75 protein-coding genes, 2 CRISPR repeat arrays and 2 riboswitches are annotated in these 92,324 nt (G+C 72.5%); of the genes, 29 read left to right on the forward strand and 46 right to left on the reverse strand.

What is annotated here, in order from left to right; all coding sequences use genetic code 11:
• The first annotated feature begins 135 nt into the window (after positions 1 to 135).
• Positions 136 to 1,341 carry a PucR family transcriptional regulator gene (locus tag ACZ5FU_RS01000; RefSeq protein WP_451526232.1) on the forward strand — a complete coding sequence of 402 codons (1,206 nt, stop codon included), beginning with the start codon at positions 136 to 138 and terminating at the stop codon, positions 1,339 to 1,341.
• A 118-nt stretch (positions 1,342 to 1,459) separates the two neighbouring features.
• Here the strand turns inward: ACZ5FU_RS01000 and ACZ5FU_RS01005 are convergent, their stop codons facing one another.
• Complete coding sequence (locus tag ACZ5FU_RS01005; RefSeq protein ID WP_451777414.1) at positions 1,460 to 2,044, reverse strand: TetR/AcrR family transcriptional regulator; 585 nt, start codon at positions 2,042 to 2,044, stop codon at positions 1,460 to 1,462.
• Between the two features lie 97 nt (positions 2,045 to 2,141).
• Between ACZ5FU_RS01005 and ACZ5FU_RS01010 the strand changes: the two genes are divergently transcribed.
• Positions 2,142 to 3,689, forward strand: a complete 1,548-nt coding sequence (locus ACZ5FU_RS01010; RefSeq protein ID WP_469044054.1) for an MFS transporter — start codon at positions 2,142 to 2,144, stop codon at positions 3,687 to 3,689.
• A gap of 53 nt (positions 3,690 to 3,742) precedes the next feature.
• Here ACZ5FU_RS01010 and serA read toward each other — a convergent pair whose 3' ends face one another.
• The 6 genes from serA to ACZ5FU_RS01040 form a co-directional block, all read right to left on the reverse strand.
• Positions 3,743 to 5,332, reverse strand: coding sequence for a phosphoglycerate dehydrogenase (serA, locus tag ACZ5FU_RS01015; protein ID WP_451777419.1), 1,590 nt, complete (start codon positions 5,330 to 5,332; stop codon positions 3,743 to 3,745).
• A 298-nt stretch (positions 5,333 to 5,630) separates the two neighbouring features.
• Positions 5,631 to 6,629 (reverse strand): ketol-acid reductoisomerase, encoded by a 999-nt coding sequence (ilvC, locus tag ACZ5FU_RS01020; RefSeq protein ID WP_451526228.1) that lies wholly within the window; start codon positions 6,627 to 6,629, stop codon positions 5,631 to 5,633.
• Positions 6,630 to 6,745: 116 nt separating this feature from the next.
• Positions 6,746 to 7,273: an acetolactate synthase small subunit gene (gene ilvN, locus ACZ5FU_RS01025; RefSeq protein ID WP_356562102.1), complete on the reverse strand. Its 528-nt coding sequence runs from the start codon at positions 7,271 to 7,273 to the stop codon at positions 6,746 to 6,748.
• A 20-nt stretch (positions 7,274 to 7,293) separates the two neighbouring features.
• The gene (locus ACZ5FU_RS01030) at positions 7,294 to 9,150 is read right to left on the reverse strand and encodes an acetolactate synthase large subunit (protein WP_451777422.1); all 1,857 of its coding nucleotides are present in this window, start codon (positions 9,148 to 9,150) and stop codon (positions 7,294 to 7,296) included.
• 243 nt (positions 9,151 to 9,393) lie between these two features.
• Positions 9,394 to 12,453 carry a putative bifunctional diguanylate cyclase/phosphodiesterase gene (locus ACZ5FU_RS01035; protein WP_451777424.1) on the reverse strand — a complete coding sequence of 1,020 codons (3,060 nt, stop codon included), beginning with the start codon at positions 12,451 to 12,453 and terminating at the stop codon, positions 9,394 to 9,396.
• Positions 12,454 to 12,869: 416 nt separating this feature from the next.
• Positions 12,870 to 13,835 carry a 2-hydroxyacid dehydrogenase gene (locus ACZ5FU_RS01040; protein ID WP_469044057.1) on the reverse strand — a complete coding sequence of 322 codons (966 nt, stop codon included), beginning with the start codon at positions 13,833 to 13,835 and terminating at the stop codon, positions 12,870 to 12,872.
• A 76-nt stretch (positions 13,836 to 13,911) separates the two neighbouring features.
• Here ACZ5FU_RS01040 and ACZ5FU_RS01045 point away from each other — a divergent pair, with 76 nt between their 5' ends.
• Positions 13,912 to 14,910, forward strand: coding sequence for an aldo/keto reductase (locus tag ACZ5FU_RS01045; protein ID WP_451526224.1), 999 nt, complete (start codon positions 13,912 to 13,914; stop codon positions 14,908 to 14,910).
• Positions 14,911 to 15,103: 193 nt separating this feature from the next.
• Entirely contained in the window at positions 15,104 to 16,243 is a 1,140-nt protein-coding gene (locus tag ACZ5FU_RS01050; RefSeq protein WP_468646233.1) for a PQQ-dependent sugar dehydrogenase, read from the forward strand.
• Positions 16,244 to 16,376: 133 nt separating this feature from the next.
• Here the strand turns inward: ACZ5FU_RS01050 and ACZ5FU_RS01055 are convergent, their stop codons facing one another.
• The 13 genes from ACZ5FU_RS01055 to ACZ5FU_RS01115 form a co-directional block, all read right to left on the reverse strand.
• Positions 16,377 to 19,421, reverse strand: coding sequence for a helix-turn-helix transcriptional regulator (locus ACZ5FU_RS01055; protein ID WP_468646195.1), 3,045 nt, complete (start codon positions 19,419 to 19,421; stop codon positions 16,377 to 16,379).
• 212 nt (positions 19,422 to 19,633) lie between these two features.
• On the reverse strand, positions 19,634 to 19,924 hold the full coding sequence (locus ACZ5FU_RS01060) for a hypothetical protein (RefSeq protein ID WP_469044059.1): 291 nt from the start codon (positions 19,922 to 19,924) through the stop codon (positions 19,634 to 19,636).
• Between the two features lie 116 nt (positions 19,925 to 20,040).
• Positions 20,041 to 20,712 carry a hypothetical protein gene (locus ACZ5FU_RS01065; protein WP_469044061.1) on the reverse strand — a complete coding sequence of 224 codons (672 nt, stop codon included), beginning with the start codon at positions 20,710 to 20,712 and terminating at the stop codon, positions 20,041 to 20,043.
• A gap of 35 nt (positions 20,713 to 20,747) precedes the next feature.
• The gene (locus tag ACZ5FU_RS01070) at positions 20,748 to 21,320 is read right to left on the reverse strand and encodes a GNAT family N-acetyltransferase (RefSeq protein ID WP_451526220.1); all 573 of its coding nucleotides are present in this window, start codon (positions 21,318 to 21,320) and stop codon (positions 20,748 to 20,750) included.
• Positions 21,298 to 23,526, reverse strand: a complete 2,229-nt coding sequence (locus ACZ5FU_RS01075) for an MMPL family transporter (RefSeq protein ID WP_469044063.1) — start codon at positions 23,524 to 23,526, stop codon at positions 21,298 to 21,300. Before ACZ5FU_RS01075 ends, ACZ5FU_RS01070 begins: the two co-directional genes overlap by 23 nt.
• 240 nt (positions 23,527 to 23,766) lie before the next feature.
• Entirely contained in the window at positions 23,767 to 24,165 is a 399-nt protein-coding gene (locus ACZ5FU_RS01080; protein ID WP_469044711.1) for a hypothetical protein, read from the reverse strand.
• Between the two features lie 208 nt (positions 24,166 to 24,373).
• Positions 24,374 to 25,885, reverse strand: a complete 1,512-nt coding sequence (gene gatB / locus ACZ5FU_RS01085; protein ID WP_451526217.1) for an Asp-tRNA(Asn)/Glu-tRNA(Gln) amidotransferase subunit GatB — start codon at positions 25,883 to 25,885, stop codon at positions 24,374 to 24,376.
• Positions 25,882 to 26,487, reverse strand: coding sequence for a DUF4276 family protein (locus ACZ5FU_RS01090; protein ID WP_469044064.1), 606 nt, complete (start codon positions 26,485 to 26,487; stop codon positions 25,882 to 25,884). The genes gatB and ACZ5FU_RS01090 overlap by 4 nt, the downstream gene beginning before the upstream one ends.
• Positions 26,484 to 27,713: an AAA family ATPase gene (locus tag ACZ5FU_RS01095; protein WP_451526215.1), complete on the reverse strand. Its 1,230-nt coding sequence runs from the start codon at positions 27,711 to 27,713 to the stop codon at positions 26,484 to 26,486. The genes ACZ5FU_RS01090 and ACZ5FU_RS01095 overlap by 4 nt, the downstream gene beginning before the upstream one ends.
• Before the next feature lie 109 nt (positions 27,714 to 27,822).
• Positions 27,823 to 28,065, reverse strand: coding sequence for a hypothetical protein (locus ACZ5FU_RS01100; RefSeq protein WP_382793859.1), 243 nt, complete (start codon positions 28,063 to 28,065; stop codon positions 27,823 to 27,825).
• Positions 28,062 to 29,570, reverse strand: a complete 1,509-nt coding sequence (gene gatA / locus ACZ5FU_RS01105; protein ID WP_469044066.1) for an Asp-tRNA(Asn)/Glu-tRNA(Gln) amidotransferase subunit GatA — start codon at positions 29,568 to 29,570, stop codon at positions 28,062 to 28,064. Before gatA ends, ACZ5FU_RS01100 begins: the two co-directional genes overlap by 4 nt.
• Before the next feature lie 5 nt (positions 29,571 to 29,575).
• Positions 29,576 to 29,872 (reverse strand): Asp-tRNA(Asn)/Glu-tRNA(Gln) amidotransferase subunit GatC, encoded by a 297-nt coding sequence (gatC, locus tag ACZ5FU_RS01110; RefSeq protein WP_018531282.1) that lies wholly within the window; start codon positions 29,870 to 29,872, stop codon positions 29,576 to 29,578.
• A gap of 359 nt (positions 29,873 to 30,231) precedes the next feature.
• Positions 30,232 to 30,603: a DUF4267 domain-containing protein gene (locus ACZ5FU_RS01115; protein WP_451526213.1), complete on the reverse strand. Its 372-nt coding sequence runs from the start codon at positions 30,601 to 30,603 to the stop codon at positions 30,232 to 30,234.
• Positions 30,604 to 30,697: 94 nt separating this feature from the next.
• Between ACZ5FU_RS01115 and ACZ5FU_RS01120 the strand changes: the two genes are divergently transcribed.
• Entirely contained in the window at positions 30,698 to 31,282 is a 585-nt protein-coding gene (locus tag ACZ5FU_RS01120) for a TetR/AcrR family transcriptional regulator (RefSeq protein ID WP_451526212.1), read from the forward strand.
• Between the two features lie 316 nt (positions 31,283 to 31,598).
• On the opposite strand, the gene ACZ5FU_RS01125 is transcribed toward ACZ5FU_RS01120, so the two are convergent.
• From ACZ5FU_RS01125 to ACZ5FU_RS01145, 5 genes are all read right to left on the reverse strand, one after another.
• The gene (locus tag ACZ5FU_RS01125; protein WP_469044067.1) at positions 31,599 to 33,851 is read right to left on the reverse strand and encodes a putative bifunctional diguanylate cyclase/phosphodiesterase; all 2,253 of its coding nucleotides are present in this window, start codon (positions 33,849 to 33,851) and stop codon (positions 31,599 to 31,601) included.
• 268 nt (positions 33,852 to 34,119) lie between these two features.
• The gene (gene ligA, locus ACZ5FU_RS01130) at positions 34,120 to 36,315 is read right to left on the reverse strand and encodes an NAD-dependent DNA ligase LigA (RefSeq protein WP_451526210.1); all 2,196 of its coding nucleotides are present in this window, start codon (positions 36,313 to 36,315) and stop codon (positions 34,120 to 34,122) included.
• A gap of 15 nt (positions 36,316 to 36,330) precedes the next feature.
• On the reverse strand, positions 36,331 to 37,371 hold the full coding sequence (locus ACZ5FU_RS01135; RefSeq protein ID WP_451526209.1) for a methionine synthase: 1,041 nt from the start codon (positions 37,369 to 37,371) through the stop codon (positions 36,331 to 36,333).
• Positions 37,372 to 37,404: 33 nt separating this feature from the next.
• Entirely contained in the window at positions 37,405 to 38,103 is a 699-nt protein-coding gene (locus ACZ5FU_RS01140; protein ID WP_451526208.1) for an SDR family oxidoreductase, read from the reverse strand.
• A gap of 64 nt (positions 38,104 to 38,167) precedes the next feature.
• On the reverse strand, positions 38,168 to 38,707 hold the full coding sequence (locus ACZ5FU_RS01145; protein WP_451526207.1) for an LOG family protein: 540 nt from the start codon (positions 38,705 to 38,707) through the stop codon (positions 38,168 to 38,170).
• 51 nt (positions 38,708 to 38,758) lie between these two features.
• On the opposite strand from ACZ5FU_RS01145, the gene ACZ5FU_RS01150 reads away from it, so the two are divergent.
• The 10 genes from ACZ5FU_RS01150 (at position 38,759) to cas2e (ending at position 52,856) form a co-directional block, all read left to right on the forward strand.
• The gene (locus tag ACZ5FU_RS01150) at positions 38,759 to 39,082 is read left to right on the forward strand and encodes a DUF427 domain-containing protein (RefSeq protein WP_451526206.1); all 324 of its coding nucleotides are present in this window, start codon (positions 38,759 to 38,761) and stop codon (positions 39,080 to 39,082) included.
• Between the two features lie 38 nt (positions 39,083 to 39,120).
• Positions 39,121 to 39,903 (forward strand): alpha/beta fold hydrolase, encoded by a 783-nt coding sequence (locus ACZ5FU_RS01155; RefSeq protein ID WP_469044069.1) that lies wholly within the window; start codon positions 39,121 to 39,123, stop codon positions 39,901 to 39,903.
• A gap of 89 nt (positions 39,904 to 39,992) precedes the next feature.
• A CRISPR array of direct repeats spans positions 39,993 to 43,257; the repeat unit is 29 nt; unit sequence GGGACCATCCCCGCGGGTGCGGGGAGCAG.
• 349 nt (positions 43,258 to 43,606) lie between these two features.
• The gene (gene cas3 / locus ACZ5FU_RS01160) at positions 43,607 to 46,402 is read left to right on the forward strand and encodes a CRISPR-associated helicase Cas3' (RefSeq protein WP_469044070.1); all 2,796 of its coding nucleotides are present in this window, start codon (positions 43,607 to 43,609) and stop codon (positions 46,400 to 46,402) included.
• Positions 46,403 to 46,472: 70 nt separating this feature from the next.
• Positions 46,473 to 48,131 (forward strand): type I-E CRISPR-associated protein Cse1/CasA, encoded by a 1,659-nt coding sequence (gene casA / locus ACZ5FU_RS01165; RefSeq protein WP_451777442.1) that lies wholly within the window; start codon positions 46,473 to 46,475, stop codon positions 48,129 to 48,131.
• Positions 48,128 to 48,814, forward strand: coding sequence for a type I-E CRISPR-associated protein Cse2/CasB (gene casB / locus ACZ5FU_RS01170; RefSeq protein ID WP_451777445.1), 687 nt, complete (start codon positions 48,128 to 48,130; stop codon positions 48,812 to 48,814). The genes casA and casB overlap by 4 nt, the downstream gene beginning before the upstream one ends.
• Positions 48,811 to 50,004, forward strand: coding sequence for a type I-E CRISPR-associated protein Cas7/Cse4/CasC (cas7e, locus tag ACZ5FU_RS01175; RefSeq protein ID WP_451526201.1), 1,194 nt, complete (start codon positions 48,811 to 48,813; stop codon positions 50,002 to 50,004). The genes casB and cas7e overlap by 4 nt, the downstream gene beginning before the upstream one ends.
• Positions 50,001 to 50,732, forward strand: a complete 732-nt coding sequence (gene cas5e, locus ACZ5FU_RS01180) for a type I-E CRISPR-associated protein Cas5/CasD (protein WP_451526200.1) — start codon at positions 50,001 to 50,003, stop codon at positions 50,730 to 50,732. Before cas7e ends, cas5e begins: the two co-directional genes overlap by 4 nt.
• Positions 50,732 to 51,520, forward strand: coding sequence for a type I-E CRISPR-associated protein Cas6/Cse3/CasE (gene cas6e, locus ACZ5FU_RS01185; RefSeq protein WP_451777448.1), 789 nt, complete (start codon positions 50,732 to 50,734; stop codon positions 51,518 to 51,520). Before cas5e ends, cas6e begins: the two co-directional genes overlap by 1 nt.
• Positions 51,517 to 52,497 carry a type I-E CRISPR-associated endonuclease Cas1e gene (cas1e, locus tag ACZ5FU_RS01190; protein WP_451526198.1) on the forward strand — a complete coding sequence of 327 codons (981 nt, stop codon included), beginning with the start codon at positions 51,517 to 51,519 and terminating at the stop codon, positions 52,495 to 52,497. The genes cas6e and cas1e overlap by 4 nt, the downstream gene beginning before the upstream one ends.
• Positions 52,494 to 52,856, forward strand: a complete 363-nt coding sequence (gene cas2e, locus ACZ5FU_RS01195) for a type I-E CRISPR-associated endoribonuclease Cas2e (protein ID WP_451526197.1) — start codon at positions 52,494 to 52,496, stop codon at positions 52,854 to 52,856. The genes cas1e and cas2e overlap by 4 nt, the downstream gene beginning before the upstream one ends.
• A gap of 89 nt (positions 52,857 to 52,945) precedes the next feature.
• Positions 52,946 to 57,063: direct repeats of the CRISPR family, unit length 29 nt; unit sequence CTGCTCCCCGCACCCGCGGGGATGGTCCC.
• 81 nt (positions 57,064 to 57,144) lie between these two features.
• Here the strand turns inward: cas2e and ACZ5FU_RS01200 are convergent.
• On the reverse strand, positions 57,145 to 57,420 hold the full coding sequence (locus ACZ5FU_RS01200) for a hypothetical protein (RefSeq protein ID WP_451777451.1): 276 nt from the start codon (positions 57,418 to 57,420) through the stop codon (positions 57,145 to 57,147).
• 98 nt (positions 57,421 to 57,518) lie between these two features.
• On the reverse strand, positions 57,519 to 58,046 hold the full coding sequence (locus ACZ5FU_RS01205) for an ATP-binding protein (protein ID WP_451777453.1): 528 nt from the start codon (positions 58,044 to 58,046) through the stop codon (positions 57,519 to 57,521).
• Between the two features lie 297 nt (positions 58,047 to 58,343).
• Between ACZ5FU_RS01205 and ACZ5FU_RS01210 the strand changes: the two genes are divergently transcribed.
• Together ACZ5FU_RS01210 and ACZ5FU_RS01215 are read left to right on the forward strand one after the other, a co-directional pair.
• A complete protein-coding gene (locus ACZ5FU_RS01210; protein ID WP_451777456.1) occupies positions 58,344 to 59,192 on the forward strand; it encodes a helix-turn-helix domain-containing protein in 849 nt (282 codons plus the stop codon).
• 12 nt (positions 59,193 to 59,204) lie between these two features.
• Positions 59,205 to 59,393, forward strand: coding sequence for a DUF397 domain-containing protein (locus ACZ5FU_RS01215; RefSeq protein ID WP_451777459.1), 189 nt, complete (start codon positions 59,205 to 59,207; stop codon positions 59,391 to 59,393).
• A gap of 55 nt (positions 59,394 to 59,448) precedes the next feature.
• Here the strand turns inward: ACZ5FU_RS01215 and mnmA are convergent, their stop codons facing one another.
• Entirely contained in the window at positions 59,449 to 60,579 is a 1,131-nt protein-coding gene (gene mnmA / locus ACZ5FU_RS01220; RefSeq protein WP_451777460.1) for a tRNA 2-thiouridine(34) synthase MnmA, read from the reverse strand.
• Positions 60,580 to 60,764: 185 nt separating this feature from the next.
• On the opposite strand from mnmA, the gene ACZ5FU_RS01225 reads away from it, so the two are divergent.
• Positions 60,765 to 61,430 carry an N-acetylmuramoyl-L-alanine amidase gene (locus tag ACZ5FU_RS01225; protein ID WP_469044074.1) on the forward strand — a complete coding sequence of 222 codons (666 nt, stop codon included), beginning with the start codon at positions 60,765 to 60,767 and terminating at the stop codon, positions 61,428 to 61,430.
• A gap of 130 nt (positions 61,431 to 61,560) precedes the next feature.
• On the opposite strand, the gene ACZ5FU_RS01230 is transcribed toward ACZ5FU_RS01225, so the two are convergent.
• Positions 61,561 to 62,730, reverse strand: a complete 1,170-nt coding sequence (locus tag ACZ5FU_RS01230; protein ID WP_469044075.1) for a cysteine desulfurase family protein — start codon at positions 62,728 to 62,730, stop codon at positions 61,561 to 61,563.
• Positions 62,731 to 63,207: 477 nt separating this feature from the next.
• On the opposite strand from ACZ5FU_RS01230, the gene ACZ5FU_RS01235 reads away from it, so the two are divergent.
• Entirely contained in the window at positions 63,208 to 64,956 is a 1,749-nt protein-coding gene (locus tag ACZ5FU_RS01235) for an alpha/beta hydrolase (protein ID WP_469044712.1), read from the forward strand.
• A gap of 130 nt (positions 64,957 to 65,086) precedes the next feature.
• Here the strand turns inward: ACZ5FU_RS01235 and ACZ5FU_RS01240 are convergent, their stop codons facing one another.
• Both ACZ5FU_RS01240 and ACZ5FU_RS01245 read right to left on the reverse strand, forming a co-directional pair.
• Positions 65,087 to 65,353 (reverse strand): DUF4190 domain-containing protein, encoded by a 267-nt coding sequence (locus tag ACZ5FU_RS01240; protein ID WP_451526190.1) that lies wholly within the window; start codon positions 65,351 to 65,353, stop codon positions 65,087 to 65,089.
• Positions 65,354 to 65,370: 17 nt separating this feature from the next.
• Positions 65,371 to 65,535, reverse strand: a complete 165-nt coding sequence (locus tag ACZ5FU_RS01245; RefSeq protein ID WP_451526189.1) for a hypothetical protein — start codon at positions 65,533 to 65,535, stop codon at positions 65,371 to 65,373.
• Positions 65,536 to 65,680: 145 nt separating this feature from the next.
• Between ACZ5FU_RS01245 and ACZ5FU_RS01250 the strand changes: the two genes are divergently transcribed.
• Positions 65,681 to 66,328 (forward strand): TetR family transcriptional regulator, encoded by a 648-nt coding sequence (locus ACZ5FU_RS01250; RefSeq protein WP_469044076.1) that lies wholly within the window; start codon positions 65,681 to 65,683, stop codon positions 66,326 to 66,328.
• Between the two features lie 138 nt (positions 66,329 to 66,466).
• Here the strand turns inward: ACZ5FU_RS01250 and ACZ5FU_RS01255 are convergent, their stop codons facing one another.
• The 11 genes from ACZ5FU_RS01255 to ACZ5FU_RS01305 form a co-directional block, all read right to left on the reverse strand.
• The gene (locus ACZ5FU_RS01255) at positions 66,467 to 66,910 is read right to left on the reverse strand and encodes a hypothetical protein (RefSeq protein ID WP_469044078.1); all 444 of its coding nucleotides are present in this window, start codon (positions 66,908 to 66,910) and stop codon (positions 66,467 to 66,469) included.
• Positions 66,911 to 67,080: 170 nt separating this feature from the next.
• On the reverse strand, positions 67,081 to 67,938 hold the full coding sequence (locus tag ACZ5FU_RS01260) for a thioesterase family protein (RefSeq protein WP_469044079.1): 858 nt from the start codon (positions 67,936 to 67,938) through the stop codon (positions 67,081 to 67,083).
• Positions 67,939 to 68,000: 62 nt separating this feature from the next.
• A complete protein-coding gene (locus ACZ5FU_RS01265; RefSeq protein WP_451526186.1) occupies positions 68,001 to 68,657 on the reverse strand; it encodes a trimeric intracellular cation channel family protein in 657 nt (218 codons plus the stop codon).
• A 63-nt stretch (positions 68,658 to 68,720) separates the two neighbouring features.
• Positions 68,721 to 70,181, reverse strand: a complete 1,461-nt coding sequence (locus ACZ5FU_RS01270) for an ABC transporter ATP-binding protein (RefSeq protein WP_469044713.1) — start codon at positions 70,179 to 70,181, stop codon at positions 68,721 to 68,723.
• Between the two features lie 14 nt (positions 70,182 to 70,195).
• Positions 70,196 to 71,293: an ABC transporter ATP-binding protein gene (locus ACZ5FU_RS01275; protein ID WP_366058177.1), complete on the reverse strand. Its 1,098-nt coding sequence runs from the start codon at positions 71,291 to 71,293 to the stop codon at positions 70,196 to 70,198.
• Positions 71,290 to 72,288 (reverse strand): ABC transporter permease, encoded by a 999-nt coding sequence (locus tag ACZ5FU_RS01280; protein ID WP_451526185.1) that lies wholly within the window; start codon positions 72,286 to 72,288, stop codon positions 71,290 to 71,292. Before ACZ5FU_RS01280 ends, ACZ5FU_RS01275 begins: the two co-directional genes overlap by 4 nt.
• A gap of 110 nt (positions 72,289 to 72,398) precedes the next feature.
• Positions 72,399 to 74,198 (reverse strand): ABC transporter substrate-binding protein, encoded by a 1,800-nt coding sequence (locus tag ACZ5FU_RS01285; RefSeq protein ID WP_451526184.1) that lies wholly within the window; start codon positions 74,196 to 74,198, stop codon positions 72,399 to 72,401.
• A 65-nt stretch (positions 74,199 to 74,263) separates the two neighbouring features.
• A complete protein-coding gene (locus ACZ5FU_RS01290) occupies positions 74,264 to 75,271 on the reverse strand; it encodes an ABC transporter permease (RefSeq protein WP_451526183.1) in 1,008 nt (335 codons plus the stop codon).
• A gap of 328 nt (positions 75,272 to 75,599) precedes the next feature.
• Complete coding sequence (locus ACZ5FU_RS01295) at positions 75,600 to 76,400, reverse strand: enhanced serine sensitivity protein SseB C-terminal domain-containing protein (RefSeq protein WP_469044081.1); 801 nt, start codon at positions 76,398 to 76,400, stop codon at positions 75,600 to 75,602.
• Positions 76,401 to 76,581: 181 nt separating this feature from the next.
• Positions 76,582 to 77,376 carry an enhanced serine sensitivity protein SseB gene (locus tag ACZ5FU_RS01300; RefSeq protein WP_451526181.1) on the reverse strand — a complete coding sequence of 265 codons (795 nt, stop codon included), beginning with the start codon at positions 77,374 to 77,376 and terminating at the stop codon, positions 76,582 to 76,584.
• Positions 77,377 to 77,905: 529 nt separating this feature from the next.
• The gene (locus tag ACZ5FU_RS01305) at positions 77,906 to 78,574 is read right to left on the reverse strand and encodes an AAA family ATPase (RefSeq protein WP_451526180.1); all 669 of its coding nucleotides are present in this window, start codon (positions 78,572 to 78,574) and stop codon (positions 77,906 to 77,908) included.
• Between the two features lie 176 nt (positions 78,575 to 78,750).
• Positions 78,751 to 78,850, forward strand: a riboswitch (glycine riboswitch).
• Positions 78,851 to 78,966: riboswitch (glycine riboswitch) on the forward strand.
• Positions 78,967 to 79,039: 73 nt separating this feature from the next.
• Between ACZ5FU_RS01305 and gcvT the strand changes: the two genes are divergently transcribed.
• The 4 genes from gcvT to ACZ5FU_RS01325 all read left to right on the forward strand — a co-directional run bounded on the left by gcvT (position 79,040) and on the right by ACZ5FU_RS01325 (position 83,425).
• On the forward strand, positions 79,040 to 80,158 hold the full coding sequence (gcvT, locus tag ACZ5FU_RS01310; protein WP_469044084.1) for a glycine cleavage system aminomethyltransferase GcvT: 1,119 nt from the start codon (positions 79,040 to 79,042) through the stop codon (positions 80,156 to 80,158).
• Between the two features lie 136 nt (positions 80,159 to 80,294).
• Complete coding sequence (gcvH, locus tag ACZ5FU_RS01315; RefSeq protein ID WP_451526178.1) at positions 80,295 to 80,672, forward strand: glycine cleavage system protein GcvH; 378 nt, start codon at positions 80,295 to 80,297, stop codon at positions 80,670 to 80,672.
• A gap of 15 nt (positions 80,673 to 80,687) precedes the next feature.
• A complete protein-coding gene (glyA, locus tag ACZ5FU_RS01320) occupies positions 80,688 to 81,950 on the forward strand; it encodes a serine hydroxymethyltransferase (RefSeq protein WP_468835623.1) in 1,263 nt (420 codons plus the stop codon).
• A 107-nt stretch (positions 81,951 to 82,057) separates the two neighbouring features.
• Positions 82,058 to 83,425 (forward strand): L-serine ammonia-lyase, encoded by a 1,368-nt coding sequence (locus ACZ5FU_RS01325; protein ID WP_468646227.1) that lies wholly within the window; start codon positions 82,058 to 82,060, stop codon positions 83,423 to 83,425.
• 76 nt (positions 83,426 to 83,501) lie between these two features.
• Here ACZ5FU_RS01325 and ACZ5FU_RS01330 read toward each other — a convergent pair whose 3' ends face one another.
• The gene (locus tag ACZ5FU_RS01330) at positions 83,502 to 84,053 is read right to left on the reverse strand and encodes a GNAT family N-acetyltransferase (RefSeq protein WP_468835619.1); all 552 of its coding nucleotides are present in this window, start codon (positions 84,051 to 84,053) and stop codon (positions 83,502 to 83,504) included.
• A gap of 238 nt (positions 84,054 to 84,291) precedes the next feature.
• Here ACZ5FU_RS01330 and ACZ5FU_RS01335 point away from each other — a divergent pair, with 238 nt between their 5' ends.
• The 3 genes from ACZ5FU_RS01335 (at position 84,292) to ACZ5FU_RS01345 (ending at position 85,674) form a co-directional block, all read left to right on the forward strand.
• Entirely contained in the window at positions 84,292 to 84,546 is a 255-nt protein-coding gene (locus ACZ5FU_RS01335) for a type II toxin-antitoxin system VapB family antitoxin (RefSeq protein ID WP_451526173.1), read from the forward strand.
• Positions 84,546 to 84,965, forward strand: coding sequence for a PIN domain-containing protein (locus ACZ5FU_RS01340; RefSeq protein WP_469044086.1), 420 nt, complete (start codon positions 84,546 to 84,548; stop codon positions 84,963 to 84,965). Before ACZ5FU_RS01335 ends, ACZ5FU_RS01340 begins: the two co-directional genes overlap by 1 nt.
• Positions 84,966 to 85,116: 151 nt before the next feature.
• Positions 85,117 to 85,674: a glycoside hydrolase family 25 protein gene (locus tag ACZ5FU_RS01345; protein ID WP_451526171.1), complete on the forward strand. Its 558-nt coding sequence runs from the start codon at positions 85,117 to 85,119 to the stop codon at positions 85,672 to 85,674.
• A gap of 6 nt (positions 85,675 to 85,680) precedes the next feature.
• Here the strand turns inward: ACZ5FU_RS01345 and ACZ5FU_RS01350 are convergent, their stop codons facing one another.
• The 3 genes from ACZ5FU_RS01350 to glgX form a co-directional block, all read right to left on the reverse strand.
• Entirely contained in the window at positions 85,681 to 86,364 is a 684-nt protein-coding gene (locus ACZ5FU_RS01350) for an NADPH-dependent F420 reductase (RefSeq protein ID WP_469044715.1), read from the reverse strand.
• Between the two features lie 156 nt (positions 86,365 to 86,520).
• Positions 86,521 to 86,733, reverse strand: a complete 213-nt coding sequence (locus ACZ5FU_RS01355) for an EF-hand domain-containing protein (protein ID WP_398099886.1) — start codon at positions 86,731 to 86,733, stop codon at positions 86,521 to 86,523.
• A 404-nt stretch (positions 86,734 to 87,137) separates the two neighbouring features.
• Positions 87,138 to 89,387 (reverse strand): glycogen debranching protein GlgX, encoded by a 2,250-nt coding sequence (glgX, locus tag ACZ5FU_RS01360; protein WP_451526170.1) that lies wholly within the window; start codon positions 89,385 to 89,387, stop codon positions 87,138 to 87,140.
• Positions 89,388 to 89,540: 153 nt separating this feature from the next.
• Between glgX and ACZ5FU_RS01365 the strand changes: the two genes are divergently transcribed.
• Together ACZ5FU_RS01365 and ACZ5FU_RS01370 are read left to right on the forward strand one after the other, a co-directional pair.
• Positions 89,541 to 90,785: a L,D-transpeptidase gene (locus tag ACZ5FU_RS01365; protein ID WP_451526169.1), complete on the forward strand. Its 1,245-nt coding sequence runs from the start codon at positions 89,541 to 89,543 to the stop codon at positions 90,783 to 90,785.
• A 167-nt stretch (positions 90,786 to 90,952) separates the two neighbouring features.
• Positions 90,953 to 92,194: a L,D-transpeptidase gene (locus tag ACZ5FU_RS01370; protein ID WP_451526168.1), complete on the forward strand. Its 1,242-nt coding sequence runs from the start codon at positions 90,953 to 90,955 to the stop codon at positions 92,192 to 92,194.
• Positions 92,195 to 92,324 lie beyond the last annotated feature (130 nt).

The following is a 92,324-nucleotide window of genomic DNA, read 5'->3' on the forward strand; positions in this document are numbered from 1 at the left end:
TCCACTTGCCAACCCATACGAGGCCGCTTCCCGACGATTCGGGAACGGCACGGAGAACCACCGTGAAACCTAAGGATCCCTCCGATCGTCGGCCATCGACAGCTGTCACGCATCCGTGCCGCAGATCTCAGACAGATGTACGAAGCGGGCGTGCGGATACGGGAGAATGACCGGGTGACGGCGGATTTCAAGGGTGAGTACCAGGAGCTGGTCGACGAGATCTCCGAGCTGCTCGGCGCCCCGGCGACCCTGGAGAACCGCGACTTCGAGCTGATCGCCTTCGGGGCCTACGACAGCGAGGACGAGCTGGACGCCGCCGCCCTGGACCCGGTGCGCACCCGTTCGATCCTCACCCGGCGGTCCACCGCGGCGGTGCGGTCCTGGTTCGAGGGTTTCGGCATCACCCGCGCCACGGCCCCGGTCCGCATCCCGCCGGCCCCGGAGGCCGGCGTCCACCGGGGCCGCGTCTGCCTCCCGGTGCGCCACCGGGGGGTCGTCCTCGGCTACGTCTGGCTGCTGGACGGCGACCCGGGCCCCTCGGACGACCAGCTGGCGGGCGCGATGGAGGTGACGGGGCGCATCGGCGCGCTGCTGGCCGACGAGGCCCGGTACGGCGCCGGTCTCACCCGTGAGCTGCGGGCGGTCCTGGCCGCCGACCGGGACTGGCAGCGGGACATGGCGGTGGCGGAACTGCGCGCCGCGCTCGGCGCCCGGGCGGACGGCCCGCACGCGCTGGTGTGCGTGGCGCCCTGGCCGTCGGCCGACCCCGACGACGCGCCGTCCCTGCGCACCCTGCCCGGCGCGGAGGCCGTGTGCACCGTGCCGTGGGGGGTGGGCGGCCGGTGCCTGGCGGTGCTGGTCCGGCTGCGCTCGGCGGAGGCCCCGGGCCCGGCGGTCTCGGTGGCGGGACGGCTGCTGGAGCGGGCCGGCGGGGCGGCCGCCGGGGTCGCGGCGGGGCGGGCGGGCCTCGCCGAGCTGGGGACGGCCTGGCGGGAGGCGTCGGCCTCGGCGCGGGCGGCGCTGGCGGAGCCGCGCCTGGGCCCGACCGCCGCGTGGGCGTCGATCGGCCCCTACCGGCTGCTGGCCGCGCTGCCGCCCGGCTCCGCCCAGGACCCCGCCGTACGGGCCCTGTTGACCCCGGCCCATCGTGAACTGGCCCGCACCGCCGAGGCCTACCTGGACCGCGCGGGTCAGGCGGGCCGCACGGCCGCCGAGTTGGGGATCCACCGGCAGACGCTGTACTACCGGCTGTCGCGGGTGGAGCAGCTGACGGGACTGGACCTGGACGACGGCGAGGACCGGCTGCTGCTGCACATGGCCCTCAAGGCGCGACGGCTCTGACGTCCCGCCCGCCGGGGCGGCCCTCGCCCCCTCCCCCGTTCGTCCGCCGCGGCCGGGCCGGGGCACGGCACTTCGCGGACCGTGGACCGCGGGGCGCGGACGCGCGAGGGCCGGGTGGTCAGCCCCGCGTCGCCGCCTCGACGATCCGGCGCAGCCCATCGGCGAGCCGGTCCGCCTCGGGCCCGTTCTTCGGGTCGAAGGTCCACTGCGCGATGAGGCCGGTCATCAGGGTCACGTAGAACAGCCCGACGGTGTCCGCGGTCTCGTCGGACACGTCCTCCTCGCGGCCGCCCATGAGCAGCGGGACGAGGCCCCGTCCGGCCTCCCGCTGGGCCCGCGCGAGGTGGTCGCGCACCTCGGGGAGCCGGTCGCCCATGACGGCGATCTCCATGCTGAGCCGCCACACCGAGCCGGGCTCGCGCATGGTGCCGATGATGTTCGCCCACACGGAGCGGAAGCGTTCCAGCGAGCCGGGCTCCCCGGCCGGTCCCGCCCCGTCGCCCCCCTCGAAGGCGTCGCCCATCCCCTCGACCAGCGCCACGTAGGCCTGCGCCAGGAGCGCGTCCTTCGAGCCGTAGTGGTAGCCGATCGAGGCCAGGTTGGTCCCCGACTCCTTGACGATGTCCCGCGCGGTGGTGCGCGCGAACCCCTTCTGGAGCAGGCAGCGCTTGGCGCCCTCCAGCAGATCCTCACGGTGTCCCATGCGGGCAGCCTACTCCGGCGTCCATACGGACGTCCTAGACGCATGTTTTATACATTCGTTCTATACAAACGTTTATGACGGCCGTACAGTCGCCGGCATGACGAACTCGACGAGCACCTCCCCGGGCGTCCGCGCCGGGCGCCGCGAATGGACCGCCCTCGGCGTGCTGATGCTTCCGCTGCTCCTGGTCTCGATGGACGTCTCCGTCCTCTACTTCGCCGTCCCGGCGATCGGCGCCGACCTGGAGCCGACCGGCACCCAGCAACTGTGGATCTTCGACATCTACGCGTTCGTCCTGGCGGGCCTGCTCATGACGATGGGCTCGCTCGGCGACCGCGTCGGCCACCGCAGGCTGCTGCTGATCGGCGCCGCGGCCTTCGGGACCGCCTCACTGGCGGCGGCGTACGCGAACAGCGCCGAGACCCTGATCGCGGCCCGCGCGGTCCTCGGTGTCGGGGGCGCGACCCTGATGCCGTCGACGATGGCCATGCTCCGCACGATGTTCACCGACCCGGGCCAGCGCGCGAAGGCGATCGGTCTGTGGTCCGGCGTGATGACGGCCGGCATCGCGCTCGGTTCGGTGATGAGCGGGGTGCTCGTCGAGCACTTCTGGTGGGGCTCGGTCTTCCTGGTCAACCTGCCCGCCATGGCCCTGCTGCTGGTCCTCGGCCCGCTGCTGCTCCCCGCGTCCGGGAACCCCCGGCCCGGCCGCTTCGACCTGCCGAGCGTCCCGCTGTCCCTGGCCGCCGTACTGCCCGTGGTCTACGGCCTGAAGGAGATCCCCTCCGAGGGCTGGAACGTCCGCTACGTCGTCGCGGTCACCGTCGGCCTGCTGTTCGCGGCGCTCTTCGTCCACCGCCAGCGCACCTGCGCGTCACCGATGATCTCCCCGGAGCTGTTCCGGGGCCGGGGCTTCGCCCCCGCGGTCGTCCTGAACCTCGTCTCGGCGTTCGGCGTCATGGGCTCGGCGTACTTCACCACGCAGTACCTGCAGTCCGTGCTCGACAAGAGCGCCCTGGAGGCCGCCCTGTGGGCACTGCTGCCCTCGGTGCCGATCGGTGTGGCGGCACCGGTGGCCACCGCGCTGGTGCACCGGGGCGTCGACCGCGCCCACGTCGTGACCGCGGGCTTCGCGATCGCCGCGTCCGGCTTCGGCCTGCTGTCCCTCGCCGGTACGGACGCGATGTGGCTGGTGCTGACCTCCTGCGCGGTGCTCGCGGTCGGCAGCGTGGTGGTGATGTCCCAGATCATGGACCTCGCGATGGGCGCCGCCCCGGTCGAGCGGGCCGGCGCCGCGTCCTCCCTGATGGAGACCGGCTCGGAGTTCGGCGGCGCGCTCGGCATGGCGGTCCTCGGCTCCGTCGGCACCGCGATCTACCGCCACGGCGTCCCGGCCTCGGCACCGGAGCCGGCGCGCGAGACCCTGGGCGGCGCGCTGGCGGTGGCCGACCGGGTGCCGGGCCTCGCCGGAGCCGCCCGGGAGGCGTTCACCAACGGGATGCAGGGGGCGGCGGTCACGGGAGCCGTGCTGCTGGCGGGCGCCGCGGTGCTGGCGGCGGTCACCCTGCGGCGGACCGGGGCCCACGGGCGGACACGCGAAACCCCGGACCGGCCGAGCGCGCTCAGCCGGTCCGGGGAAGCCTGAGGACGAGGGCCCGGTCCGGGGCCGGTGCGGGGTCCTGGGACCCCGCACCCGGGTCAGACCAGGTTCACCGCACGCGCGGACGTCGCGCCGATCTCCGCCGCGACCTCGCCGAGCACCCCGGCGGGCACCGCGTCGTCCACGGTGAGGACGGCCAGCGCCTCGCCGCCGACGGCCGCGCGGGCGACCTGCATGCCGGCGATGTTGATGCCCGCCTCGCCGAAGACGCGCCCGACGGTGCCGACGACGCCCGGACGGTCCTCGTAGCGCAGCACCACCATGTGGTCGGCGAGCGCGAGGTCCACGTCGTACTCGCCGACCCCGACGATCTTCTGCAGGTGCTTGGGGCCGGCCAGCGTGCCGGACACCGAGACCTCCTCGCCGCCCGCGAGCGTGCCGCGCACGGTGACGACGTTGCGGTGGTCGGCCGACTCCGAGCTGGTCGTCAGCCGCACCTCGACGCCGCGCTCCTGGGCGAACAGCGGGGCGTTGACGTAGGACACCGTCTCGTCGACGACGTCCTCGAAGACGCCCTTGAGGGCGGACAGCTCCAGCACCTTCACGTCGTGCTGGGTGATCTCGCCGTAGACCTCGACGTCCAGGCGGACGGCGACCTCGCCGGCGAGAGCGGTGAAGATGCGGCCGAGGCGCTCCGCGAGGGGCAGACCCGGCTTGACGTCCTCGGCGATGACGCCGCCCTGGACGTTGACCGCGTCCGGGACCAGCTCGCCGGCGAGGGCGAGACGCACCGAGCGGGCGACGGCGATGCCGGCCTTCTCCTGCGCCTCGTCGGTGGAGGCGCCCAGGTGCGGGGTGGCGACGACCTGGTCGAACTCGAACAGCGGGGAGTCCGTGCAGGGCTCCTTCGCGTACACGTCGAGGCCGGCGCCGGCGACCCGGCCCTCCTTCAGCGCCGAGTACAGCGCCTCCTCGTCGACGATGCCGCCCCGGGCCGCGTTGACGATCCGCACGCTCGGCTTGACCTTGCGCAGCGCCTCGTCGCCGATCAGGCCGACCGTCTCGGGGGTCTTGGGCAAGTGGACGGTGATGAAGTCGGAGACCTCGAGCAGCTCGTCCAGCGACAGGACCTTGACGCCCATCTGCGCGGCGCGCGCGGGCTGCACGTAGGGGTCGTAGGCGACGACCTTCATGCCGAAGCCGGACATCCGCTGGGCGACGAGCGCGCCGATGCGGCCGAGGCCCACGACGCCGAGGGTCTTCTCGGCCAGCTCCACGCCGGTGTACTTGCTCCGCTTCCACTCGCCGTTCTTCAGCGCGGCGTTGGCCTGCGGGATGTGGCGCGCGGTGGCGAGCAGGAGACCGCAGGCCAGCTCGGCGGCGGTCACGATGTTGGAGGTCGGGGCGTTGACGACCATCACGCCGGCCTTGGTGGCGGCGGAGACGTCCACGTTGTCCAGGCCGACGCCGGCTCGTGCGACGACCCTCAGCTTGTTCGCGGCGGCGATCGCCTCGGCGTCCACCTTGGTGGCGGAGCGGATCAGGATCGCGTCGACGTCGGCGATGGCCGGGAGCAGTTCGGCTCGGTCCGCTCCGTTGCAGTGCCGGATCTCGAAGTCCGGGCCGAGCGCGTCCACGGTCGCGGGCGACAGCTCTTCAGCGATGAGTACGACGGGTTTCGAGCTCACGTGAGTCCTCACAAGTCAGGGTGCACCTCCCATCCCTCAACGGCTATGGGGGCGCGTGCGGACGGCCGTCCCGACGGCCGCAGGCGGAGGAGGGGCTAGCCGCGTGGAAGACGCACGACGCTGTGGGCCTGACGCGTATGTGTGCAGCAGTGTAGTGCCGCGGCGAGAAACGTCTTGCGCCTCTGCGGAAGGATCACCCGTCCGTGGCTGGACGGGGTGGACAACACCGTGACGCACGGTGGTGGCCGGGGTTCGCCAAGGGGGCCGGAGCGCGCCGCTCCGGCCCCCGGCGTGAGGCTTACGCCTCCTCGTCGACCCAGCTCATCAGCTTGCGGAGCTGCTTGCCGGTGGTCTCCAGCAGGTGCTCGGAGTCGGCCGTCTTGTACTCGTCGTACTTCTTCAGGCCGCCGTGGTACTCGTCCATCCACTGCTGCGCGAAGGTGCCGTCCTGGATCTCGGCGAGGACCTTCTTCATCTCGGCCTTGGTGGCGTCGGTGATGATGCGCGGGCCGGTGACGTAGTCGCCCCACTCGGCGGTCTCGGAGACCGACCAGCGCATCTTCTCCAGGCCGCCCTCGTACATGAGGTCCACGATCAGCTTCAGCTCGTGCAGGCACTCGAAGTAGGCGATCTCCGGCTGGTAGCCGGCCTCGACCAGGGTCTCGAAACCGGCCTTGACCAGCGCCGAGGTGCCGCCGCACAGCACGGCCTGCTCACCGAACAGGTCGGTCTCGGTCTCCTCGGTGAAGGTGGTCTTGATGACACCCGCGCGGGTGCCGCCGATCGCCTTGGCGTACGACAGAGCCAGCGCGAAGGCGCCTCCCGTGGCGTCCTGCTCGACGGCCGCGATCGCGGGGACGCCGCGGCCCTCCTCGTACTGGCGGCGGACCAGGTGACCGGGGCCCTTCGGGGCGACCAGGGCGACGTCCACGCCGGCCGGCGCCTTGATGAAGCCGAAGCGCACGTTGAAGCCGTGCGCGAAGAACAGGGCGTCGCCGTCCTTCAGGTTCGGGGCGATGGACTCCTCGTAGACCTGGGCCTGGATCGGGTCCGGGATCAGGATCATGATGAGGTCGGCCTCGGCGGCGGCCTCCGCCGGGCTCACCACGCGCAGGCCCTGCTCCTCGGCCTTGGCCTTGGACTTGGAGCCCTCGTGCAGACCGACCCGCACGTCCACACCGGAGTCGCGCAGCGACAGGGCGTGGGCGTGGCCCTGGCTGCCGTAACCGATGACCGCGACCTTGCGGCCCTGGATGATGGACAGGTCGGCGTCGGCGTCGTAGAACAGCTCGGCCACTTTGGGTTCTCTCCTTGGTGTGCAGGTGTTGCGTCCCACCGTATGACGGCGGGCGGAAGGAAGGTCTCGGGGTCTCGGTATACGGGCGGCCGGTGTCGGCCGCCCGTGTCCCGTGGTTACGCCGACCGGTCGAGCGCGCGCAGGGAGCGGTCGGTGATCGAGCGGGAGCCGCGGCCGATCGCGATCGTGCCGGACTGGACCAGCTCCTTGATGCCGTACGGTTCCAGCATCTTGAGCATGGCGGAGAGCTTGTCGCTGCCGCCGGTGGCCTCGATGGTCACGGCCTCCGGGGAGACGTCGACGGTCTTGGCGCGGAACAGCTGGACGATCTCGACGATCTGCGAGCGCGTCTCGTTGTCGGCGCGCACCTTCACCAGGACGAGTTCGCGCTGGACGGCCGACCCGGGTTCCAGCTCGACGATCTTCAGCACGTTGACGAGCTTGTTGAGCTGCTTGGTGACCTGTTCGAGCGGGAGTTCCTCGATCACGTTCACCACGATGGTGATGCGCGAGATCTCGGGGTGCTCGGTGACGCCGACCGCGAGCGAGTCGATGTTGAAGCCGCGGCGGGAGAACAGGGCGGCGATCCGGGCGAGGATGCCGGGCGTGTTCTCCACCAGGACGGAGAGCGTGTGCTTGGACATGTCTCTTGGGTCTTCCTCGCTCAGTCGTCTTCGTTGTCGCCGAAGTCGGGGCGGACGTCCCGGGCGGCCATGATCTCGTCGTTGGAGGTGCCGGCGGCGACCATCGGCCACACCATCGCGTCCTCGTGGACGATGAAGTCCACGACGACCGGGCGGTCGTTGATCGAGTTCGCCTCCTCGATGACCTTGTCCAGGTCGTCCAGAGACTCGCAGCGGATCGCGTGGCAGCCCATGGCCTCCGACAGCTTCACGAAGTCGGGGACGCGGGTGCCGGCGTTCGGCACCGCGGCGCCGTCCGTGTCCGGGCCCCTGTGCAGCACGGTGTTGGAGTAGCGCTGGTTGTAGAAGAGGGTCTGCCACTGGCGGACCATCCCGAGGGCGCCGTTGTTGATGACGGCGACCTTGATCGGGATGTTGTTCAGGGCGCAGGTGGTCAGTTCCTGGTTGGTCATCTGGAAGCAGCCGTCGCCGTCGATCGCCCAGACGGTCTTCGAGGGGACGCCCGCCTTGGCGCCCATCGCGGCCGGGACCGCGTAGCCCATCGTCCCGGCGCCGCCGGAGTTCAGCCAGGTGGCGGGCTTGTCGTACTTGATGAAGTGCGCGGCCCACATCTGGTGCTGGCCGACGCCCGCCGCGAACACCGTGCCCTCGGGCGCGAGCTGCCCGATGCGCTCGATGACCTGCTGGGGGGAGAGCGAGCCGTCCGTGGGCTGGTCGTAGCCCAGCGGGTAGGTCTCGCGCCAGCGGCTCAGGTCCTTCCACCAGGCGCTGTAGTCGCCCGGCCCGCTCTCGCCGTGTTCCTTCTGCACGGCCTGGATCAGGTCGGCGAGGACCTCGCGGGCGTCGCCCACGATCGGCACGTCGGCGGCGCGGTTCTTGCCGATCTCGGCCGGGTCGATGTCCGCGTGGACGATCTTGGCGTACGGCGCGAAGCTGTCGAGCCTGCCGGTGACGCGGTCATCGAAGCGGGCTCCGAGGGCGACGATCAGGTCGGCCTTCTGCAGTCCGGTGACGGCGGCCACGGAGCCGTGCATGCCGGGCATGCCCAGGTGCTGCGGGTGGGTGTCGGGGAACGCCCCCAGCGCCATCAGGGTGGTGGTGACGGGCGCGCCGGTCAGCTCGGCGAGGACCTTCAGCTCGGCGGTCGCGCCGGCCTTGAGGACCCCGCCACCGACGTAGAGGATCGGACGCCTGGCGGTGGTGATCAGCTTGGCGGCCTCGCGGATCTGCTTGGCGTGCGGCTTGGTCACCGGGCGGTAGCCGGGCAGGTCCATGGTGGGCGGCCAGGAGAAGGTGGTCTTCGCCTGGAGGGCGTCCTTGGCGATGTCGACCAGGACCGGGCCGGGGCGGCCGGTGGAGGCGATGTGGAACGCCTGCGCGATGACCCGTGGGATGTCCTCGGCCTTGGTGACGAGGAAGTTGTGCTTGGTGATCGGCATGGTGATGCCGACGATGTCCGCCTCCTGGAAGGCGTCCGTGCCGATCGCCTTGGACGCCACCTGGCCGGTGATCGCGACCAGCGGCACCGAGTCCATGTGCGCGTCGGCGATCGGGGTGACCAGGTTGGTGGCGCCGGGGCCGGAGGTCGCCATGCAGACGCCGACCTTGCCGGTGGCCTGCGCGTAGCCGGTGGCGGCGTGGCCCGCGCCCTGCTCGTGACGGACCAGGACGTGGCGGACCCGGGTCGAGTCCATCAGCGGGTCGTAGGCGGGAAGGATCGCACCGCCGGGAATGCCGAATACCGTGTCGGCGCCGACCTCCTCGAGAGAACGGATGAGGGACTGCGCACCCGTCACGTGCTCGACGGGAGCGGAGTGCTGTCCTCCGGATCGGGGCCGCGGCTGCGGGTGATGGGCCCCGGTGGCCTGCTCGGTCATCGGCATTCTCTTCTCGATGCTGAGGGTTTTTGCGAGGTTCGTGCGGTGTCGTGCTGCGGGACGGCAGGTGCTGGTGCAACAAAAAACCCCTCGTGCCAAAAGGCAAGCGAGGGGAGCGCGCCGGTGTGGTCGCTGGGGATTCCGGATCGTCCTCCGGTGGGTCCCAGCTCAGCCGACGCGCTGTCCAAGTACGAGAATTCGGGTGCGCATGGCATTGACCCTCTCCCCGACACGCATCGACTGTCAAGTGGGTGGGACGGCGGTCTCATCATGTGAACGCAGGGCCGTCCCGCCACCGAGGCCGCCGCCTCCCAGGACCGCCGGCACGCTCCCGCTGTACGCCCCCGCGCCGCCCCCGGCGAACGCGGGCTCGGCGGGCCCGTGCGGCAGCGGGCAGCTGCCCCGGCCGAGCACCCTGCGCAGCCGGTACTCGTCGAGCGGGCCGATGAACGCCATGCCCTGCCCGTGCGTGCACCCCATCGCGCGCAGGGCGACGACCTGCTCGGGCAGGTCCACGCCCTCGGCCACGGACGGGAGTCCCAGGTCGCCGGCGATCCGCAGCAGCCCACTGGTGATCTTGTGCAGCCGCGCGGACTGCACCACTCCCTCGACCAGCCCGCGGTCGAGTTTCAGTATGTCCACGGGGAGCCGCCGCAGGGCCGTTATGGCCACACCGCCGCCGAAGCCGTCCAGCGCGATCCGGACGCCGAGGCGCCTGAGCGCGGCGAGCCGGCGCTCCAGTTCCTCCAGCGCCACCCCGGCATCGATGTCGGAGAGCTCTATCACCAGCGAGCCGGACGACAGCCCGTGCCGGGTGAGCAGCGCCTCGACGGAGCCCGGCGGCAGCGAGCGGTCCAGCAGCCGCCGGGCGCCCATCTGGACCACCACCGGCACGTTCGGCCCGCTCGCGGTGCGGTCGGCGGCCTGTTCGACGGCCTGCTCCAGCACCCAGCGGCCCAGTTCGGCGGTCCGGTCGCCCTCGTCGGCCACCCGGAGGAACTCGGCGGGGGTGAACAGCACCCCTTGGGAGGACCGCCATCGGGGCAGCGCCGCGACCGACGAGATCCGGCCGTCCTCCAGCCGCACCACGGGCTGGTGCAGCAGCGCGAACTCGCCGTCGTGCAGGGCGGCCCGCAACCGCGTCGCCAGCGCCGCCTTCCGTACGACGTCCTGCTGCATCTGCGGCTTGTACAGCTCGACCCGGTCCTTGCCGGCCGCCTTGGCCCGGTACATCGCGAGATCGGCGTTGCGCAGCAGTTCGCCGGCGCCGAGCCCGGCCTCGGCGAAGGCCACCCCGATGGAGGCGGCGACCCGCACCTCGTTGCCGTCGATCAGATAGGGCTGGGAGAGCGTGATCCTCAGCCGGTCGGCGAGTTCCAGTATGTGGCCCTCGCGGGCGCCGCGGTCGCGGGTGCCGTCGCCGACGATCAGCGCGGCGAACTCGTCACCGCCGAGCCGGGAGGCGGTGTCCCCCTGCCGGACGGCGTCCTGGAGCCTGCGGGCGGCCTGGACGAGGAGTTCGTCGCCGGCCTGGTGGCCGATGGTGTCGTTGACGGCCTTGAAGCCGTCGAGGTCGATGAAGAGGATCGCGGTGTTGCGCAGGGCGGTGCCCCGGTCGGAGCTGCGGCGGCCGGAGAGCGCCTGCTGCACGCGCCGGGTGAACAGGGCGCGGTTGGGCAGGTCGGTGAGCGGGTCGTGCTCGGCGTTGTGCTGGAGCTGGGCCTGGAGGCGGACCCGCTCGGTCACGTCCCGGCTGTTGAAGATCAGGCCGCCGTGGTGCCGGTTGACGGTGGACTCGACGTTCAGCCAGCCTCCCCCGCTCTCGGCTCCGCCCGGGCGGGAGGTGCTCCCGTCGCCGGAGCGGAAGCGGCACTCGATGCGGGTGGTGGGTTCCTCCTGGGGGCTGGCGGCCAGGAAGCGGCGCACCTCGTGCACCACGCACCCCAGGTCCTCCGGGTGGATGAGGTCGGCCAGTTCGGTGCCCACCAGGTCCTCGGCGGACCGCCCGTAGACACCGGCGGCGGCCGGGGAGACGTAGCGCAGCACGCCGCTGGGGGCGGCGATCATGATGACGTCGCTGGAGCTCTGCACCAGGGAGCGGAAGTGGTTCTCCTTCTGGGCCAGTTCCTGGGTGAGGGTGATGTTGTCGAGCAGCATGATGCCCTGGCGCACCACGAGGGCCAGCACCACGGCGCCGCCGGTGAGGAGGACGACCCGGTCGACGCTGCGGCCGTTGAGGACGTTGTAGAGGATGCCCAGGGTGCAGACGGCGGCGGCGAGGTAGGGCGTGAGGGCGGCGAGGGAGCCGGTGATGGGGCGGGCGCCCGGGAAGCGGCCCGGGTCGGCTCCCCGCTCGGGCGGCCGCACGGGCGGCCGGGCCGGACGGCCTGTCGTGCGCTGTGCGGGCAGGTGCCCGTGCACCACGCGGGTGCGCCCCGCGGCGCTCGCCCGGCGGTGCCGGCCGGCGGCCCAGGGGGCGTAGGCCAGGAGCAGGGAGCCGGCGAACCAGCCGGCGTCGAGGAGCTGGCCCGAGCGGTAGTTGTGGTGCATCAGCGGCGAGGTGAACAGGGCGTCACACATCACGGTCAGCGCGAGGGCGCTGACGGCGGTGTTGACCGGCGTGCGGTTCACGGGCGAGCGCCGGAAGTGCAGCACCAGCACCATGCTGACCAGGGCGATGTCGAGCAGCGGATACGCCAGGGTGAGCGCCGCGTGCGCCACGCTGGGTCCGTCGAGTTCCGCGGTCTGGGCGAGCGCCAGGCTCCAGGAGAGGGTCAGCAGCGAGCCGGCGATGAGCCAGGCGTCGAGCGCGAGGCAGACCCAGCCGGCCCTGGTCACGGGCCGGGCGGCGAGCACCAGCAGGCCCACGATCGCGGGCGGCGCGAAGCAGAGGAAGAACACGTCGGCGTAGCTGGGACTGGGCACGGGACGCTCCAGGACGACCTCGTACCATCCCCAGACCAGGTTGCCCAGGGCCGCCATCGCCGAGGAGAACGAGAAGAGCAGCCAGGCCGGGCGCAGGCGGACGCGGCGGGTGCGCGCGTAGAGGAAGCAGGACACGGAGGCGGCGCCCGCCGCCGCGGCCAGCCCGAAGTCGCCCATGACGAGCGCGACCCGGTCGGACCCCCAGCCGAGCGCGGAGCCGACGGCGTATCCCGCGCAGATCAGGGCCAGCAGGAGTTGGTGGACCGTGTTCGATCCGGGGCCGCCGGGGGCCGGCGGCGCGGCGGGCGGCGGCCCCTTCGGGACCTGGGTGCGCGGCGCTCCGTCGAGGAGGGTCGTGGAGGTCGGCGGCGCACTCACCGGGGCCTCCCGGTCCGTGTCGCTCCGGCGTCCCGCACGCCCCGGTGCGCCGGGTGCGCGTGACCGCGGCGGCCGCCGTGCCCGCGGTGGTGACGGCCGCCGTGCCGGCTTCGCCGGCCGGTGGGGCCGTCGCCCACGCGCCCGGCCGTGCAACAGGGTCGTCGGCGGCGGCTCCGCCGCGTCGGGTCGTTCGTCCATAGGCCGTGCATCGCCCGTCGCCCCCCTCACAGTCTGAGATGTCCAACCCCGGCGCCGAACGGTCCACGGCGCAGCCCCTGTCGGGACGATACACCAGGATCGTCACTCAGGGACATAGCTTCTCTACGCTCAGTGACGACCAGCGACTATGCCCGCACGGAACGCGTCCGGGGGACTGCGGAGGGTGTCCGGAACGCGTCGCGCGCGTGCCGTGGTCCTCACACCCCGTCGGCGGCACCCGTCGTGAGGATCACGTTGCGCAGGGGCTCCTGGTTCACGAACCGGCCCAACTGGTCGGCCAGCAGCCGCTTGGCGCGCGGCAGGAAGGCGGACGTGGGGCCGCCGACGTGCGGGCTGATCAGCACGCCGGGTGCCCGCCACAACGGGTGGGCCGGGGGCAGGGGTTCGGGGTCGGTGACGTCCAGGGCGGCGGTGAGCCGGCCGCTCTCCACCTCGGTGAGCAGGGCCTCGGTGTCGACGACCGCCCCGCGGGCGACGTTGACGAGCAGCGCGCCGTCCTTCATCCGGGCGAGGAAGCCGGCGTCGACCAGGCCGCGCGTGGCCTCGGTCAGGGGCGTGGAGAGGATGACGACGTCCGCCTCGGGCAGCAGTGCGGGCAGTTCGGTGAACGGGTGCACGGGGCCGCGCTCCGTGGTGCGCGCGGAGCGTGCGACGCGCGCCACCCGCGCGACCTCGAACGGCACGAGCCGGTCCTCGATCGCCGAGCCGATCGCGCCGTACCCGACGACGAGGACGTTCCGGTCGGCGAGCGCGGGGTGGAACTCGCCCTGCCAGTGGCCGCGTTCCTGGGCGCGCACGAACTTCGGGATGCCGCGCAGGGAGGCCAGCGTGAGGGTCAGCGCCAGTTCGGCGGTGCTCGCCTCGTGCACCCCGCGCGCGTTGCACAGCCGTACCCCGGGCGGGAGGTCGTCCAGGTGCGCGGTGACGTCGTCGACGCCGGCGGTGAGGGTCTGGACGACGCGGACCCGGCGCAGCTCCGCCAGCGGGCGCACCTTCACGGGCTGCCGCTTCATGTAGGGCACCACGTAGAAGACGCAGTCGGCGGGGTCGCCGGGGAACTCCTGCTCCCCGTCGGGGCCGCCGTCCCAGAAGAGGGGGTTGAGGCCCTCGGGGAGCCCCTCGATCTCGTCCGGCGGGATGGGCAGCCACACGTCAGCAGTCATGGTCAGGAGGCTATGTCAGGCACCCGCGCGTGCAGAGGTTAGGTTGGTGGGCCGGGCGAGGAAGGATCACGAGCAGGTGGAGCGCAGGACGATCGGCGCGGCGGCGCTCGCGGTGGGGGCCGTCGGACTCGGGTGCATGCCGATGAGCTGGGGGTACAGCGCGTCGCGGCAGCGGGGCGACGAGTCGCTGCGGGCGTTGCACCGGGCGCTGGATCTGGGCGTCTCCCTGCTGGACACCGCCGACATGTACGGACCGTTCACCAACGAGCTGTTGCTGGGGCGGGTGTTGAAGGGGCGGCGCGGGGACGCGTTCGTGTCGACGAAGGTGGGGCTGCTGGTCGGCGACCAGCACGTCGTGGCCAACGGCCGTCCCGGGTACGTGAGACGGGCGTGCGACGCGTCCCTGCGGCGGCTCCAGACGGATGTCATCGACCTCTACCAGTTGCACCGCGCCGATCCCGAGGTCCCGGTCGAGGAGACCTGGGGCGCGATGGCCGACCTGGTCCGGGCGGGCAAGGTGCGGGCGTTGGGGATGTGCGCGGTGGGCGCGCGCGGCGGGCGCCGTGCGGGGGGCCGGCTGTACGACGCCACGATCCGGCAGCTGCTGCGGGTGCAGCAGGTCTTCCCGGTGAGCGCGGTGGAGGCGGAGCTGTCGGTGTGGTCGCCGGAGGCGCTGGAGGCGCTGCTGCCATGGTGCGAGGCGCGCGGCGTCGGCTTCCTGGCGGCCATGCCCCTGGGGAACGGTTTCCTCACCGGCACGTTGACCCCCGGCGAGGGCTTCGAACGCGACGACTTGCGGGCCCGGCACCCCCGGTTCACCGCCGAGATGATGGCCGCGAACCAGCCGGTCGTCGCCGGTCTGCGCCGGGTGGCGGCCCGGCACGGCGAGGACGTGACGGCCGCGCAGGTGGCGCTGGCCTGGGTGCTGGCGCAGGGGCGGCACGTGGTGCCGGTACCGGGGGCCAAGCAGGAGCGGTGGGTAGCGCAGAACGCGGGCTCGGCCCGGCTGCGGCTGACCGGGCGGGACCTGGCCGAGGTGGCCGCGCTGCCGGCGGCCCGGGGCTCGTGGGACTGAGGAGCGGGGCCGCCGGCCGCGACGGGGCGGGCCGGGGGGCGGGGTCCCGGGGGCCTTCACCGCGCGGAAGGCGGGCCGTCTCTGCGTCGGGTTGCGGGGATCGGGAACTCGTGGGGTGCGGGCGGTGTATGACAAGGAGAGCCTGCCGCTGGACCGCCGCGTCGAAGGGACCGAGATCGTGCAACGTCGCGCAGTGACGGCCGTACTGGCCGCGAGTGTGCTCCTGCTGACGGCGGGCTGCTCCTCGGACGGCGGAGGGCCGCCGGGGGCCGCCCCGAGCCCGTCCGCGAGCCCCTCGGCCGCCGTCTCCCCGCCGGCCGCGGAGGAGACCCCGCCCGCGAAGGGCACGGTCGAGGTGGTGCGTACCGTCGCCGAGGGACTCGACACCCCCTGGGGTCTCGCGCCGCTCCCCGAGGGCGGCCTGCTGGTGGCCTCCCGCGACGAGGGGACGATCACCCTGGTCGACACGGAGAGCGGGAAGAAGACCGAGCTGGGCGAGGTGCCGGGCGTCTCGGCGGCCGGCGAGGGCGGCCTGCTCGGCATCGCGCTCTCCCCCGGCTACGCCTCGGACCGCATGGTCTACGCCTACTTCACCTCGGCCTCCGACAACCGCGTCGTGCGCATGCTGTACGACGCCGAGCGGCCCGCCGGCGAGCAGCTGGGCGCGCCGGACACGGTCTTCCGCGGCATCCCCAAGGGCATGATCCACAACGGCGGGCGCATCGCCTTCGGCCCGGACCGGATGCTGTACGTGGGCACCGGCGAGAGCGGACAGCAGGGTCTGTCCCAGGACAAGGAGTCGCTGGGCGGCAAGATCCTGCGGCTGACCCCGGAGGGCGAGCCGGCCGCGGGCAACCCCTTCCCCGACTCCCCCGTGTACTCGTACGGCCACCGCAACGTGCAGGGCCTCGCCTGGGACGCGAAGCAGCGCCTGTTCGCCGCCGAGTTCGGCCAGAACACCTGGGACGAGCTGAACGCGATCGTGCCGGGCGGCAACTACGGCTGGCCGGAGGCCGAGGGCAGGTCCGGCGACGCGAAGTACCGCGATCCGGTCGCGCAGTGGCACACCGACGAGGCCTCGCCCAGCGGGCTGGCCCACGCCGGGGGCTCGATGTGGCTGGCGGGTCTGCGGGGGCAGCGCCTGTGGCGCGTCCCGCTGAAGGGCACGGCGGCGTCGGCCGAGCCGCAGGCCTTCCTGGAGGGCGAGTACGGCAGGCTGCGGACCGTGGTGGCGGCGGGCGGCGACAAGCTGTGGGTGACGACCAGCAACACCGACGGCCGGGGCACGCCGAAGAAGGGCGACGACCGGATCCTGGAGCTGAAGGTGAGCTGAGGGCCCGTCCCCGCGCCCGGGGCCCCGCCCTCGGGCGCGGGGCTCTCACCGGGGCACGTCCCTCGGCCGCCGCCCGCCTCCCTCACCGGCGCACTCCCCCGGCCGGTGCACGCCTCCCCCGCGGGCGGATGCCTCACCCCGCGGGCGGTGTCCGCAGGGCGTCGGGCGGGAAGAGGTCCAGCCGGTGGGCCACCGCCGCGGCCTCGCCCCGTCCGGAGACGCCGAGCTTGGCCAGGATGTTGGAGACGTGCACGCTCGCCGTCTTCGGGGAGATGAAGAGTTCCTCGGCGATCTGCCGGTTGGTGCGGCCGGCCGAGACCAGGCGCAGGACGTCGCGCTCCCGGCCGGTGAGGCCGAGGGCTTCGACGGGGTCGGTGGTGGCCGGGGTCCGGCGGGGACCGGGTGCGAGGGGCAGCCGGGCGCGCTGGGCCAGCCGGGCGACGGCGTCACCGAGCGGACGGGCGCCGAGGCGGGCGGCGACGGCGTGGGCGAGGCGGAGCAGCTCGGCGGCGCGGTGGCGTTCGTCGTCGCCGCCCTCGGCCAGCAGGGCCTCGGCCAGGCGGTACCGGGTGCGGGCGAGGTCGTGGGGGCGCTCCATCGCCTCGAAGGCGGCGACCGCCGGCGCCCAGTCCCGCGGGCCGTCGCGGCCCTCGGCGCGCAGCAGTTCGGCGCGCAGCCAGAGTTCGTGGGCCTGCCAGACGGGGACGACGGCGACGATCTTCCTGGCGGCCGCCCGGACGCGTTCGAGGAGTGCGGCGCGGCCCGGTCCGGCGGCGGGCAGGCCGCGGGCGTCGCCCTCGACGGCTGCGGCGGTGACGAGCAGGGGCCAGGCGTACCGCTGGGCACCGGGCGGGAAGCCCTGGTCGAGGACGCGGGTGAGGTGGGCGCGGGCGTCGGGGAGGCGGCCCTCGACCGCGGCGTGGGCGAGGGTCAGGCGGACGAGGGGGAGGTCGTGCTGGGGTGCCCGGTCGTGGGCCCCGAAGTAATCGTGTGCCGCGGTCAGTTGACGTCTCGCTTCGGCGTGGTCGCCGCGGTACAGGGCGAGTTCGGCCCGCAGGCAGGCGTGGCCGCCCCTGATGCCCACGCCCTGGCCGATGCGGCCTACGGCGGCGCAGGCGCGGTCCGCCTCGTCCCAGCGGCCCAGTGACAGCAGGGACTCGGCGAGGTTGCACCAGACCCAGGCCTCCGTCTCGGACAGTCCGTGCCGTCGCGCGTGAGTGATGCCCTCCTCCAGGATCGGCAGGGCCTCGTCGGAGCGGCCGACCGCTTCGAGTTCGGAGGGGAGGTTGACGTAGGCGTTCAGCGCGACGGACGGGATGTCCTCCGCGAGGGCCTGGTCCTTGACGTCGTACAGCTCCGTGAGGCCGGGCTCGACGTGGCCGGCGTCGACCATGAGGACGCCGAGGATCTGGCGGGCGTCGAGTTCGATCTCGCGGACGCCGACCATGCGGGCGTACTCCACGGCGTGCTCGGCGGCGGCGTAGGCGTCGGGTCCGGGGGCGTGCAGCATGGTCCAGTTGGCGACGTGGGTGAGCACCTCGGCGTGCACCTCGCTGGGCGGCAGGCCGCGCAGCAGGTCCTGGGCGGCGGTCAGCTCCTCCCGGCCGCTGCCCCGGCCCAGCGAGCGCGTCAGCCGGGAGCGCTGCACCCAGAACCAGGCCGTGCGCAGCGGGTCGTCCTCGTCCTCCAGGAGCCGCAGCGCCCGCTTGGTGATCTTCAGGGCGCGTTCGCGTTCCCCGCACAGGCGGCCGGCGACGGCGGCCTCGGCCATGAGGTCGAGGTAGCGCAGCGGGGCGGTGGCCGGGTCGCAGCCGCAGGCGGGGTAGGCCTCGGCGTAGTCGAGGGGGCGCAGCCGGTGCCGTACGTCCTCGGGGGCGGCGTCCCAGAGTTCCATCGCGCGTTCCAGGAGCCGCAGTTGCTCGCTGTAGGCGTGGCGGGAGCGGGCGGTGACGGAGGCGTCGAGGACGGCGGGGAGGGCCTTGGCCGGGTCGTGGGCGTGGTACCAGTAGCTGGCCAGGCGGGTCGCGCGCTCGTCGGCGGGGACCAGCGTCGGGTCGGCCTCCAGGGCCTCGGCGTAGCGGCGGTTGAGGCGGGAGCGTTCGCCGGGCAGCAGGTCGTCGCCGACGGCCTCGCGGACCAGGGAGTGGCGGAAGCGGTAGCCGTCGCCGCCGGGTGCGGCGAGCAGGAGGTTGGCTCCGACGGCGGCGCGCAGGGCCTCGATGAGGTCGTCCTCGGTGAGCCGGGCGACGGCGGCGAGCAGCCGGTACTCGACGGTGGAGCCGCCCTCGGCGACGATCCGGGCGACCTTCTGGGCACGGTCGGGCAGTGCCTCGACGCGGACGAGGAGCAGGTCGCGCAGGGTGTCGGTGAGGCCGGTGGGGCAGCCCTCGTGGGCGGCGACGGCGAGTTCCTCGACGAAGAAGGCGTTGCCGTCGGAGCGCTCGAAGATGTCGTCGACCTGGGCGGGATCGGGTTCGGCGGCGAGGATGCCGGCGATCTGGCGGCCGACCTCCTCGCGGGTGAGGCGGGCGAGTTCGAGGCGGCGGACGGTGCGCAGCCGGTCGAGTTCGGCGAGCAGGGGGCGCAGCGGGTGGCGGCGGTGGATGTCGTCGGAGCGGTAGGTGGCGAGGACGACGAGGCGGCCGGTGCGCAGGGTGCGCAGCAGGTAGGAGAGGAGGTGGCGGGTGGAGGCGTCGGCCCAGTGCAGGTCCTCCAGGGCCACCACGACGGTGCGGCCGGCGGCGACGCGTTCCAGGAGGCGGGCGGTGAGTTCGAAGAGGCGGGCCACGCTCTCCTCGTCGTGCCGGCCCCCGCCGGTCTCCCCCATCTCGGGCAGCAGCCGGGCGAGTTCCCCCTCCTGGCCGGCCGCGGCGGCGGCCAGCTCGTCCGGCAGGGCCCGGCGCAGGGCGCGCAGCGCGGTGGAGAAGGGGGCGAAGGGCAGTCCGTCGGCGCCGATCTCGACACAGCCGCCGAGCGCGACGACGGCTCCCCGGCGGTCGGCGACGGTGGCGAACTCCTCGACGAGCCGGGTCTTGCCGACCCCGGCCTCGCCGCCGATCAGCAGGGCCTGCGGCTCCCCCGCGGCGGCGCGGTCGAGCGCGTCGTCGAGGGTGTCCAACTCGTCGGTGCGGCCGACGAAGACGGGGCTGACGGACCTGTTCTCCACGGGGGCGAGCATCGCACGGCGGTACGACGGCGGCCCAGTCGTTATCGCCGGCGTGGGCGTCGACGCGGGCGCGGTGGCCGGAGCCGGGCCGATGACCGGAGCCGGGCCGATCGCCGGAGCCGGGCGGATGACCGGAGCCGGGCCGATGGCCCGTGCCACCGGCCCGGTCGTGGGCGCGGGAGGGCGGCCGACCCCCGTGCGGCCGCCCCGCCCCGCCCCGGGGCTCACGTGGTGCGGACGGACCGCGGCCGACGGGGGCGGTGGGTATGCGGTTCGTTCTCGGGGGGTGCGGCGCGGACGGCCCGCTCCGCCTCCCGGCGGGCGGCGCGGCGGCCGCGGACGACGTCGCGGGCCAGCTGCTCCGCGGCGGCGCGGCGGAGGAGTTCGGCGGAGCGGGCCTGCTGGGGCTCGTACTCGTACACGGCGGATGTCCCCTTGAGGTCGGTGGAACCGGCGCCGCGCGCTGCGACGCCCTCGATGCCCCGACCTTCCTCGCCCAGGGGGGTCCGCCGCATCGGGAGAGTTCCGCATCTTCGGGGCCGTGCGGGGCCTCAGACGCGCGAAAGGGGCCCCGGGTACGGCCGTAAGGTGCTTACGGCCGTACCCGGAGCCCCTCGTGGACCGCGGCCGCTCAACCCGCGGACGGCAGTCCGAGCAGGGCGCCGGTGTACTTCAGGACGGCCAGGAGCAGGCCGATCACGCCCAGCGTGACACCCGCCCAGGCGACGGACTTGATCCAGGGGGCCTGCACCCTGCCGGGGGCGCCGAAGGCGGGCCGGGCCAGCACCACGACGCCGGTGACGAGCGCGGCCAGCGCGAACAGGCCGGCCCACAGGGCGGTGGTCTGCCAGGCGTCGCCGTAGACGGCCTGGATCTGCTGGGCGACGCTCGCGGTCGACGACGTCTCCAGCTGGCCGACCAAAGTCTCGCGCGCGGAGGCGACGGTCCCGATCCAGCCGCCGCTGAGCGACACCAGGCCCAGCGCGGCGGAGACGACGGCACCGGCGCCCAGGCCGACGGCCGGGCGGCTCTCCGCGGCGGCGTCGCCGTCCTCGCCGTCCTCGGCCTGCCGGCCCTCCTCACGGGTCCCGCCGTCGTCGGCGGCGTCCTCCGGGCCGGTGGCGTCGTCGGCGCCGTCCCGCGCCTCGTCGGCGGGCGCGGAGGCCGGCGCCGCACCGGCCTTCGCGTCCGTCCCGGCCTTCACGTCCGTCCCGGTGGCATCCACCGTCTCCTGGTCGCGCTTCGTCCCGGTGGCCCCGGTGCCCGTCCCGGCACCGGCTTCGTCAACTGTCCTGGTTCCCATGCACCGCACCGTACGGACGCTCTCTGAGAGGCTCCTTAATGATCGCTGTGGGCGGCACGCCCGCGCGCGGCACGCCACTCGTGGGCCAGGACGGACCACACCTCCAGGTCGTGGCGCACCCCGCGGTAGGGGTGGGCCTCGCGGTGCACGCCGTCGCGGGTGAATCCGAGCCGCCGGGCGACGGCGAGGCTGGGCACGTTGCCCGCGGCGGCGACCCACTCGACGCGGTGGATGCCGCGCTGCTCGACGGCGTGGTCGATGAGCACCCGCATGGCACGCGTGACGAGACCGCGCCCGGTCCCGGCGGGCTCGAGCCAGCAGCCGACCTCGCAGTTCGCCCGGGCGGCGTCGAAGTTCAGGAGGAGCACGCCGCCGACCAGCTCGCCCGCCAGCCAGATGCCGTGCAGCGAACCGGTGTCGGCGGCGCGCATGTCGGCGTACCGCTGGAGGACCTCGCGCGCTCCGGGTACGTCGGTGGCCGTGGCGGCGAACGGGATGTACTGGTTGATGAACTCCCGTCCGCGCTCCAGGTGCGTCAGGAACTCCTCGTCGTGCCAGGGCTCCAGGGGGCGCAGTTCGGCCCCGTCACCCAGTGGTGTCACGTACATCCGGCTGCCGCTCCCTCTCCCGTTCCGCCACGACCTCGGTGAGCCTCTCATGGGCGGCCCGGGACTCGGGAGGTTCGATGCTGATCCGCGGCAGCCTCCGGTCGAGCCAGCGGGGCAGCCACCAGTTCGCGCCGCCGAGCAGGTGCATCAGCGCGGGCACGAGGAGGGTGCGCAGGACGAACGCGTCGAGGGCGACGGCGGCGGCCAGCGCGATGCCGAACATGGCGATCACCCGGTCGCCGCTGAGGACGAAGGCGAGGAAGACGGAGATCATGATGACCGCGGCCGAGTTGATCACCCGGCTGGTCTCGGCGAGCCCCACGCGCACCGCCCGCCGGTTGTCGCCGGTCTCCAGCCACTCCTCGTACATCCGGCTGACCAGGAAGACCTGGTAGTCCATGGAGAGTCCGAAGAGGACCGAGACCATGATCACGGGGAGGAAGGGCTCGATCGGCCCGGCCCGGCCCAGGCCCAGCGCCTCGCTCCCCCAGCCCCACTGGAAGACCATGACGACGACCCCGAAGGCGGCGGCGACGGCGGCCACGTTCATCACGGCGGCCTTGACCGGGATGCCGAGGGAGCGGAAGGCGAGCAGGAGCAGCAGGCAGCCGAGGGCGACGACGGCGCCGACGAACAGCGGCAGCTTGCCGACGATGACCTCGGCGAAGTCGTCGTAGCCGGCGGTCACCCCGCCCACCTGCACGTCGAGGGAGGTGCCGGCCTCGGCCCGCGGCAGCACCTCGCCGCGCAGCAGGTCGACGAGCTCGCTGGTCCGTGCCGACTGCGGCGCGGACTCCGGTACGACGGTGAGGTACGCGGTGTCCCCGCCCGCGCCGTAGGTCACCGGGGCCACCGCGGCCACGCCCTCGGTGCCGCGCAGGGTGGCGTCGAGGTTGTCCAGGGCGAGCCGGTCCTCGGCGCCGCCGACGCGGGTGACCAGGGTCAGCGGGCCGTTGACGCCGGGGCCGAAGCCCTCGGAGAGGAGGTCGTAGGCCTGGCGGGTGGTGGTGGACTCGGGGCGGTTCCCCTGGTCGGAGGTGCCGAGGCGGAGGGAGGACGCGGGCAGGGCGAGGCCGGCGATCACGGTGAGGGCCAGCGCCCCGAGCAGCTTGGGCCGGCGTTCCACGAAGGCCGACCAGCGGGCGGCGAAGCCGGCCGGCAACTCGGGTCCGGGCCCGTGGACGGCGAGGCGGCGCCGTTCGCGGCGGCTGAGGGCGCGCGGGCCGATGAAGGACAGCAGGGCGGGCAGCAGGGTGACGGAGGCGACGACCGTCAGGACCACGGTCAGGGAGGCGGCGATCGCCACGCCGTCGAGGAAGTCCAGGCGCAGGATCAGCATGCCGAGCAGCGCGATGCACACGGTCGCACCCGCGAAGACGACGGCCCGTCCGGTGGTGGCGACGGCGTTCACAGCTGCCTCGGCGACCGGTAGTCCGCGCTTGAGGCCGCGCCGGTGCCGGGTGACGATGAACAGCGCGTAGTCGATGCCGACGCCGAGGCCGACGAGCATGCCCAGCATGGGCGCGAAGTCGGCGACGGTCATGGCGTGCCCCAGCAGCACGATCCCCGCGTAGGCGGTGCCGACGCCGACCAGGGCGGTGGCGATGGGCAGCAGCGAGGCGGCGAGCGAGCCGAAGGCGAGGAACAGCACGACGGCGGCGACGGCCACGCCGACGACCTCGGCGAGGTGCCCGCCGGAGGACTCGGTGAGCGCGACGGCGCTGCCGCCCAGCTCCACCCGGAGCCCGTCCGTCCGCGCGGCCGCGGCGGCCTCGACGACGGCCCGCGCCTCGCCTTGGTCGATGTTCTCGGCGCTGTCCTCGAAGGTGACGGTGGCGTACGCCGTGCGGCCGTCGCCGCTGATCCGGTCGGCGCCCCGGTCGTCGTAGGGGCCGACGACGGAGGCGACGCCGGGGAGGTCCGCGATGCCCGCCAGGGTGCGGGTCATGGTCTGTTCGACGGCGGCGGCGCGGACGGTGCCCGCGTCGGTGTGCCAGACGACGGTGTCGCCGTCACCGCCGAGGCCGGGGAAACCCTCCGTGAGCAGCCGGGCGGCCCGGCCGGACTCGGTGCCGGGGACGTCGTAGTCGTTGGAGTACGACGATCCCGCGGTCACGGCGGCGCCGGCCGTCCCGCCGAGGGCGAGGAGCCAGAGCAGGACCGCGGCGAGGCGATGCCGGACACACCATTGCGCAAGGGCTGCCACGAAACGTGCTCCCGGAGACGGAGGGGGTCTTTGGCCGGGAACATCCGCACACGAAAGGAACAGCCCGCAAAGAACGCATGAGCAAACTGCCGCCACTCTTGCAGGCACAGATGATCATTTGTCTGTTTAGTGGTCTTCTTCACAGCGCCGCGGGGAAGACCGCGGGACGGCGACGGCGCGTTCCGTCGGCGTGCGCGCCGTCCGGGGAGGCCGGGACGGCCGGGCCGGTCCCGCGCCCCGTCAGTCCGACTGGTCCCCGACGGCCATCACCATCACGCCGACGATCAGCAGCCACAGCGCGCGCCGGGTGCGGCCGCGGGAGCCCAGCAGCGCGGCGAGCGCGCACACGACGGCGCCCAGGGCGTAGGCGGCGGGCACCAGGGCCGGGGCGGAGCCGGTGAGGCGCAGGAGGGCGGCGGCGCATCCGGCGAGGGTGAGCAGGGCGCCGGTGCCGGCCGCCGTCCAGCGGGCCCGCCGGGCGTCCTCGTCGTCGTCACCGGCGTCGTCACCGGCGTCGTCCTCGTCGTCGTCCTCGTCGTCGTCACCGGCGTCGTGCTCCCCGGCGTCCTCGTCACGGCGCTCCCCGGTGCCGGGGCCGTCCGCGCCGGTGCCCGCGGCGGCCGGGCCGCGGGGAGGCACGTCGTCCGTGCCGCTCGTCCTGTGCGTGTCGTCCGTACTGTCCGTGCCGTCCGTGTCGTGCGCCTCGGTCGCGTCGGTCCGTATGCCGTCCTGGGTGTCGGAGTCGGTACGTGCCCTCATGGCGGGCGAGCGTAGCGCCTCGGTTCCGGAGACGGAGAAGGGGGATGCGCCCAGGTCGGCGCATCCCCCCGGGGACCGGGCTGCGGGCTCAGCCCTCGCTGACGCCCAGCTTCTCCAGGATCAGCTCCTTGACGCGGGCCGCGTCGGCCTGGCCGCGCGTGGCCTTCATGACCGCACCGACCAGGGCACCGGCCGCGGCCACCTTGCCGCCGCGGATCTTGTCGGCGACGCCCGGGTTGCCGGCGATGGCCTCGTCGACGGCCGTGCCGAGCGCCGAGTCGTCGGAGACGACCTTCAGCCCGCGCTTGTCGACGACCTCGTCCGGGGTGCCCTCGCCCGCGAGGACGCCCTCGATGACCTGACGGGCCAGCTTGTCGTTCAGGTCGCCCTTGCTCACCAGTTCGGTGACGCGGGCGACCTGCTCGGGCGTGATGGCCAGTTCGTCCAGTGCCTTGCCGGACTCGTTGGCGCTGCGCGCCAGTTCGCCCATCCACCACTTGCGGGCGGAGGCGGCGTCGGCACCGGCGTCGATGGTGGCGACGATCAGGTCCAGCGCACCGGCGTTGAGGATGGCCTGCATGTCCGTGGCCGAGATGCCCCACTCCGCCACCAGGCGGTTGCGGCGGACCAGCGGCAGTTCGGGCAGGGCGGCGCGGATCTCCTCGACCCACGCGCGCGAGGGGGCCACCGGCACCAGGTCCGGCTCCGGGAAGTACCGGTAGTCCTCGGCCTCCTCCTTCACGCGGCCCGAGGTCGTCGACCCGGTGTCCTCGTGGAAGTGCCGGGTCTCCTGGATGATCGTCCCGCCGTCGTTCAGCACGGCGGCGTGCCGCTGGATCTCGAAGCGGGCCGCGCGCTCCACGGACCGCAGCGAGTTGACGTTCTTCGTCTCCGAACGGGTGCCGAACTTCTCGGTGCCGTGCGGGCGCAGCGACAGGTTCACGTCGCAGCGCATCTGGCCCATCTCCATGCGGGCCTCGGAGACGCCGAGCGCCTTGATGACCTCGCGCAGCTCACGGACGTAGGCCTTGGCGACCTCGGGGGCGCGCTCCCCGGCGCCCTCGATCGGCTTGGTGACGATCTCGATGAGCGGGATGCCGGCGCGGTTGTAGTCCAGCAGGGAGTGCGACGCGCCGTGGATGCGGCCGGTCGCGCCGCCCACGTGGGTCGACTTGCCGGTGTCCTCCTCCATGTGGGCGCGCTCGATCTCCACCCGGAAGGTCTCGCCGTCCTCCAGCTGGACGTCGAGGTAGCCGTTGAAGGCGATCGGCTCGTCGTACTGGGAGGTCTGGAAGTTCTTCGGCATGTCCGGATAGAAGTAGTTCTTCCGGGCGAAACGGCACCACTCGGCGATCTCGCAGTTCAGCGCGAGACCGATCCTGATCGCGGACTCGACGCCGGTCGCGTTGACGACGGGGAGCGCGCCGGGCATGCCGAGGCAGACCGGGCAGGTCTGCGAGTTGGGCTCGGCACCCAGCTCGGTCGAACAGCCGCAGAACATCTTGGTCTTGGTGCCGAGTTCGACATGGACCTCGAGGCCCATGACGGGGTCGTACGACGCCAGCGCGTCCTCGTACGACACGAGGTCGGTCGTGGTCACAGGAAGTGCAACTCCTTCAGTGCGGAGGTCAGCTCGGCGCACCACTGCTGGTACGCGGGAAGGGCTTGAAGACGGTCGAGGTCGATGCGCTGTCCGAGCAGTTCGGCGAGCAGGTGGGTGTCGTGCCCGGGGAGGACGTCGGCCAGCAGGGCCTTGGGGTCGGCCACCCGCTCCACCTGCGCGCCCGAGGGCTCACCGGCCCAGGGCAACGCGGCCGGTACGGCACCGGGCAGCGAGCGCAGCAGCCGGGTGTCGACGAGCAGCCATGCCTCCGTCTCTCGCACGGGGACGATTCCGACGATACGACAGTCGGAGGGCGGGGAGACGTCCCGGCGAAGCTTGCCGATCTTGCCCCTCTCACGGTGGTCGTTGTGGACCAGCAGCAGGTCGCAGGTGGTGGCCAGGTCCTGGGCCTCGGCGCACAGCCGGGGGTGCGCGGTGCGCGCGGTACCGACGGCGCTGGACTGCACCGTGTCCGCCACGTCGAACGGCACCGGCGCCGACGCGGCCAGCCGGGTCAGCTGGCGCACCGCCAGCGCGGAGAGGAACATCTCGTCCTCGGGGCCCTCGGCGAGCAGCCCCATGGTCAGGTAACGGGTCACGCGCCGCTCGCCACCGCGCTCTCCAGGTACCGGCGGGCCTCCCTGGCCGGCACGTAGGTTCCGCGCGGACCGGATTCGGCGAGGGACCGCACCCGGCTGTGCCGGGAGGGTGTGCCGCCCCCGCCGACGCGGCTGACGGTGTCCACGAAGAACACGTCCGAGGGGTGGTCGTCGTACACGGCGGACAGCACCACCGGGGAGTGGGTGGTGACGATCAACTGCTGGGTGCGGCCGTCGCCGGTGCAGCGCCGCAGGCGGTGGACGAGTTCCCGGACCAGGGCCGGGTGCAGGCCGTTCTCCACGTCCTCGATCATCAGGGTGGAGCAGCGGTTGAAGCGGTCGGAGCCGCGTCCCCGGGACGTCGTGTGCCGGTGCGGGTCCACGAGACCGGCGTGGGCGGCGGTCAGCAGGGCCAGTACGTGCAGGGTGCCGTAGGAAGCGAGCCGGACCGGCACTGCCGGAGCGTCCCGGTACACCAGGTCCAGTTCCCACACGCCGCTGTCCGGATCGGGCGTGGGCCGCAGGTCGACCAGGCCCGGGAGTACGGCGGCGGCATCGGCGCGCAGCAGGAGCTCCCGGTGGCGGTCACGGTCCGGGTCGGTGAACAGACGGCCCAGGACGGCCGCGAGGTTGTGCGCGTCGGGGGCGAGCTGTCGATCGTCCACCAGGTCGGCGGGGGTACGCATCCGCGCGGGTTCGGGGACCAGCCAGCGCCAGCGGCCGCCGGGCAGGTTGTGGAAGAGGCTGGGGCCGCGGCGGGCGCTCTCGGCGATCTCCCGGCGCTGGACGGGGGTGAGTTCCCAGTCGGCCGGGGCGTCGGGCAGCAGGGTGATCCGGCCCATGACGCCCGGGGAGCGTCGATCGCCCAGTTCGGCGCGGAGCTCGAGGCGCAGATGACTCAGCCCCTCGCGGTGGGACTGAAGGAAGCACAGGGCCAGCCGGAAGCGGCCGGCAGTGGAGCCGTCGCCGACCCGGTGGAAGAGGTCGAGCACCCGGCCCCGGCGCTCGTCCCCCGGTCGCAGATCGGTGAAGAAGAACAGCGAGTCCTCGTCGCCGCCCCAGGTTCCCTCCGCCGCGTCCCGGCTGATCTGGGCCACGAGGTCGACCGCCTCCAGCAGGTTGGTCTTGCCGGAGCCGTTGGGGCCGACCAGGACGGTGAAGGGCGAGAGGTCGAACGCGGCGTCGCGGAAGGACCGGAACCCTTCGATCTCCATACGGGTGATCACCGTGTGCGCGCCTTCCTCTCTCCTCGTGTCCCGTGCTGCTTGTCGTGTCCGCCGAGTGGGCGGGATGTGGGGGCCGGGGCCGGACCGGAGTCCGGCCCCGACGGGGGCCTCAGCCCAGCAGGACGTCGTCGTCGCCCAGCCGCTTCAGCTCGCGGTAGAGAATGGCCAGGTTGGTGACGACCGCCGCGCCGGTCACGACGGCGTCCAGCAGCCGCAGCGTGTCGCTGTCGGTGCGGGCCTTCCTGATCTGCTTGACGACGCCGATCGCGCCGAAGGCCGACGTGGCCATCGAGACGTAGAGACCGGACTTGGACTTCTTGAAGCCCTTGGCCTTGGACAGTGTCTTGCTCACAGCGACGGAGCCTCCTCGAGCAGCGGGTGGCCCCACTTTTCCACGAAGGCGGCCTCGACGGCGGCGCCGACCTTGTACAGCCTGTCGTCCTTCAGCGCCGGGGCGATGATCTGGAGGCCGACGGGGAGGTTGTCCTCGGGAGCGAGACCGCAGGGCAGCGACATGGCCGCGTTGCCCGCCAGGTTGGTGGGGATGGTGCACAGGTCGGCCAGGTACATCGCCATCGGGTCGTCGGCGCGCTCGCCGATCGGGAAGGCGGTGGTGGGCGTGGTCGGCGAGACGATCACGTCGACCTGCTCGAAGGCCTTCTCGAAGTCGCGCGTGATGAGCGTGCGGACCTTCTGGGCGGAGCCGTAGTAGGCGTCGTAGTAGCCGCTCGACAGGGCGTACGTGCCGAGCATGATGCGGCGCTTGACCTCGGGGCCGAAGCCCGCCTCACGGGTGAGGGAGGTCACGTCCTCGGCGGAGCGCGTGCCGTCGTCGCCGGTGCGGACGCCGTAGCGCAGGCCGTCGAAGCGGGCGAGGTTGGAGGAGCACTCCGAGGGCGCGATCAGGTAGTACGCCGACAGCGCCAGGTCGAAGGACGGGCAGTCCAGCTCGACGATCTCGGCGCCCAGTTCCTTCAGCAGCGCGACGGACTCCTCGAACCGCTGGATGACGCCGGCCTGGTAGCCCTCGCCGCGGAACTGCTTGACGACGCCGACGCGCATGCCCGCCACGCTGCCGTTGCGGGCGGCCTCGACGACCGGCGGGACGGGCGCGTCGATCGACGTCGAGTCCAGCGGGTCGTGCCCGGCGATCACCTCGTGCAGCAGGGCCGCGTCCAGGACCGTGCGGGCGCAGGGGCCGCCCTGGTCGAGGGAGGAGGAGAAGGCGACCATGCCGTAGCGGGACACCGCGCCGTACGTCGGCTTCACGCCGACCGTGCCGGTGACGGCGGCCGGCTGGCGGATGGAGCCGCCGGTGTCGGTGCCGATGGCGAGGGGGGCCTCGTAGGAGGCGAGGGCGGCGGAGGAACCGCCGCCGGAGCCGCCGGGGATGCGGGTGAGGTCCCAGGGGTTGCCGGTGGGGCCGAAGGCGCTGTTCTCCGTCGAGGACCCCATGGCGAACTCGTCCATGTTGGTCTTGCCGAGGATGACGACGTCGGCGGCCTTCAGCCGCTTGGTGAGCGTCGCGTCGTACGGCGGGATCCAGCCCTCGAGGATCTTCGAGCCGACGGTCGTCGGGATGCCCTCGGTGGTGAAGATGTCCTTGAGTGCCAGCGGGACGCCGGCGAGCGGGCCGAGCTTCTCGCCGCGGGCCCGCTTCTCGTCGACGGCACGGGCCTGGGCGAGGGCGCCCTCGCGGTCGACGTGCAGGAAGGCGTGCACCTTCTCGTCGACGGCCTCGATGCGGGCCAGGTGGGCCTCGGTGACCTCGACGGCCGTGAGGTCGCCGGAGGCGATCCTCGCGGCGATCTCGGCCGCGGTGAGCTTGATGCAGTGTTCGATGTTCTTGACCGTCATTGCGGTTAGTCCTCCCCCAGGATCTGCGGCACCTTGAAACGCTGCTGCTCCTGGGCCGGGGCGCCGGAGAGCGCCTGCTCGGGGGTGAGCGACGGACGGACCTCGTCCGCGCGCATGACGTTCGTCAGCGGGAGCGGGTGCGAGGTCGGCGGTACGTCTTGGTCGGCGACCTCGCTGACGCGGGCGACCGCGCCGATGATGTCGTCCAGCTGTCCCGCGAAGTGATCGAGCTCTTCGGGCTTCAGCTCCAGACGCGCCAGCCGGGCGAGGTGGGCGACCTCCTCGCGCGTGATGCCAGGCATGCAGCGTTCCTCTGGGGTGAGTGAGTGTGCTTTGGGGTCCAATCCTATGGGGCGGCGGCGCGTCCCCGTGAAACGGTCGGCCGGGCGGCCCTCTTCGCGCCCCTGCCGCGGCACCCCGCGCGGTCCCGTCGCGGTCCCGTCGCGGTCCCCTTCACGGCGGGCACCGCGGGCCGGTCACGGCGGGCGCCGCGGGCCCCGCCGCGGGGGAACGGTCCGCGCGCGGGTGCCGGACGGCGCGGAGGCCCTCGGGTCCGGCGCCCCCCGCGGGTGCTCCGCGGGCGGGCGCGCCGCGCCGCCGGGCCTCCGCACCCTCTTCACCCTCTTCATCCTCTCCGTCCTCTCCGTTCTCTTCCCGCGCGTCAGACGGCGAACAGCAGACCGGCGCTGATCAGCACGACCACGGCCGTGGCGAAGTGGACCCCGAAGGCCACGGCCCTCGTTCCGCCGTGCCGCAGCACGATCACCGTGTCGGCGAACGGGATGATCGCCGCGCACAGCATGAACCAGGCCTCGGCGCGGGCGCCGACGAAGACCAGCAGGGCGAGCCCGAGAACGCCGAGGGTGCCGTCGCGCAGGCCCTTGACGGTGAGGTAGGCGCCGGCGTCGCCGCCGGGTTCGGCCGGGACGCCGTAACCGGCGGCGGAGGCCCGGGGCTGGAGCAGGAAGCGGGCCCCGATGAACAGGATGAACAGGTCGAGCACGACGGCCAGGGTGTGGGCGGTGACGGTCATGACGGATCTCCTCCCGTTTTGCTAGCGGCGCTAGCAACTGGAGCGAAGCTAGCAGAGCGTCGCAAGAATGGCTAGCGCTGCTAGAATCCAGAGCATGTCGATCCAGACGCGCCGGGAGCGCGAACGAGCGGAGCGCGAACGGCTGATCGTCACGGCCGCGCGCGAACTGGCGGAGGCCGAGGGCTGGGACGCGGTCACCACCCGTCGGCTCGCGGCCGAGATCGAGTACAGCCAGCCGGTCCTCTACAGCCACTTCAAGGGCAAGGACGCGATCATGGCGGCGGTCGCGGTGGAGGGCTGCGCGGAGCTGGCGCGGGACATGCGGGCGGCGCGGTCGGGCGTCACCGGCGCCCGGGAGTCGCTCGCGGCCGTCGGAACGGCGTACACCGACTTCGCGCGCCGGCGTCCCGCGCTCTACGACGCGATGTTCACGCACGCGGTCGGGCTCCCGTTCGCCACCCCCGAGGCCCCGGCGGCGCTGCAGGAGGCCTTCGGCGAACTGCTGGCGGCCGTGAGCCCGGTGGCGGCCCCCGGCGAGGAGCCCGCGCTCCTGACGGAGACCTACTGGGCCGGCCTCCACGGCCTCACCACGCTGATGCGCAGCGGCCGTCTCCCGGAGGCGGCCCACGAGCGGCGGCTCCGGCTGCTGATCGACCACTTCGCGGCGGGCACGGACTGAGACCCCGGCCGGGTGCACCGGCCGCGGCCGGAGGCCCGGATGCGGCCGACGGGACGCGTGTCCGGGACGCGGCCGCGCGGGACACCACCGGGGCTCGGCGGAACGGGACGTGACACGGGCGCGAGCGGGCCGACGGCCGGGCCGGAGAGCCGACGGGGAGACGCCACCACCGGGGAGGGGAATCCCTCGACCAGCCTGACCGACAGGCGGGCGAGGCTCCCCGGACCGGCGCACCCGAACCGCCGCGCGAGGACGCCGACGGCGAGGGACCGCTACCGGGGAGGGCCGTCCCCGCCCGGCCGGACGGGTGGCGGGATCACTCCTCGGAGGCCGCGGGCAACGCCGCCGCCGCGGGCCGCTGCCAGCCCCGCGTCCCGCGGGCGCGCAGCCACGCCGTGGTCTCCTCCGGGGGCATCGCCGCCGCGACCAGCCAGCCCTGCACGGCGTCGCAGCCGAGGTCGCGCAGCCGCTCCCACGTCTCGTCGTCCTCGACGCCCTCCGCGACCACGAGCAGCCCGAGGGAATGCGCGAGGTCGACCGTGCAGCGCACGATCTCCGCGTCCTCGGTGTCCACCGCCAGCCGGGCCACGAAGGACCGGTCGATCTTCAGCTCGCTCACCGGCAGGCGCCGCAGGTGGACCAGCGAGGAGTAGCCGGTGCCGAAGTCGTCGAGGGACATCTTCACGCCGTGTCCGGTGAGCGCGTTGAGGGTGTCGGCGGCGCGCTGGGGGTCCTCCAGGAGGACGTGCTCCGTGATCTCGAGCTGGAGCGCCGCCGCGGGCACCCCGTACCGGGCGAGCCGCGCCGCGACGGAGCCGGCGAATCCGGGGATGTGCACGTCGCGCGGGGAGACGTTGACCGCGACGGGCACGTGCAGGCCCTCGGCCCGCCACCGGGCGACCTGGGCGAGGGCCGTGTCCAGCACGTACTCGGTGAGGTGGGGCATCAGTCCGGAGGACTCGGCGATCGCGATGAACTCGTCCGGCGGTACCTTCCCCCGCTCGGGGTGGACCCACCGCACCAGCGCCTCGAGCCCGGCGACCTGTCCGTCGAAGCGGACCTTGGGCTGGTAGTGGAGCTGGACCTCGTGCGCGTCGAGCGCGCGGCGCAGATCGCCCAGCAGACCGAGCCGGTCGGGCGTGTTGGAGTCGCGCTTGGACTCGTAGACCTCGACGCCCGTACGGTCGCGCTTGGCCTGGTACATCGCCACGTCGGCCCGCCGCAGCAGCCCTTCGGCGTCGAGTGCGTGGTCGGGGAAGACGGCGACCCCGGCGCTGGCCTCCAGGACGAGGGTGAGCCCGTCGAGGTCGAGCGGTGAGCCGAGGCCGGCGACGAGTCCGCGGGCGACGCGGGTCGCGGAGGTCGTGGAGTCGGCCACGGGCAGTAAGACGGCGAACTCGTCGCCGCCGAGCCGGGCGACCTCGGCCCCGCGCGGGAGGGCCAGCCGGAGCCGGTCGGCTATCTGCAGCAGCAGCCGGTCCCCGGCGAGATGGCCGAGGGTGTCGTTGACCGACCGGAACCGGTCGAGGTCGATCAGCATGAGCGCCGCGCGGGCGCCGATCCGTTCGGCGTCGTCGAGGGCGGTCCAGATCCGCTCCCCGAGCCACTGCCGGTTGGGCAGCCCGGTGAGCGGGTCGCGCAACTGCTCCTCGGCGCGGGCGCGGGCCATCCACAGCGTGGAGTCGAGGGCGATGAGCGGGATGGCGAACAACGGCAGCAGGACCGGTTCGGCCACGGCGACGACGCACACCAGCGGGGCGATGCCCAGCAGGGCGACGGCCACCAGGCCCTGTCTGAGCAGGGCCGTGCGGGCGACGGTGGGCAGACTGCCGCCGCGGGGGTTGTGCAGGTACCAGAGCAGGACGCGGGTGACGGCGAGGTAGGCGACGGCGACCAGCACCACCTGGGGCGCGGTGTAGAGCGTCCAGGTGTCGGGGGTCCAGGGCCGCTCCACGGACGGCACCGGCCCGCACACGGCGAGCAGCAGCGCGCCCGTGCCGATGCCGAGGATGTCCACCGCGCCGTGGAGCACTCCCTGCCGCCAGCGGTGGCGGCGGGCTATGCCGACCAGGACGACGACGGTGAGGCTGACCAGTCCGGCGGGCAGCCAGCCGTAGAGCAGCAGGACGGCGAGGGTGAGGGCGGCTCCGGAACCGGTGCCGCCCCACCAGCGGGCCCGGCCGAGCAGGACGAGGTGGCCGACGACGATGCCGGTCAGCACGGCCAGCGACCAGCCGACGGTGCCGGACGGGAACAGCGCGTGGCTGGAGGTGAAGGCCCGGTAGAAGGCGGCGCCGAGGGCGAACCCGGCGGCCGCGACGACGGCCGCCGGGAGCGCGGGCCAGGGCAGGTGCCGTTCCCCGCCGGGGCCGTACGGTCCGAAGGCGTCGGTGCCGGGCGGGAACGGGGCGAGGGCGCGCTGGTCCGTCCGGGTGAGCGGGTCGCCGGCGCGGGCCGGGCCGCCCGGGGGCCGCTCTGACCACGCCACCCACCGGCTGCCCCACCAGGCGTCGGTGACCCGGCGCCGGGGCAGCCCAGTGTCCGGGGCGGCGCTCTCGGTCGGTTCCATTCCCGTCCCTCTCACAGCCGTCGGTGCCCACGCGACGCGGTCCGCCGCCCGACGGCCTTGCGCGGGCGCCGCGTTGGAGGACCCTTGCCCCCGCTCGCCAGGAGCGGGGGGACGCCCCGGCCGTGGCGGGGGCACGGCGGGCGCACTTCTCAACAGTAGGCCGCGGAAGGCTTTCACGGGCAGCGGTCGCCGACGGTTGCCCGAATGCGCCCCCGGCACCCGTAAGCGTCTGGTATGCGCCGATCGGGTGGCCTTCGGCCGCCGGTCCTCACGTCCCGTCGGCCGGCAGGGCGGCCTCGGCAGCCGCCTCCGGCCCCTGTTCGAGCAGGACCGTGAAGCCGTCCTCGTCCAGCACCGGAACCTTGAGCTGCACCGCCTTGTCGTACTTCGATCCGGGGCTGTCGCCCACGACGACGAACGAGGTCTTCTTCGACACCGATCCGGTCACCTTCGCCCCGCGGCTCTGGAGGGCGTCCTTGGCGCCGTCCCGGGTGAAGTGCTCCAGGGTGCCGGTGACCACGACGGTGAGGCCCTCCAGCGGACGCGGCCCCTCGTCCTCGCCGGAACCCTCCTCCTCCATGCGGACGCCGGCGGCCTTCCACTTGCGGAGGATCTCGCGGTGCCAGTCCTCGGCGAACCACTCCTTGAGGGAGGCCGCGATGATCGGGCCCACGCCGTCGGTGCCGGCCAGCTCCTCCTCGGTCGCCTGTTCGATGCGGTCGACGGAGCGGAACTCGCGGGCCAGCGCCTCGGCCGCGACCGGACCCACGTGCCGGATGGACAAGCCGGTGAGGAGCCGGGCCAGCGGCCGCTCCCTGGCGGCCGCGATGGTCTCCAGCATGGCGAGCGCGTTCTTCTTCGGCTCGCCCTGCTGGTTGGCGAAGACGGTGGCGATCTTCTCCTCACCCGTCTTCGGGTCCCGCTTGGGCAGACCGCTGTCCTGGTCGAGGACGTACGCCTTGATCGGCAGCAGCTGCTCGATGGTGAGGTCGAACAGGTCGCCCTCGTCGGTGAGCGGCGGCTCCGCCGGCTCCAGCGGCTTGGTGAGGGCCGCGGCGGCGACGTACCCGAAGTGGTCGATGTCCAGGGCCTTGCGGCCCGCGAGGTAGAAGAGCCGTTCGCGCAACTGGGCGGGGCACGTGCGGGCGTTGGGGCACCGCAGGTCGACGTCGGCCTCCTTCATCGGCCGCAGCGGGGTGCCGCACTCGGGGCACTCGGACGGCATGACGAACGCGCGCTCGCTGCCGTCCCGCAGGTCGGCGACCGGTCCGAGGATCTCCGGGATGACGTCACCGGCCTTGCGCAGCACCACGGTGTCGCCGATGAGGACACCCTTGGCCTTGACGACGTCCTGGTTGTGCAGGGTCGCGAACTCGACCTCGGAACCGGCCACGGTCACCGGCTCGACCTGCGCGTACGGCGTGACGCGGCCGGTACGGCCCACGCCCACGCGGATGTTGAGGAGTTTGGTGTTGACCTCCTCCGGCGCGTACTTGTAGGCGATCGCCCAGCGCGGCGCGCGGGCCGTGGAGCCGAGCCGTCCCTGGAGTCGGATCTCGTCGAGCTTGACGACGACACCGTCGATCTCGTGCTCCACGGAGTGCCGGTTCTCGCCGTAGTACGCGATGAACTCCCGTACGCCGTCGAGGCCGTCGACCACCTTGTTGTGCCGGGAGGTGGGCAGGCCCCAGGACTTGAGGAGGTCGTAGGCCCCGGAGAGGCGGGCGAGGCCCTCGTACCCCTCCAGGGCGCCGATGCCGTGGACCACCATGTGCAGGGGGCGGCCCGCGGTGACGCGCGGGTCCTTCTGGCGCAGGGAACCGGCCGCCGCGTTGCGCGGGTTGGCGAAGGGCTTGTCGCCGGCCGCGACCAGACGGGCGTTCAGCTCCTCGAACTTCTCCATCGGGAAGTAGACCTCGCCGCGGATCTCGACGAGGGAGGGGACGCCGTCGCCGGTCAGCCGGTCGGGGATGTCCGCGATGGTGCGCACGTTGGGCGTGATGTCCTCGCCCGTGCGGCCGTCGCCGCGGGTGGCCGCGCGGGTGAGCCGGCCGTTCTCGTACGTCAGGTTGACGGCGAGGCCGTCGACCTTCAGCTCACACAGAAAATGGTACGCGGAGGCGCCGACGTCCTTGTGGACGCGCTCGGCCCAGGCGGCCAGCTCCAGGTCGTCGAAGGCGTTGTCCAGCGAGAGCATCCGCTCGCGGTGCTGGACGGCGGTGAACTCCGTCTCGTACGCGCCGGCGACCTTCTGGGTGGGCGAGTCGGGGGTGCGCAGCCCGGGGTGCTCCTCCTCCAGCGCCTCCAGGGAGCGCAGCAGGCGGTCGAACTCCGCGTCGCTGACGACGGGGGCGTCCTTCACGTAGTACCGGAAGCGGTGCTCCTCGATCTGCTCGGCGAGCTGCGCGTGCTTCTCCCGTGCCTGCGTGGGCACCGTCGTCTCCGCTTGCCTGTCCCCGGCCACCGTGTCGTCCTCCCGTTACTCTGGGTTGTCCGCGAGGGATCTCGCCGCCCGGACGCAGTGGGCGAGTGCCTGCCGCGCGTACGCGGGGGAGGCCCCCGCGAGGCCGCACGCCGGAGTGACCGTCACGGCCTCCGCGAGGAGGTCCGGTCGCAGCCCCAGCCTGCGCCACAGCGTCCTGACACCCATGACGCTACCGGCAGGGTCCGACAACGCGGCATCCGTGCCCGGGACGACACCGGCGAACAGCCGGGTGCCCGCCTCCACCGCCTCGCCGATCTGCTCGTCGTCACGTTCGGTGAGGAGCGAGAAGTCGAACGAGACGGCCGTCGCGCCGGCCCTGCGCAGCAGGGCGAACGGGACGTCGGGCGCGCACGAGTGCACCACGACGGGGCCGCCGCCGTGCACCCCGACGGTCTCGCGGAGCGTGGCCTCGACGACCTGGCGGTCCACGGCGCGGTAGGTGCGGTAGCCGCTGGCGGACCGGACGCGGCCGCGCAGCACGGCGGTGAGGGAGGGCTCGTCGAGCTGGAGGACGACCTGGGCGCCCGGGACCCGGCGCCCGACCTCGGCGAGGTGCAGGCGCAGGCCCTCCGCGAGGGAGGCGGCGAGGTCGCGGCAGGCACCGGGGTCGGAGAGGGCGGCCTCGCCGCCCCGCAGCTCCAGGGCGGCGGCGAGGCTCCACGGGCCGACGGCCTGCACCTTCAGCTGTCCCTCGAAGCCCTGGGTGGCCTCCTCCAGGGCGTCGAGGTCCTCCCGCAGCCAGGACACGGCCCGCCGGGTGTCCCGGCCGGGGCGGTCGCCGAGGCGCCAGCCGCTGGGCTCCACGCGCGCGTACAGCTCGACGAGCATCCCGGCGGTGCGGCCGATCATGTCGGCGCCGGGGCCCCTGCCGGGCAGTTCGGCGAGGAAGGGGAAGTCCTCGAAGGACCCGGTGACCGTCCTGGCGGCCTCCCTGGCGTCACCGCCGGGCATCGAACCGATCCCCGTCGCGGGCCCGAACCTGAAGTGTGCGTTCACGGAGGGAAGCCTACGTACTCCGGGGACGCCCCCACGCATCCCGTGGCGGGGAGGGCCCGCCACGCCCTCCCGCTACCGGCCCGGACGCACCGTCAGGTCGTTGACCTCCGCGTCCCGCGGCAGGTCGACCGCCATGAGGATCGTCGTCGCGACCGACTCGGGGTCGATCCACTCGCCGGGGTCGTACGCCTTCCCCTCCTGCTGGTGGACCTTGGCCTGCATGGGGCTGGCCGTACGGCCCGGGTACACGGAGGTCACCCGCACCCCGTTGCCGTGCTCCTCCGCGCGCAGGGAGTCCGCCAGCGCCTTCAGCCCGTGCTTGGAGGCGGCGTAGGCCGACCAGTCGGCGCTCGCCCGCAGCCCCGCCCCGGAGTTGACGAACACCACGTGCCCGCGGGCCGCCCGCAGCTGGGGCAGGAAGTGCCGGGTCAGTTCGGCGGGGGCGACGAGGTTGACGTTGAGCTGGTGGCGCCACGCCTTCGGGGTCAGCTCGCCGACCGGCCCGAGGTCGACCACCCCGGCGACGTGCAGCAGCGAGTCCACCCGCTCCGGCAGCGACTGGTGGGAGAAGGCCCAGCTGAGTCTGTCGGGGTCCGCGAGGTCACCGACCAGGGTCCGCGCGCCGGGGAAGTCCGCCGCGAGTTCCTTCGCCCGTCCCGCGTCCCGCGCGTGCAGCACGAGGTCGTCCCCGCGCGCGTGGAGCCGGCGGGCGACGGCCGCGCCGATGCCGGAGCCCGCCCCGGTGATCACATGAGTAGCCATGCCCGCCATGCTCGCACCACCGCCGGTCCGGCGGTCACCGCAGGTCCGGCGGTCCGGGCGGTGCCGCGGCGGTTCAGGAGATGCCCCGGCTCTCCTCGAGGTGGGCGAGCGCCCCGACCGGCTCCTCCGCGAAGAACACCAGGTCGGTGAGGGGCCGGGGCAGGAATCCCTCGGCCTCCATGCGCCGGAACTGCTCCTTGAGGCCGTCGTAGAAGCCGGCGGTGTTCAGCAGGACGACGGGCATGTCGGTGTGGCCGTGCTTCTTCAGCTCCAGGATCTCGGTGGCCTCGTCCAGCGTCCCGGTCCCGCCGACCATGATCACCACCGCGTCGGCCTTCTCCAGGAGCAGCCGCTTCCGCTCGGCCAGGTCCCTCGCGATCACCATCTCGTCGGCGCCGGGCCGGGCCCTGGCCGCGAGGAAGTCCACGGAGACCCCGCAGAGCCGCCCGCCCGCCTCCTGCACGCCGTCGGCGACCACCTTCATCAGCCCGACGTCGGAGCCGCCCCACACGAGGGTGTGCCCGCCCTTGCCGAGCAGTTCGGCGAATTCGCGGGCGGGCCCGGTGTAGCGGTCGTCGAGGTCGGCGGCGGAGAGGAAGACACAGATGCGCATGCCGCCACGGTACGCGGGAACAACCGGGGACCCGCGCGCGCTGTCCTCGTCATGGCCGACGGACACACGATCACGATCGAGCGGGGCACCCGGCACGTGCGGGTCGTCCACGGGGACCAGGTGCTGGCCGAGACGGACCGGCCCCTGATCCTCAGGGAGACCGGCTGCCCGGTGCGCTACTACCTTCCCCCCGAGGACGTGCGCCTGGACCTCCTCACCCCTTCCGACACCCACACCCACTGCCCGTTCAAGGGCACGGCGTCCTACTGGTCGCTGCCGGACGCGCCCGACCTCGTGTGGGCGTATCCCGACCCGAAACCGGACGTCGAACAGATCAAGGACCACCTGTGCTTCTACGAAGCGGAGGTGTCGTAGACCGATAACTCCCGTGTCCTGGGGCAGTCTGCACAGGCATGGACAAGAAGACCCTTTCCCGTGACGGCACCTCCCTCGCGTACGACCGCGCCGGGCGGGGCCCCGCGGTCATCCTGGTGAGCGGGGCGATGTCGGCGGGCGGCACGGTGGCGCCCCTGGCCAAGCTCCTCGCCCGGCAGCACACCGCCTACTGGTACGACCGCCGGGGCCGCGGCGAGAGCGGCGACACGGCGCCGTACGCGGTGGAACGCGAGGTCGAGGACCTGGCGGCGCTGATCGAGGCGGCGGGCGGGGAGGCGGCCCTGTACGGCGTCTCCTCGGGCGGCGCGCTGGCCCTGGAGGCGGCGGCCGCCGGGCTGCCGGTGAGCCGGGTGGCGGTGTACGAGGTGCCGTTCGCGGACTTCTCCGAGGGCGGCGCCGGGGAACGCGCCGCCTACACCCGGGATCTGACGGAGGCGCTGGAGCAGGACCGCCGCGGGGACGCGGTGGCCCTGTTCCTGCGCCTGACGGGCCTGGCGGAGGAGATGATCCAGGGCGCCCGCCAGTCCCCGATGTGGCCCGCCATGGAGGCCATCGCCCCCACCCTGGCCTACGACGACGCCGTCCTGCGCGACGGCCTGGTCCCCCGCGAACGGCTGGCCTCGATCACCGTCCCCGTCCTGTCCCTGGCCGGCTCGGCCAGCCCGGACTGGCTGCGCCGAGCCGCCGAGACGATCGCGGAGGCCGTGCCCGAGGGCACCTGTCGCACCCTGCCGGACCAGACCCACATGGTGGACCCGAACGTGCTGGCGCCTGTGCTGGCGGAGTTCTTCGCGCAGTAGGCCGCGTGCCGGTGCCCGTCGTGGGCATCGGCACACCCTCCTCACCGACCCGTCTGCTCTGCACTCAGCCGTGGCGCTCCGTTCTTGCAGGAACCATCCCCGCGGGTGCGGGGAGCAGGTGGCAGTGTCGTGGTCGTTGTTCCACACGTAGGGACCATCTCCGCGGGTGCGGGGAGCAGGACGCCACGGCCGAGCGCCTCCAGGTCGACGGGGGACCATCCCCGCGGGTGCGGGGAGCAACAGCTGGCCGAGGCCCAGATGCTGGCCCGCACGGGACCATCCCCGCGGGTGCGGGGAGCAGTTCCGCAGTCGCCGGATCTGCCAGGAACCCGTGGGACCATCCCCGCGGGTGCGGGGAGCAGATCGCTCGGTATCCGCGCTTTTTGTCGGCGTCGGGACCATCCCCGCGGGTGCGGGGAGCAGGCGACACCGTGAACTGGGGCCGGGCCGCCGAGGGGACCATCCCCGCGGGTGCGGGGAGCAGTCCTTGATGCCCATGCGGCCCTTGGACGAGCCGGGACCATCCCCGCGGGTGCGGGGAGCAGGGGGCCCGCGGGCAAGACCGTGCGCATCCACCGGGACCATCCCCGCGGGTGCGGGGAGCAGGCCGCCACTACGGCGTTCCAGGCCGACGGTCCGGGACCATCCCCGCGGGTGCGGGGAGCAGTTGTGGGTGGGTCCGCCCCCGGCCCATATGGCGGGACCATCCCCGCGGGTGCGGGGAGCAGGTGGACTTGCCCTGTTGCGCGTCCCCCACGAGGGGACCATCCCCGCGGGTGCGGGGAGCAGAGCGTCGCGGACGGGGTGGAGGCTTCCGGGGTGGGACCATCCCCGCGGGTGCGGGGAGCAGGCCCCCGCGTGGGACGCCGCCTCGGCGGCTCAGGGACCATCCCCGCGGGTGCGGGGAGCAGCACAAAGGCATATGGTGCATATCCGGCGTCACGGGACCATCCCCGCGGGTGCGGGGAGCAGGGATCCTCGCTGGGTGGACCGTGGGCGGGAAGGGGACCATCCCCGCGGGTGCGGGGAGCAGGTCGGGTCCCACTCAATGTGCGCGGTCGCCCAGGGACCATCCCCGCGGGTGCGGGGAGCAGCCCGGAGGCGTTGAGGGTGGTGTGGTCGGCGACGGGACCATCCCCGCGGGTGCGGGGAGCAGAGCACGCGCTGCAACCTCGACGTCCTCGGCACCGGACCATCCCCGCGGGTGCGGGGAGCAGACGGCCCCTCAAAACGGACAGGACCCCAGCTCGGGACCATCCCTGCGGGTGCGGGGAGCAGCAGTGCCCTTGATCTTCCAGGTGCCGAACGTCGGGACCATCCCTGCGGGTGCGGGGAGCAGTGCGCGTACTGCGGGAGTTCGGCGGCGGAGCCGGGACCATCCCTGCGGGTGCGGGGAGCAGGTCCGGAAGGATCTCCGGCTGTGTGGCGAGATGGGACCATCCCTGCGGGTGCGGGGAGCAGGGCATGGTGCCCGGCGCGCATTCGGTCGACCCGGGACCATCCCTGCGGGTGCGGGGAGCAGTCGGCAGAGGTGCGGCGGTGCTGGTCTGCTCGGGGACCATCCCCGCGGGTGCGGGGAGCAGCCGGACGAACTGTCCTTCCCGGTGCGTGAGGAGGGACCATCCCCGCGGGTGCGGGGAGCAGAGGGCGCCGGCGACCCAGATGCCGTGTGAGTCGGGACCATCCCCGCGGGTGCGGGGAGCAGTTGATCAGGGAAATCTTGGGCTTGGCGTGCCCGGGACCATCCCCGCGGGTGCGGGGAGCAGTCGACGATGATGGAGTTCCGCGCCTTCAGCGCGGGACCATCCCCGCGGGTGCGGGGAGCAGCCACAGGACGTCCTGCTGGGCCTCACGGCGCCGGGACCATCCCCGCGGGTGCGGGGAGCAGGCCGTCGGCACCTTCTCCAACACCCTCGCCGAGGGACCATCCCCGCGGGTGCGGGGAGCAGCCCATGACCTTCAGGCAGAACCGCAGGACGGCGGGACCATCCCCGCGGGTGCGGGGAGCAGGACCACGTCCAGCTCATCCCCGCCCTGCGGGAGGGACCATCCCCGCGGGTGCGGGGAGCAGATCCGGCATCGCAACTTCGAGACGTCCGGGTGGGGACCATCCCCGCGGGTGCGGGGAGCAGGACGGCGGCCGTACGTGGGCCCCCCTGCGGGAGGGACCATCCCCGCGGGTGCGGGGAGCAGACGGAGCCTCACCCGCTCCGGCGGCGGGGGGAGGGACCATCCCCGCGGGTGCGGGGAGCAGGGCCGGAACAACGGGGGCGGGAAGTTCCACAGGGGACCATCCCCGCGGGTGCGGGGAGCAGATCACTCCCGTGGCTTTGACGAGGTTCGGGAAGGGACCATCCCCGCGGGTGCGGGGAGCAGCGAGTGTGTCGGCCGACGCGGCCATCGCGACGGGGACCATCCCCGCGGGTGCGGGGAGCAGAGGAACGCCATGTGAGCCGACTTGCCGGAGGTGGGACCATCCCCGCGGGTGCGGGGAGCAGGAGCGGTCCGGGCACGGGATGCACGTCCCATGGGGACCATCCCCGCGGGTGCGGGGAGCAGGGGCCGAGCAGCTCGGGCACCATGGGGGCGATGGGACCATCCCCGCGGGTGCGGGGAGCAGCAAGGCGCGCGGCCCGAACAAGACGTACGTCGGGGACCATCCCCGCGGGTGCGGGGAGCAGGTCCTGGCCGAGCGTGGTGGGCGAGCCGAGCAGGGACCATCCCCGCGGGTGCGGGGAGCAGGCCGATCCGGAAGGCCCTCGCGTGAAGGACGCGGGACCATCCCCGCGGGTGCGGGGAGCAGACGGGCCTCGTCGCGGTCGAGGAGGCCGCGGCGGGACCATCCCCGCGGGTGCGGGGAGCAGTTCTGTTCGTCCATGTCTCCGACGTAGACGACGGGACCATCCCCGCGGGTGCGGGGAGCAGGCCTTCCGCCAGCAGTCCCTCGCCGCCCGCTCGGGACCATCCCCGCGGGTGCGGGGAGCAGCTCAACGGACTCACGGGCGGGGACAGCGGACTGGGACCATCCCCGCGGGTGCGGGGAGCAGCGTGCGCCGCCGCATCACGTAGGAGAACCCCCGGGACCATCCCCGCGGGTGCGGGGAGCAGGTACGAGGTAGGTGCATTACACCCTTACGTGTGGGGACCATCCCCGCGGGTGCGGGGAGCAGTCAGGACAGCTACCGCAAGGGGGACCGGATCCTGGGACCATCCCCGCGGGTGCGGGGAGCAGTTGATCTGCCACAGCCCCACACACCCGATGGAGGGACCATCCCCGCGGGTGCGGGGAGCAGTGGACTTCCACGCGCGTTCCGCGGCCGTTGTTGGGACCATCCCCGCGGGTGCGGGGAGCAGACTGGTTGAGCTGCGGGTTTGGTGGTCGCGGGAGCGAGTTTTCCATACTTTCACCGATTCCGGCACATGGAACATAAGGCACATGCACTCCTGGGCTGCCCGTCCGTCGGTCAGTGGATCGCCACATGCGTTCGGCAATTCCGGGGAGCGCATTATTCTCACGTCACCCGCAGTGCGGGCTTATTTTCTGAAATCTGCCCGCACCTCTCCGATATGCCTGTAGGTCTTTGTCATGACCAGTGGGGGGACCTCCCGCTCTGGCCTGCTGTCGCGCCTTCAGGCGCCGGCAAGGTCGGTGTGGGCGAAGCATGATCGGGATGCTGACGGATGGCTGCCCCTGTGGCGGCACATGGAGGACAGTGCCGCTGTCGCGGGCCTGCTGTGGGACGAGTGGCTGCCGGCCGGCGTGCGGGCGCTGATCTCCGAGGAGTTGCCGGGCGGAGAGGAGGACGGGCGCAGGCTCGTCGTTTGGCTTGCGGGGGTCCACGACATCGGCAAGGCCACTCCCGCCTTCGCCTGTCAGGTCGACCAACTCGCCGATGTCATGCGTGACGCGGGCCTGGAGATGCGCTCTCGCCAGGCCATGGGGCCGGACCGGCGGTTGGCTCCGCACGGACTGGCGGGTCAGGTGCTGCTTGCCGAGTGGTTGGAGGAGCGGCACAGCTGGGCGGCGAGGCAATGCGGCCAGTTCGCTGTCGCCGTGGGCGGACATCATGGGGTGCCGCCGGAGAGCAGCCAGGTCAAGGCCCTCTACGACCATGAGGAATTGCTACGGACTCCGGGCCGCAGCAGCGGTGTGTGGCGTCAGACGCAGACGGAGCTGCTGGATGCGTGTGCCGAGCACTTCGGCGTGCGGGACAGGATCAGCCTCTGGAAGGCGGTGAAACTGCCTCAGACCGTCCAGGTGCTGCTGAGCGCGGTGGTCATCGTCTCGGACTGGATCGCCAGTAATCCCGATCTGTTCCCGTACTTCCCGGAAGGTGCGGCCCGCACGGGTGAGGAACGTCTGGCTGCGGCATGGCGGGGGTTGGACCTGCCGGCGCCGTGGCGGGCGGACGATCCGGCCGGGGACGCGCAGGAACTGTTCGGGGGGCGGTTCGGGCTTCCGGCCGGCGCGAAGGTCCGCCCGGTCCAGGAAGCGGCCGTAGAGCTGGCCCGTGCGATGGAAGTGCCGGGGCTGATGGTCGTCGAGGCCCCGATGGGAGAGGGGAAGACCGAGGCCGCGCTCGCGGTGGCCGAGATCTTCGCCGCGCGCTCCGGAGCGGGAGGGGTGTTCTTCGCCCTGCCCACGATAGCGACGGGCAACGCGATGTTCCCGCGGTTGCTGGAGTGGCTGGAACGGCTGCCCGGCAGCGGCGGATCCCGGCGCTCCGTGCATTTGGCGCACGCCAAGGCGGCTCTCAACGAGGAGTTCGCCGGTCTGCTGGCCCGTGGCGGGCGGGTGGCCGCTGTCGACGTGGACGCTGTGGTTCCCGCGCCGCGGTCGGGCGGCGAGGGAAGGGTCGCGAGCGGTGAGCTGGTGGCGCACTCGTGGCTGCGGGGCCGTAAGAAGGCGATGCTGGCGTCGTTCGTGGCAGGCACCGTGGATCAGTTGTTGTTCGCCGGGTTGAAGAGCCGTCACCTGGCGCTGCGTCATCTGGCTGTGGCGGGAAAAGTCGTCGTGATCGACGAGGCGCACGCCTACGACACCTACATGAGCGTCTACCTCGACCGGGTACTGGCCTGGTTGGGCGCCTACCGCGTTCCGGTGGTCGTGCTGTCCGCGACTCTTCCCGCGGCCCGTCGCCGCGAGATGGTCGAGGCGTACGCCGGAGTGACCGGCACCGGGGCGGAGAGCGTGTGGGGGGACGGGGAGTACCCGTTGCTGACCGCGGTCGCCCCGGGCGGTGTGCCGGTGGTGCGGTGCCCGGAGGCGTCGGCCCGGGCTGTGGATGTCCGGGTGGAGCGGCTGTCCGACGGTCTGGACGTCCTCGCGGACAGGCTCGAGGCGGAGCTGGCGGACGGCGGGTGTGCCCTCGTCGTGCGGAACACGGTCGGACGGGTGTTGGAGGCCGCCCGGGTGTTGCGGGACCGATTCGGCGAGGACGCGGTCACGGTGGCGCACTCGTGCTTCGTCGATGTCGACCGCGCGGCCAAGGACAGCGATCTCCTCAGACGGTTCGGTCCGCCCGGCAGGGCGACCGGGCGGCCCTCCGGGCGGCACATCGTCGTGGCGAGCCAGGTGGCCGAGCAGTCCCTGGACGTCGACTTCGACCTGCTGGTCAGCGACTTGTGCCCGGTGGACCTGTTGCTGCAGCGGATGGGCCGGTTGCACCGCCACCGGCGCGGCGAGAACCAGGAAGGGCGCCCCGCGCGGCTGCGTACGGCCACATGCCTGCTGACCGGCGTGGACTGGCAGTCCGACGTGCCCGCCCCGGTGCGTGGATCGGCCGCCGTGTACGGGGCCTATGCGCTGCTGCGGTCCGCGGCGGTCCTCGGGCCGCATCTGGACGGCGGGCCGGCGCGTCCCGTACGGCTGCCCTCGGACATCAGCCCGCTCGTGCAGGACGCCTACGGAGAGGCTTCGGTGGGGCCGCCGTCCTGGGCCGGTTCCTTCGAGGAGGCCCGGGCGAGGTTCGACCGCTTCCGGGCCGGTCAGGCCGAGCGGGCCGCCGTGTTCCGTCTCGGTGACGTGGACCGGCCGGGGCGGGCGTTGTTCGGGTGGGTGGCGGCAGGGGTCGGTGACGCGGACGACACCCGGACCGGGCGGGCTCAGGTCCGTGACAGCCGGGAGAGCCTGGAAGTGGTCGTGGTGCAACGCCGTGCCGACGGCAGTCTGACAACGCTGCCCTGGCTGAGCCCGGACCGAAAGGGCCGACAGCGCGGTGGGCTCGTCCTGCCGCAGGACCAGGTGCCGACGCCGTTCGCGGCGCGCACGGCGGCGAGTTGCGGGCTGCGGCTGCCGATGCAGTTCTCCTACGCCGAGACGCTGGACCGCGCGATCGCCGAGCTGGAGCAGCTGTACGTACCGGCGTGGCAGGGCAAGGACAGCCCGTGGCTGTCCGACCAGCTGATTCTCGCGCTCGACGAGGACCGTCAGACCCGGCTGGCAGGATTTTCGCTCCGCTACAGCCCGTTGGACGGCCTGGAGGTGACCCGTGCCTGAACCCACTGGAAGCAGTGCGTCCTGTGTCCCCTTATTCGATCTGACCGACCAGCCGTGGGTCGGGGTACTCATGCGGAACGGCACCCAGACGGAGTTGTCGCTTCGTCAGGTTTTCGCTCAGGCCGACGACGTACGACGCGTCGTCGGGGATCTGCCCACGCAGGAGTTCGGCCTGCTACGGCTGCTGCTGGCCATCGCTCACGACGCCCTGGACGGTCCCGAGGACATCGAGCGATGGGGTGAGCTGTGGGCGGATCCCGAGTGCTTCGACGGGGTCAGAACGTACCTGGAAGCCCACCGTGAGCGGTTCGATCTCCTCCACCCCGTAACGCCGTTCTTCCAGACGGCCGGGCTGCGGACGGCGAAGGACGAGGTGTTCTCCCTCGCCCGGATCGTGGCCGACGTCCCCAACGGGGAGCCGTTCTTCACCGCCCGGATGCCGACAGCGGAGCGGCTCTCCTTCGCCGAGGCGGCCCGCTGGGTCGTGCACGCCCACGCGTACGACACCTCCGGGATCAAGTCCGGGGTGGTCGGCGACGACAGGGTGAAGAGCGGCAAGGTGTACCCGCTGGGCACCGGCTGGGCCGGGGCGTTGGGCGGTGTCTTCGCCGAGGGTGACACGCTGCGGGAGACGTTGCTGCTGAATCTGGTGGCCGCCGACACCGACACGTTGGAGTGGACGTCGGGTGACCGGCCGGCCTGGCGGCGCGAGCCGTGTCCGCCGGGAGGGGCCGAACGCACTCCCACCGGTGTGCGTGATCTGTACACGTGGCAGACGCGCCGACTGCGCCTTCACCACGACGCGGAGGGCATCACCGGCGTCGTTCTCGGTTACGGCGACCCGCTCGCCTCCCGGAACATGCACCGGCGCGAACCGATGACCGCGTGGCGGCGCAGCCTCACGCAGGAGAAGAAGCTGCGTCGGTCGCCGATCTATCTGCCCCGCGAGCACGATCCCGCACGCTCCGCCTGGCGCGGCGTCGCCTCGCTCGTCGCCGACCGCTCCGAGACCGCACAGGGCGCGGAGGCCGCCCCCTATCTGCGGCCAGGTGTCCTGGACTGGGTGGCTCGGCTGGTCACGGAGGGAGAACTGCCGCGCGGTTTCCTGATCAGGGCCCGGGTCGTCGGAGCCCTGTACGGGACGCAGCAGTCGGTGATCGACGAGGTCGTCGACGACCACGTCACGATGCCGGTGGTGCTGCTGCACCGGCAGGACCGCGTCTGTGCGCGGCAGGCGATCGGCGCGGCCGAGGACGCCGACCTCGCCGTGCGGGCCCTGGGTGACCTCGCCACCGATCTGGCGCGTGCGGCCGGCGCCGAGGGGGACGGGCCGAGATCGGCAGCCCGTGACGTGGGCTTCACCGAGCTGGAGAACCCCTACCGGACGTGGCTGATCGCCCTCGCTGACGTCGACGACCCGTTCGAGGCGCGCCGCGCCTGGCAGCACGAGGTGCACCGGATCATCAGCCGGATCGGTGACCGCCTCATCGCCCAGGCCGGTGATGCCGCCTGGCAGGGCCGGACCGTCGCCGGCAAGAAGGGCACGCAGTGGCTGAACGCGGGCCTGGCCGACAAATGGTTCCGTGGGCGGCTGTCCAGAGCGCTGGGAGACCCGCACGGCAGTCGGGATGAGCAGCTTGGCGACGGCCCTGCCGAAGGCGGCCCGCCGGACGGTCCCGGCCCCGCGACGCCCGATCCCTCGGTGACCGACCCGGAGGTGCCCGCATGACCACCGTCTCAGCCCCGCCGACCGTCCGCTCAAGAGTCGCCGATCTTGCCGCGACGCAGATCGCCGGATGGCAGGAGGGCTATCTGAAGGACCGCCCCCGGGACGTCGCCGCCCTCGCCCGGCTGCGCCGCGGGGCGGGCCGCGAGCCCAGTGCGCTTCCGGACCTGTGGACACTGGTCGACACCGGCCCGCTGCACATCCGTCCGGAGGGCGTGCGACCTCTGGGCGAAGCAGAGTTGGTACGTGCGGAGAACGCGCTGCACGCGGCCCTCACCCTGTGGGCGTTGCACCAGCAGTCCCGCGGTGCGCGCATGCACCGTCCGCACGCCCCGCAGCGGCCGGCCGGGCTGGGGGCGGCCGTGCGGCGCCTGATGCCGCCGAACGACATCGACGAACCGGTGCGCAAACGGCTGGTGCGTGCCGGGACCGCGGCCGACCTGACCAGCCTGTCCCAGCGGCTGCGCGACCTGGTCGTACTGCTGCGCCGTCAGGACGTCCCGCTCGATTACGGCCTGCTCGCCGGGCAGCTCTACACCTGGCAGGCGCCCGGCGGCGGCGACACCGTCCGCCGCGAGTGGGGCCGCTCCTTCCACTCCTGGCAGCCGCCGGCCGAGCAAGCCTCCGGCGACAGCGCCGACACCGCCCCCGCCCGGACCCCCGACAGCGACAAGGACGCCTCGTGACCCGCATCTTCCTGGACGTGCACGCCCTGCAGACCGTCCCGCCCAGCAACATCAACCGCGACGACACGGGCGCGCCGAAGACGGCCGTGTACGGAGGCGTACCGCGTGCGCGGGTCTCCAGTCAGGCGTGGAAGCGGGCGACCCGCACCTATTTCGAGGACGAGCACCTGCTGGAGCCCGGTGAGCTCGGTGTGCGGACCAAGAAGGTCGTGGAGGTGCTCGCCGAACGGATCACCGCTCTCGACCCGTCTCTCGGGGAGGAGGAGGCGCTCGCCCTCGCGGACGAGACGGTGAGGGCGGCCGGGCTGAAGACCGAAGTGCCCAAGCGGAAGGCCGACGCGGCGAAGGAGACGGGGGTCGCCGCGGCGCCGGAGGCGAAGTACCTGGTCTTCCTCAGCGCACGGCAGTTCGACGGTCTGGCCCGCCTCGCCGTCGAGGGTGCCGCCGACATCACGGCGTTCCTGAAGGAGAAGAAGAACAAGGAGAAGGTCAAGGAGATCGCGGACAGCCGGCACTCCGTCGACATCGCGTTGTTCGGGCGGATGGTCGCCGACGCCGCCGACTACAGCGTGGACGCGGCCGTGCAGGTCGCGCACGCCATCAGCGTGCACCGGGTGGAGAACGAGTCCGACTACTACACCGCCGTCGACGACCGGAACACCGACGAGGAGACCGGCGCCGGCATGATCGGCACGGTCGACTTCAACTCGGCGACCCTGTACCGGTACGCCGCCCTCGGCGTGCACCAGCTCGCCGCCAACCTCGGCCAGGGCCTACGCGAGGACGAGCCGCGCACCGAGCCGGTGCGCCGTGCCGTCGAGGCGTTCGTGCACGGCTTCGTCGCCTCGCTGCCCACCGGGAAGATCAACACGTTCGGGCACCACACCCTGCCCGACGCCGTCGTCGTCAAGCTGCGCACGACCCGGCCGATCAGCTTCGTCGCCGCCTTCGAGGACCCCGTCCGCGGCGACCAGGGCGGCCACGTGCGCGACGCCTGCGACCGGCTCGCCGCCTACATCCCCGACATCGAACGCGCCTACGGCGACGCGGAGTCCACACTCACCTGGGTGCTGCGTGTCGGCCCCAACACGCTCAAGCTCGCCGACGTGGGCACCGAGGCCGACACCCTGGGCGACCTCGTCACCGCCGTGGGCCGAGCGGTCGCGGAACGGCTGGACGAACCGGCATGAGCAGCGTGCTCGCCCTGCGCCTGGCCGGACCCCTGCAGTCGTGGGGCGCCTCCTCGCGCTTCACCCGCCGCACCACCGAGTCCGCACCCACCAAGAGCGGTGTCGTCGGACTCCTCGCCGGCGCCGTCGGCATTCAGCGCGACGACGACGCGCGCCTCGCGCCGCTGGCCGCACTGCGGTTCGGCGTACGGATCGACCAACCCGGCACCCGTGTCAGAGACTTCCAGACCGCGCACCATGGTGTGACCGGTAAGTCGATGCCGTTGTCCGAACGTTTCTACCTCGCGGACGCCGTCTTCGTCGCCGCTGTCGAGGGCGAGCACACGCTGCTAGCCGAACTGGACGCCGCGGTGCGGACACCGGTGTACCCGCCGTTCCTGGGCCGGCGCTCCTGCCCGCCGGCCGCACCCCTCGAGCTGGGCCTGTACCAGGACGCCCGGCTGGAGTCGGTGCTGGAGAGCGTGCCGTGGCAGGCGTCCACCTGGTACCGCAGAAGGCTGCGCAACCAGCGCCCAGACGGGCTGACCGTGCTGCGCGAGGCGGCGGCCGACGAGCGCGGCACCGCCGACGTCCTGCGCGATCAGCCGCTCAGCTTCGCCGCCGCGCACCGCCGCCACGCCCTGCGCACCGTCGTGACCGGCACCGTGCCCGTTCCCCAGCCGGAAGCTGCGGCGGTGAACGTGGCACGGCACGACCCATTCGATGCTCTGGAGGATGAGAGCAGCTGATGTTCCTCTCCCGCTTCCGCGTGAACACCGCACGGCCCGGCGCCCGCCGTCTGCTGTCGTCGCCGCAGACCATGCACGCGGCGGTCATGTCCTCGTTCCCCGGCCTGCTGCCCGGTGATGTTCCGAGCCCGGACGCGCCGCGCGTGCTGTGGCGCGTGGACCACCAGGCGCGCGCCGAGGTGCTGCTCTACGTCGTCAGCCCCGACCGCCCCGACCTGACCCACCTGGTCGAGCAGGCCGGCTGGCCGGCCGTGGCCGACCCACAGGAGCCCGGCTGGCAGACCCGGCCGTACGGACCGCTCCTGGAACGGCTGGCGACGGGCGACCGATGGGCCTTCCGGCTGACCGCCAACCCCGTCCACACGATCCGCCGCACCGACGGCGAATCCCGCAAGATCACCGCGCACCTCACGCCCGTCCACCAGATGGACTGGCTGCTTCGACGCCAGGACTCCTGCGGCTTCCGCGTCCTGGAAAAGCCCGGCGCCGAGCGTCTGCTGCCCGGCGGCACGACCTATCAGGGCAAGCACGAGCACCACGGCGACCGGTACGAACTGTCCGTCGGTGCCCAGCAGAACCTCTCCTTCGACAAGTCGCGCAGCGCGGGCGGAAACCGGCGGGGCAAGCCGGTCACCCTGGTCACCGTGACCTTCGACGGCCGGCTCGAAGTCACGGACCCGGACGCGCTGCGCCGCACCCTCACCCAGGGCATCGGCCGTGCGAGGGCCTACGGCTGCGGCCTCATCACCCTCGCACCGCTCGCCCCGCGCGCACAGCAGGCCTCATGACCACGGTCTCGCAGCGCACGGCGCTGACCCCGCGGCATCTCACCCGCGCCGCCGAGCGCGTCTCCTTCATCTACCTGGAGCGGTGCACCGTCCACCGGGACGCCAACGCCATCACGGCGCAGGACGCGGAGGGCACCACCCACATCCCCTCCGCGACCATCGGCACCCTTCTCCTGGGGCCCGGAACGCGCATCACCCACCAGGCGATGAGCGTCCTCGCGGAGACGGGCGCGGCCGTGTGCTGGGTCGGCGAGCACGGTGTACGCCACTACGCGGCGGGCCGCGCGCTCAGCCGCTCCTCCGCCCTCATGGAGGCGCAGGCACGGCAGTGGGCCAACACGCGAACCCGACTGGCCGTGGCCCGGACGATGTACCGGATGCGTTTCCCCGACGAGGACCCCGCCGGTCTGACCCGCCACGAACTCCTGGGCCGCGAGGGACGCCGCGTCAAGGCCTGCTACCGGGCCGAGGCCGCCCGTACCGGCGTCCCGTGGCGGGGCCGCCAGTACGTCCCCGGCGACTTCGGCAGCGGCGACCCGGTCAACCAGGCCATCACCGCGGCCGCCCAGTGCATGTACGGGACGGCTCACGCCGTCGTCGCCTCCCTGGGGTGCAGTCCGGCCCTCGGCTTCGTGCACTCCGGTCACGAACTCTCCTTCGTGCTCGACATCGCCGACCTCTACAAGACCGAGATCGGCATCCCCCTGGCGTTCGACGTCGCGGCACAGGGCGCGGAGGACGTCGGCTCCCGGACACGTCGCGCCCTGCGGGACCGCATCCACGAGACCCGCCTGCTCGACCGCTGCGTCGACGACATCAAACGCCTGCTCCTGCCCGGAGGGGACGACCGGAGCGGCACCGGCGACGACCGGGACGTGGTCACGCTGCAGAGCGACGGCGGCCGCGAGGTGCCCTCCGGACTCAACCACGACGGGCGTGACGACGGGCATGACGACTACGAGCGGGTGAGCTGGTGACCGTCATCGTCCTCACCAACTGCCCCGTGGGGCTACGCGGTTTCCTGACGCGCTGGCTGCTCGAGATCTCCGCCGGCGTGTTCGTGGGCAATCCATCGGCCCGCATCCGCGAAACACTCTGGAACGAGGTCCAGCAGTACGCCGGTCAAGGCCGCGCCCTGCTGGCCCACACCACGAACAACGAGCAGGGCTTCACCTTCCTCACCCACGACCACGCATGGCACCCGATCGACCACGAGGGCGTCACGCTGATCCATCGCCCCGCCCCGAAACCGCCCTCGGAGTCGAACGGCCCGACACCTACGCCTTCAGGCTGGAGCAAGGCGGCCAAACGCCGGCGCTTCGGACGAGGCCAATGAGCACCGATACCACTTTGAGGCAATTGCCGGTTTCCGCAAAAGTACTCCAAAACCAGCCCACCCCGAGATAAAACCCCAGGTCATACAGTCTGCTCCCCGCACCCGCGGGGATGGTCCCCACGGTGGAGGGCGAGGGCCCCCGCGAGGGTGCTGCTCCCCGCACCCGCGGGGATGGTCCCGACGAGCTGGTCCACCTGCTGCGCGTCTCCGACTGCTCCCCGCACCCGCGGGGATGGTCCCCTCCGTCGTCCGCTTCCTCCGGGCGGCCGGCTCTGCTCCCCGCACCCGCGGGGATGGTCCCGCCAACGGTTCCTTCACCCCGATCTCCGACTGCTGCTCCCCGCACCCGCGGGGATGGTCCCATGGCGGACCTGGAGGACGGGATCACAGACTTCTGCTCCCCGCACCCGCGGGGATGGTCCCACGCCGAGCTGCGTGAGCTTGTTCGTCACTTCCTGCTCCCCGCACCCGCGGGGATGGTCCCCGGGAGGCCATCGGCCGGGCCTACGAGGAGATCTGCTCCCCGCACCCGCGGGGATGGTCCCGCGTCCCGAGGGTGGGGCCGCGAACACGTCCACTGCTCCCCGCACCCGCGGGGATGGTCCCCACCAGAAAGTGAGGCCCCAGTGGCCACATCACTGCTCCCCGCACCCGCGGGGATGGTCCCTGCGGGCAGAGCTGCGGGCCGGGGAGGAAGTCCTGCTCCCCGCACCCGCGGGGATGGTCCCGCACCTCTTTTTCTGGCGCGACAACGACGAGACTGCTCCCCGCACCCGCGGGGATGGTCCCAGCAGCGACAGAGGAGTTGATCCATGTCCGACCTGCTCCCCGCACCCGCGGGGATGGTCCCTTTTGATCCACTCTCCCCGGCCGGGCCATGATCTGCTCCCCGCACCCGCGGGGATGGTCCCGCGCCGAAGGGCCGCTCCGCTTTCCCGGCCTGCTGCTCCCCGCACCCGCGGGGATGGTCCCCGGGAGGCACTGCACGGCGGTACGCCCTCCCGGCTGCTCCCCGCACCCGCGGGGATGGTCCCGGCGGCTCGTCGCTGTAGCCCTGGCCCCTGCCCTGCTCCCCGCACCCGCGGGGATGGTCCCCGCCGAACCGCCAGAGGGTCATCACCTCGGCCCTGCTCCCCGCACCCGCGGGGATGGTCCCCAGGCCGGGGCCGGGGCCACCCTGACCTACGGCCTGCTCCCCGCACCCGCGGGGATGGTCCCACGGCGGACGTGCCGGTGACGGAGGTGGCGCCCTGCTCCCCGCACCCGCGGGGATGGTCCCCACCACACGGCCGCTCACCCCTTCTCTCGGATCTGCTCCCCGCACCCGCGGGGATGGTCCCTGGACGGGATCCTGCTGGAGGACATCGAGGGCCTGCTCCCCGCACCCGCGGGGATGGTCCCTCCTCGCCCGCGCCGCGGACATCACCGCACGCCTGCTCCCCGCACCCGCGGGGATGGTCCCTGCTCGTTGCCCTGGCCCCGTCGCTGGTGTCGCTGCTCCCCGCACCCGCGGGGATGGTCCCCGGCCTGCTGCGCGGTGAACACCGACCGGCCGCTGCTCCCCGCACCCGCGGGGATGGTCCCGAAACGTGTTCGCCCTGCTCCCACCGGAACCGCTGCTCCCCGCACCCGCGGGGATGGTCCCACCCGCTGGAGCCGGGCCCGTAGCTCGGGAATCTGCTCCCCGCACCCGCGGGGATGGTCCCCTCCAGCGGATCGGCGACGAGCACCCGAACGTCTGCTCCCCGCACCCGCGGGGATGGTCCCAACTTGGCCTCGGCGCCGGACGGCCAGCGGGCCTGCTCCCCGCACCCGCGGGGATGGTCCCGCGTCGCGGGCGGCCAGCTCCCGGCCGATGTCCTGCTCCCCGCACCCGCGGGGATGGTCCCTCCTCCGCAACGTCACCGAGGTCTACGCCGCCCTGCTCCCCGCACCCGCGGGGATGGTCCCGTCACGCCCGTCTCCTCGTCGACGAGGGTGATCTGCTCCCCGCACCCGCGGGGATGGTCCCCACCGTGTCCTCGGCTGCGGGGACGGTGTCGGCTGCTCCCCGCACCCGCGGGGATGGTCCCGGGACGCGTGGCGCGAGGCGTACCGAGTGAGCCTGCTCCCCGCACCCGCGGGGATGGTCCCATGTGGCGGAGGCCGCTGGCCGAGATGCTGATCTGCTCCCCGCACCCGCGGGGATGGTCCCTTCACCGCCCTGTACGACGGCACGAACGCAGTCTGCTCCCCGCACCCGCGGGGATGGTCCCCCTTGCACGCCGCGTCGCCGGTGACCCGCCACCTGCTCCCCGCACCCGCGGGGATGGTCCCCCAGCCGTGACCAGCAAAGACACCCTCCGAGACTGCTCCCCGCACCCGCGGGGATGGTCCCATCGTGTTGACTCAGATTCGGTAGCCGGTCAGCTGCTCCCCGCACCCGCGGGGATGGTCCCGCGTCGCGTTTCTCTCCGCGCAGTACGCGGCCCTGCTCCCCGCACCCGCGGGGATGGTCCCGAGATAAGGCCCTGTCTCAGCGGCCTTTTCCACTGCTCCCCGCACCCGCGGGGATGGTCCCATCACCAACTCCGGGTTCCAGGTCTTCCTGTTCTGCTCCCCGCACCCGCGGGGATGGTCCCCGCCGGTACCACAGGCCGATGTACTGCGCTTTCTGCTCCCCGCACCCGCGGGGATGGTCCCCCCCAACCCACCCCGAACGGCCGTCAGACGGCCTGCTCCCCGCACCCGCGGGGATGGTCCCCGTGCGGACACAGCGACCGTGGCGAACACGTTCTGCTCCCCGCACCCGCGGGGATGGTCCCGCCATCGCGGCGCGGTTGAACGCGGCCAGGGACTGCTCCCCGCACCCGCGGGGATGGTCCCCCCGACGTCGAAACCATGGCCTGCCTCTCCGGCTGCTCCCCGCACCCGCGGGGATGGTCCCAGGCCGGAAGCGGCTGACGACGGTCAGCTGTTCTGCTCCCCGCACCCGCGGGGATGGTCCCGTGGCGTAGTCGCCGGGCGGGTAGACGAAGGCCTGCTCCCCGCACCCGCGGGGATGGTCCCGGAGCGTGCGTCGGCCAGCAGCCGGATACGGGCTGCTCCCCGCACCCGCGGGGATGGTCCCTTCCCGCCCTTCCTGCCCTTGGCGGGGCGAGCCTGCTCCCCGCACCCGCGGGGATGGTCCCAGTTTGCCAGTTGCCCGTGACGGTGTGGAGGTCTGCTCCCCGCACCCGCGGGGATGGTCCCCCGGCCGGCGTGACCGTGTCGGCGGTGAGGCCCTGCTCCCCGCACCCGCGGGGATGGTCCCCCATTCCGCGAACGGCTCATCATCGGCACACACTGCTCCCCGCACCCGCGGGGATGGTCCCTGCCGGCGAAGGGTCACCGCGGACAGCGATTCCTGCTCCCCGCACCCGCGGGGATGGTCCCGTCAGCAGGTGCGACACCTCCGTACCGCGCTGCTGCTCCCCGCACCCGCGGGGATGGTCCCGCTCCCCGCGGCTGCTGCCCGTCGAGCGCGCCCTGCTCCCCGCACCCGCGGGGATGGTCCGAAGGCGTCGTACTCGCGGGTGTACTCCAGGAACTGCTCCCCGCACCCGCGGAGATGGTCCCGCCCGGCGGCACGGTGGGTTCCCCGTACGTCACTGCTCCCCGCACCCGCGGGGATGGTCCCGACGAGGGCGCCGAGTCGGCCGTTCCGACGCCCTGCTCCCCGCACCCGCGGGGATGGTCCCAAGGCCGAGCGCTACGGCATCAGCTCAGGCGACTGCTCCCCGCACCCGCGGGGATGGTCCCGCGTCGAACCCGGGGGTGCTGATGGCTCCGCCCTGCTCCCCGCACCCGCGGGGATGGTCCCCCGACCAGTGCCCAGTGGGCCCAGTCGACTCCCTGCTCCCCGCACCCGCGGGGATGGTCCCGTCTTGCGGCGGTCCTTCTCGTGCTTGGTGCGCTGCTCCCCGCACCCGCGGGGATGGTCCCGTCGGCGCCATCCTCGCCGAGAACACGCAGGTCTGCTCCCCGCACCTGCGGGGATGGTCCGGCGGGATCTTTTCGTGTTCCCCCGCTCGTGCCCTGCTCCCCGCACCCGCGGGGATGGTCCCAAGTACGACTCCGGGCGCGGTCTGATCCTTCCCTGCTCCCCGCACCCGCGGGAATGGTCCCCTGGGGCTGCTGTGTACGGGTGGTGGCGCCTGCTGCTCCCCGCACCCGCGGGGATGGTCCCTACTCGCGGACCGCGAAGGTCAACCTCAGGGGCCGCTCCCTGCACCCATAGGGATGGCCCCAACGAGGGCTTACGGACCAGTCACACGACCTCCCCACCCCGCAGATATTCGCGAACGCGGCTCGCGAGGTGGGGAGGGCCGTCGAAGAGGCCCCAGTCTCCGATCACGTCACCCACTGTCCCCTCGGGGATCACAAGGCTTCCCGCCGCATGTTCGGTGGCCAACTCCTGGGGATTCCGTCCGTCGAGGGTGGCGAGGTCGTGCAAAATGTCGGCCGTCGTGTCCGGGTCCGTGATGCAGGCATGGAACGGCTGTTCCTCGCCGGGCGACAGGGCCTCAGCGTCTGCTGTCGGCATGACCGGGCGCTCCTTGGTGTGTAGTGCACGGCTCCGCCTCTCGCTTGGCGTCGAGACGTTGCCGCCTTTCGCTCGCAGGCTCTCGACGGCTCTTGGGGTCAGGTCGCGAGGGTCGGCGGAAGCCCTGGGGTGAGGGCGAGTTCGAACCAGATCGTCTTGCCTGCCGGTCCGTACGGCCCCTCGCCCGTGCCGCAGCCGCCCCAGCGGTCCGCGAGCAGGTCGAGGATCAGCAGGCCGCGCCCTCCGTCGGCGCACGTCGGTACGACCGGGGACGAGACCATCGGCGGCAGGTCGGGGGCCATGTCCCAGACGCTGACCCGGAGTACGGGGTCCAGCCAGTGCAGGCGGACGAACGCGGGCCCCTTGGTGTGCCGCACCGAGTTCGTCGCCAGCTCGGATGTCAACAGCTCCGCCCGCTCGACGAGTTCGGCGAGGCCGTGGGCGGTGAGGACGGCCCGGAGGGTGAGACGGGCGATGCCGGGGGCGCGGGGGTCGCAGGGGAAGTGGAGCTCGTAACTCCAGGGGGCGGCGAAGGGAAGAGGGGCGGGGTACGGAGGGAGTTCGGGGTCGTCAGCATGCGAAGTGAGGACGGTCGGGGTTGACGGGGTGATGGGGAGTTGGGTCACGCGGCACCTCCGTTGGCGCGAGTGGCTGTCGTGTGTGCGCAGTGGTGAATCGCACGGGTGGCCTTGCCCCGACTCCGAGTGGGTGCGGTGTCTCCGCCGGTGAGTACGCCGCCCTCCGGATGAGCGGAATCAGACCGGTGCGCTTCCGCTGGATGGGGCGGGATGGTGGCCTGAGCCACACCATAGCGAGAGCTATTTAACCCGTGCCATCAATCTCACTGGAACGGGTGCAGTTTCCTTACGGAATGGACTCGGGCCGCCCCCGTCGGCACACTGTGCGCGAGCAAGGAGGGCTTGATGGCACCGAACACCCCGTCCATCCGGCAGCGCCGTCTGGGCCTGGAGCTTCGGCGACTCCGTGAAGCAGTCGGCATGTCAGCCCCCGCGGCAGCTGGCGCGTTGGGTACGGACCGCACGAACATCTCGAACATCGAGGCAGGGCGGTACGGCATCAGCGAGGAGCGCCTACGTCGTCTGGCCAGCATCTACGAGTGCAACGACGAGGACCTGATCAACACGTTGGCCGCGATGACGGGCGGTCGCAAGCCGGGCTGGTGGGACGAGTACCGGGGCAAAGTGCCTCCAGGGCATCTCGACATCTCCGAAATCGAGTACTCCGCCGTGCACTTGCGCACGGTGCAGACGTCGCATCTTCCCGGGCTGTTCCACACCGAGGACCACGCCAGAGCGATCTTCGACCTCGTCGTGCCGAAACTGCCGCGTCTGGAGGTCGAGTTGCGCATCGCGCATCGGCTCGCACGGCAGCAGGTGATCGCGGGAGACAGGGCCGTCCCCTACGTTGGGATCATCCACGAGGCCGCCCTGCGCATGCAGTTCGGCGGCCGAGAGGTGGCACGTGCCCAGCTTCATCACTTGCTGGACGAGAACGAGCGTGACAACGTGACTTTGGTGGTGATCCCGTTCGCCAGCGGAGGCTTCCCCACGGTGGGGGACGCCGTCCTGTACGCGAAGGCCACCAACTCACATCTGGACACCGTGCACATGGATTCACCGGCCGGCCCGCTGTTCTTCGACTCGCCGACCCAGTTGGAGAACTTCCGCCAGCGCCTGGACCTGGCCCAGCGGATGGCGCTGACTCCGAAGGAATCGGCCGACTTCATCCACGCAGTCGCCAAAGACATGTAAGAGGAGCAGGCCTTGTCGGAGTTGTGCTGGTCGAAGTCGTCCTTCTCCGGGGAGGGGGGCAACAACTGCGTCGAGATAGCCGCCCCGAGCCCCGAGAACATAGCCCTTCGGGAGAGCGAGAGCCCGGCCCGTGTGCTGAACACGGACCGGGCTGTGCTGGGAGCGCTGGTGCGGGGTGTGAAGGCGGGGCTCGGAGGCTGAGCCGCGCCTCGGCGCGGCGGCTCCGGCCCCGGGGGTGCGGTCGGAGACCGTGGGCTCAGGCCACGCCCGCCGTCGCCCGTACCGTCGACGCGATCGTCGCCGAGCCCACCACGCGGGTGCCGTCGTACAGGACGATCGCCTGGCCGGGGGCGACGCCGCGGACCGGCTCGGTGAAGGTGACCTCCAGGGTGCCGTCGACCAGCTCGGCCGACACCTCGGTCTCGCCGCCGTGGGCGCGGAGCTGGGCCGTGTAGGTGCCGGGGGCGGTGGGGGCGGTGCCGCACCAGCGGGGCTTGATCGCGGTGAGGGCGGTGACGTCGAGGGCGGCCGCGGGGCCGACCGTGACCGTGTTGTTCACGGGTGAGATGTCGAGGACGTAGCGCGGCTTGCCGTCGGGGGCCGGGGTGCCGATGCGCAGGCCCTTGCGCTGGCCGATGGTGAAGCCGTAGGCGCCCTCGTGGGTGCCGACCTTGGCGCCGGACTCGTCGACGATGTCGCCCTCGGCCTTGCCGAGGCGGTTCGCGAGGAAGCCCTGGGTGTCGCCGTCGGCGATGAAGCAGATGTCGTGCGAGTCGGGCTTCTTGGCGACCGCGAGCCCGCGGCGCTCGGCCTCCGCGCGGATCTCGTCCTTCGTCGTGACGGTGTCGCCGAGCGGGAACAGGGCGTGGGCGAGCTGCTTCTCGTCCAGCACGCCGAGGACGTACGACTGGTCCTTGGCCATGTCGGAGGCGCGGTGCAGCTCGCGGCTGCCGTCCTCGCGGACGATCACCTGGGCGTAGTGGCCGGTGCAGACGGCGTCGAAGCCGAGGGCCAGGGCCTTGTCCAGGAGCGCCGCGAACTTGATCTTCTCGTTGCAGCGCAGGCAGGGGTTGGGGGTGCGGCCGGCCTCGTACTCGGCGACGAAGTCCTCGACGACGTCCTCGCGGAAGCGGTCGGCGAGGTCCCAGACGTAGAACGGGATGCCGATCACGTCGGCGGCGCGGCGGGCGTCGCGGGAGTCCTCGATCGTGCAACAGCCCCGCGCGCCCGTGCGGAAGGACTGCGGGTTCGCGGAGAGTGCGAGGTGGACACCGGTGACGTCGTGGCCGGCTTCCGCGGCACGGGCGGCGGCGACGGCGGAGTCCACTCCGCCGGACATGGCGGCGAGTACGCGAAGGGGGCGGGGGCGCGGCGAGGTCTCAGTCATAACCCTTCCAGGGTACGGGGCGCCGGGAACCGGGACCCGCGCGTATCCGTTGTGGATCTCGAGGGGCGAGGAAGGCGGGGTGGACGGAGATGGGTGCGGAGCCGGGTTCGGAGACAGGTTCGGGTTCGGGGACAGGTTCGAGGCCGGGGACGGGTTCGGGGGCGGGTTCGGAGGCGGGTGCCGGGGTGGGGTCGGGGGCGCGGGAGAAGGACGCGGACCGGCGGATCGGGCGGCGTGCGCTGCTGATCGGCGGGGTGGCCGCCGCGGTGGGCACGGCCGTGCTCGCGCGGGACGAGCTGGGCAGGCTGTGGTGGCGTCTGCCGGGGGTGGAGAAGGCGCGGGTGCGGGGGGCGGTCGACTTCCGCGGCGCGCGGTGGCTGGCGGCCTCGACGGGCAACTTCCGCTGGGCGGACCGCCCCGACGACTACGACGTGGACATGGTGGTCGTCCATGTCACCCAGGGCAGTCTGGCGAGTGCGGTGAAGGTCTTCCAGGACCCGGCCCACCGGGCGGCGGCGCACTACATCGTCGGGAAGGACGGCCGGGTCACGCAGATGATCCGTGAGCTGGACGTGGCGTTCCACGCGGGCAACCGCGCGTACAACGAGCGCAGTGTCGGCATAGAGCACGAGGGCTTCGTGGACCGCCCCGAGGACTTCACCGACGCGATGTACGCCGCCTCCGCGCGGCTGGCGGCCGGGATCTGCCGGCGGTACGGCATACCCGTCGACCGCGAGCACATCATCGGGCACGTGGAGGTGCCGGGGACGGACCACACCGACCCCGGTGAGCACTGGGACTGGGACCGGTACCTGCGGCTGGTGCGGGAGGCCCACGCGGCCGCGGCGTGACCGCCGGCCCCCGTGACCGCCGGCTCCCGTGACCACGGCCCGGTACGACAGCGGCGGCAGCCGGTCGGGCCGCCCTCCGCTCCGGCGCGTTCCCGGGTAGGTGCGGCGCGGAGGCGGGCGCGGCCTCGGCTCAGCTCAGTCCCGCCGCGCGGGCCCGTTCCACGGCGGGTCCGATGGCCTCGGCGACCGCCTCGACGTCGGCCTCGGTGGAGGTGTGGCCGAGGGAGAAGCGCAGGGTGCCGCGGGCCAGGTCGGGATCGGTGCCGGTGGCCAGCAGCACGTGGCTGGGCTGGGCGACGCCGGCGGTGCAGGCGGAGCCGGTGGAGCACTCGATGCCCTGGGCGTCCAGGAGCAGCAGCAGGGAGTCGCCCTCGCAGCCCGGGAAGGTGAAGTGGGCATTGGCCGGGAGGCGGCCCTCCGGCGCCGGGTCCCCGCCGAGGATCGCGTCGGGGACGGCCGTGAGGACGGCGGTGACCAGGGTGTCGCGCAGGGCGCCGATCTCGCGGGCGAACCATTCGCGCTGCTCGGCCGCGAGGCGGCCGGCGACCGCGAAGGAGGCGACGGCGGGGACGTCGAGGGTGCCGGAGCGGACCTGCCGTTCCTGTCCGCCGCCGTGCAGGACGGGCACGGGGGTGTGCTCGCGGCCCAGGAGGAGGGCGCCGATGCCGTAGGGGCCGCCGATCTTGTGGCCGGAGACGGTCATCGCGGCGAGGCCGGAGGCGGCGAAGTCGACGGGGACCTGACCGAGGGCCTGGACGGCGTCGGCGTGCAGGGGGACGCCGAACTCGGCTGCGGCTTCGGCGAGTTCACGGACCGGCATCACGGTGCCGATCTCGTTGTTCGCCCACATGACCGTGGCCAGGGCCACGTCGTCGGGGTTGCGGGCGAAGGCCTCGCGCAGTGCGTCGGGGTGGACCCTGCCGTGGGCGTCCACGGGGAGGTACTCCACCGTCGCTCCCTCGTGCTCGCCCAGCCAGTGCACGGCGTCCAGGACGGCGTGGTGCTCGACGGGGCTGGCGAGGACGCGGGTGCGGGCGGGGTCGGCGTCGCGGCGGGACCAGTACAGGCCCTTGACCGCGAGGTTGTCGGCCTCGGTGCCGCCGGAGGTGAGGACGACCTCGCTGGGGCGGGCGCCGAGGGCTTCGGCGAGGGTCTCGCGGGCTTCCTCGACCGTACGGCGGGCCCGGCGGCCGGCCGCGTGCAGGGAGGAGGCGTTGCCGGTGACGCCCAGGTGGGCGACGAGCGCCTCCGCCGCCTCCGGGAGCATGGGCGTGGTCGCCGCGTGGTCGAGGTATGCCATGGTGAGCCCGATTCTACGGGGCCCGGTGTGCGGGGTCGCGGCCCGTCACCGCCGCTTGCCACAGCCGTGAGGCCACCCCGTCACGGCAGCCCGCCACAGGCGCGGTGGAGCCCCGCGGCCGCCGTGGCCCACCGGACCGGCGAGCCCCGCGACCCCACGGCCGCCGGTCCGGTGGGCCACGGACCCGTGTCCGGCGCGGCGGACCGGCAGGTCCGACATGCGAGGGCCCGGACCGCGAAGTCCGTTATCCCCGGTTCTGTCGAAACCATTGACATGATCGACACAGACTGCGATGTTGCATGCTCATCAAATCTTGATGCTTTCTGTTCGAAGTCGATTGATTCTGTCGGGTGTCTCCGGGGGTCACGGAACGGAGGGCTCAGGATCGGCAACTCCGCAGAACGGAGCACCTCGTTGCCTCGAAACCCCATGGCGCGCGGCTCGCGCGGTTTCCGTGGTCTTGGTGTGTTGACCCTGGTGGCGGCCCTGGCCGGCGCACCGGCCGTCACGGCTTCCCCCGCCGCGGCCCAGACCGCGACGGCCGGGACCGGTGCGGCCGGGACGTCGTGCGCGACCCCGGCCGCCCCCGACTTCGGGTTCGACCTGACCGGCGGCGGCTGGCGCTTCCGCACGGGGGACGATCCCTCGTGGTCGGACCCCGCCCTCTCCGACGGTTCCTGGGACGGCTGGTCCGTTCCCGACAACTGGGGACAGACGGACCTGGCGTCGTACGACGGGTTCGCCTGGTACCGCAAGACCTTCACCCTTCCCGAGCGGCCCGCGGGCGTGACCGACGCCTCGGTGGTGGCCTCGCTCGGCCGCGTCGACGACGCCGACCAGACCTTCCTGAACGGCGAGGAGATAGGCCGCACCGGCGCCTTCCCGCCGGCCTTCGACTCCGCGTGGGAGGTGCCCCGCACGTACTACCCGCGGGACGGCCTGCTGCACTGGGGCGGCACGAACGTGATCGCCGTGCGGGTCTACGACGGCACCGGCGGCGGCGGTTTCTACCAGGGCCCGGTCGGCCTGTACTCCAAGTCGCGGCTGCGTGAGCTGGCCGGACTCGCCACGACCCCGGCGAACGCCGCGCAGCTCAAGCACGCCTGCGCGGTGCTGGACGCGCAGCACCGGGCGGTGTCACGCGGTCAGCTGTCCCGTTACGCAGCGACCCTGGACGACGGCTTCTTCCACCAGGGCGACACCCGGGAGCAGCGGCTCGCCGAGGTGCGCGCGATGCTGCGCGGCAACGGCTCGGTGACGCTGCGGGACCAGCAGGCCGAGGTCGTCGTGGACGGCCAGGGCCGTCTGGTCGTCGACACGATCCGCAGCTGGGTGGCGGCCGACGGGACCGTACTGTCCCCGCCCACCCGGGAGTTCCTGTACGTCGACCCGCGCCGTCCCCGGGAACTGGGCGACCACGCCAGGTTCTTCCGGAACGGCTACCGCTCCGCGGCCATGGGCCGGGAAGTGAGCTTCAGCGTCTACCTCCCGCCCTCCTACACACAGACCACGGCCCGCCGCTTCCCGACGGTGTTCATGCTGCACGGCTTCAACGGCAGCAACATCGAGTGGGAGGCGCGGGACATGGGCAAGGTCCTCGACAAGCTGTTCGCCGAGAAGGGCATGCGCGAGTCGGTGGTCGTCTTCCCCGACGGGGCCAGCGGCTGGTGGACCGACTCCTCCGAGGGCAAGTACCGCAGCATGGTCGCGCAGGAGCTGGTGCCCCTGGTCGACCGGACCTACCGCACCGTCCCCGACCGTGAGCACCGCGGCCTCAGCGGGGTCTCGATGGGCGGTCACGGCGCGTTCACCCTGGGCCTGACGCGGCCCGACCTGTTCAGCTCGATCGCCAGCCACATGGGCGCGCTCAGCTTCCCGCCCCTGATCGGCACGCCCGAGGAGCGCGCGGCCAGCGCCGGCCAGCAGCCGATCAAGCTGGTCAACTCCATGACGTCCGCCCAGCTGAAGGAGCACACCTACTACTTCGACGGCGGGGACCAGGACGAGTACCGCTTCGGCCAGGCGGCCAGGGACATGGCCAAGGCCCTGTCCGCGAAGGGGGTCTCCTACGACACCCAGAACGGCGACGGGCACCACGACGACGTCTACTGGATGCCCAAGCTGAACCGTTCCTTCGCCCTGCACAGCGCACAGTTCGACGCCCACCCCTACCGCCAGCCGACCGAGCCCCGCAAGCAGCACACGGACGGGTACGTCTGGCCGTAAGCGGTCCGGCACCGAGAGCGGGGCCTCCCGCACCGGCGGGCCCCGCCATCCCGGAACCACCGCACGCACCGGCATCGGCGCGTGCGGTGGTTCCGTGCCCGGCCGGCCGGCGCGGAGGCCCGTCCGGGGTCTAGAAACTCCAGGACAGCGTCGAGTCCGCCTGCATGAAGAACGCCAGGACCAGCAGGTCGGCCACGCCGAGGGTGAGGCCCAGGGCGGCGCGGCCCCGGCGCTCCGTGCCCCGCCACAGGGCCACCGAGGCCAGGACGATGGCGATCGGGCCGAGGAAGACGTTGAGGACCAGGAGGCCGACGAGGCCCAGGATGAAGGACGCGACGGCCATGCCGTCGGTGTCCCGGACGCCCGTGCGGCGCGTGGCCGGTGCGGTGAGCTGCATGTCGGTCGTTCCTTCCGTCAGCGGGTCGTGGTGCGGCGGCGGCCGTGGCGCTCGCGCAGCGCGAAGACGCCGAGCCAGGCGGCGATCACGGCGGCCGCGGCGAGGCTGAAGCCGAGCGGCGCGTGGGCCACGGTGCCCATGACGACGCCGAGCAGCAGGAGTGCGGCGACGAGGAACAGCATGGGATGGATCCCCCTCCGGGACGGTTGTCGTGCCCGTCTCTCGTGACGTCCTGGTGAACAGTTGTAGTTACATCTGTTCACTGACTACCCAGTCTAGCGCGCTCCGTGCTTGGCAATTACGGAGAACAGTTGTTAACTGGATGACATGAGTCACACCCTCGGCATCCGGCAGGCCCAGAAGCAGAAGACCCGGCAGGCCCTCCTGGACGCCGCGTTGGGGCTGCTGGAGGACCAGAGCCTGAGCAGCCTCGGCCTGCGCGAGGTCACGCGCGCCGTCGGGGTCGCCCCGACCGCCTTCTACCGGCACTTCCGCTCCATCGCGGACCTGGGCGTGGCCCTGGTCGAGGAGGCGCTGGGCAGTCTGCACCCCATGATCGGGTCCACGGTGACCGCGGCCGGCTCCAGCGACGAACGCATCGCACGGGCCGTCGACCTGATCGCCCGTCACGTCCACGCGTACCCCGCACACGTCCGGTTCATCGCCCGGGAGCGGCACGGCGGCGTCCAGCCGGTCCGGGAGGCGATCCGGGACCAGCTCGGCCGCTTCGCCGAGGAGGTGCGCGCGGAACTGGCCAAGGACCCCGCGGCCGAGGGGTGGAGCGAGGACGACCTGCTGATGCTCTCGCACCTCTACGTCGACCAGATGATCGTCACCGGTTCGCTCTTCCTGGAGGCGCGGGAGGCCCAGGAGTCCGGCAGGGCCCCGGACGGGGACCTGGACCGGGTGGTCCGGCTCGCGACCCGCCAGATGCGGCTCATCAGCATCGGCCGCCGGCACTGGCTCGACTCCTGAGCCGAGGGGACCGGATCGAATCCTGGACCGACGGGACGCACGGCACCGGAGCGGGACGCGCGGGCGGGCGGGGCGGCCGCCCGTATCCGAGTGGTCACCCCGCACCGTCCTTGCGGACGCGCCCGCGCCCTCGGTCCGTCACCGCGCCGGCCGCGTCGACTCCCCCTGGACGCCGCCGTTCTGCTCCCCGGCCAGGCCGCCGCCCGGTCCGCCGCAGCCGCCGCCCGCTCCCCCGCCGGGCCCGCCCTGTCCGCCCCCGCCGGGCCCGCCGCTCGGCATGCCGGAGGGGATGCCGGTCGGCACGCCCGTCGGAGCCCCCGAGGCTGCGGCCCCCGGAGCGGCGGTGCCGGTGGGGGCACCGGACGGCGCTCCCGACGGCGCCCCGCTCGGCGCCCCGCTCGGTGTCCCGCTGGGCATCCCGCTCGGCGCTCCACCGGGCCGCCCGCACGCCTCCTGCCCGGACGTGCCGTCGTTCGAGGACGCCGAGTCGCCCGATCCGCAGGCCGCCAGGAGGAACGGCGCGAGGGCCAGCAGGGCGGCCGCGGGGAGGAGACGTACGGGCATCGTCGGCACACGCTTCATGAGGGACAGCTCCAGAAAGGATGAGGAAGGCCTGAGACCGTCATTCGACCAACGGCGTTCGGGCCTTCCCTGGGACCTCTCTGTCCGGCGCCTGTCGATCGGGCAAAGCCCGGTTCAAGACGCCGGTCCACGACACCGCTCCCGGCCGGCGGCCGGCCGGGAGCGCCGGGTCACGCGAGGCGTACGCGCGCCAGCTGCCGCGACTGCGCCACCAGCCGGTCCTCGCTGTCCCAGACCTCGCCGTCCTCCTCCAGGAATCCGCCCGCGAGGTTGCGGGTGACGATGGAGACGCGCAGGGGGCCGGGGGCGGGACGGCAGCGGACGTGGACGGTCAGCTCGACCGTCGGGACCCAGCCGGCGATGCCGAGGTCGAAGGCGGTGGGCGGCAGGGCGTCCACCGCGAGGAGCAGGGAGAGCGGGTCGGCGTCCCGGCCGTCGGCGAGCCCGAACCAGGCCCGCACCTCGCCCTTGCCGGAGGGCTGTCCGAGCGCCCAGCCGATGGTCGACGGGTCGAGCTTGAGCATCAGCCGCTCGGCGATGGGCTGCTGGTCGGCGCCGGGGGCGGGGACGGGCCCGTCCTCGGGCCCGAAGCACTGGCCGATCGGGGGGAAGGCGGGCGGCCGGGCCGAGGTGCGGACGTCGTCGGGGAGGGCGCCGAGGTCGCCGTAGGAGGCGAGGACACGGATCCGTTCGACCTCGCGGCCGTTCTCGTCGCTCTGGAGGAGGGAGGCCTGGCCGGTGGAGACGGTGCGGCCGGCGCGGACCGTCTCGGTGCGGACGACCGCCGGGCCGGGGCGGGAGGCGCTCAGGTAGTGGGCGGTGACCGTGAACGGGTCGCCGTGCGGCAGCGCGTCGGCGAGCGCGCGGCCGAGCACGGCGAGCAGGTAGCCGCCGTTGACGGCGCCGAAGATGGTCCAGCCGGCCGAGAGTTCCGTGTCGTACACGCCGGGCTCGCGGAGGGTGACGGCGGTGTCCCGGTCGAACTCACTGTCGCCGAGGGCGGCGGGGGCGATGGCTGCTTCAGACATGCGTGAACGGTACAACAGCAAAATACTAAGCGGTAGCTTTCCCCTTCCTCCGCCCGGCGACGCTACTCCTCCCGCACCGTCGAACGGCGGTTCCACGCGCGCGGCGCCCGCCAGTGGAAGCGCATCGCGAGCAGCCGCAGGACGAAGGCGGTGAGCGCGGCCGCCCCGCTGGCGGCCGGGGTGAGGACGTCGTAGCGGAGGCAGACCGCCACCATGGCGGCGCCGACGATCGCCGGTACCGCGTAGAGGTCGCGGTCCCAGCGCAGCAGGGAGGGCACCTCGTTGGCGAGGACGTCGCGCAGCACACCGCCGCCGACGGCGGTGGCCAGCCCGAGGGCCGCGGACGCGGTGAGTCCCAGGCCGTGGTCGTACGCCTTCACGGTGCCCGAGACGCAGAACAGGCCGAGGCCGGCCGCGTCGAAGACGTTCACGCCGACCTGGATGCGCTCCACGTGCGGGTGCAGGAAGAAGACGAGGAGGGCGGCGAGCAGCGGGGCGAGGAAGTAGCCCAGGTCCGTGAAGGCGGCGGGCGGCACCGCGCCGATGATCACGTCCCGGAAGATGCCGCCGCCCAGCGCGGTCACCTCGGCGAGCACGGCGATGCCGAAGACGTCGAAGTTCTTGCGCACGGCCAGCAGCGCGCCCGAGATGGCGAAGACGAAGATGCCGATCAGGTCGAGCGTGTGCTGGACGGATGGGCTGAAGAGTTGGTGGAGCACCCTACTATTCTCACCCAGCACAGAGCCCCTGCCTTACATTGCAAGGCAGGGGCTCTGTGCTGCTTACTTCTCCTTGGCAGGAGGCTCCTCTTCGGAGGCAGCCGGCTCGGAGGCGGCGGCCTCGGGAGCGTCCGCTGCCGGAGCGTCCGCCTCGGCGGGCTCCGTGGCCTCGGGCGCCTCGGGCGTCTGAGACGCCTCGGCGGGCTCCGCGGCCACAGGTGCCTCGGCGGCTTCCGCCTCGGCCACGGCCTCCGCCGCGGTCTCGACCACGGCCTCGGCCTCGGTCACCGCCTCGGCCTTCGCCACGGCCTCGGTCTTCGCCTCAGCCGCGGTCTCCGCCTCGGCTTCCGCCTCGACCTCCGCCGCCACGGCCGCCGACGTCAGGGCCGACTCCGCGAGCACCTCGTCGGCCACCAGCTCGGCCGCTTCCTTCGCGGCCGTCAGCAGGACGGTGTCCTGCGGGGCCTGGTCCTGGAAGTTCTCCGGGTGGTGGCAGGCGACCTGCTGGCCGGGCCGCAGCTCGACGAGCTTCGGCTCGGTCGTCCTGCAGATCTCCGTCGCCTTCCAGCACCGGGTGTGGAACCGGCAGCCGGTGGGCGGGGAGATCGGCGAGGGCACGTCGCCCTTGAGCAGGATGCGCTCGCTCTTGGCGTTCTTGCGGCTCGGGTCCGGGATCGGCACCGCCGACATGAGCGCCTTGGTGTACGGGTGCATCGGCGTCTTGTAGAGCAGGTCGCGGTCGGCCAGCTCGACGATCTTGCCGAGGTACATCACCGCGATCCGGTCCGAGACGTGCCGGACGACCGAGAGGTCGTGCGCGATGATCACGTACGTCAGGCCCAGCTCCTGCTGGAGGTCGTCGAGCAGGTTCACCACCTGGGCCTGGATCGACACGTCGAGCGCCGAGACCGGCTCGTCCGCCACGACCAGCTTCGGGTTCAGCGCGAGCGCGCGGGCGATGCCGATGCGCTGGCGCTGACCGCCGGAGAACTCGTGCGGGTAGCGGTTGTAGTGCTCGGGGTTGAGACCCACGACCGACAGCAGCCGCTGCACTTCCTTCTTGATGCCGCCCTCGGGCGTGACGCCCTGGAGCTTGAAGGGAGCGCCGACGATCGTGCCGATGGTGTGGCGCGGGTTCAGCGACGAGTACGGGTCCTGGAAGATCATCTGCACGTCGCGGCGCAGCGGACGCATGCCGCCGACACCGAGGTGCGTGATGTCCTTGCCCTCGAACTCGATCGTGCCGCCGGTCGGTTCGAGCAGCCGGGTGATCAGCCGGCCCATCGTCGACTTGCCGCAGCCGGACTCGCCCACCACGCCGAGGGTCTCGCCGGAGCGGACCTCGAAGTCCAGGCCGTCCACCGCGTGCACGGCGCCGACCTGCCGCTGGAGCAGGCCCTTCTTGATCGGGAAGTGCTTCTGCAGCCCGGTCACCTTCAGCAGGACCTCGCCGGGGGCGGCGTCCTTGGTGAGGGTGGCGGCGCCGCCGCTCGGCTCACCGTCGGTCTGCGCGGGGATGCTCACCGCTTTCTCGTCACTCACAGCTTCGGCGCAATCTCTTCGGTCCAGATACGCTCCCGCTGCTCCTTGCCCAGGTGGCAGGCGGCCCAGTGCCGGCTGCCGACCTCGGCCAGCTCCGGGCGGACCGTGCGGGTGACGTTGTCCTTCGGGAGGTCCGCGTACGGGCAGCGCGGGTTGAAGGCGCAGCCGGACGGGACGTTGATCAGGGAGGGCGGGGAGCCCTTGACCGGGATCAGGCGCTCCTGCTGGTCGCGGTCGAGTCGCGGCATCGAGCCCAGCAGGCCCCAGGTGTAGGGGTGGCGGGGCTCGTAGAACACCTTCTCGGCCGGACCGCGCTCGACGCACCGGCCGCCGTACATCACCAGGAGGTCGTCGGCCAGTTCGGCGACGACGCCCAGGTCGTGGGTGATGACGATGACCGCGGAGCCGAACTCCTTCTGCAGGTCGCGGATCAGGTCGAGGATCTGCGCCTGGACGGTGACGTCCAGGGCGGTCGTCGGCTCGTCCGCGATGAGCAGCTCGGGGTTGTTCACCAGCGACATCGCGATCATCGCGCGCTGGCGCATACCGCCGGAGAACTCGTGCGGGTAGTTGTCCACCCGCTTGTCCGGCTGCGGGATGCCGACCCGGTCGAGCATCTCGACCGCGCGGCGCTTGGCGGTCTTCTTGTCCACGTTGTGGTGGATGCGGTACGCCTCCACGATCTGCTGGCCGATCGTGTAGTACGGGTGCAGCGCCGACAGCGGGTCCTGGAAGATCATCGCCATGTGACGGCCGCGCAGCTTGCGCACGTGGTCCGGGTCGGCGGAGAGCAGCTCGGTGCCGTCCAGCCAGATCTCGCCGGAGATCTGGGCCTTGCGCTTGCCGTACTGGCCGGCGGTGTGCAGACCCATGATGCCCAGCGAGGTCACCGACTTGCCGGATCCCGACTCGCCCACGATGCCGAGGGTCTTGCCCTTCTCCAGCTGGAAGCTGAGCCCGTCGACGGACTTCACCAGGCCGTCGTCGGTCGGGAAGTGCACCTTCAGGTCGCGCACTTCGAGGAAGGCGCTCGGCGCGGGCGAGGCGGCGGTGGGTTCGCCCACGGCCGCTCCGCTCTTGCTGAGGTCGGTCATGTGAGCCTCACTCGGGGGTCGATCACGGCGTACAGGATGTCCACCACGAGGTTGGCGACGAGCACCGCGAGGGAAGTGATCAGGGTGACACCCAGGATGACGGGCAGGTCCTGGTTCTTGATGGCGTTGAGGACCGCCTGGCCGAGGCCGGGCAGGTTGAACGCCGTCTCGGTCAGGATCGCGCCGCCGATGAGGGCGCCGAGGTCCATGCCCAGCATGGTGAGCAGCGGCGTCATCGTGGAGCGCATGGCGTGCTTGCCGATGACGACCCGCTCCTTGAGGCCCTTGGCGCGGGCGGTGCGGATGTAGTCCTCACCGAGGATCTCCAGCATGGTGGCCCTGGTGATGCGCGCGTACATCGCCGCGTACAGGAACGCCAGGGTGACCCAGGGCAGGATCATTCCGCCGAACCAGCCGGAGAAGCTCTCGTCCAGCGGGACGAACTGTCCGTCGAACAGGTCCATTCCGTACACGAAGATCGACAGCGCGACCATGCCGGTGAAGTAGATCGGGAGGGAGACGCCCGACAGCGCGATCACCATCGCGCCGCGGTCCCACAGGCTGCCCCGCTTGAGCGCGGAGAGCACACCCGCCGAGACACCGAGGAGCAGCCACAGCACGGCGGCGCCGAGCGCGAGGGCCAGCGTCACCGGGAAGCGGTCGGTCAGCACCGGCCAGACGGCCTGCTCACTGCGGAAGGAGTAGCCGAAGCACGGCGCGGCGCAGTTGATCGAGTCGCCGCCGCCGGTGTAGGTGCGTCCGGCGAAGATCCCCTTGAAGAACTCCCAGACCTGGGCGTAGATCGGGTCGCCCAGACCCAGTTTCTCGCGCACACCCTCGACCGCGGCCGGGTCGGCCTGCTTGCCCACGAAGCTCAAGGCGATGTCGACGCCGGCCCACTTGGGGATGAGGAAGAAGATGCCGAAGACCACCATGACGATGACCACAAGCATCACTGCGGCGGCGAACAACCGCCTGATGAGGTAAGCGAGCACAGCTCTCGGCCCGCCGCGGACCGCGGGCCACCGGAGGTCGTCCGGTGGCCCGCGCTCACGCTGCGCCGGCCTTCACCTGCCTTTCGTGCCGTTCGGCGGGTGTGCCGGGACTACTTCTTCGGGTTCTTCAGGCCGAGGTTCACGAAGTCGTACTGACCGCTGTAACCGTCGGTGGTGTAGACGTTCGCCAGGTTGTCCGAGCGCCAGTTGATGAACTTCTCGAAGACGAAGGGCAGGTAGTACGCGCCCTCCATCACCTTGTGGTTGATCTCCGTGGCGATCTTGGTCTTGCCGGCGTCGTCCAGGGTGGTGACGTACTGGGCGAACAGGCCGTCGATGGCCTTGTCCTTGATGAGCGCGTAGTTGTTGTTACCGCTCTCCGCGATGTACTTGCTGTTCCACAGCGGCAGACCGAAGCCCTGCACGGACGGGAAGTCCGGGCCCCAGCCCATGATGATGATGCCGTAGCCCTTCTTCTTCACGTTCGAGGGGCTGCCGATGATGCCGGCGGTCTGCGAGCCGTCGTACTGGTCGATCTCGGCGGTGATGCCGATCTTCTTCAGCGAGGCCTGCAGGGACTGGGCCGTGGCCACCTCGACCGGCTTGTTGTTGCGGACCGCGATGGTGGTCTTGAAGCCGTTCGGCTGACCGCAGGCCTTCAGGGCCGCCTTGGCCTCGGCGACGTTGCCGCTCTTGTTGTCACCGGCGAGCTTGTACGGGTCGTACTTCTGGCCCTCGGCGCCCGGGACGGACGGCGGCAGCATGTTGGTACCGATGTCGCCACCGGCGATCGGGCCGCCACGCGCGGTCTGGAGCGACACGTGGTCGGCGCCCAGGATGACGGCCTTGCGGCACTCGAGCTTGTCGAACGGCGCGACGCTCTGCGGGAAGACCGCGTAACGCACGTAGCCGGAGACCGGGTTGTCCAGGTTGGCCTTGTGCTGCTTCAGGGCGGTGGTGCGGCCCTGCGGCGACATGCCGGTCTGATTCAGGTCCAGGTCCAGGTCACCGCTCAGCAGACGCTGGTCGAGCTGGTTGGCGTCCGAGAAGAACTTGATGGTGATCTCGTCCGGGTAGGCCTTGCGGACCGGGTCCGAGGCCTGCTTCCAGTTGGTGTTGCGGACGAGCTTGAGGTCCTTGCCCGGGCTGTAGGACGCGAACTTGTACGGGCCCGAGGAGAACGGCTTCAGGCCGTACTTGGCCTTGGTGTCCATGTCCTGGCGGACCGGCGAGGCCGAGACCAGGGCCAGCATCTCCTCGAAGTCCGAGTTGGCCACGGGGAGCTTGAAGACGATGGTCTTGTCGTCCGGCGTCTCGATGGCCTTCAGACCGAGCTTGTCGGCGGAGGTGTCCTTGTAGGGACCCTTGTACTCGCCCTTGGGGTCGAGCACGTCCTTCAGGTACGTCGGACCGCCGGACAGGACGTCCTGCGCCCACACGCGCTCGATGCCGTACTTCACGTCCTTGGACGTGATCGGCTTGCCGTCCTCCCACGTGATGCCGTCACGCAGGGTGTACGTGTAGGTCTTGCCGTCGTCCGTGACCTTGGCGGTCTCGGTGGCAAGGTCCGGAGTGATCTCGGCGCCCGCGGCACCCGGCTCGGCCTTGTTCGTGACGAGCTGGCGGCTGTAGTAGCGCGCGAAGTTCCACATCATGCCGTAGTAGCCACGCGTGGTGTCCCACGAGTCGGCGTCCTGCGCGGCACCGAACTTCAGCGTGCCGCCCTTCTTCGCGGCGGACGCCTGGGCGACCTTGTTGTTCGCGGCGTCGAAGCCGGCGGCACCGGTCTTCGAACCGTTGTCGCCGTCGTCCGAACCGCCGCCGCACGCCGCCGTGGTCAGCAGCGCGGCGACCGCGGCAGCAGCGGCAATAGCCTGCTTCCGCCGCCCTGAGGTGCGTTGGGTAGTCACGATCTCGGATCCTCCGGATAGATGAGAGACCCCGTGTAAGTGCCACGGGACAGTTGAGGTGCGGCTCAGCGAGAGGCCTTCGGGTCCAGCGCGTCCCGCACGCCGTCGCCGAAGAGGTTGAAGGCGAGAACGGTGATGAAGATCGCCACGCCCGGAACCACCATGTACATGGGGTCGGACTCGTAGTAGTCGATCGCGCTCGAGAGCATCTGCCCCCAGGAGGCGGTGGGCGGCTTGACGCCCACGCCCAGGAAGCTGAGCGCCGCCTCGGTCAGGATGTTGGTGGGGATCATCATCGTGGTGTAGACGACGATCGGGGCGACGAGGTTGGGCAGCAGTTCCTTGAACAGGATGTACAGCCGTCCGGCGCCCAGCGATCGGGCGGCCTCCACGTACTCGCGCTCTCGCAGGGAGAGGGTCTGGCCGCGCACCACACGTCCGATGTAGGGCCAGCCGAAGAAGCCGATGACCAGGATCATCACGAAGACGCGCACGTTGGAGCCGGTGAGGCCCAGCAGGTCGCTCGGCATGACGGAGACCAGCGCGATGATGAACAGCAGCTGGGGGAAGGCGAGCAGACCGTCCATGACCCGGCTGACGACCGAGTCGACCCAGCCGCCGAAGAAGCCGGCGAGGATGCCCAGGACGGTGCCGAGGATCACGGCGACGACGGCCGACAGGAAGCCGACCAGCAGGGAGATCCGGGCGCCGTAGAGGATGCGGGCGAAGATGTCGCGGCCGTTGACCGGCTCGACGCCCAGCAGGTGCTCGCCGCTGATGCCGCCCAGGGAGCCCGTGGGGGTGCCGAACAGCGGGTCGATGAGGTTCTCGTGGTACTCGTTCGGGTCCTGGCCCAGGATCGAGGTGATCACCGGGGCCAGCAGCGCGACCACGACGAGGAGGAGCACCACGATGCCGCCGGTCAGGGCGAGCTTGTCCCGCTTCAGGCGCTCCCAGGCGATCCGACCCAGGGAACGGCCCTGTACGGCCTTCGCGTCGGCGGTGGCCACCGCCGCTTCCTCGGCCGGGCTCGGGGCCGCTTCCGCGGTCGGCTCGTGCAATGGTGCCGTCATCTGGCAGGGACCCCTCTCAACCGGCGGTAGCCGGCCCACACTTGCCGCTGTAGCGGCGTGATCAGTCCGTCGTACGCAGGGGTGAAAGCACCCCTGATGCGGGAGTCTTCAACGCTTTGGCGATCTGTAGCCAGAGTTGAAGGGGAATGGATGCGTAAACGTGATGCTCTCAGGAGGATTCCGTTATCCGGACGGTGGGTAACGGGGGGCGGACGCCCACGAGTTATGGCATAACCATCCATAAACGGACTTACCGCACCGATCTACGCGCGAAGATTCACTGAGCCGACGCGTCGGGCCGACACCCGGAGACGGACGGCGGACCCCATCAGCGACGGCCGGCCGGCGGGAAGCCGTAACCGCCCACGGGGGGCTGCGCGGGCGGCGCCGCGGGGGCGTGCGCCTCACGGTCGTAGAAGGGGCGGACGTGGGCGCGCATCCACAGGACCACCGGGTCGTAGTCGTCGCTCATGGCGACCGTGGACACCGGCAGTCCCTCCGGCACCGCGCCGACGGACTGCTGCATCATCGCCCGCACCGCGTCCACGGCCGGCGGGGAGGTGTCGTACACGTCGAGCCCGAGGGCGAGGTAGGGCGCGCCGAGGGCCGGCTGGACCCAGGCGCGGCGCAGGGAGCGCAGGGCCGGGGTGCGGTGGGCGTTCTGCGCGAGCAGGGCGTAGAACTGCGGGATCTCGATGGCCGGCTCGGACAGCCGCAGCGGCCCGGCCGGCTGGCGGTCCAGCCCGGTGGCGATCCGCCGCAGGTCGGGCCAGGGGATGCCGACGCCGCCGCCGGGGGCGTGCGGGTTGAGCCAGAGTCCGTGGTGGTCGGGGTAGAGGGTGCGGGCCGCGTCCAGCGCGTCGACCACCTCGTACGACCGGTTCCAGCCGCTCGCGGACAGTTCCTGGGCGGAGGTGACGCAGGGGGCGTAGCCGTGGCCCTCGACGTCCATCGTGCCGTACTGGGCGTCGGGGGAACCGGCCTGACCGTGCCACAGCAGCATCCACACCTGGCCGGTGCCCGGGGTCGCGAGGGCGCGCAGGAGTGCCTCGTAGGCGTCGTAGCGCCCGGGGGTCACCTGGCGCAGCATGTGCTCGACCTGCCCGGCCGCGATGCTGCTGGCGCTCACCTGTACCGCCCCTTCGATAAGTTGCCCCGCTTTCGGGAGACCAGCTTAGGTGTCTTCGCCGACAACGGGTCCCCCCGAGGGACCGGCTCGTCCGCCGCCGGCGGGACCGGCCCGGCGGGCGCCCACCGGGCCCTCGCGGCACCGCCGCCCGCCGGCGCGGACGCCCCCGTGCGGAACGCGTTCAGTGGATCCGGGAGTAGAAGGGCCGCACGTGCTCCTTCAGCCACCGGGCCACCGGGTCCTCCGTCACGTCGAGCAGGACGAGGTTGACCGGCCAGGGCGCCTGGACCCGGCCGAGCGCCCTGCCGAGGGCCTCCAGGGGCAGCGCCCGCTGATCGCCCTCCCACGGGGAGAGCTCGACGCCGACGAACAGCACGGGGTCGGCCGTCTCGATCGCGGCGAGGCAGCGGCGGGCGGTCAGGACGACGCCGGTCGCCTCGAACTCGGCGGAGGCCGCGGACAGGAAGTCCACCGGGTCGTCCTGCCAGTCGGGCTCGTGGAGACGGACCCGGCCGCCGCCGGCGGGACCGTCCAGCGGGGTGAGGCCGGCCCGGCACAGCTCGGCGACGGCCTCCGGGGGCAGCGGGATGCCGACCGTGCCGTCCGGGTTGACCAGGATGCCGACCTGCGGGGGCAGCCCGCGGGCGAACTCGACCGCCGGGGCGACGGTGTACGCCATGTGCGCGCCGACGACCTGCCGGAACTGTTCCTCGGAGCTGAACACGGGCACGTACGCCTGGCCCTCCAGCTCCAGGGTGGGCAGGTCCAGGGGGCCGCTGTGCGGGCCGCCTCCGGCGGGCAGCGGCACCCACAGGAAGCTGCGGCCGAGCACCTCCACGATCCGGCCGCCGGCCCCGGGCACGCCGAGGGAGGCGGAGAGCACCTCCTCCAGCTCGTTGCCGGGCCACCCGCCGTGCGGGTGGGGGTGCGCCTGTGCCGGGAAGTCCGCGGGGAAGTCCGCCGGGGGGAAGTCCATCTGCCTACCGCCTGCTGGGAACCACTGGATGTGGCTCGAAAGGCTATCGGGTACCGGCCGCGCCCCCGCCGTGCGCCGTCCGACGTCCACCGTCCACCGTCCACCGGACGTCCCGGAGCCGGGGGCGGCGGCCGGGGACGGTGGCGGTGCGGCGGCCGCGTGGCCGGGCCCGCGGGGCGGGTCCGGCGGGGCGGGTCCGACGACCGGGGACGCCTGTGCGGCGGCTCGGTCTCCGCGGGGCCCCGCACCCGCGGACGGCCCGGCGGCCGCGTGGCCGCCCCGCGGGGCGGGTCCGGCGACCGGGGCGGCGGGCTCGTGCCGCGGCTCGGCGGCCGAAGGTCCGCGGACCGGACCGCTGAGCCCCGCCCCGGGTGCCGCCCGCCGGCCGGACCCCCGGTCCCGCGCGGCGGCCCGGCGCTCGCGGGCCCCGGATGCGCACGGCACCCCGGCACCCCGGCGGCCGCAGGTGCGGAGCCCCCGGGCCCGCACGGCGATCGAGGGCCGCAACCCCGCCCCGGTCCGGCCCCGGTCAGCTCGTGAAGGCGATGCGGCGGAGGGTGTCGGCCGCGGCGCGGTCGAGGAGGACCGTCGAGCCGCAGCCCTGGGGGAGGCGGCCGCGCTCCGCCGCGCGCAGCAGGCGGGAGGCGGCCCGGCGGTGGCGGCGGAAGGCGTACCGGGAGACGCCCCGGCCGCGCTCGCGCTGGCCCTCCAGCGCGGTGTCCACGGTGACGTCGAGCAGCACGAGGTGCAGGCTGCCGCCGCGGCGGCGGGCCTCGCGGGCCAGCCAGGCGCGCACCCAGGCCTGCGTGCCGCAGTCGTGGACGACGACGCCCTCGCCGGTGCGCAGGGCGCGGCGCAGACCGGCGTAGTGGTCGAGGCGGACGAGAGGGCGGTAGAGGGCGTAGGGCAGGGCGCGCGGCATGCGGGCGTCCCAGCGGTCGCGGGTGTCCTGGGAGTCGATGCGCGCGCCCGCGACGGCCCGCCTCATCAGCGTCGACTTGCCGCTGCCGGGCAGTCCCGTGACCACGACCAGGTCGCGGGACGCGAACAGCAGGCCGTGCGGGCTGCGGCCGGCGCGGTCGCGCAGGTCGCGGACGACCGGCGCGGGGGTCGCACCGGCCGCCCCGGGGGCGGAGGCCCGCGGCTGCGCGGGCAGTGCGAGCGCCGGGCCGGTCCCGAGTCCCGTGGTCCTGTTCACCGTGTTCGTCCTCCCCTGGGGTCAGACAAGTCTTCTCCCCGTCGAGCGTAAAGAGAAGGTAATCCGGTCCGCCTCGCGTTTTCATGCGCTTACCGCCACAGGCCGGTTACAGATGCGGCCTGCCGCGATCGGCCGGGGCGTGCGATGATGGCCGCGCCAACTGCATACCGGCCGTTTGAATCCGCGCGGGAGAGTCCCCACCGACAGCATCGCTGGGGCGCCGAAGGAGCAAGTCCCTCCCTTGAATCTCTCAGGCCCCGTTACCGCGCGGGCGAGGCACATCTGAAAAGCGGGTCGCCCTCCGGCGGCTCCACCCAAGGTGCAAGCCGTGACCGACCCGTCCGCGGACGGTCACGGCGAACCTCTCAGGTTCCGATGACAGATGGGGAGGAACGACCTCTCCTCCCCCGCGCCCGGCTCCACCCGCGCGGGAGGGAGTCCATCGCCTTGGGAGACGAACGCCCGATGAGCAGCACCCCGCTCCGCCACACCGCCCTCGACGCCCTGCACCGTTCGCTGGGCGCGACCATGACCGACTTCGCCGGCTGGGACATGCCCCTGCGCTACGGCTCCGAACGCGACGAGCACCACGCCGTGCGGACCCGGGCCGGCCTCTTCGACCTCTCGCACATGGGCGAGATCACCGTCACCGGCCCGCAGGCGGGCGCCCTGCTGAACTTCGCTCTGGTCGGCGACCTCGCGGCCGTGGGCGTGGGCCGGGCCCGCTACACCATGATCTGCGACGCCGACGGCGGCATCCTCGACGACCTCATCGTGTACCGGCTCGCCGACACCGAGTTCATGGTCGTCGCCAACGCCTCCAACGCCCAGGTGGTCCTGGACGCGCTGACCGCGCGCGCCGGCGGCTTCGACGCCGAGGTGCGCGACGACCGCGACGCCTACGCGCTGCTCGCCGTCCAGGGACCGGAGTCCCCCGGCATCCTGAAGTCGCTCACCGACGCCGACCTCGACGGCCTGAAGTACTACGCCGGCCTGCCCGGCACCGTCGCCGGCGTCCCCGCGCTCGTCGCCCGCACCGGTTACACCGGCGAGGACGGCTTCGAACTGTTCGTGAAGCCGGAGCACGCCGTCGAGCTGTGGCAGGCCCTGACGAAGGCCGGCGAGGGCGTCGGCCTGATCCCCTGCGGCCTGTCCTGCCGCGACACGCTCCGCCTGGAGGCGGGCATGCCGCTGTACGGCCATGAGCTGTCGACCGCGCTGACCCCCTTCGACGCCGGTCTCGGCCGAGTCGTGAAGTTCGGCAAGGACGGTGACTTCGTGGGCCGCGCGGCGCTCGCCGCGGCCGCCGAGCGCGCCGGGACGAACCCGCCGCGGGTCCTGGTCGGCCTGGTCGCCGAGGGCCGCCGCGTCCCGCGCGCCGGGTACGCCGTGGTCGCGGGCGGCGAGGTGGTCGGCGAGGTCACCTCCGGCGCCCCCTCCCCCACGCTGGGCAAGCCGGTCGCGATGGCCTACGTCGACGCCGCGCACGCGGCACCGGGCACGCCGGGTGTCGGCGTGGACATCCGGGGCAGCCACGAGCCGTACGAGGTCGTGGCGCTGCCGTTCTACAAGCGCCGGAAGTAGAGACTGGCGCTCGGACCGCGCCGCGGCGGACCGCGGCCGGTCCCGCGCGTGACCCTGCGCACAGGTGCGCCGCTCACGCGCGTCCCCAGCAGTCCCCCTTCATCAGCACTCCCCCGCGTACAGGAGAATTCAGGCCATGAGCAACCCCCAGCAGCTGCGCTACAGCAAGGAGCACGAGTGGCTGTCGGGCGCCGAGGACGGCGTCTCGACGGTCGGCATCACCGAGCACGCGGCCAACGCGCTCGGCGACGTGGTCTTCGTCCAGCTCCCCGAGGTCGGTGCCGCGGTGACCGCGGGCGAGTCCTGCGGCGAGCTGGAGTCGACCAAGTCGGTCAGTGAGCTGTACGCGCCGGTCACCGGCGAGATCGCCGAGGTCAACCAGGACGTCGTGGACGACCCGTCGCTGGTGAACTCCGAGCCCTTCGAGGGCGGCTGGCTGTTCAAGGTACGCGTCACGGACGAGCCGGCCGAGCTGCTCTCCGCCGACGAGTACACCGCCTTCATCGCCGGCTGAGAGGTCGAAAGACGCATGTCTGTCCTGAACACGCCCCTGCACGAGCTCGACCCGGAGATCGCCGCGGCGGTCGACGGCGAGCTGCGCCGCCAGCAGTCCACGCTCGAGATGATCGCCTCGGAGAACTTCGCTCCGCTGGCCGTCATGGAGGCGCAGGGCTCGGTCCTGACCAACAAGTACGCCGAGGGCTATCCCGGCCGCCGCTACTACGGCGGCTGCGAGCACGTCGACGTCACCGAGCAGATCGCGATCGACCGGGTCAAGGAACTGTTCGGCGCCGAGTACGCCAACGTCCAGCCGCACTCGGGTGCCTCCGCCAACCAGGCCGCCCTGTTCGCGCTGGCCCAGCCCGGCGACACCATCCTGGGCCTGGACCTGGCGCACGGCGGTCACCTGACCCACGGGATGCGGCTGAACTTCTCCGGCAAGCAGTTCGACGTGGTCGCCTACCACGTGGACGAGGCCGGCCTGGTCGACATGGCCGAGGTCGAGCGGCTCGCCAAGGAGCACCGCCCCAAGGTGATCATCGCGGGCTGGTCGGCGTACCCGCGGCAGCTGGACTTCGCCGAGTTCCGCCGGATCGCCGACGAGGTCGAGGCGTACCTGTGGGTGGACATGGCGCACTTCGCCGGTCTGGTCGCGGCGGGCCTGCACCCGAACCCGGTGCCGTACGCGGACGTGGTCACCTCCACGACCCACAAGACGCTGGGCGGCCCGCGCGGCGGCATCATCCTCGCCCGGCAGGCCTTCGCGAAGAAGCTCAACTCGTCCGTGTTCCCGGGCTTCCAGGGCGGCCCCCTGGAGCACGTCATCGCGGCGAAGGCGGTGTCCTTCAAGGTCGCGGCCTCGGACGACTTCAAGGAGCGCCAGCGCCGTACGGTGGAGGGCGCGCGGATCCTCGCCGAGCGGCTGACCGCGCCGGACGCCCGGGAGGCCGGGATCAACGTCCTGTCCGGCGGCACCGACGTGCACCTGATCCTGGTCGACCTGCGCGAGTCGGAGCTGGACGGGCAGCAGGCCGAGGACCGCCTCCACGAGGTCGGCATCACGGTCAACCGCAACGCGGTCCCGAACGACCCGCGGCCCCCGATGGTCACCTCGGGCCTGCGTATCGGCACGCCCGCCCTCGCCACCCGCGGTTTCACGGCCGAGGACTTCGCCGAGGTCGCGGACGTGATCGCGCAGGCGCTCAAGCCGGCCCACGACGTGGAGGCGCTGAAGGCACGGGTCGTGGCCCTGGCCGACAAGCACCCGCTCTACCCCGGTCTGAACAAGTAGGTCCCGCTTTTCTACGGTTTTCCCTGGGGTGTCCCGCACACTGGTCAGTGGGCGGGGCATCCCACCGGAAAGCTTCTGCACCACCCCTTATTGAGGAGTCAGTCCCCGTGGCCATCTCGGTCTTCGACCTGTTCTCGATCGGCATCGGCCCGTCCAGCTCCCACACGGTCGGCCCGATGCGGGCGGCGCGCATGTTCGCGCGGCGCCTGCGCAACGAGGAGCTGCTGGCCTCCGTCGCCTCCGTGCGCACGGAGCTGTACGGCTCCCTGGGCGCGACCGGCCACGGTCACGGCACCCCCAAGGCCGTCCTGCTCGGCCTGGAGGGCGACTCGCCGCGCACGGTGGACGTGGAGACGGCTGACGCGCGGGTGGAGCGGATCAGGGACTCGGGCCGCATCCGGCTGCTCGGCGAGCACGAGATCCCGTTCTCCTTCGACGACGACCTCGTCCTGCACCGCCGCGAGACCCTGCCGTACCACGCGAACGGCATGACGCTGTGGGCGTACGACTCCGCGGGCGCGGAGCTGCTGTCGAAGACGTACTACTCGGTGGGCGGCGGGTTCGTCGTCGACGAGGACGCGGTCGGCGCGGACCGGATCAAGCTGGACGACACGGTCCTGAAGTACCCCTTCCGCACGGGCGACGAGCTGCTGCGCCTGACGCGGGAGACGGGTCTGTCGATCTCCTCGCTGATGCTGGAGAACGAGCGGGCCTGGCGCACCGAGGAGGAGATCCACGAGGGCCTGCTGGAGATCTGGCGGGTGATGCAGGCCTGTGTGGCCCGCGGCATGTCCCGCGAGGGCATCCTGCCGGGCGGTCTGCGGGTGCGCCGCCGTGCCGCCACGACGGCCCGTCAGCTCCGGGCGGACGGCGACCCGCTGGCCCACTCCATGGAGTGGATCACGCTGTACGCGATGGCGGTGAACGAGGAGAACGCGGCGGGCGGCAGGGTGGTCACCGCCCCCACGAACGGCGCGGCCGGCATCATCCCCGCCGTCCTGCACTACTACGTCAACTTCATCCCCGGCGCCGACGAGGAGGGCGTCGTCCGCTTCCTCCTCGCCGCCGGGGCGATCGGCATGCTCTTCAAGGAGAACGCCTCCATCTCCGGCGCCGAGGTCGGCTGCCAGGGCGAGGTGGGTTCCGCCTGCTCCATGGCGGCGGGCGCGCTGGCGGAGGTTCTCGGCGGTTCCCCCGAGCAGGTCGAGAACGCCGCGGAGATCGGCATGGAGCACAACCTCGGTCTCACCTGCGACCCTGTGGGCGGACTGGTCCAGATCCCCTGCATCGAGCGCAACGGCATGGCCGCGGTGAAGGCGGTCACGGCGGCCCGCATGGCCATGCGCGGCGACGGCACGCACAAGGTGTCCCTGGACAAGGTCATCAAGACGATGAAGGACACCGGCGCGGACATGTCGGTCAAGTACAAGGAGACGGCCCGGGGCGGGCTGGCGGTGAACATCATCGAGTGCTGAGGGACATGCCCTGAGGCCGGGGAGGCAGCTCGTCCCGCTGTCGGGCGACTGCGCCTCCAGGCCGGCTCCCGAGCTTTCAGAGGCCGGACCGGAACTCGCGCTCGAGAATCGCGTGCACGACGGAGTCCCGCCACTTTCCCGCTTTCAGCACGTGCTCGCGGATGGTGCCCTCCTCGACCATTCCCGCCGCACCCATCGTCCTGGCGGACGCCTCGTTGAGAGGAGACCGCGCCCCCCAAATGCGGTGCAGGCGAAGGTCGTCGAAGCCAAAGGCGAGTAGCAGTCGCACCACCTCCACGCCGTAGCCCTTTCCCCACACCTGCGGTCGCAGCGCAAAGCCGATGGTGGCTCCGCGCTGCTGGTGGGGATCGAGGGCCAGACGGCAGGAACCGATCAACTCAGCCGTCTCCTGCTCGATGACGGCGAGCGCGTACTCCGTGCGGGGCGACGTCGTGGCGGCTGCGATCGATCGGGCCATGATCTGCTCGGCCTGCGCGCGGTCGCGCGGTTCGAACTGCAGGTGTTCGGTGACTGCGGAGTTGCCGTGGACGACGAGCATCGCATCCACATCCGCGGCGGTGAGTTCTCTCAGAGCAAGGCGTGCGCTGGAACGGGTGACCGGGTGCATGCGCCGGACTCTAGAGGGTGTTCCGAAGCCCCGGCCTGTCCTTCGGGCAGACGACGCCACTTTCGAAACACCCCTGTCCGCGGAGCAGCGCGGGCCGACCGACGGAAGAGGTCTCGTTCTCCGCGCGGAGGCCGCGCGTGACAACACCGGCGCGCCACTGAAGGCGAAACGACATCTAGATCTCGTGGAAAATGCTATCGTTTTCGACGATAAAGACACTCACGAAGGGGCCCTCCTCATGGCCAGAACCGTCATCGATCTCGACGAAGACATGGTCACCGAGGCCATGCGCATCTTCGGCACCAAGACCAAGGCCAAGGCCGTTCGCCTCGCCATGGAGGACGCCGTCAAGAGACACCTTCGACAAGAGGGCTTCGACGCCATCGAGGCCGGTGAGTTCGACTTCAGCGAGATCGTGGAGAACACCGGCCCGCGTAACGCCGACGGCTCCCTCAAACGCACCAGCGACCTCGACGGAGGCCGGGCCGCCTGATGCAGGACCGCTATCTGATCGACAAGTCCGCCTTGGCCCGCTGGGCGAAACCGAACGTCAAGGACGTGCTCAAGCCCCTGCACGAGCGCTACCTCCTCGCCGTGTGCCGGCCCACCGAGTACGAGATGATCCACTCCGCGCGGGACACCCCGGAGGCGACTCGGATCAGCACCTGGCTACGCGCCTTCGACTACCTCCACACGGACGATCACACCTTCGCCCGCGCCTTGGAAGTCCAGCGCCACGCCCTCAACGCGGGCTTCCACCGCGCCTTGTCCCTCCCCGACCTGCTGATCGCCGCCACGGCAGAACTGCACCGGCGGACGGTCCTCCACTATGACGGCGACTTCGACATGATCGCCTCCCTCACCGGTCAACCAACCGAATGGGTCGTCCCGCCCGGCAGTGCCGACCGGTAGAAGGAGACGGCCCCCGGTCGGCCGGCGGTGAACACCATCGAGTGCTGAGCCCCCGTCGGCACGCCGGGGGACGGAAGCGGAGGTTCCGGCCTCGGCGTGTCGGGGCATAAGACAACTCCCCTTCTTTCTCCTGCACTTCGGGAGGTGCCCCGTGCTCCGTGGCATCGACGTCAGCGCCTACCAGTCCTCCGCCTACGCGACGGACGGTCTCTCCTTCGTCTTCGTCAAGGCGACCGAGGGCCGTACGTACACCAACCCGAAGCTCGCCGCCCAGACGAAACGGGCGCGGGACGCCGGTCTGGTCGTCGGCTTCTACCACTTCCTGTGGCCCGGCAACCTCGGCGCCCAGGCGGAACACTTCCTGGCGAAGGCGCCGGAGCGCCCCGGCGACGTCCTCGCCGTCGACTGGGAGACGACGGGCGAGGGCACCCACGCGAGCAACGCCGAGAAGGACCGCTTCATCCGCAGGCTCAAGGAGCTGCGGCCGCGCAACCGGGTCGTCCTGTACTGCAACCGGACCTACTGGCTGAACGTCGACGACACCTCGTACGCCGGCGACGGTCTGTGGATCGCCGACTACGTCACCGCGGGCAAGCCCCGCATCAAGGCGAAGTGGCGCTTCCACCAGTACACGGACGAGCCCCTCGACAAGAACGTGGCGAAGTTCGCCGACCGGGCGGCGCTGCGGGCGTGGGCGACCGTGGGGTGAGCCGGCTCAGCCCCGGAAGGCCTCCGGGCGCTCCGGGGAGGCCTCCGCCAGGGCCCGGGTGACCTCCTCGACCCCGCCGCGCAGGCCGTACACCGGGGTGTCGGGCTGCTGGCGCCAGGAGTCGTCGATGCCGCCCGCGTCGACCGTGTCGAAGCCGAGTTCGTCGATCAGGGACCGGACCTTCGCCTTGGCGGCCTCGTCGTCGCCCGCGACGGGCAGGGCCATGCGGCCGGGGGCGCCGGCCGGGAGAGGGCGGTCCAGGATGTCCTGGGCGAAGGTGCCGTTGAACGCCTTGACCACCGGGTGGCCGATCAGGCGCTCCGTCCAGCGGCTCTCGGTGATGCCCTCGTCCTCGATGGCGTCGATCCGGCCGTCGCGCTGCTGCGGGTAGTAGTTGCCCGTGTCGATGACGACGACGCCCTCGGCGGCCTCGTCGAACAGGCCCTCGGGGAGGTCCGGGACCGCCTTCAGCGGGACGGTGACCACCACGACCTCGGCCCCGCGGGCCGCTTCCTCGACCCGTACGGGGGTCGCGCCCGTCTCCTTCGCCAGCTCCGTGAGCGTGTGCGGGCCGCGGGAGTTGGCCACGGAGACGTCGTGGCCGAGGGCGGTGAGCCGCCGGGTGAGGTTGCCGCCGATGTTGCCCGCGCCGATGATGCCGATCTTCATGTCAGGCCCTTCCCGAAGAATCCGTGCATGCGCATGCTTTCGAGGGTCCAACGGCGGGCGGTCGCCGGCTGTTCCGCTCCGCCGCCGTACGGGTGACGGACGAGGGTGACGAGCGGCTGACGGCTGACGGCGCAGGGGTGTCCCGCGGACGGCGCGGGACACCCCTGCGCCCGTGCGTCACTTGTCCAGGTAGGCCCAGAACTCGTCGAACGACAGGACCTTGTCGCCGTCCAGGTCACGGGTCTTGATGACGGCCTCGGCGACCGTGTCGGTGACGTGCCAGTCGCCCCCCTGGGCCAGGGCGGTCTTGAACTCGGCCGCGGTGATGAATCCGTCACCGTCCGTGTCGATCCGCTGGAACTGCTTGCGTGCTTCTTCGATGTCCGCCACCGGTCCGCCCCTCTTCGTCATACCTTGCGGTGCTGTGTTGCCGTCGTTCTGACGCAGGTCAGATTAACGGTCCGGGTGAGCGCGCAGCGCGGCCACCACCCGGCCGAACGCCGGTTCGTACGCGGAGGCGGGTTCCAGGCCGTTCAGGAGGGCCGACGACTCGCGGTGGCGGACGCCCCGGGCATCGGCCGCGGCGGTGGTCCAAACCGGCGTGCGGCCGGCCACGGGCGGGCGACGACCGCGGGGCACGGTCCCGGCGCGCGCCGCCGGTTCCGGGGCGTCACCACGTCGCGCGATCCCCGCTCGGGCGCGCTCCCGGCGTCGCGGCGGCCGGCCGTGGGGCGTCACCCGTCCGTGGGGCCTCACCCGTCCGCGGGCGGCCGGGCCGGGTGCGGGGGCCGTCCTCAGGAGGACACCCGCAGCAGGAGCACCGAACGGGCCGGGACCGTCACCCCCGTCCCCGCCCGGTGCGTGACGGCCGGGGCGGTGTCCTGGTCCTCGCGGGAGGTGTCGACCACCACCTCGTAGCGTTCCGCCCAGGGCGGGCCCGGCAGGACGAAGTGCGCGGGGCGGTCGCCGGCGTGCAGGAGGGCGAGGAAGCTGTCGTCCGTGATCGGGGCGCCCCGTTCGTCGCGGCCGGGGATGTCGCGGCCGGAGAGGTACATGCCGAGCGTCGCCGCGGGCGCGTACCAGTCCCCCTCGGTCATCTCCGTGCCGTGCACAGTGAACCAGGCCAGGTCGCGCAGCCCGTCCGCGGAGTGGGCCCGGCCGGAGAAGAACGCCCGGCGGCGCAGCACGGGGTGGCGGTGGCGCAGGGCGATCAGGCGGGCGGTCAGGTCGTGCAGGGCCTTCCAGCCGGGGTCCGCCAGCAGGCTCCAGTCCAGCCAGCCGGTCTCGTTGTCCTGGCAGTAGGCGTTGTTGTTGCCGTGCTGGGTGCGGCCCAGTTCGTCGCCCGCGACCAGCATCGGCACGCCCGTCGACAGCAGCAGCGTGGTCATCAGGTTGCGCAGCTGCCGGCGCCGCAGCGCGCGCACCCGCTCGTCGTCCGTCTCCCCCTCGGTCCCGCAGTTCCAGGAGCGGTTGTCGTCCGTGCCGTCCCGGTTGCCCTCGCCGTTGGCCTCGTTGTGCTTGCGCTCGTAGGACACGAGGTCGCGCAGGGTGAACCCGTCGTGGGCGGTGACGAAGTTGACGGAGGCGTAGGGGCGCCGGCCGCCCCAGGCGTACAGGTCGCTGGAGCCGGACAGGCGGTAGCCCATCTCCCGGACGTCCGGCAGGGCGTGCCGCCAGAAGTCGCGCACGGTGTCGCGGTAGCGGTCGTTCCACTCCGTCCACAGCGGGGGGAAGGCGCCCACCTGGTAGCCGCCCGATCCCACGTCCCAGGGTTCCGCGATCAGCTTCACCCGCCGCAGCACCGGGTCCTGCGCGATCACCGCGAGGAACGGCGAGAGCATGTCCACGTCGTGCATGGAGCGGGCGAGGGCGGCGGCCAGGTCGAAACGGAAGCCGTCGACGCCCATCTCCGTGACCCAGTAGCGCAGCGAGTCCGTGATCAGGCGCAGCACGTGCGGCTGGACCACGTGCAGGGTGTTGCCGCAGCCCGTGTAGTCGGCGTACCGGCGGGCGTCCGCCTGCAACCGGTAGTAGCCGCGGTTGTCGACGCCCTTCAGGGACAGCGTCGGGCCCAGCTCGCCCGCCTCCGCGGTGTGGTTGTAGACCACGTCGAGGATGACCTCGATGCCCGCCGCGTGCAGCGCGCGCACCATCCGTTTGAACTCGCCGACCTGTCCGCCCGTCGTCCCGGCGGAGGCGTATCCGGCGTGCGGGGCGAAGTAGCCGACGGAGTTGTAGCCCCAGTAGTTGCGCAGCCCTCTGCGCAGCAGGTGGTCCTCGTGGGCGAACTGGTGCACCGGGAGCAGTTCGACGGCCGTGACGCCCAGGCCGGCCAGGTGTTCGATCGCGGCCGGGTGCGCCAGGCCGGCGTAGGTGCCGCGCAGTTCCTCCGGAACGCCGGGGTGGCGCATGGTGAAGCCGCGCACGTGCAGCTCGTAGATGACCGAGTCCGCCCAGGGGGTCTTGGGACGGCGGTCGTCGGCCCAGTCGTCGTCGTCGTGGACGACGACGCCCTTGGGGACGTACGGCGCGGAGTCCCGTTCGTCGCGGACGGTGTCGGCGAACTGCTGCTGGGGCCAGTCGCGGACGTGCCCGTACACCTCGGGGGGCAGGCTGCCGTAGTCGTTGCCCCTGGCGCCGTCGACGGCGCGGGCGTAGGGGTCGAGGAGCAGTTTCGCCGGGTTGAAGCGGGCGCCGGTCCACGGGTCCCAGCGGCCGTGCACCCGGTAGCCGTAGCGCTGGCCGGGCATCACGCCGGGGACGAAGCCGTGCCAGATCTCGTGGGTGAGTTCCGTCAGCCGGGCGCGGGTCTCGCGGCCCTGTTCGTCGAAGAGGCACAGCTCGACGGCCTCCGCGCCCCCCGCCCACAGGGCGAAGTTGGTGCCGGCGACCCCGTCGGGGCCGACCCGGAAGCGGGCGCCGAGCGGCGTGGACGCGCCGGGCCACACGGGCACGCCGGGCGTTCTGCGCGGTGTCCCGTTCACGACGGCGGACGCGGCGGGGCGCTCCGGCGCCACCTCCTCCTGCTCGGCTGCGCTGGACACCGTTCAGCCTCCCGCGACTCGTGGCACGACGCGGGTCCGGGGGCGTACGGCGTCCCGGCCGCTGCTCCCTCGGCGTCGTCCTCCCCCCTGTTCTGCCCAGCGCGTGGCTCGCACTCACGTTTCCCCGGAGCGTGCCCCGTCGTTGTCCAGCGCGTGAGGCACGTAACTGGGCGCGCACGGCGCGCGGGGGTCGCACTGACCGCCGTACTGACATGGGCAGGACTGCTGGCGGGAGCCGCCGGCTGCAGCGGGGACGACGGGAGCGGGCTCGACCGCGTGCTGGGCAGACCCCCGGCGCCCTCGGACGTCATCCGGGTCACCCCGCAGGACGGCACCAGGGAGGTGCGTCCCGGCCAGGCGCTGCGGGTCCGGGTGCCCGACGGGCGGCTGGAGTCGGTGCGGGTCCGCAAGCAGCAGGACGCGCAGGAGACCGAGGTGCCGGGGCGGATCTCCGCGGACGGCCGCAGCTGGAGCCCGGCGGACGGCCGGCTCGCGCTCGCCGCCCGCTACACGGTCGACGCGGTCGCCGTGGACGGCGGCGGCCACCGTTCGGCCCGGCACACCACGTTCACGACGTACGTCCCCGAGGAGCGGTTCGTCGGGTACGTCACACCGGAGAACCGCTCCACGGTCGGCACGGGGATGATCGTGTCCCTGGAGTTCAACCGGGAGATCGAGAACCGGGCCGCCGTCGAGCGGGCCGTCCGCGTGAGCGCCGAGCCGGCCGTCGAGGTCCGGCCGCACTGGTTCGGCACCTCCCGGCTCGACTTCCGCCCCGAGCACTACTGGAAGCCCGGCACCCGCGTCACCGTCTCCCTGCGCTTCCGCGACGTCGAGGGCGCGCCCGGCGTCTACGGGCTCCAGGACAAGACGTTCTCCTTCGGCGTCGGCCGCCACCAGATCTCCCGCGTCGACGCCGCCGACCACACCATGCAGGTGCGGCGCGAGGGCGAACTGCTCGCCACCGTGCCCATCACCGCCGGGGCCCCGAGGACGACGACGTACAACGGCAAGATGGTGGTCACGGAGATGCTCGAACTGACCCGGATGAACGGCGCCACCGTCGGCTTCAGGAAGAAGGACGGCAAGAGCGAGTACGACATCCCGGACGTGCCGCACGCGATGCGGCTCACCGAGTCCGGCACCTTCCTGCACGGCAACTACTGGGCGGCGCCGGAGGACTTCGGGCGGGTCAACCTCAGCCACGGGTGCGTGGGGCTCAGGGACGTGAAGGGCGGTGGCGCGGACACCCCCGCGGGCTGGTTCTTCGACCGCAGTCTCGTCGGGGACGTCGTCGAGGTGGTCCGCAGCAAGGACAGGACGGTCGCCCCGGACAACGGGCTCGGCGGCTGGAACATGAACTGGCGGCGGTGGAGCGCCGGCGGCGCGGTGAACTGACGGCCGCGGGCCGCTTCCCTCCCCTCTCCCCTCCCCCGGCCCGACTTGGGACGGAACGGTGACATTCTCGGGTCACCGACGCCGCTGACCATGTGGTTAATATGCGCGCAGCGCAGGGGACGTGCCTGCGTGCGGGCCCGAACGGCCCGGGGGAGGGGAGAACTGACGTGAACGTGCGACCGATATCGGGGGCATCGGTTGGCGGACGCCGGCGCGGCCGCGACGTGCGGCTGGCGCTGGCCGTCGGAGGACTGCTGCTGACCGTCACGGCCTGCGGGGGCGGGGCGTCCGGGGCGGAGAAGACGAAGGACGACAAGGGCGCGGGCGCCGCGGCCGTGGTGAGCGGGCAGTCGGAGGCGGTCGTGTCGATCGCCCCGAAGGACGGTGCGAAGGCCGTCGACACCAGCGGCGTCCTGAAGGTGAGCGCCGCCAAGGGCAAGCTGACCGAGGTCGTCGTCAAGGACGCCGGGGGCGCCGTGGTCGACGGCGAGATCTCCGCGGACGGCGCCGGCTGGACGCCGAGCACCCACCTGGCCGCGGCCACCAAGTACCAGGTGCACGCGGTCGCCAAGGACACCGAGGGCCGTACGGCCGCCGAGGACGCGTCCTTCACGACGCTGACGCCCGAGAACACCTTCGTCGGCACCTTCACGCCCGAGGACGGCTCCACCGTCGGTGTCGGCATGCCGTTCTCGGTCCGCTTCACGCGGGGCATCACCGCGCCGGACGCCGTCGAGAAGGCCATCAGGATCAAGACGGTTCCGGCCGTCGACGTGCAGGGGCACTGGTTCGGCAACGACCGCCTCGACTTCCGGCCCGAGACGTACTGGAAGGCCGGCACCAAGGTGACGGTCGAGCTGGGCCTCGACGGCGTCGAGGGCCGCAAGGGCGTCTACGGCAAGCAGTCCAAGACGGTCTCCTTCACCATCGGCCGCGACCAGGTGTCCGTCGTGGACGCCAAGAAGCACACGATGAAGGTCATGCGGGAGGGCAAGGTCGTCAAGACCCTCCCGGTCACCACCGGCAAGGCCGGCTACGCCACCTGGAACGGCCAGATGGTCATCAGTGAGAAGTTCACGGTGACCCGCATGAACGGCGACACGGTCGGCTACGACGGCGAGTACGACATCAAGGACGTCCCGCACGCCATGCGGCTGACCGACTCCGGCACCTTCGTGCACGGCAACTACTGGGGCGGCGACGCCTTCGGCAACTACAACGCCAGCCACGGCTGCATCGGCCTGCGGGACGTACGCGGCGGCTACGACGGCGGCGTGCCGGCCGCCTGGTTCTTCAACCAGTCGATGATCGGCGACGTGGTGGTCGTGAAGAACTCCACCGACCCGACGGTCTCGGCGTCCAACGGGCTCAACGGGTGGAACATCCCGTGGGCGGAGTGGACGAAGTAGTCCCCCGCGCGACTCTTCTCCGGCGGCGGGGGGGGGGGGGGGGGGCCCCCCCCCCCCCCCCCCCCCCCCCGCCCCCCCCCCCCCCCCCCCCCCCCGGCCCCCCCCCCCCCCCCCCCCCAGGCCCAGCGGT

This window comes from Streptomyces sp. NPDC031554 (assembly GCF_055580685.1).

Excerpts from the sequence above, each read along its gene's own strand:
- ACZ5FU_RS01000 (WP_451526232.1), top strand. The coding sequence starts at position 136 with ATGTACGAAGCGGGCGTGCGGATACGGGAGAATGACCGGGTGACGGCG.
- ACZ5FU_RS01005 (WP_451777414.1), bottom strand. The coding sequence starts at position 2,044 with ATGGGACACCGTGAGGATCTGCTGGAGGGCGCCAAGCGCTGCCTGCTC.
- ACZ5FU_RS01010 (WP_469044054.1), top strand. The coding sequence starts at position 2,142 with ATGACGAACTCGACGAGCACCTCCCCGGGCGTCCGCGCCGGGCGCCGC.
- ilvN (WP_356562102.1), bottom strand. The coding sequence starts at position 7,273 with ATGTCCAAGCACACGCTCTCCGTCCTGGTGGAGAACACGCCCGGCATC.
- ACZ5FU_RS01030 (WP_451777422.1), bottom strand. The coding sequence starts at position 9,150 with ATGACCGAGCAGGCCACCGGGGCCCATCACCCGCAGCCGCGGCCCCGA.
- ACZ5FU_RS01040 (WP_469044057.1), bottom strand. The coding sequence starts at position 13,835 with ATGACTGCTGACGTGTGGCTGCCCATCCCGCCGGACGAGATCGAGGGG.
- ACZ5FU_RS01055 (WP_468646195.1), bottom strand. The coding sequence starts at position 19,421 with ATGCTCGCCCCCGTGGAGAACAGGTCCGTCAGCCCCGTCTTCGTCGGC.
- ACZ5FU_RS01060 (WP_469044059.1), bottom strand. The coding sequence starts at position 19,924 with ATGCGGCGGACCCCCCTGGGCGAGGAAGGTCGGGGCATCGAGGGCGTC.
- ACZ5FU_RS01065 (WP_469044061.1), bottom strand. The coding sequence starts at position 20,712 with ATGGGAACCAGGACAGTTGACGAAGCCGGTGCCGGGACGGGCACCGGG.
- ACZ5FU_RS01070 (WP_451526220.1), bottom strand. The coding sequence starts at position 21,320 with ATGTACGTGACACCACTGGGTGACGGGGCCGAACTGCGCCCCCTGGAG.
- gatA (WP_469044066.1), bottom strand. The coding sequence starts at position 29,570 with ATGACGGTCAAGAACATCGAACACTGCATCAAGCTCACCGCGGCCGAG.
- gatC (WP_018531282.1), bottom strand. The coding sequence starts at position 29,872 with ATGCCTGGCATCACGCGCGAGGAGGTCGCCCACCTCGCCCGGCTGGCG.
- ACZ5FU_RS01115 (WP_451526213.1), bottom strand. The coding sequence starts at position 30,603 with ATGACCGTCACCGCCCACACCCTGGCCGTCGTGCTCGACCTGTTCATC.
- ACZ5FU_RS01120 (WP_451526212.1), top strand. The coding sequence starts at position 30,698 with ATGTCGATCCAGACGCGCCGGGAGCGCGAACGAGCGGAGCGCGAACGG.
- ACZ5FU_RS01125 (WP_469044067.1), bottom strand. The coding sequence starts at position 33,851 with ATGGAACCGACCGAGAGCGCCGCCCCGGACACTGGGCTGCCCCGGCGC.
- ACZ5FU_RS01135 (WP_451526209.1), bottom strand. The coding sequence starts at position 37,371 with ATGCGTGGGGGCGTCCCCGGAGTACGTAGGCTTCCCTCCGTGAACGCA.
- ACZ5FU_RS01140 (WP_451526208.1), bottom strand. The coding sequence starts at position 38,103 with ATGGCGGGCATGGCTACTCATGTGATCACCGGGGCGGGCTCCGGCATC.
- ACZ5FU_RS01145 (WP_451526207.1), bottom strand. The coding sequence starts at position 38,707 with ATGCGCATCTGTGTCTTCCTCTCCGCCGCCGACCTCGACGACCGCTAC.
- ACZ5FU_RS01150 (WP_451526206.1), top strand. The coding sequence starts at position 38,759 with ATGGCCGACGGACACACGATCACGATCGAGCGGGGCACCCGGCACGTG.
- ACZ5FU_RS01155 (WP_469044069.1), top strand. The coding sequence starts at position 39,121 with ATGGACAAGAAGACCCTTTCCCGTGACGGCACCTCCCTCGCGTACGAC.
- cas3 (WP_469044070.1), top strand. The coding sequence starts at position 43,607 with ATGGAGGACAGTGCCGCTGTCGCGGGCCTGCTGTGGGACGAGTGGCTG.
- casA (WP_451777442.1), top strand. The coding sequence starts at position 46,473 with ATGCGGAACGGCACCCAGACGGAGTTGTCGCTTCGTCAGGTTTTCGCT.
- casB (WP_451777445.1), top strand. The coding sequence starts at position 48,128 with ATGACCACCGTCTCAGCCCCGCCGACCGTCCGCTCAAGAGTCGCCGAT.
- cas5e (WP_451526200.1), top strand. The coding sequence starts at position 50,001 with ATGAGCAGCGTGCTCGCCCTGCGCCTGGCCGGACCCCTGCAGTCGTGG.
- cas6e (WP_451777448.1), top strand. The coding sequence starts at position 50,732 with ATGTTCCTCTCCCGCTTCCGCGTGAACACCGCACGGCCCGGCGCCCGC.
- cas1e (WP_451526198.1), top strand. The coding sequence starts at position 51,517 with ATGACCACGGTCTCGCAGCGCACGGCGCTGACCCCGCGGCATCTCACC.
- ACZ5FU_RS01200 (WP_451777451.1), bottom strand. The coding sequence starts at position 57,420 with ATGCCGACAGCAGACGCTGAGGCCCTGTCGCCCGGCGAGGAACAGCCG.
- ACZ5FU_RS01210 (WP_451777456.1), top strand. The coding sequence starts at position 58,344 with ATGGCACCGAACACCCCGTCCATCCGGCAGCGCCGTCTGGGCCTGGAG.
- mnmA (WP_451777460.1), bottom strand. The coding sequence starts at position 60,579 with ATGACTGAGACCTCGCCGCGCCCCCGCCCCCTTCGCGTACTCGCCGCC.
- ACZ5FU_RS01230 (WP_469044075.1), bottom strand. The coding sequence starts at position 62,730 with ATGGCATACCTCGACCACGCGGCGACCACGCCCATGCTCCCGGAGGCG.
- ACZ5FU_RS01240 (WP_451526190.1), bottom strand. The coding sequence starts at position 65,353 with ATGCAGCTCACCGCACCGGCCACGCGCCGCACGGGCGTCCGGGACACC.
- ACZ5FU_RS01245 (WP_451526189.1), bottom strand. The coding sequence starts at position 65,535 with ATGCTGTTCCTCGTCGCCGCACTCCTGCTGCTCGGCGTCGTCATGGGC.
- ACZ5FU_RS01250 (WP_469044076.1), top strand. The coding sequence starts at position 65,681 with ATGAGTCACACCCTCGGCATCCGGCAGGCCCAGAAGCAGAAGACCCGG.
- ACZ5FU_RS01255 (WP_469044078.1), bottom strand. The coding sequence starts at position 66,910 with ATGAAGCGTGTGCCGACGATGCCCGTACGTCTCCTCCCCGCGGCCGCC.
- ACZ5FU_RS01260 (WP_469044079.1), bottom strand. The coding sequence starts at position 67,938 with ATGTCTGAAGCAGCCATCGCCCCCGCCGCCCTCGGCGACAGTGAGTTC.
- ACZ5FU_RS01275 (WP_366058177.1), bottom strand. The coding sequence starts at position 71,293 with ATGACCGACCTCAGCAAGAGCGGAGCGGCCGTGGGCGAACCCACCGCC.
- ACZ5FU_RS01290 (WP_451526183.1), bottom strand. The coding sequence starts at position 75,271 with ATGACGGCACCATTGCACGAGCCGACCGCGGAAGCGGCCCCGAGCCCG.
- ACZ5FU_RS01300 (WP_451526181.1), bottom strand. The coding sequence starts at position 77,376 with ATGGACTTCCCCCCGGCGGACTTCCCCGCGGACTTCCCGGCACAGGCG.
- gcvT (WP_469044084.1), top strand. The coding sequence starts at position 79,040 with ATGAGCAGCACCCCGCTCCGCCACACCGCCCTCGACGCCCTGCACCGT.
- gcvH (WP_451526178.1), top strand. The coding sequence starts at position 80,295 with ATGAGCAACCCCCAGCAGCTGCGCTACAGCAAGGAGCACGAGTGGCTG.
- glyA (WP_468835623.1), top strand. The coding sequence starts at position 80,688 with ATGTCTGTCCTGAACACGCCCCTGCACGAGCTCGACCCGGAGATCGCC.
- ACZ5FU_RS01330 (WP_468835619.1), bottom strand. The coding sequence starts at position 84,053 with ATGCACCCGGTCACCCGTTCCAGCGCACGCCTTGCTCTGAGAGAACTC.
- ACZ5FU_RS01335 (WP_451526173.1), top strand. The coding sequence starts at position 84,292 with ATGGCCAGAACCGTCATCGATCTCGACGAAGACATGGTCACCGAGGCC.
- ACZ5FU_RS01340 (WP_469044086.1), top strand. The coding sequence starts at position 84,546 with ATGCAGGACCGCTATCTGATCGACAAGTCCGCCTTGGCCCGCTGGGCG.